The organism is Gordonia sp. NPDC003424 (genome assembly GCF_053588655.1).
Window position 1 is genome coordinate 171975 of the sequence record NZ_JBSFQJ010000004.1, and the last position, 115343, is coordinate 287317.

102 protein-coding genes, 1 tRNA gene and 2 pseudogenes (1 of these 105 only partly in view) are annotated in these 115343 nt (G+C 67.4%); 60 read left to right on the forward strand and 45 right to left on the reverse strand.

Annotation, left to right across the window (positions count from 1 at the left end):
• Positions 1 to 374: the final stretch of a Wadjet anti-phage system protein JetD domain-containing protein gene (locus ACWDTI_RS08210; RefSeq protein ID WP_449737570.1), read on the forward strand. It extends 799 nt beyond the left edge of the window; the window shows 374 of its 1173 coding nt (coding positions 800-1173); its start codon lies beyond the left edge, outside the window; it ends in the stop codon at positions 372 to 374.
• A gap of 84 nt (positions 375 to 458) precedes the next feature.
• Here ACWDTI_RS08210 and ACWDTI_RS08215 read toward each other — a convergent pair whose 3' ends face one another.
• A complete protein-coding gene (locus tag ACWDTI_RS08215; protein ID WP_449737571.1) occupies positions 459 to 2039 on the reverse strand; it encodes a DUF222 domain-containing protein in 1581 nt (526 codons plus the stop codon).
• A 298-nt stretch (positions 2040 to 2337) separates the two neighbouring features.
• Positions 2338 to 2817: a hypothetical protein gene (locus ACWDTI_RS08220; RefSeq protein ID WP_449737572.1), complete on the reverse strand. Its 480-nt coding sequence runs from the start codon at positions 2815 to 2817 to the stop codon at positions 2338 to 2340.
• Between the two features lie 71 nt (positions 2818 to 2888).
• Here ACWDTI_RS08220 and ACWDTI_RS08225 point away from each other — a divergent pair, with 71 nt between their 5' ends.
• From ACWDTI_RS08225 to ACWDTI_RS08235, 3 genes are all read left to right on the forward strand, one after another.
• Positions 2889 to 3209, forward strand: a complete 321-nt coding sequence (locus ACWDTI_RS08225) for a hypothetical protein (RefSeq protein ID WP_449737573.1) — start codon at positions 2889 to 2891, stop codon at positions 3207 to 3209.
• A 143-nt stretch (positions 3210 to 3352) separates the two neighbouring features.
• Positions 3353 to 4342, forward strand: coding sequence for an ATP-binding cassette domain-containing protein (locus tag ACWDTI_RS08230; RefSeq protein ID WP_449737574.1), 990 nt, complete (start codon positions 3353 to 3355; stop codon positions 4340 to 4342).
• Positions 4342 to 5181: an ABC transporter permease gene (locus tag ACWDTI_RS08235; RefSeq protein WP_449737575.1), complete on the forward strand. Its 840-nt coding sequence runs from the start codon at positions 4342 to 4344 to the stop codon at positions 5179 to 5181. The genes ACWDTI_RS08230 and ACWDTI_RS08235 overlap by 1 nt, the downstream gene beginning before the upstream one ends.
• An 8-nt stretch (positions 5182 to 5189) precedes the next feature.
• Here the strand turns inward: ACWDTI_RS08235 and ACWDTI_RS08240 are convergent, their stop codons facing one another.
• Positions 5190 to 8489: a BTAD domain-containing putative transcriptional regulator gene (locus tag ACWDTI_RS08240; RefSeq protein WP_449737576.1), complete on the reverse strand. Its 3300-nt coding sequence runs from the start codon at positions 8487 to 8489 to the stop codon at positions 5190 to 5192.
• A 59-nt stretch (positions 8490 to 8548) separates the two neighbouring features.
• On the opposite strand from ACWDTI_RS08240, the gene ACWDTI_RS08245 reads away from it, so the two are divergent.
• A complete protein-coding gene (locus tag ACWDTI_RS08245) occupies positions 8549 to 9064 on the forward strand; it encodes an SRPBCC family protein (protein ID WP_449737577.1) in 516 nt (171 codons plus the stop codon).
• A gap of 15 nt (positions 9065 to 9079) precedes the next feature.
• On the opposite strand, the gene ilvA is transcribed toward ACWDTI_RS08245, so the two are convergent.
• Genes ilvA through ACWDTI_RS08260 form a run of 3 tightly spaced genes read right to left on the reverse strand, consistent with a single transcriptional unit; the run spans position 9080 to position 12884 of the window.
• Positions 9080 to 10279 (reverse strand): threonine ammonia-lyase, encoded by a 1200-nt coding sequence (ilvA, locus tag ACWDTI_RS08250; protein ID WP_449737578.1) that lies wholly within the window; start codon positions 10277 to 10279, stop codon positions 9080 to 9082.
• Positions 10280 to 10303: 24 nt separating this feature from the next.
• Positions 10304 to 11476, reverse strand: coding sequence for a cystathionine gamma-synthase (locus ACWDTI_RS08255; RefSeq protein WP_449737579.1), 1173 nt, complete (start codon positions 11474 to 11476; stop codon positions 10304 to 10306).
• A 13-nt stretch (positions 11477 to 11489) separates the two neighbouring features.
• On the reverse strand, positions 11490 to 12884 hold the full coding sequence (locus ACWDTI_RS08260; RefSeq protein WP_449737580.1) for a cystathionine beta-synthase: 1395 nt from the start codon (positions 12882 to 12884) through the stop codon (positions 11490 to 11492).
• A 56-nt stretch (positions 12885 to 12940) separates the two neighbouring features.
• On the opposite strand from ACWDTI_RS08260, the gene ACWDTI_RS08265 reads away from it, so the two are divergent.
• On the forward strand, positions 12941 to 13885 hold the full coding sequence (locus tag ACWDTI_RS08265; RefSeq protein ID WP_449737581.1) for an SGNH/GDSL hydrolase family protein: 945 nt from the start codon (positions 12941 to 12943) through the stop codon (positions 13883 to 13885).
• A 49-nt stretch (positions 13886 to 13934) separates the two neighbouring features.
• Complete coding sequence (locus ACWDTI_RS08270) at positions 13935 to 15158, forward strand: acetyl-CoA C-acetyltransferase (RefSeq protein WP_449737582.1); 1224 nt, start codon at positions 13935 to 13937, stop codon at positions 15156 to 15158.
• A 73-nt stretch (positions 15159 to 15231) separates the two neighbouring features.
• Here the strand turns inward: ACWDTI_RS08270 and ACWDTI_RS08275 are convergent, their stop codons facing one another.
• From ACWDTI_RS08275 to ACWDTI_RS08285, 3 genes are all read right to left on the reverse strand, one after another.
• Positions 15232 to 16098, reverse strand: coding sequence for a Bax inhibitor-1/YccA family protein (locus tag ACWDTI_RS08275; RefSeq protein WP_449737583.1), 867 nt, complete (start codon positions 16096 to 16098; stop codon positions 15232 to 15234).
• A gap of 120 nt (positions 16099 to 16218) precedes the next feature.
• Positions 16219 to 16905 carry a TetR/AcrR family transcriptional regulator gene (locus ACWDTI_RS08280; protein ID WP_449737584.1) on the reverse strand — a complete coding sequence of 229 codons (687 nt, stop codon included), beginning with the start codon at positions 16903 to 16905 and terminating at the stop codon, positions 16219 to 16221.
• Positions 16862 to 19123 (reverse strand): MMPL family transporter, encoded by a 2262-nt coding sequence (locus ACWDTI_RS08285; protein WP_449737585.1) that lies wholly within the window; start codon positions 19121 to 19123, stop codon positions 16862 to 16864. The genes ACWDTI_RS08280 and ACWDTI_RS08285 overlap by 44 nt, the downstream gene beginning before the upstream one ends.
• A gap of 193 nt (positions 19124 to 19316) precedes the next feature.
• Between ACWDTI_RS08285 and ACWDTI_RS08290 the strand changes: the two genes are divergently transcribed.
• From ACWDTI_RS08290 to ACWDTI_RS08305, 4 genes are all read left to right on the forward strand, one after another.
• Positions 19317 to 20432 carry a phosphotransferase family protein gene (locus tag ACWDTI_RS08290; RefSeq protein ID WP_449737586.1) on the forward strand — a complete coding sequence of 372 codons (1116 nt, stop codon included), beginning with the start codon at positions 19317 to 19319 and terminating at the stop codon, positions 20430 to 20432.
• Positions 20432 to 21562, forward strand: coding sequence for a hypothetical protein (locus ACWDTI_RS08295; RefSeq protein WP_449737587.1), 1131 nt, complete (start codon positions 20432 to 20434; stop codon positions 21560 to 21562). The genes ACWDTI_RS08290 and ACWDTI_RS08295 overlap by 1 nt, the downstream gene beginning before the upstream one ends.
• 23 nt (positions 21563 to 21585) lie before the next feature.
• Entirely contained in the window at positions 21586 to 23127 is a 1542-nt protein-coding gene (locus tag ACWDTI_RS08300; protein WP_449737588.1) for an alkaline phosphatase family protein, read from the forward strand.
• Between the two features lie 41 nt (positions 23128 to 23168).
• Positions 23169 to 23242 (forward strand) — tRNA-Leu (locus tag ACWDTI_RS08305).
• 121 nt (positions 23243 to 23363) lie between these two features.
• Here the strand turns inward: ACWDTI_RS08305 and ACWDTI_RS08310 are convergent.
• The gene (locus tag ACWDTI_RS08310; RefSeq protein ID WP_449737589.1) at positions 23364 to 24083 is read right to left on the reverse strand and encodes a TIGR00266 family protein; all 720 of its coding nucleotides are present in this window, start codon (positions 24081 to 24083) and stop codon (positions 23364 to 23366) included.
• Positions 24084 to 24213: 130 nt separating this feature from the next.
• On the opposite strand from ACWDTI_RS08310, the gene ACWDTI_RS08315 reads away from it, so the two are divergent.
• The 9 genes from ACWDTI_RS08315 (at position 24214) to ACWDTI_RS08355 (ending at position 34288) form a co-directional block, all read left to right on the forward strand.
• Positions 24214 to 25143, forward strand: coding sequence for an AAA family ATPase (locus ACWDTI_RS08315; protein WP_449737590.1), 930 nt, complete (start codon positions 24214 to 24216; stop codon positions 25141 to 25143).
• Positions 25140 to 26237, forward strand: coding sequence for a vWA domain-containing protein (locus tag ACWDTI_RS08320; protein ID WP_449737591.1), 1098 nt, complete (start codon positions 25140 to 25142; stop codon positions 26235 to 26237). Before ACWDTI_RS08315 ends, ACWDTI_RS08320 begins: the two co-directional genes overlap by 4 nt.
• A 145-nt stretch (positions 26238 to 26382) precedes the next feature.
• On the forward strand, positions 26383 to 26862 hold the full coding sequence (locus ACWDTI_RS08325; protein ID WP_449737592.1) for a (2Fe-2S)-binding protein: 480 nt from the start codon (positions 26383 to 26385) through the stop codon (positions 26860 to 26862).
• The gene (locus ACWDTI_RS08330; protein WP_449737593.1) at positions 26859 to 29252 is read left to right on the forward strand and encodes a xanthine dehydrogenase family protein molybdopterin-binding subunit; all 2394 of its coding nucleotides are present in this window, start codon (positions 26859 to 26861) and stop codon (positions 29250 to 29252) included. The genes ACWDTI_RS08325 and ACWDTI_RS08330 overlap by 4 nt, the downstream gene beginning before the upstream one ends.
• Entirely contained in the window at positions 29249 to 30103 is an 855-nt protein-coding gene (locus ACWDTI_RS08335) for an FAD binding domain-containing protein (RefSeq protein WP_449737594.1), read from the forward strand. The genes ACWDTI_RS08330 and ACWDTI_RS08335 overlap by 4 nt, the downstream gene beginning before the upstream one ends.
• A 2-nt stretch (positions 30104 to 30105) precedes the next feature.
• The gene (locus ACWDTI_RS08340; protein ID WP_449737595.1) at positions 30106 to 30777 is read left to right on the forward strand and encodes an SRPBCC family protein; all 672 of its coding nucleotides are present in this window, start codon (positions 30106 to 30108) and stop codon (positions 30775 to 30777) included.
• 69 nt (positions 30778 to 30846) lie between these two features.
• A complete protein-coding gene (locus ACWDTI_RS08345) occupies positions 30847 to 32373 on the forward strand; it encodes a carboxylesterase/lipase family protein (RefSeq protein ID WP_449737596.1) in 1527 nt (508 codons plus the stop codon).
• A gap of 156 nt (positions 32374 to 32529) precedes the next feature.
• Entirely contained in the window at positions 32530 to 34002 is a 1473-nt protein-coding gene (locus tag ACWDTI_RS08350; protein ID WP_449737597.1) for a hypothetical protein, read from the forward strand.
• A gap of 64 nt (positions 34003 to 34066) precedes the next feature.
• Positions 34067 to 34288: a hypothetical protein gene (locus ACWDTI_RS08355; protein WP_449737598.1), complete on the forward strand. Its 222-nt coding sequence runs from the start codon at positions 34067 to 34069 to the stop codon at positions 34286 to 34288.
• A gap of 12 nt (positions 34289 to 34300) precedes the next feature.
• Here ACWDTI_RS08355 and ACWDTI_RS08360 read toward each other — a convergent pair whose 3' ends face one another.
• Positions 34301 to 35206, reverse strand: a complete 906-nt coding sequence (locus ACWDTI_RS08360) for an alpha/beta hydrolase (RefSeq protein WP_449737599.1) — start codon at positions 35204 to 35206, stop codon at positions 34301 to 34303.
• A gap of 69 nt (positions 35207 to 35275) precedes the next feature.
• On the opposite strand from ACWDTI_RS08360, the gene ACWDTI_RS08365 reads away from it, so the two are divergent.
• Both ACWDTI_RS08365 and ACWDTI_RS08370 read left to right on the forward strand, forming a co-directional pair.
• Positions 35276 to 36445: an MFS transporter gene (locus ACWDTI_RS08365; RefSeq protein ID WP_449737600.1), complete on the forward strand. Its 1170-nt coding sequence runs from the start codon at positions 35276 to 35278 to the stop codon at positions 36443 to 36445.
• A 157-nt stretch (positions 36446 to 36602) separates the two neighbouring features.
• Positions 36603 to 37253: a GPR1/FUN34/YaaH family transporter gene (locus ACWDTI_RS08370; protein ID WP_449737601.1), complete on the forward strand. Its 651-nt coding sequence runs from the start codon at positions 36603 to 36605 to the stop codon at positions 37251 to 37253.
• A gap of 61 nt (positions 37254 to 37314) precedes the next feature.
• Here the strand turns inward: ACWDTI_RS08370 and ACWDTI_RS08375 are convergent, their stop codons facing one another.
• Positions 37315 to 38463, reverse strand: coding sequence for a TDT family transporter (locus ACWDTI_RS08375; protein ID WP_449737602.1), 1149 nt, complete (start codon positions 38461 to 38463; stop codon positions 37315 to 37317).
• An 88-nt stretch (positions 38464 to 38551) separates the two neighbouring features.
• A complete protein-coding gene (locus tag ACWDTI_RS08380; RefSeq protein ID WP_449737603.1) occupies positions 38552 to 38872 on the reverse strand; it encodes a putative quinol monooxygenase in 321 nt (106 codons plus the stop codon).
• Between the two features lie 175 nt (positions 38873 to 39047).
• Here ACWDTI_RS08380 and ACWDTI_RS08385 point away from each other — a divergent pair, with 175 nt between their 5' ends.
• Positions 39048 to 40472, forward strand: coding sequence for an aldehyde dehydrogenase family protein (locus ACWDTI_RS08385; protein ID WP_449737604.1), 1425 nt, complete (start codon positions 39048 to 39050; stop codon positions 40470 to 40472).
• An 89-nt stretch (positions 40473 to 40561) separates the two neighbouring features.
• Here the strand turns inward: ACWDTI_RS08385 and ACWDTI_RS08390 are convergent, their stop codons facing one another.
• Positions 40562 to 41764, reverse strand: coding sequence for a lipase family protein (locus tag ACWDTI_RS08390; RefSeq protein ID WP_449737605.1), 1203 nt, complete (start codon positions 41762 to 41764; stop codon positions 40562 to 40564).
• 98 nt (positions 41765 to 41862) lie between these two features.
• Here ACWDTI_RS08390 and ACWDTI_RS08395 point away from each other — a divergent pair, with 98 nt between their 5' ends.
• Both ACWDTI_RS08395 and ACWDTI_RS08400 read left to right on the forward strand, forming a co-directional pair.
• Positions 41863 to 43092 carry a class I SAM-dependent methyltransferase gene (locus ACWDTI_RS08395; RefSeq protein ID WP_449737606.1) on the forward strand — a complete coding sequence of 410 codons (1230 nt, stop codon included), beginning with the start codon at positions 41863 to 41865 and terminating at the stop codon, positions 43090 to 43092.
• A gap of 101 nt (positions 43093 to 43193) precedes the next feature.
• Positions 43194 to 44822: an alpha/beta hydrolase gene (locus tag ACWDTI_RS08400; protein WP_449737607.1), complete on the forward strand. Its 1629-nt coding sequence runs from the start codon at positions 43194 to 43196 to the stop codon at positions 44820 to 44822.
• Positions 44823 to 44931: 109 nt separating this feature from the next.
• Here ACWDTI_RS08400 and ACWDTI_RS08405 read toward each other — a convergent pair whose 3' ends face one another.
• Entirely contained in the window at positions 44932 to 45759 is an 828-nt protein-coding gene (locus tag ACWDTI_RS08405) for an alpha/beta hydrolase (RefSeq protein WP_449737608.1), read from the reverse strand.
• Between the two features lie 66 nt (positions 45760 to 45825).
• Positions 45826 to 46233 (reverse strand): hypothetical protein, encoded by a 408-nt coding sequence (locus tag ACWDTI_RS08410; protein ID WP_449737609.1) that lies wholly within the window; start codon positions 46231 to 46233, stop codon positions 45826 to 45828.
• 125 nt (positions 46234 to 46358) lie between these two features.
• On the opposite strand from ACWDTI_RS08410, the gene ACWDTI_RS08415 reads away from it, so the two are divergent.
• Positions 46359 to 47339 carry a pirin family protein gene (locus ACWDTI_RS08415; protein ID WP_449737610.1) on the forward strand — a complete coding sequence of 327 codons (981 nt, stop codon included), beginning with the start codon at positions 46359 to 46361 and terminating at the stop codon, positions 47337 to 47339.
• Positions 47339 to 47806, forward strand: a complete 468-nt coding sequence (locus tag ACWDTI_RS08420; protein ID WP_449737611.1) for a MarR family winged helix-turn-helix transcriptional regulator — start codon at positions 47339 to 47341, stop codon at positions 47804 to 47806. The genes ACWDTI_RS08415 and ACWDTI_RS08420 overlap by 1 nt, the downstream gene beginning before the upstream one ends.
• Before the next feature lie 144 nt (positions 47807 to 47950).
• Here ACWDTI_RS08420 and ACWDTI_RS08425 read toward each other — a convergent pair whose 3' ends face one another.
• Positions 47951 to 48883 (reverse strand): LLM class F420-dependent oxidoreductase, encoded by a 933-nt coding sequence (locus ACWDTI_RS08425; RefSeq protein ID WP_449737612.1) that lies wholly within the window; start codon positions 48881 to 48883, stop codon positions 47951 to 47953.
• A gap of 37 nt (positions 48884 to 48920) precedes the next feature.
• A complete protein-coding gene (locus tag ACWDTI_RS08430; RefSeq protein ID WP_449737742.1) occupies positions 48921 to 49832 on the reverse strand; it encodes a cation diffusion facilitator family transporter in 912 nt (303 codons plus the stop codon).
• A 175-nt stretch (positions 49833 to 50007) separates the two neighbouring features.
• Between ACWDTI_RS08430 and ACWDTI_RS08435 the strand changes: the two genes are divergently transcribed.
• Complete coding sequence (locus ACWDTI_RS08435; RefSeq protein ID WP_449737743.1) at positions 50008 to 51879, forward strand: amino acid transporter; 1872 nt, start codon at positions 50008 to 50010, stop codon at positions 51877 to 51879.
• 115 nt (positions 51880 to 51994) lie between these two features.
• On the opposite strand, the gene ACWDTI_RS08440 is transcribed toward ACWDTI_RS08435, so the two are convergent.
• Positions 51995 to 52498 carry a mycothiol transferase gene (locus ACWDTI_RS08440; protein ID WP_449737613.1) on the reverse strand — a complete coding sequence of 168 codons (504 nt, stop codon included), beginning with the start codon at positions 52496 to 52498 and terminating at the stop codon, positions 51995 to 51997.
• A gap of 74 nt (positions 52499 to 52572) precedes the next feature.
• On the opposite strand from ACWDTI_RS08440, the gene ACWDTI_RS08445 reads away from it, so the two are divergent.
• Positions 52573 to 54081 carry a YibE/F family protein gene (locus ACWDTI_RS08445; protein ID WP_449737614.1) on the forward strand — a complete coding sequence of 503 codons (1509 nt, stop codon included), beginning with the start codon at positions 52573 to 52575 and terminating at the stop codon, positions 54079 to 54081.
• 10 nt (positions 54082 to 54091) lie between these two features.
• On the opposite strand, the gene ACWDTI_RS08450 is transcribed toward ACWDTI_RS08445, so the two are convergent.
• The 4 genes from ACWDTI_RS08450 to ACWDTI_RS08465 form a co-directional block, all read right to left on the reverse strand.
• The gene (locus tag ACWDTI_RS08450; RefSeq protein ID WP_449737744.1) at positions 54092 to 54976 is read right to left on the reverse strand and encodes a hypothetical protein; all 885 of its coding nucleotides are present in this window, start codon (positions 54974 to 54976) and stop codon (positions 54092 to 54094) included.
• Positions 54977 to 55136: 160 nt separating this feature from the next.
• Positions 55137 to 56033, reverse strand: a complete 897-nt coding sequence (locus ACWDTI_RS08455; RefSeq protein ID WP_449737615.1) for a hypothetical protein — start codon at positions 56031 to 56033, stop codon at positions 55137 to 55139.
• A gap of 4 nt (positions 56034 to 56037) precedes the next feature.
• Entirely contained in the window at positions 56038 to 57570 is a 1533-nt protein-coding gene (locus ACWDTI_RS08460) for a serine/threonine-protein kinase (RefSeq protein WP_449737616.1), read from the reverse strand.
• Positions 57571 to 57622: 52 nt separating this feature from the next.
• The gene (locus ACWDTI_RS08465; protein WP_449737617.1) at positions 57623 to 58306 is read right to left on the reverse strand and encodes a TetR family transcriptional regulator; all 684 of its coding nucleotides are present in this window, start codon (positions 58304 to 58306) and stop codon (positions 57623 to 57625) included.
• Positions 58307 to 58490: 184 nt separating this feature from the next.
• On the opposite strand from ACWDTI_RS08465, the gene ACWDTI_RS08470 reads away from it, so the two are divergent.
• The 5 genes from ACWDTI_RS08470 (at position 58491) to ACWDTI_RS08490 (ending at position 63715) form a co-directional block, all read left to right on the forward strand.
• The gene (locus tag ACWDTI_RS08470; RefSeq protein ID WP_449737618.1) at positions 58491 to 59582 is read left to right on the forward strand and encodes a ferredoxin reductase; all 1092 of its coding nucleotides are present in this window, start codon (positions 58491 to 58493) and stop codon (positions 59580 to 59582) included.
• A 2-nt stretch (positions 59583 to 59584) separates the two neighbouring features.
• Positions 59585 to 60796, forward strand: a complete 1212-nt coding sequence (locus ACWDTI_RS08475; RefSeq protein WP_449737619.1) for a fatty acid desaturase family protein — start codon at positions 59585 to 59587, stop codon at positions 60794 to 60796.
• A gap of 80 nt (positions 60797 to 60876) precedes the next feature.
• The gene (locus ACWDTI_RS08480) at positions 60877 to 61248 is read left to right on the forward strand and encodes a hypothetical protein (protein ID WP_449737620.1); all 372 of its coding nucleotides are present in this window, start codon (positions 60877 to 60879) and stop codon (positions 61246 to 61248) included.
• Between the two features lie 56 nt (positions 61249 to 61304).
• Positions 61305 to 63137, forward strand: coding sequence for a DNA helicase RecQ (gene recQ, locus ACWDTI_RS08485; RefSeq protein ID WP_449737621.1), 1833 nt, complete (start codon positions 61305 to 61307; stop codon positions 63135 to 63137).
• 74 nt (positions 63138 to 63211) lie between these two features.
• Positions 63212 to 63715 carry a DUF4395 domain-containing protein gene (locus ACWDTI_RS08490; RefSeq protein ID WP_449737622.1) on the forward strand — a complete coding sequence of 168 codons (504 nt, stop codon included), beginning with the start codon at positions 63212 to 63214 and terminating at the stop codon, positions 63713 to 63715.
• Positions 63716 to 63818: 103 nt separating this feature from the next.
• On the opposite strand, the gene ACWDTI_RS08495 is transcribed toward ACWDTI_RS08490, so the two are convergent.
• The 5 genes from ACWDTI_RS08495 to ACWDTI_RS08515 form a co-directional block, all read right to left on the reverse strand.
• Positions 63819 to 64853, reverse strand: coding sequence for a Ppx/GppA phosphatase family protein (locus ACWDTI_RS08495; protein WP_449737623.1), 1035 nt, complete (start codon positions 64851 to 64853; stop codon positions 63819 to 63821).
• The gene (locus ACWDTI_RS08500; RefSeq protein ID WP_449737624.1) at positions 64850 to 65398 is read right to left on the reverse strand and encodes a DUF501 domain-containing protein; all 549 of its coding nucleotides are present in this window, start codon (positions 65396 to 65398) and stop codon (positions 64850 to 64852) included. The genes ACWDTI_RS08495 and ACWDTI_RS08500 overlap by 4 nt, the downstream gene beginning before the upstream one ends.
• A complete protein-coding gene (locus tag ACWDTI_RS08505) occupies positions 65395 to 65895 on the reverse strand; it encodes an FtsB family cell division protein (protein WP_449737625.1) in 501 nt (166 codons plus the stop codon). The genes ACWDTI_RS08500 and ACWDTI_RS08505 overlap by 4 nt, the downstream gene beginning before the upstream one ends.
• Before the next feature lie 196 nt (positions 65896 to 66091).
• A complete protein-coding gene (gene eno / locus ACWDTI_RS08510) occupies positions 66092 to 67375 on the reverse strand; it encodes a phosphopyruvate hydratase (protein WP_449737626.1) in 1284 nt (427 codons plus the stop codon).
• A 116-nt stretch (positions 67376 to 67491) separates the two neighbouring features.
• Positions 67492 to 68247 (reverse strand): lytic transglycosylase domain-containing protein, encoded by a 756-nt coding sequence (locus ACWDTI_RS08515; RefSeq protein ID WP_449737627.1) that lies wholly within the window; start codon positions 68245 to 68247, stop codon positions 67492 to 67494.
• Between the two features lie 179 nt (positions 68248 to 68426).
• Between ACWDTI_RS08515 and efeU the strand changes: the two genes are divergently transcribed.
• Genes efeU through efeB form a run of 3 tightly spaced genes read left to right on the forward strand, consistent with a single transcriptional unit; the run spans position 68427 to position 72668 of the window.
• Entirely contained in the window at positions 68427 to 70151 is a 1725-nt protein-coding gene (gene efeU / locus ACWDTI_RS08520; protein WP_449737628.1) for an iron uptake transporter permease EfeU, read from the forward strand.
• A complete protein-coding gene (gene efeO, locus ACWDTI_RS08525; protein ID WP_449737629.1) occupies positions 70148 to 71350 on the forward strand; it encodes an iron uptake system protein EfeO in 1203 nt (400 codons plus the stop codon). The genes efeU and efeO overlap by 4 nt, the downstream gene beginning before the upstream one ends.
• Position 71351: 1 nt before the next feature.
• Positions 71352 to 72668: an iron uptake transporter deferrochelatase/peroxidase subunit gene (gene efeB, locus ACWDTI_RS08530; protein ID WP_449737630.1), complete on the forward strand. Its 1317-nt coding sequence runs from the start codon at positions 71352 to 71354 to the stop codon at positions 72666 to 72668.
• Positions 72669 to 72727: 59 nt separating this feature from the next.
• Here efeB and ACWDTI_RS08535 read toward each other — a convergent pair whose 3' ends face one another.
• From ACWDTI_RS08535 to ACWDTI_RS08575, 9 genes are all read right to left on the reverse strand, one after another.
• Entirely contained in the window at positions 72728 to 73720 is a 993-nt protein-coding gene (locus ACWDTI_RS08535; protein WP_449737631.1) for an ABC transporter substrate-binding protein, read from the reverse strand.
• A gap of 31 nt (positions 73721 to 73751) precedes the next feature.
• Complete coding sequence (locus tag ACWDTI_RS08540) at positions 73752 to 74618, reverse strand: ABC transporter ATP-binding protein (RefSeq protein ID WP_449737632.1); 867 nt, start codon at positions 74616 to 74618, stop codon at positions 73752 to 73754.
• Entirely contained in the window at positions 74615 to 75718 is a 1104-nt protein-coding gene (locus tag ACWDTI_RS08545; RefSeq protein ID WP_449737633.1) for a FecCD family ABC transporter permease, read from the reverse strand. Before ACWDTI_RS08545 ends, ACWDTI_RS08540 begins: the two co-directional genes overlap by 4 nt.
• Entirely contained in the window at positions 75715 to 76773 is a 1059-nt protein-coding gene (locus tag ACWDTI_RS08550) for a FecCD family ABC transporter permease (protein WP_449737634.1), read from the reverse strand. The genes ACWDTI_RS08545 and ACWDTI_RS08550 overlap by 4 nt, the downstream gene beginning before the upstream one ends.
• A gap of 109 nt (positions 76774 to 76882) precedes the next feature.
• Complete coding sequence (locus ACWDTI_RS08555) at positions 76883 to 77773, reverse strand: MazG family protein (RefSeq protein ID WP_449737635.1); 891 nt, start codon at positions 77771 to 77773, stop codon at positions 76883 to 76885.
• Between the two features lie 19 nt (positions 77774 to 77792).
• Entirely contained in the window at positions 77793 to 81383 is a 3591-nt protein-coding gene (gene mfd / locus ACWDTI_RS08560) for a transcription-repair coupling factor (RefSeq protein ID WP_449737636.1), read from the reverse strand.
• Between the two features lie 33 nt (positions 81384 to 81416).
• Positions 81417 to 81923, reverse strand: coding sequence for an N-acetyltransferase family protein (locus ACWDTI_RS08565; RefSeq protein ID WP_449737637.1), 507 nt, complete (start codon positions 81921 to 81923; stop codon positions 81417 to 81419).
• 41 nt (positions 81924 to 81964) lie between these two features.
• On the reverse strand, positions 81965 to 83023 hold the full coding sequence (locus ACWDTI_RS08570) for a phosphotransferase family protein (RefSeq protein ID WP_449737638.1): 1059 nt from the start codon (positions 83021 to 83023) through the stop codon (positions 81965 to 81967).
• A gap of 4 nt (positions 83024 to 83027) precedes the next feature.
• Complete coding sequence (locus ACWDTI_RS08575) at positions 83028 to 84143, reverse strand: hypothetical protein (RefSeq protein WP_449737639.1); 1116 nt, start codon at positions 84141 to 84143, stop codon at positions 83028 to 83030.
• 90 nt (positions 84144 to 84233) lie between these two features.
• Between ACWDTI_RS08575 and ACWDTI_RS08580 the strand changes: the two genes are divergently transcribed.
• Complete coding sequence (locus ACWDTI_RS08580; RefSeq protein WP_449737640.1) at positions 84234 to 84845, forward strand: TetR family transcriptional regulator; 612 nt, start codon at positions 84234 to 84236, stop codon at positions 84843 to 84845.
• Positions 84846 to 84856: 11 nt separating this feature from the next.
• Here the strand turns inward: ACWDTI_RS08580 and ACWDTI_RS08585 are convergent, their stop codons facing one another.
• Complete coding sequence (locus ACWDTI_RS08585; protein WP_449737641.1) at positions 84857 to 85564, reverse strand: TetR/AcrR family transcriptional regulator; 708 nt, start codon at positions 85562 to 85564, stop codon at positions 84857 to 84859.
• A 46-nt stretch (positions 85565 to 85610) separates the two neighbouring features.
• Here ACWDTI_RS08585 and ACWDTI_RS08590 point away from each other — a divergent pair, with 46 nt between their 5' ends.
• The 5 genes from ACWDTI_RS08590 to ACWDTI_RS08610 all read left to right on the forward strand — a co-directional run bounded on the left by ACWDTI_RS08590 (position 85611) and on the right by ACWDTI_RS08610 (position 89885).
• On the forward strand, positions 85611 to 86024 hold the full coding sequence (locus ACWDTI_RS08590) for a nuclear transport factor 2 family protein (protein ID WP_449737642.1): 414 nt from the start codon (positions 85611 to 85613) through the stop codon (positions 86022 to 86024).
• Positions 86025 to 86246: 222 nt separating this feature from the next.
• On the forward strand, positions 86247 to 86891 hold the full coding sequence (locus ACWDTI_RS08595) for an ABC transporter permease (protein ID WP_449737643.1): 645 nt from the start codon (positions 86247 to 86249) through the stop codon (positions 86889 to 86891).
• Positions 86888 to 88183 (forward strand): ATP-binding cassette domain-containing protein, encoded by a 1296-nt coding sequence (locus tag ACWDTI_RS08600; RefSeq protein WP_449737644.1) that lies wholly within the window; start codon positions 86888 to 86890, stop codon positions 88181 to 88183. Before ACWDTI_RS08595 ends, ACWDTI_RS08600 begins: the two co-directional genes overlap by 4 nt.
• A complete protein-coding gene (locus ACWDTI_RS08605) occupies positions 88180 to 88917 on the forward strand; it encodes an ABC transporter permease (RefSeq protein ID WP_449737645.1) in 738 nt (245 codons plus the stop codon). The genes ACWDTI_RS08600 and ACWDTI_RS08605 overlap by 4 nt, the downstream gene beginning before the upstream one ends.
• Entirely contained in the window at positions 88914 to 89885 is a 972-nt protein-coding gene (locus tag ACWDTI_RS08610; protein ID WP_449737646.1) for a glycine betaine ABC transporter substrate-binding protein, read from the forward strand. Before ACWDTI_RS08605 ends, ACWDTI_RS08610 begins: the two co-directional genes overlap by 4 nt.
• 578 nt (positions 89886 to 90463) lie before the next feature.
• Here ACWDTI_RS08610 and ACWDTI_RS08615 read toward each other — a convergent pair.
• A complete protein-coding gene (locus tag ACWDTI_RS08615) occupies positions 90464 to 91447 on the reverse strand; it encodes a TauD/TfdA dioxygenase family protein (protein WP_449737647.1) in 984 nt (327 codons plus the stop codon).
• 106 nt (positions 91448 to 91553) lie between these two features.
• On the reverse strand, positions 91554 to 93908 hold the full coding sequence (locus ACWDTI_RS08620; RefSeq protein WP_449737648.1) for an arylsulfatase: 2355 nt from the start codon (positions 93906 to 93908) through the stop codon (positions 91554 to 91556).
• Between the two features lie 233 nt (positions 93909 to 94141).
• Here ACWDTI_RS08620 and ACWDTI_RS08625 point away from each other — a divergent pair, with 233 nt between their 5' ends.
• Genes ACWDTI_RS08625 through ACWDTI_RS08640 form a run of 4 tightly spaced genes read left to right on the forward strand, consistent with a single transcriptional unit; the run spans position 94142 to position 99310 of the window.
• Positions 94142 to 95737: an ABC transporter substrate-binding protein gene (locus ACWDTI_RS08625; RefSeq protein WP_449737649.1), complete on the forward strand. Its 1596-nt coding sequence runs from the start codon at positions 94142 to 94144 to the stop codon at positions 95735 to 95737.
• A 4-nt stretch (positions 95738 to 95741) separates the two neighbouring features.
• Complete coding sequence (locus tag ACWDTI_RS08630) at positions 95742 to 96701, forward strand: ABC transporter permease (RefSeq protein ID WP_449737650.1); 960 nt, start codon at positions 95742 to 95744, stop codon at positions 96699 to 96701.
• The gene (locus ACWDTI_RS08635; protein WP_449737651.1) at positions 96698 to 97633 is read left to right on the forward strand and encodes an ABC transporter permease; all 936 of its coding nucleotides are present in this window, start codon (positions 96698 to 96700) and stop codon (positions 97631 to 97633) included. The genes ACWDTI_RS08630 and ACWDTI_RS08635 overlap by 4 nt, the downstream gene beginning before the upstream one ends.
• A 6-nt stretch (positions 97634 to 97639) precedes the next feature.
• The gene (locus ACWDTI_RS08640) at positions 97640 to 99310 is read left to right on the forward strand and encodes a dipeptide ABC transporter ATP-binding protein (protein WP_449737652.1); all 1671 of its coding nucleotides are present in this window, start codon (positions 97640 to 97642) and stop codon (positions 99308 to 99310) included.
• An 18-nt stretch (positions 99311 to 99328) separates the two neighbouring features.
• On the opposite strand, the gene ACWDTI_RS08645 is transcribed toward ACWDTI_RS08640, so the two are convergent.
• A complete protein-coding gene (locus ACWDTI_RS08645) occupies positions 99329 to 99997 on the reverse strand; it encodes a TetR/AcrR family transcriptional regulator (RefSeq protein ID WP_449737653.1) in 669 nt (222 codons plus the stop codon).
• A 196-nt stretch (positions 99998 to 100193) separates the two neighbouring features.
• Here ACWDTI_RS08645 and ACWDTI_RS08650 point away from each other — a divergent pair, with 196 nt between their 5' ends.
• Complete coding sequence (locus ACWDTI_RS08650) at positions 100194 to 101615, forward strand: DHA2 family efflux MFS transporter permease subunit (RefSeq protein ID WP_449737654.1); 1422 nt, start codon at positions 100194 to 100196, stop codon at positions 101613 to 101615.
• A gap of 155 nt (positions 101616 to 101770) precedes the next feature.
• Here the strand turns inward: ACWDTI_RS08650 and ACWDTI_RS08655 are convergent.
• Together ACWDTI_RS08655 and ACWDTI_RS08660 are read right to left on the reverse strand one after the other, a co-directional pair.
• Positions 101771 to 102826: pseudogene (locus tag ACWDTI_RS08655) on the reverse strand (DUF4032 domain-containing protein); the annotation flags it as partial.
• A 35-nt stretch (positions 102827 to 102861) separates the two neighbouring features.
• A complete protein-coding gene (locus tag ACWDTI_RS08660) occupies positions 102862 to 104115 on the reverse strand; it encodes an HNH endonuclease (RefSeq protein ID WP_449737655.1) in 1254 nt (417 codons plus the stop codon).
• 178 nt (positions 104116 to 104293) lie between these two features.
• Here ACWDTI_RS08660 and ACWDTI_RS08665 point away from each other — a divergent pair, with 178 nt between their 5' ends.
• Positions 104294 to 104644, forward strand: coding sequence for a UBP-type zinc finger domain-containing protein (locus tag ACWDTI_RS08665; protein WP_449737656.1), 351 nt, complete (start codon positions 104294 to 104296; stop codon positions 104642 to 104644).
• A 37-nt stretch (positions 104645 to 104681) separates the two neighbouring features.
• Positions 104682 to 105164 carry an N-acetyltransferase family protein gene (locus ACWDTI_RS08670; RefSeq protein WP_449737657.1) on the forward strand — a complete coding sequence of 161 codons (483 nt, stop codon included), beginning with the start codon at positions 104682 to 104684 and terminating at the stop codon, positions 105162 to 105164.
• Between the two features lie 376 nt (positions 105165 to 105540).
• On the opposite strand, the gene ACWDTI_RS08675 is transcribed toward ACWDTI_RS08670, so the two are convergent.
• The gene (locus ACWDTI_RS08675; RefSeq protein WP_449737658.1) at positions 105541 to 105936 is read right to left on the reverse strand and encodes a tautomerase family protein; all 396 of its coding nucleotides are present in this window, start codon (positions 105934 to 105936) and stop codon (positions 105541 to 105543) included.
• Between the two features lie 29 nt (positions 105937 to 105965).
• Between ACWDTI_RS08675 and ACWDTI_RS08680 the strand changes: the two are divergent.
• From ACWDTI_RS08680 to ACWDTI_RS08705, 6 genes and pseudogenes are all read left to right on the forward strand, one after another.
• A pseudogene (locus ACWDTI_RS08680) lies at positions 105966 to 106119 on the forward strand (phage major capsid protein); the annotation flags it as partial.
• 104 nt (positions 106120 to 106223) lie between these two features.
• Positions 106224 to 106442, forward strand: a complete 219-nt coding sequence (locus ACWDTI_RS08685; protein ID WP_449737659.1) for a hypothetical protein — start codon at positions 106224 to 106226, stop codon at positions 106440 to 106442.
• Between the two features lie 307 nt (positions 106443 to 106749).
• Complete coding sequence (locus tag ACWDTI_RS08690; protein WP_449737660.1) at positions 106750 to 107877, forward strand: tyrosine-type recombinase/integrase; 1128 nt, start codon at positions 106750 to 106752, stop codon at positions 107875 to 107877.
• 223 nt (positions 107878 to 108100) lie between these two features.
• Positions 108101 to 108295 carry a helix-turn-helix transcriptional regulator gene (locus tag ACWDTI_RS08695; RefSeq protein ID WP_449737661.1) on the forward strand — a complete coding sequence of 65 codons (195 nt, stop codon included), beginning with the start codon at positions 108101 to 108103 and terminating at the stop codon, positions 108293 to 108295.
• Positions 108296 to 108748: 453 nt separating this feature from the next.
• Positions 108749 to 110068, forward strand: a complete 1320-nt coding sequence (locus ACWDTI_RS08700) for a hypothetical protein (protein WP_449737662.1) — start codon at positions 108749 to 108751, stop codon at positions 110066 to 110068.
• A gap of 188 nt (positions 110069 to 110256) precedes the next feature.
• A complete protein-coding gene (locus ACWDTI_RS08705) occupies positions 110257 to 110601 on the forward strand; it encodes a hypothetical protein (RefSeq protein ID WP_449737663.1) in 345 nt (114 codons plus the stop codon).
• 363 nt (positions 110602 to 110964) lie between these two features.
• On the opposite strand, the gene ACWDTI_RS08710 is transcribed toward ACWDTI_RS08705, so the two are convergent.
• Positions 110965 to 111093 (reverse strand): hypothetical protein, encoded by a 129-nt coding sequence (locus tag ACWDTI_RS08710; protein WP_449737664.1) that lies wholly within the window; start codon positions 111091 to 111093, stop codon positions 110965 to 110967.
• Between the two features lie 808 nt (positions 111094 to 111901).
• Between ACWDTI_RS08710 and ACWDTI_RS08715 the strand changes: the two genes are divergently transcribed.
• The 4 genes from ACWDTI_RS08715 to ACWDTI_RS08730 all read left to right on the forward strand — a co-directional run bounded on the left by ACWDTI_RS08715 (position 111902) and on the right by ACWDTI_RS08730 (position 115335).
• Positions 111902 to 112135 carry a hypothetical protein gene (locus ACWDTI_RS08715; protein ID WP_449737665.1) on the forward strand — a complete coding sequence of 78 codons (234 nt, stop codon included), beginning with the start codon at positions 111902 to 111904 and terminating at the stop codon, positions 112133 to 112135.
• A 350-nt stretch (positions 112136 to 112485) separates the two neighbouring features.
• Complete coding sequence (locus ACWDTI_RS08720; protein ID WP_449737666.1) at positions 112486 to 113730, forward strand: phage major capsid protein; 1245 nt, start codon at positions 112486 to 112488, stop codon at positions 113728 to 113730.
• Positions 113731 to 113800: 70 nt separating this feature from the next.
• Positions 113801 to 114304 carry a hypothetical protein gene (locus ACWDTI_RS08725; RefSeq protein WP_449737667.1) on the forward strand — a complete coding sequence of 168 codons (504 nt, stop codon included), beginning with the start codon at positions 113801 to 113803 and terminating at the stop codon, positions 114302 to 114304.
• A gap of 284 nt (positions 114305 to 114588) precedes the next feature.
• Positions 114589 to 115335 (forward strand): hypothetical protein, encoded by a 747-nt coding sequence (locus tag ACWDTI_RS08730; RefSeq protein WP_449737668.1) that lies wholly within the window; start codon positions 114589 to 114591, stop codon positions 115333 to 115335.
• Positions 115336 to 115343: the final 8 nt, after the last annotated feature.

The window sequence follows — 115343 nt, forward strand, 5'->3', positions numbered from 1 at the left end:
CGACACCGCGGTCGGCCGCCATCTTCGGCGGCGGATATGCGGCCGCGGTGATCGGAGCGCTGCGCTGGCTGCGTGACCGCGAGGTCTACTATTGGGGCGACATCGACACGCACGGCTTCGCCATCCTCGACCGCGTCCGCGTCACCATCCCGCAGGCACGGTCGATGCTCATGGACACCGCGACACTCCTGGCCCACCGCAGCCTGTGGGGTACCGAACCGTCGCAGGTCGAACGACCGCTCCCCCATCTCACGCCCGACGAGGCTGTGCTGTACCGGGAGTTGCTGGACGACGCCCACGGACCGCGAGTTCGGTTGGAACAAGAACGGATTCCGATGCAGCTGATACCGACCATCACCCGGGCCGCCCGCTGATCGAGTAAGCAGCCCGGGCCACCGCTTCGGATCACCCGGCGACGACGAAGAGCCAGCCGAAACCCGAAGGTTCCCTTTCGCGATTCACGTGCCAGCGTTCCTCACGGCCTGGTTTTCGCGGCGTCGTCGGTTGCGTTCTCGTTCGTGGCGTCGTCGGGCGTGCTTGTTCGCCACCCGGCTCTGCGTGCGGGCGGGTGGGGGTGAGTCCTGTGGTGGTGCACCGTGATCGTGCGGATCCTCTGGTGCCGGTGGGGTTTTGAAGCGGATCCGCCGTAGCCCGGGGAGCAGGTTCTCCAGGGTTTCCGGCTCACCGGGGATGATCAGACCTTCGGGCGTGGTGAACTCGGTGACCATATCGCCGTCTGCGGTGGGATACTGGTCGTCGACCCACAGCCCGAAGGTTTTGAGCAGATGCCCGAACCGTCCCTTGGCGTTGATGTTCTCCGCGGTGGTCTGGCCCCCGACCGCGGGGTCGATGTGGTCGAACTCGGCCACATGGTCGAGGTCGGCGTCAAACGCCGAGGTGCCATCACCGGGTATCACACTGAACCCATCGCGCACCCGCACGAATGTGTCCAGCGCGGTCGACGGCCGATACGGATTGCCCGCCGAGTGCGCGAGCAGGGTGTAGGTGCCATCCGGATTCATCGGTGTCCCTGTGGGCACGAGCGGCCGCAGGACCGCGTCGGGGCGGGCCACCAGATCCCGCACCTGCTCGTCGCCGATCACACCGCCGCCGGCGATAAACCCGGCATGCTGGGCGGTACCGGCCACGGTGGATTCATCGGCGACCACGTGGATGACCACCGCCGTCGACGGTGGGGTGGTGCCCGGCTCGGGAATCTCGGCGGTGCAGTCGTCGGTGCCGCACAGGCACTCGAACGGGTTTCCCGTCAGCAGGGCGAACACCGCATCCGAGGCGCGTTGCCCGGCGGTGCGCGGGTCCTGCCCGCACACGGACGCGGCCAGCGCGGTCACCGCCGCCTCGGCGATCTGGGCGTCCTCGGCCGACATCGTCGCCGACACCTGCGCCATCCCGTCCGCGGTCGTTTTGCTCCAGAACCGGCGGGCGTTCTTCGCGCGGCGCCGGGCCTCGCGTACCGCGTCCGGGTCGTGGCGGAACACGATCCGATCCACCATCAGCTGCAACCGATGCGCCGACCAGCCACCCCGATGCGCATCGAGTTCGGCGGCAATCTCGGCATCCACCCACGCGGCGCAGTCGGTGCCGTCGATCAGATCGGTGCGCGCGATGATCTTCCCGATCCGCTCGGCACTGATACGGCCATTTCGTAACCGCTGCGCCACCAGCGGTAGCCGGTCACGCAGCGCGAGGGCCTCGTGGAGCAGTTTCTCCGCGGCGTTCTGCGAGATCGCCAGGGCGATGGCTATGCGGGCGGCGCAGTCGGCCACCCCGTCGACGGGGAACAGATCGTCCTCGCGAGGCTCGGCACCGACGAGCCGGTGGTGCAGTTCGGCGACGCACCGATAGTCGTGCCACGCCAGAAACGAGCGGCCCCGCGTCGTGGACACGAACCCGCCGACCAGATCGTTGACCTCGGCCTCATCGAGCACGTCGGCGTCGACGAACCCGGTGAACCGGGGCGGCAGGTCCGGCCACGGCGACGCCTCACGCCACCAGTCAGCCAACGACTCGACCGCCACCGACGACACCCTTCCACACGACAAACCGACAGGAACAGTCCGATCGGCACTCACCGTCACAGTCGCTGAAAAACGCACGTGCCCAAGCACTTCAGCCGCATCAACAATCACCCGAACGAACTGACACCACCATAAACCAGGGGTACGACAAGAACTCTCGCCTGATTGTCGCGGCTCAGCGCGCCAAAGTTGTTCCCCCTCAAATGCATTAACCCTCCGTAAGCTTGTGGAGAGTCCTTGCAAACGAGGGGGAGGAACCGCGAAACGGGCTGGGAGGGTGCAGCAGACGGCGAACCCGCTACTCGCCGACCACGATGCCCACCGTTTCCAGCGGCGCCACGTCGGGCCATCCCGCCTTGGTGCAGACCTGCTTCGCCTTAGGCAATGTCTCGTGGCGCACGGTCACGACGGCGTACGGCTCGGTGATGTGGCCGTCATCGTCGCCAAGGTCATCGGTATCTTCGGTCAGCTCATACCGCCCAACCGGAGACTCGAACAATGCACTTCCGGACGTGCCGAGCGCGAGAACGCTCGTCGCATCGGACGCGAGCTCACGCCCTTTCGCCAATGCCTCGAGGGCGGAGCCCGACAACCAATACACCTGGCTCGTACTCGCGTGCACGGCCGCGATGACCGAGAACGAGCGGCTGATCTCCAGCTCACCGACGGCTTCGGCGGTTTCTTCGACTTGGCGTTCGAGCGCCGCCGCGTCGTCCGGACTCAGCGCGAGCATCCACCCGTCGCTCTGCCCGCCGGCCGAGTCGGCGAGTTCCCCCATGACCCCAGACACACAGGCAACCCACAGCCACGCCCAAGACCGTCGGTAACCTGCGGGTTCATCCTCGTCTTATGAGAAAGCACACACGTACCCCCGACGTCCCCCTGGTGATCCTCGACGACGACCCCACCGTTCTCGACTACGCGCGCACCCTGGTGGCACACAATGTGCCCGTCAGCGTCGTCAGCACTTCGTACACCACGGTGGTCCCGTTCATGCTCGGCAACAACGGTCACACCGTCGCCCTGGTCGCCGACGTCGACGACACCGATCAGCTCGCCGGCGCCATCCTGGCCACCGAACGCCGCCTCGGCCACGTCGATCGCGTCATCCGCTACGCCACCGATCTTCCCGACGCCGGGAAACCGCACCCGGCCGCAACCGCCGCCTGACCTCTACTGCAAAGACAAACCTCCAGGTCACAGCCGATTATCCTGCCTTCCAGCCGGCCCACGACAGCTCCGCATCCATCGCTGTCACCGCCGTGTAAGCACGTGTAAGCCGAACGACAGCGCCGTCAAGCATTCTTGACGGCATGACCACAACCACCTCCACCAGCCTGGCGATCGACGCCCACGGGCTGGTCAAGCACTTCGGAGCGACCCGCGCCGTCAACGGTGTGGATCTGGCCGTACCGACCGGATCGGTGTACGGCGTGCTCGGCCCGAACGGGGCCGGGAAGACCACCACGGTGAGCATGCTCGCCACACTGCTGCGGCCCGACGCCGGTTCCGCCACCGTCTTCGGCTATGACGTCGTCCGCGACGCGGTTGCCGTGCGCTCACTGGTCGGCGTGACCGGGCAGTACGCATCCGTCGACGAAGACCTCACCGCCACCCAGAACCTCATGCTGTTCGGTCGCCTCTTGGGGTTGAGCCGCCCGGCGGCGCGCTCACGCGCCGAGGAGTTACTCGTCGAGTTCTCTCTCGAGGAGGCCGCGAGCCGCCCGCTCAAGGAGTTCTCCGGCGGCATGCGACGACGCCTCGACCTCGCCGCCAGCCTCATCGACACACCCCCACTGCTGTTCCTCGACGAGCCGACCACCGGTCTCGACCCGCGCACGCGCGCCCAGATGTGGGAGACCATCCGCAATCTCGTCAAGCAGGGCTCCACGGTCCTGCTCACCACGCAGTACCTCGACGAGGCCGACCAGCTCGCCGACCGCATCGCGGTGATCGACCACGGTGTGGTGATCGCCGATGGCACCGCCGACGAACTCAAGCAGTCGGTCGGCTCGAGCACCCTGCAGCTGGTGCCGGTGCACCGCACCGACGCGCCGACCGCCGCGGACATCATCGAACGCGTGCTGGGCGAGACACCGACCCTCAGCCCGGAGGCCGCGCGCATCTCCGTCGGCCTGCACAAGCCCGATCTGGTACCCGATGTGCTGATCGCGTTGCGCGAGAACAGCATCGCCATCGACGAGATCAACGTGCAGAAGCCCAGCCTCGACGAGGTCTTCCTCACCATCACCGGCAAACCCGTCGAGAGCAACGACGACAACCTCGAACAGGAGGTGGCGTGATGACCACAGCTACCATCCAATCTGCCGCCCCGAACACGGCGATCACCACCAAAGATCCACGCGCACAGGCCAAGACCTCGGTGTCGCTGGCCGAAACGATAGGCCAGTCCTTCTCCATGGCCTACCGCGGCGTCCTCAAGATCCGGCACAACCCCGAGCAGCTGTTCGACGTCACCCTGCAGCCGATCATCTTCACCCTGATGTTCACCTACATCTTCGGTGGCGCGATCAGCGGCAACGTGCACGCGTACCTGCCGGTCATCATCCCCGGCATCATGGTGCAGACCGTGATCACCACATCCATCGTGACCGGCACGCAGCTCCGGGAAGACATGGACAGAGGGGTCTTCGACCGATTCCGGTCACTCCCGATCGCCCGGATCAGTCCGCTGGCGGGGGCACTGCTCGCCGACATGATCCGCTACTTCATCGCCACCACGCTGACCATCGTGATGGGCATCATCATGGGCTGGCGGCCCGATGTGTGGGGCACCGTCGCCGCGGCTCTGCTGGTGATCGTGTGCAGCTTCGCGATCTCGTGGATCTTCGCCCTGATGGGCTGCGTGATGAGCAAAGCATCTGCGGTGCAGGGCATCTCGATGCTCATCCTGTTCCCGCTGACGTTCATGTCCAATGCCTTCGTCCCGGTGGAAACGATGCCGGGGTGGCTGCAGACCTTCGTCAAGATCAACCCGATCAGTCACATCGTGACCGCGGTCCGCGAGCTCACCGCCACCGGGCACGCCGGCATGCATGTCGTCTGGTCGCTCGTCGGCGCCGCGGTGATCATCGCCATCTTCGCACCACTGGCCGTGCGTGCCTACATGCGCAACACCTGATCTGACCGCTACCCGCGAACCGACAGGGCCTTCGCACTCCGTCGCGGCGCCAGGATCGTTCGGACCTCGTCCAACGCCTGGCGTCGCGACATCGTCCGCGCCTCGCCGACCACCGCTGCCCAGTCCTCCGACGACAGCCCGGACAGTTCCGCGACGTGCGTGTGCACATGGTGCAGACTCGGATAGTCGTGCCGCGCACCGAGAATCAGCGACAAGGCAAGCAGCCGGGGTCCGTCCGGGGACTGCGGCTCCACCCCGGACAGCACATAGCCGGCGGCCATGGCCAGCGATCCGGCCTGCGGCATGTCGAACCAGCCGATCGGACCGAGCATCGAATGGATGCCATCGGCCAGCAGAGCGATGTACTCCGCGGCGCGTTCACCGTTGCCGGTGCGCATCATCCCTGCGATCGCCGCGCCGACGAGGATCACCATCCCCGGGTCCTGTGAACCGAACGGATGTTCCCGATGGATCAGGGCAGCCGCCCGCAGAAAGATCTGCTGTGCCGCCTCGCGATTCCCCCGCGCGTATTCGAGTTCGCCAGTGCTGATCATCATCCCGCCGATGACCTCCGGATTGCCCTGCGGGTCAGGATCTTCCGGACGCCAGCCGTTCGCCACCACCGCGATCTCGGTGGCCGCCTCGTCGAACCGGCCCAACGCCACCAGACTCGCGGTGAGAAACGCCCGCGCCTGCATCTCGTCGTCGCGGGCACCCAACCGCGCCAGCGAGTCGATGGCCTCCCGGTAATACGGCACCCCCGCCGACCACCGCCCCCGCTGCGCGTAGATGCCGCCGATCGACGTCTGGGTCATCGCCGACATCCAGGTATTGCGCTGCCCCTTCGCCACCTCCCGCAGGGCAAGGCCATCGGCGAGCGCACGATCGAGGTCGCCGAAGTTCTCCCGCACATTCATCCGGGCCGATAGTGCCGCGATCCGAACCGATTCGGTCGGCGACGCCGTCGCACGGACGATGTAGCGCATGGCGGCCGCCATGTTCGGGCTCAGCACGCACGCCGACATGAGCTCCGTCGGCTCGTCGTAGATGTGTTGGGGCCGGTGCAACCGACGCAGGTAGAAGCGGCCGGTGGCGACACCCCGGAGGTCGTGCCGCATCAACAGATGCGCCATCGACGCCAGGAGGGTGCCCTGCCACCGCCGTCGCGTCTCGTCGTCGGGATCTCTTGGCGGACTGGGCAAGACCGTCATGATGCGTCCACCCCAGGACATCACCTCGCCGTGCAGCCCCCGCGCCATCCAGAATCCCCCGAGCACCGGGAACACCGTGACGATGGTGTCGACCGCCTCTGCCGCCCGCGGTGTCCCGGTCTCGTCGCGCGCCACTTCGGTACACCGACGCAGCACCCAGACGAGGTTTTCGACATCGGCGGCGACACGGTCGAAGAGTTGTTCGTCGACACGCTCCCCGTACCGCCTCTCGGCGTCGACGGCGAATCGGCGCGCCCAGCACCACATCGCCTGATCGACGGTGTCCGACTCGCGATCCGCGGCGGCGGTCAGCTTCTCCTCACCGAACTCGCGCACCATCTCCAGCATCCGGTACCGGATGTGGCCGTCGGATTCGACGACGGTGAGCAGCGACTGGTTGACCACCGCCTCCAGGGTGTCCACCAGGTGAAACCCCTTCTGCCCGAGCACAGTCGACGCGGCATCCACCGTGAAGCCGGCCGGGAAGCGGCACAGACGGCGCATCGCGGTCTGCGCATCCGGGTCGAGCAGATCCCAGCTCCATTCGATGACCGCATACAGCGTGCGGTGCCGGTCGGGTGCGGTGCGGTCGGTGCCGCGTAACAGCGCGAACCGTTCGACCAGCCGGGCGGAGATCTCGGTGACGGTCATGGTGCGGATACGCGCAGCCGCCAGTTCGATGGCGAGCGGCAGACCGTCGAGATGCCGACACAGCTCGGCGACCTCGGGCGCCGACAGTCGGGCGGCCGGCCGAATGGCGCGGGCGCGTCGCTCGAAGAGTTCGACGGCGGACCCGCCCACCCCGACATCGAGCACCGGTAGCAGATAGATACGCTCCGCCGCCAGCATCAGCGGCGAGCGGCTCGTGGTCAGGATCGACAGTTGTGGTTCTGCGGCAAGGAGATCCGCGGCGATGCGGGCGCAGCGTTCGACGACCTGCTCGCAGTTGTCGAAGATCAGCACCGCGCGCTGGCCGCGCACCGCGTCGACGAGCCGATCCGCCAGATCGCCGATCGCCAGTTTCGGCCGGCCGCCGCCACCGAGGTCGGTCTCGCCGACGCCGAGTGTCGCCGCGATCGCCCCGACCACGTCGTCGTCGTTGCGGATCGGCGCCAGCGGGACGTAGAACACCGGGCGGCCGGAGTCGGCCAGGAGGTCGCCGACGCGTTGCGCGACACGCGTCTTGCCGACACCGCCGGGGCCTTGGATGGTGACCAGCCGATGCCGGTCGAACAGGCCGAGGATCGCGGCGATGTCGTCGTCGCGGCCGATGAGTTCCGAGGTCTCACCGATCAACCCGACCGTGCGGGCCCGCTCCGGGCGCGTCGCGACCACGGGTGCATCTCGGACGATCCGGGTGCCGTTCGGTTCGGCCGCAACGAGTTCGGCGTTGAGGGCGGCCGCCTGCGCGCCGGGGTCGACACCGAGTTGTTCGGACAACGACCGACGTAGGCGGGCGAACACCGCGAGGGCATCGGACACCCGTCCCTCCCCGGCCAGTGCCCGCATCAGGTCCACATGCGCCGACTCGTCCAACGGATCTGCGGCGCAACGCTTGTCGGCCAGAATCCGGGCGGTCGCGAAATCCTGGGCCGACAGCGCGACGCCCACGCGCCGCTCGTCGAGCGCATCGCGAAGCCGATCGGCACGACGACGCAATTCGGTGTCGATCGGCGCGTTGCCGTCGCTCCCGAGATCGTCTCCGGGCGTACCCCGCCACCATGCGATCGCCGCGTCGAGGTCGGCGGGATCGGCGGATCGGGCCAGGTCGGCGACGATGTCGAGGTCGGTGCGGCAGTCGACGAGTCGGTACCCGTTCGCGACGCCCTCGAGCCGACCGTTGCCGAGGACGGGCCGCAACCGGGAGATCTGCGTGTGCAGGGCCGCGACCGGCGAACGCGGTGGCACGTCACCCCACACCTCGTCGATCAGCCGCTCCGCCGATCGGGTGCGGCCGTCGGCCAACGCGAGCGACACCAGCAACCGGCGGGCGCGCACACCCGGCACCGGCACCAGGCCGTCCGGACCGGTGCCTGCGTCGCCGACGGCGACCGGTCCCAGCAGGCCGATCACCGTGACGTTGTCGGTTGCGGGCACCTCGCAAGGTTAGCGCCAGTCGCCCTCACGACGGGTTCGTGGCGTGTATGAAGGAATCCATGCCGCGCACCTATCAACTCGATCCCGTCACCGACGTCTCCTTCTTCGACGACGCTCCCATCACCTATCGGATCGACGTCCAACTGCCCGTCACCCCCGCCCGGGCATGGTCCGAGTTCACGCGGCAGAACACGCTGGACTGGTGCCGGGCAATCAAATCCATCGAATTCACCTCTCCCGCTCCCTATGGGGTGAACACGAGCCGGCAGGCCTCGCTGGGCGTCGCCAAGGTCTCCGAGCACTTCTTCGTGTGGGACGAGGATGCGTCGACGGGCAACTACCGCAACGCCTTCTACGCGGAGTCGATCACCGTACCGGGCGTCAAGAAGTTCGGTGAGCTGACCGAGATCCAGCCGGCCGAGGTCGGCTGCCGGCTCATCTGGCTGTTCGCGCTCGAGTTGGCGACGTCGGCGAAAGCGGTGTCCGTGTTCTCCGGAACGACGGCGGCGCCGGTGTTCAAGACGGTGGAGACGGACACCTTGCGGCACTTCGCGAACCTGACGCCGCAGAGCTGAACCGGGTCGGCACGGTCAATCCCGCAGAAATCCCGCCTCCGACAACGCCCGGCGGACGTCGCGCTGGTGGTCGTGCCCCCGCGTCTCGACACTGACCGTCACCGCGACCTCACCGAGGTAGAGGTCGTCGGCCACACGTGAGTGCACGACGTCGACGACGCTGGCACCGAGGTCCCGCAGCAGTTCGAGGAGCGAGACGAGCCCACCCGGTGCGTCCGACACGGTGGCCGTCACCGTCAGGAACCGCCCGGCCGCGGTGAGGCCATGCGTGGTGACGTGGCTCAGCAGCAGTGGATCGATGTTCCCGCCGGACACCACCGCGCACACGCTGCCGGACAGGTCGAGGCCACCCTTCATGACGGCCGCGACGGCGGCCGCACCCGCGGGTTCGACGACGAGTTTGGCCCGTTCGAGCATCAGCAGCAGCGCGGTGCTGAGGTCTTCTTCGCTGACGGTGGCGACGTCGTCGACGAGTGCGCTGATGTGCTCGAACGGCACGTCGCCGGGACGCGCGACGGCGATGCCGTCGGCCATGGTGTTCATCTCGGTGAGCGCGGTGGGCTGCCCGGCGCTCAACGACTGCGGCCAGGCCGCGGCGTGCGCCGCCTGCACCCCGATCACCCGCACCTCGGGCCGGGCCAGCTTGACGGCGGCCGCGACACCGGCGGTCAGTCCCCCGCCGCCGAGCGGCACCAGGACGGTGCCGACATCGGGCAGCTGCTCGAGGATCTCCACACCGACCGTGGCCTGGCCGGCGACGATGTCGGGGTGATCGAACGGGTGGATGAGCACCGCGCCGGTCTCATCGGCGTACCGGCGGGCGGCCACGAGTGCCTCGTCGACCGTCGTTCCCTCCAGAACCACTTCGGCGCCATAGGCTTTCGTCGCTTCGATCTTCGGGAGCGCGGCACCGGTGGGCATGTAGACGCGCGCGCTGATGCCGAGTTCGCTCGACGACCACGCGACACCCTGCGCATGGTTGCCCGCACTCGCCGCGACCACCCCGCGAGCGCGCTCCTCGGCGGACAGACGGGAGATCCGCAGGTACGCGCCGCGGGGTTTGAACGAGCCCGTGCGCTGCAGGTTTTCGCACTTGAGCCAGACGTCGCAGCCACTGCGCTCCGACAGCAGCCGTGACGCCTGCATGGGGGTGCGACGCATGACACCGGTCAGTGCCAGCACCGCCTTGTCGATGTCTCCCTGCGTCAACAGCACACGGATGAACCTACCCCGGTGGAGCTAGCCGAGTGCGTTCTCGAGGTCGCCGAGGAGATCGGCGATGTCCTCGATACCGACCGACAGCCGCACCAGATCGGCCGGCACCTCGAGCAGCGAACCCGCCGTCGACGCGTGTGTCATCGCCCCGGGATGCTCGATGAGCGACTCGATGCCGCCCAGCGATTCGGCGAGGGTGAACACCTCGGTCCGGGCACAGAACTCCTGGGCCGCAGCCTGTCCGCCCTTGACCCGCGCCGACACCATGCCGCCGTACCGGCGCATCTGCTTGCCGGCGACCTCGTACCCGGGATGCGTCGGCAACCCCGGGTAGAGCACCGAATCGATCTTCGGATGACCGGCGAGGAAGTCGACGACCTTCTCGGCGTTGTCGCAATGCCGATCCATCCGCACGGCAAGGGTTTTGATGCCGCGCATGGTGAGGTAGGCATCGAACGGGCCCGGGACACCGCCGGCGCCGTTCTGCAGGAAGGCGACCGCCTCGTCGATCTCCTCGGAGTTGGTGACCAGCGCACCGCCGACGACGTCGGAGTGCCCGCCGAGGTATTTGGTCGTCGAATGCAATACCACGTCGGCGCCGAGGGTGAGCGGCTGCTGCAGATACGGCGACGCAAAGGTGTTGTCCACCACCAGTTTCGCATTCGCCGCATGAGTGATCTCGGCGATCGACTCGATGTCGCCGACGTTGAGCAGCGGATTGGTGGGGCTCTCGATCCACACCAGCTTGGTGGTGTCGGTGATCGCCGCGCGCACCGCGTCGACGTCGGAGATGGGCACCGCGGTGTAGTTGATCCCCCACTGGGTGAACACCTTGTCGATCAGGCGGAACGTGCCGCCGTAGGCGTCGTTGGGGATGACGAGGTGGTCGCCGGGACGCAGCGAAGCGCGCAGGAGCGCGTCGGTGGCGGCCATGCCGGAGGAGAACCCCCGGCCGTGCGACCCCTTCTCGAGCGCCGCGATATTCGCCTCGAGCACCCGGCGGGTCGGATTTCCGGTACGGGAGTACTCGAATCCGTCACGAAGTCCGCCGACGCCGTCCTGCGCGAAGGTGGAGCTGGCGTAGATCGGTACGTTCACCGCACCGGTCCGCGGGTCGGGGTCCCAACCGGCATGGATCGCCTGGGTCGAAAAACCTTGCCACCGAGTCGAATCCGATTGGCTGCGCTGCTCACTCACGAGACTGGTACTCCTATCCGACGATCGGGTGTTTGCTGACGTAGGCCAGCAGGTCGTGGCGGGTGATGACCCCGATGGGCTTGCCGTCCTCGACGACCATCAGGGCGTCGGACTCCGACAGCGCCTTGGTGGCGGCGGACACGGGTTCACCGGAACCGATGAGCGGGAACGGTTCTCCCATGTGCGCGGACACCGGATCGGCGAGGCTCGCGCGGCCCTCGAACACCGCGGACAGCAGGTCGCGTTCGGTGACCGCGCCGGCCACCTCGCCGGCCATCACCGGCGGCTCGGCTTTCACCACGGGCATCTGGGACACCCCGTATTCGCGGAGGATCTCGATGGCATCGCGCAGGGTTTCCGACGGGTGGGTGTGCACCAGGTCGGGCAGCGCACCGGTCTTGCCGCGCAAGACGTCGCCGACGAGGGCCTCCTTGGTCTTGCCGTCGAGCGGAGAACGGAGAAAGCCGTAGCTGCTCATCCACTCGTCGTTGAAGATCTTGCCCATGTAGCCGCGACCGCCGTCGGGCAACAGCACCACGACCAGCGAGTCGGGGCCCTCCCGTTCGGCGACCTGCAGCGCGGCGACGACGGCCATGCCGCACGAACCGCCGACGAGCAGGCCTTCCTCGCGAGCCAGGCGTCGGGTCATGTCGAACGAATCCGCGTCGGACACGGCGATGATCTCGTCGGGGATCGACGGGTCGTAGGCGTCGGGCCAGAAGTCCTCGCCGACGCCCTCGACCAGGTAGGGGCGTCCGGTGCCGCCGGAGTAGACCGAGCCTTCCGGGTCGACGCCGACGACCTTGACCTTGCCGTCGGAGACCTCCTTGAGGTAGCGGCCGGTGCCGGTGATGGTGCCACCGGTGCCGACACCCGCGACGAAGTGCGTGACCTTGCCGTCGGTGTCGGCCCAGATCTCCGGTCCGGTGGTCTCGTAGTGGCTGCGCGGGCCCTCCGGGTTGGCGTACTGGTTGGGCTTCCAGGCGCCGTCGATCTCCCTCACCAGGCGGTCGGACACGTTGTAATAGCTGTCGGGATGCGACGGCTCGACCGCGGTCGGGCACACCACCACCTCGGCGCCGTAGGCGCGCAGGACGTTGCGCTTGTCCTCGCCGACCTTGTCCGGGCAGACGAACACGCATTTGTAGCCGCGCTGCTGGGCCACCAGTGCGAGACCGACACCGGTGTTGCCCGAGGTGGGTTCCACGATGGTGCCGCCGGGCTTCAGTTCGCCCGACCGCTCGGCGGCGTCGACCATGCGAACCGCGATCCGGTCCTTGCTGCTGCCGCCCGGATTCAGGTATTCGATCTTGGCCGCCACCAGACCCGATCCGGGTTTGGTCACCGAGTTGAGCTTGACCAGCGGGGTGTTGCCCACCAGGTCCACGACGTGATCAGCGATGCGCATGCCTCCATCGTCCCAGAGGGTCGGGAGCGGATCGAAACCGGACTAAGCTGGCAGCCGTGTCCGGAACGAATCGCAAGGTCGCCCTGGACAACCGGATCCTGCGGGATGTCGGCGCCACGGTGGCGGCCACGGCTGCGAGCGCCGGCGCGTCGTGGGTCGCCTACAACTATCTGAACTCGCAGGCGGCCGAGGCGCGTACGGTGATCCCGCATCGCACCGACAACGCGCCCAACGGTGACGGCGTGTATCTCGCCAACGGCTCGGGACCGCATCGCTTCACCCGGGACACGGCGATCGACCTCTATCTGACGGCGTTCGGGGATTCGACGGCCGCGGGGCTGGGCGCCGACACCGCCGACGAGACGCCGGGCGTCCAGCTCGCACGCCGGGTGTCGGCCGAGACCGGCAAGGTCATCCGCTACGGCAACAAGGCGATCGTGGGCGCGACGTCGAAAGGCCTCGCCGCGCAGATCGACGCGATGCTGGTGGCCCGGGAACGTCCCGACGTGGCGATCATCCTCATCGGCGCGAACGACGTCACCGCCCGCAACGGCATCCACCAGTCCGCACGACGGCTCGGGGACGCGGTGACGCTGCTCGTCGACAACGGCGCCAAGGTCGTCGTCGGCACCTGCCCGGACTTCGGGGTGATCACGGCCATCCCGCAACCGTTGCGAACCGTGTTGCGGCGCTGGGGTTTACAGCTGGCCGCCGCGCAGCGCAATGCGGTGCGGGCGGCGGGGGGACGCGCGGTCCCGATGGCCGATCTGCTGGCCAAGGAGTTCCTCGCCAAACCGGAACACATGTTCTCGCCGGATCAGTACCATCCGTCGGCCGCCGGTTACGCGCTCGCCGCCGACATCCTCATCCCCGAGGTGCTCGCCGCGATCGGCGAATGGGGTCCGGCCCCGCTGCCCGAACCGCCGGAGGTGTCCGAATCGGTGGAACGAGATCGGCTGGTGAACCGGATTCGGCGGGCGGTACCGGGCCTGCACCGCTGAGGGGAAACGGCCCTGATCGAGATTCGACCGGTGCAGTAACGTGGGCCACATGCCTGAAGCCGTAATCGTTGCCCATGCCCGTTCCCCCATCGGCCGCGCCGGGAAGGGATCTCTCAAAGACGTCCGGCCCGACGAGCTGTCGCGGCAGATGGTCGCCGCCGCGCTTGCGAAGGTGCCCCAACTCGACCCCGCCGACATCGAGGACATCCACTGGGGCATCGGTCAGCCCGGCGGCCAGGGCGGCTACAACATCGCCCGCGTCATCGCCGTGGAACTCGGCTATGACCACATCCCCGGCGTGTCGGTGAACCGGTACTGCTCGTCGTCGCTGCAGACCACCCGGATGGCACTGCACGCCATCAAGGCCGGAGAGGCCGACGTGCTGATCTCCGGTGGTGTGGAAAGCGTCTCCAGCTTCGGGATCTCCGGGGCGGCCGACGGTCTGCCCAACTCCAAGAACCCGGTGTTCGCCGATGCCGAGGCCCGCACGGCCAAGACGTCCGAGGGCGGCGCGCCGAAGTGGCACGATCCGCGCGAGGACGGCTTGATCCCCGATGTCTACATCGCCATGGGCCAGACCGCGGAGAACGTCGCAAGCATGACCGGCATCTCCCGCGAGGACCAGGACCGCTGGGGCGTGCTGAGCCAGAACCGCGCCGAAGAGGCCATCAAGGCGGGCTTCTTCGAGCGGGAGATCGATCCGGTCACCCTGCCCGACGGCACGTCGGTGACCACCGACGACGGCCCCCGCGCGGGCACCACCTACGAGAAGGTGTCGCAGCTCAAGCCGGTGTTCCGCCCCGACGGCACGATCACCGCCGGCAACGCGTGCCCGCTCAACGACGGCGCCGCGGCTCTGGTCATCATGAGCGACACCAAGGCCAAGGAACTGGGCCTGACCCCGCTTGCGCGGGTCGTCGCGACCGCCGCCACCGGCCTCTCGCCGGAGATCATGGGTCTCGGCCCGATCGAGGCGATCCGCAAGGTGCTGCGCGTGTCGGGCATGTCGATCTCCGACATCGACCTCGTCGAGATCAACGAGGCCTTCGCGGTTCAGGTGCTCGGCTCGGCCGACGAACTCGGCATCGACCACGACAAACTCAACGTCTCCGGTGGCGCGATCGCGCTCGGCCATCCGTTCGGCATGACCGGTGCCCGCATCACCACCACCCTGCTGAACAACCTGCAGACCCACGACAAGACCTTCGGCATCGAGTCGATGTGCGTCGGCGGCGGCCAGGGCATGGCCATGGTGCTCGAGCGCTTGAGCTGATCCCCCGCGATACGCGAGACGCCAAACGGCCCCGCACCCGAAGACACGGGTGCGGGGCCGTTTGGCGTTGCGACTAGTCGGAGTTGAAGTAGCTCAGCAGACGCAGGATCTCGATGTAGAGCCAGACCAGGGTCACAGTCAGGCCGAGGGCGACACCCCAGGCGGCACGCTCGGGGGCGCCGGCGCGGATGAGGCGGTCGGCGGCGTCGAAGTCGAGCAGGAAGCTGAACGCGGCGAGCGCGATGCAGACCAGCGAGAAGATGATCGCGAGCGGTCCGCCGTTGCGCAGTCCGAAGCCCTCGCCACCGTTGAACAGCCCGATCACCAGGTTGCCCAGCATCAGCACGATCACGCCGATCATGCCGGCGAACAGCATGCGGGTGAAGCGCGGGGTGACGCGGATGGCGCCGACCTTGTACACCAGCAGCATGCCGAAGAACACGCCGAACGTACCGAGCACGGCCTGGCCGATCAACGCCCCGGCGGACACGTCCCCGGACACGACCCAGTTCGCGAACACGAACGAGATCGAACCGACGAACAGACCCTCGAACAGGGCGTAGGCCAGCACGATCGCCGGGTTGTCCTGCTTGCGGCCGAACGACGCGACCAGCACCAGGGCCAGTCCACCGAGGGCCCCCACCAGCATCAACGGGGATGCCAGCGCCTCATTCGAGTTGACCAGGAAGTAGGTCGCGATCGCCGAGATGGTCAACACGCCCAGCGTGATCGCGGTCTTGGTGACGACGTCGTCGATGGTCAGCTGACGACTGATCGGCGGCGCCTGCTGCTGGGTGTACGGGTCGACGTACTGCCCCTGCTGATTCCACATGGCACCCTGACCGGCGGCGGCTGCACCGGCGCCGAACCCGGCATACCCGGTCGGCGCCTGGTTGTCGCGGACGACGCCGCGCATAACCGGATTGCTGCTCTCTCGCACCTGTGTGCTCCTTATTGGTTGGTAGTTCTTCCTCGACATAACGGACACGAGTGCTGTCAAGTTCCGACTTTACCTTCTCTTGACCTTTGTGTCGTGCGACGGGCCTGAGAAGTTGCGGGCTCAGCTGTGCGGCGCGTTCTGCGCCCTGAGCCAGGCGCGCACGGCGTCGGGTCGATGGTCGTCGCCGAGCGCCCCACTCGCCGCCCGTCCGAGGCACACCGACCGCAGCAGACTCTCCGCAACAGCGAGGTCGTCGCCCCATGGCAGCGTGCTCTTGGCGAGCATCAGGGACGCGACCCCGTGCGCGGCCGCCCAGAACTCCAACACCACCGCGGAGACCTCTGTCGCGGGAAACAGCCCCTCGTCGACGAGGTCGGTGACGGTCGCCGAGATTCGCGCGAACGCCGAGGCCGCGAGGACCTCGTCGACCTTCATCTGACGGTCGGTGGGCACCTGCCGGAACGCGATGCAGTACAGCACCGGGGTGGACAGTGCGAACCTGACGTAGGCCAGCCCCTCCTGCAGCGCGCGCTCGAGCGGGTCGTCGATCCCGACCGACGCATCGGCCAGGACGCCGTCGAGCTGTTCGAAGTAGCGTGCGCACACGGCGTCGAGCAGGGCGTCCTTGTCCGCGAAATGCAGGTAGATCGACGGCGGGGTGACACCGACCCGATCTGCGACGGCACGGATGGAGACCGCGGTGGCGTCACCGTGTTCGAGCAGCAGCTCGGTGGCGGCGTCGATGATCTCGTCGGCGAGCAGCTCACCCGACCCGCGCGGCGACCTCCTGCGTCGCAGACGGCTCACGAACGCCTCCTTCTGACAGCCCGATGCGATCATGCAGTCGACGCAGCGGTCCGGGTGCCCACCAATTGGCTCGACCCGCCAGTCGCATGAACGCCGGGACGAGCAGCATCCGGATCACCGTGGCGTCCATCAGAACGGCCAACGTCAACCCCACACCGAACATACGCATGAACGACACCTCGGACGCGGCGATACCCGCGAAAACGATGCTCATCAGCAACGCCGCCGCGGTGACCACCCGGGCGGTGCGGGCCAATCCGACGGCCACCGCGTGATCGCTGCCCTCGCGCGTGCGGTCGGTGGCGAGCCACTCCTCGCGGATGCGGCCGAGGAGGAAGACCTCGTAGTCCATCGAGAGTCCGAAGGCGATGCAGAACATCAGGACCGGCATGGTGGCCACCAGGAAACCGGTGGCGGTGGTGCCCAGTCCCGAGAGATGACCCTCCTGGAAGACCCACGCCATCGCACCGAAGGTCGCCGACAGCGACAACATGTTCAGCACCAACGCCTTCAGGGGCAGGACGACGCTCCCGGTGAACAGGAACAGCAGGACGAAGGTCGCCAGTCCGATGATCGCGAGGACCCACGGCAGATGACGGTAGATCGAACCGACGGTGTCGGCGTTGGTGGCGGCCGCCCCACCGAACACCACGCTGCTGCCCACCGGCGGCGGGACCGCGCGCAGCGCGTCCAGTTGGTCGCCACCCGCACGGGACATGGGCTCGATATTCGTCGAGACCGTGATCAAGGAGGTCTCGCCCATGGTGTCGCCGGGTTCGCCGGGCGCGGCGAGGCGACCGCCGACGTACGTGCCGGCCGACGATGTCGCCGCGTTGACGTCGGCCACCGTCGAGAGATCCGATGTGTATCCGGCGAGATCACCCGGGGCGAGCCGTCCGGACACCACGATCGTCACCGACGACGACAGGTTCTGCTCGAAGTCGGCCCGGATCTCCTGCTGCATGGCGTGCGAACTCGACGATGCGGGCAGCACGCGGTCGTCGGGGAAGCCGAATCGGATGCCCAGGAAGGGTGCGCCGAGGATCATCAACCCGACGGTCGCGACGATGGCGATCGGCGCCGCATGGCGCAGGACGAACTGCACGAATCGATACCAGGCCGATTCCTCGATCGGACGCTCGACGGGTTCGGGGCGCCGGAAGAGACGTCGTACCGGCCGACGGACGTCGAGCGCGTCGACCCGCGGTCCGAGCACCATGAGGATGGCCGGGGTGAGGATCAGGGCGGCGAGTACGGCCACGATCACCACGCCGACGCCCGCGTAGGCGAACGACCTGAGGAAGTACATCGGGAAGATCACCAGCGCCGCCAGCGACAATGCGACGGTGACCGCGGAGAAGGCCACCGTCCGCCCGGCCGTGGACATGGTGGTCAGGATCGCGGTGCGACGGTCGTCTCCGCGCGCCACCTCCTCGCGGTACCGCGTCACGATGAGCAACGTGTAGTCGATGGCGAGTGCCAGCCCCAGCGCGGTGGTGAGGTTCAGCGCGAAGATCGAGACGTCGGTGAACGCCGCGATCACGCGCAGCATCGCGAACGTGCCGATGATCGCGACGATCCCGATGACCACCGGCAGGGCTGCCGCGACGAGGCCGCCGAACACGACGATGAGGAACAGGAAGCTGATCGGTATGGCGATTCCCTCGGCGATCGCGAGATCGTGCGTCGTCTGCTCATTGACCTGCGCGAATACGAGGCCCTGCCCACCGACTCGCACCGCAATGCCCTGCCGCTGCCCGGTGAATTGCTTCTCGATCTCGGCGGCGTGCGCGGGCGCGTCCTCTTCCCCGCCGGACAGGGTGGCGATGATCAACGTCGATGTCCCGTCCCGACTGACGAGCGCCGGCGCCAGCGACGGGTTCTGCCAGATCGACAGGATCGGCCGCTGCACATAGTCGAGTTGTTCGAGCTCGGACACGATCCCGGTTCCGACGGATCGCGTGGTTGCGTCGGACGCAACCTTCGTCCCGGGTGACCCGTCGAGCTTGATCACGGCCTGCATTCCGCCGCGGCCGAACGTGTCGTCGAGAACCTGGTCGGCGTGGGCGGAGCCGGAGTTCGGGTCGCTGTATCCACCGGCGAGCAGATGGCCGGCCGCGCCGGCGCCGTACAGGGCTGCAGCGACGAGGAGCACTGCGGCGATCGCCAGGACCGCACGGGGCCGCCCGATGATGAATCTCGTCATTCTCGCAAGCATGGGATGCTCCACATGTCGATGACTTAACGTCGATAACTTATCAGCGTTAGGTCTCCGTGGTCAATGGTTGTCGGTCAAAGGACCTAGTCAATCGCCCCACGCGGCGATCTGGCCAACTCACCGCGATGCGGCGGTGGAACGTGTTCTAATCCGTAGGACCAAAACCCAGCCGCGCACGACATTGGATACCTTTATGCCGGAAAGCAATTCGTCGGACCCGAACGAGCTCGCCCGTCCCAGTTCCTCACGCCGCGACCCCGATTGGCTGCGGGCCCGCCTCGCCGACTGGCTCCCGACGGTCGCCCCGTCGCCGACCATCACCCGACTCGAGATCCCGTCGGCGAACGGCATGTCGAGCGAGACGATCGTGATGGACGCCGAGTGGGAGGGCACGAGTCACCCACTGGTGGTGCGGGTCGCCCCGACTCCGGACAGTGACCCGGTGTTCCCCACCTACGATCTCGACCGGCAATTCCGCATCATCGACCACGTGGCGACGACGACCGATGTCGCGCTGCCCGCGCTGTACTGGTCCGAACCCGACGACGGGCCACTCGGCGCACCGTTCTTCATCATGGCGCGCGTCGAGGGCGAGGTGCCGCCGGACGTCATGCCGTACACGTTCGGTTCGTGGGTGAGCGAGGCATCCGACGAGCAGCGCACCCGATTGGTCGAGTCGACGGTGCAGACACTCGCCGCCATTCACGCCGCCCCGGTGCCCAAGGAATTGCTGGACATGCCGGGTCCGGGCGAAACACCCCTGGGCGCGCATGTCCGACGACTACGGGAGTTCTACGCGTGGGCATCCGACGGCCGACGGGGCGCTCCGCTCATCGAGCGTGGATTCGATTGGGTGACAGCGAACTTCCCCGACGAGAGTGATCCCGTGCTCGCCTGGGGAGATGCGCGGATCGGCAATGTCATCTATCGCGACTTCCGGCCGGCCGCGGTGCTCGACTGGGAGATGGCCGCCTACGGGCCGCGGGAACTCGACGTGGCATGGATGATCTTCCTGCACAGGTTCTTTCAGGATCTGGCCGAGTTGATGGGCATGCCGGGACTGCCGGACATGCTGCGTCGCGACGACGTCGCCGAGATGTATCGCCGGGCCAGCGGCCACGAACCCTGCGATCTCGACTTCTACACCACCTATGCCGCCCTCATCCATGCCGTCGTGATGTACCGGATACAGTCACGCGCAATCCATTTCGGGCAGGCCGAGGAACCCGAGGACACCGACGACATGATCCTGCACCGGGCGACCCTCGAGGCGATGCTGGCCGGTACCTACTGGGAGAAGGTCATCTGATGCTGTCCCCCATGGATGACTTCCCGATCCATCAGGTCGCCGAGGTCATCCGGCACACGCAGACCTCCGACCGCAACTTCTACGACCGTTACTACTTCAATTGTCATGGGCCCGATGCGGATTCACCGTGGCTGATCATCGGGCTCGGGGTGTATCCGAACCTCGGGGTCACCGATGTGTTCGCCGTGGCGCGCTATCGCGACGAGCACATCGTGGTGCGCGCGTCGAAGGCGCTCGGCGCCGATCGCACGGATATGACAGTGGGACCGTTCACGGTCGAGATCCTCGCCGGACTCAAGAAGTTGCGCGTCGCCCTCGAGCCCGGCCACGGCGACCTGTCGTTCGACCTCACCTTCACCGCCACCAGCCCGGCGGTGCTGGAACCCAGACATTTTCAGCGTCAGATCGAGCGCGTCGTCTTCGACACCATGCGGTTCGTACAGACCGGAGACTGGTCGGGGCGACTCGTGGTCGACGGCGCGCAGTTCGATGTCGCACCGCCCAAGTGGCGCGGCAACCGGGACCGGTCCTGGGGCGTGCGGCCCGTCGGGGAGGCCGAACCGCCGGGCCGGAGGGCCGATGCGGGTGTGTCCGGCACGTTCTTCTGGATCTATTCGGTCATGCGTTTCGCTGACTTCTCCATCGTCGTCGTCGTGCAGGAGACCGAAACCGGGGAACGCGTGATGGGCGATGCACGCCGGGTCTGGGACGACGCCGAGCGCGCCCCGGAGTGGCTCGGCCATGTCTCCCACGAGATCTCGTTCCTGCCGGGCACCCGAGAGGTGTCCGAGGCGACGCTGCGGTTCACCCGACCGACGGGCCCGACGACGACCGTCACCTGTCATCCGGAGCTTGCCAACTACCTGGCGTTCGGCACCGGATACGGTCTCGAAGCCGACTGGCGACACGGCATGTGGCAAGGCGAACTCAAGGTGGAGGGCCTGCATCTGAAGGTGCCCGACCTCGATACGACGATGAAACTCTTCTGCGTGACCGATCACCTCGCCCGATTCGTCCTGTCTGTCGAGGACGATCCGGCCGGTTCATGCTCCGGTGACGGATTGTTCGAGTTCGCGGCGATCGGACCTCACGAACAGTACGGATTCACCGAGTACACTGACCCCGCCTGACGTCGCCTGCGCGAGGAGTTGCCTTGTCGAACACGCCCTTTGCCGGTCTGTCCCGCCGCGAGTTCCTGACCCGGGTGGGAGCCGTCGGCGGCGGAGCGCTCCTCGCGTCGTGGGCCGGGCCGATCATCGACCGCGCATACGCCTCGGCCGATCCCGCCGGAACCGGGTCGCTGAACGACATCGAACACATCGTGCTGTTCATGCAGGAGAACCGCTCGTTCGACCACTACTTCGGAACGTATTCGGGCGTACGAGGTTTCGGTGAACAGTCGGCGGTGTGGAAGCAGCACGGGTGGGCTCCGGGCGTCGGGCCGACGGCCCGCGGGTACACGCTGCCCTTCAGACTCGACACCCAGGTCGACGCCAATCTCGACGGACAGTGCATCAACGATCCGGACCATTCGTGGGCGGGTCTGCACCACGCTTGGAACGGCGGCCGCAACGACGGCTGGCTGCCGATGTCGATCAAGTCGGTGGGCCCGGCGAATGCGCCCGCGCTGATGGGTTATTACGAGCGTGAGGACATCCCCGTCCACCGGTCGTTGGCCGAGGCGTTCACGCTGTGCGACAACTACCACTGCTCGGTACTCGGGCCGACCGACCCGAACCGGCTGTACTGGATGAGCGGGATGCTCGACCCGGACGGCACGCATGGCGGCCCGCTTCTCGAAACCCCCACGCTGATACCGAAATTCGTCTATACCTGGCGCACCATGCCGGAGAACCTGCGTGATGCCGGCGTGAGCTGGAAGATCTACAACAACAAGGATCTCGGCCCGATCTCCAGTGTGGCCCTCGACGGCATGATGGGGTGCTTCAAGCAGGCACAGAATCCGGCCTCCGAACTGGCGCGCCGCGGCATCGATCCCACCTACCCCAACGACTTCCGGGCCGACGTCGCCGCGAACCGGCTCCCCAAGGTGTCATGGGTGGTGCCGCCGGCGATGGAGTGTGAGCATCCGGCGCTGCCGGCGGCGCTGGGCGCCGTGGGCATCGTCGATCTGCTCAACATCCTCACCTCGAACCCGGCGGTGTGGGAGAAGACCGCGCTGATCATCAGCTACGACGAGAACGGCGGCTTCTTCGATCACGTCACTCCCCCGACCCCGCCGCCGGGCACCAAGGGTGAGTACGTGAGCGTTCCCGACATCAACCAGGTCGCGTCGTCGAAGGGCATCCGCGGACCGATCGGCCTCGGCTACCGCGTGCCGTGCTTCGTCATCTCGCCGTACAGCCGCGGCGGGCTGGTCGCCTCCGAGACCTTCGACCACACGTCGCAATTGCGGTTGATCGAAAAGCGTTTCGGCGTCAAGGTACCCAACCTGACCAAGTGGCGACGCGGGGTTGTCGGTGACATGACGTCGACCTTCGACTTCGCGCACCGCCCCAACGCCGCCCGCCCGCGTTTCGGCGATCCCGTGCCGGCGGCCCAGAACGCGCTCGTCGCGTGCGGGCCGAACATCGCCGCGGGCACCCTGGGCTACGGACGGCCGTATCCGGTGCCGCCGAATCGGATGCCCCGCCAGCAGCCCGGCAGCCGGCGCGCACCGAGCGGCATCGTCTGATCTGGGCTCACCTCAGCACCGCTATGCTCTCCGGTGGGTTGGCCCCTATAGCCCAATTGGCAGAGGCAGCGGACTTAAAATCCGCCAAGTGTCGGTTCGAGTCCGACTGGGGGCACTCGCAGACCCCGCGCCGCGGAGCGGTCGCCCGCCTAAACGCGCTCGTGGCGCGATCACACGACAACTATTGACGCATGATCGCTGTGCGTGCGCGGTTGGGCGACCCTGTCCGTCCGGCGTCAGTTGCTCCCGGTCGACGCCGGCCCGTTGTCCTTGGGCAGATAGGGTTCCAGCGCCGCGGCGAGCTTGTCCGGGGTCATCGACTGCAACCAGATGTGGCCGGGCCCATGGATTTCGGCGAGGAACAGCGAATCACCGAAGAACTTGTTCTTCACGCCTTTGACCCTGGCGAAGTCGAGGGTCATCTCGGCCCGGAACAGTGCCAGATGGCCGGGGTGGACCATCATCGACTGCCCGGCCGCGAGGTCGTATTCGACGATCTCACCGGCCAACTGCACCCAGGTCGTGCCGCGTCCGGACAGCTTCTGGAAGACCACACCGGCGCCGCCGAAGATGCCGACACCGAGTTTCTTCTGCAGTCCGACCGAGACCTCGACGTCGGATGTGCTGGCCATGTATGCGCCCGAGGCAACCATGTAGACGTCGGCGGGGTCGATCTGCAGTTCGCGGATCTGGCCGGGCATGTTCGCCGCGAACGCCACGAACCCACCCCGCGACGACGCGGTGTAGCGCGTGAGGAACAGTTGGCCGCCGCCGAGCATCCGCTTGAGGCCACTCATGAATCCGCCCTTGCCGCCCGAGCCGAAGGCGGTCGAGGTCTCCATGTCGAAGCCCGGGGTCAGCCAGGCGACATCACCGCCCTCGGCGATGATGTGTTCACCCGGGTCCAGGGACAGTTCGAGTACCGGCATCGTGGTGCCGTTGATCCGGGGTTGCACGGCATCAGCGTATCGGGACGACGCCTGTGTCGTGCCGGTTCGCTCCGGTCCGCCGGGCCCTCGACGCACTTGCATGCCGATGTGCACCGTCTGCGGCGTCCACAGCGCGGTATGGGCATAGGCTCGCGACGTGACCGATGCACGACCCGTCCCCGGCTCGCCCGGCGAACTGGCGGCGGCACTCGAATCGACCGGCTATCTCGCCGAGGACGGCCTGGCCATGGCCGCGTTCCTCGCACTGCGGATGGGCCGGCCACTGTTCTGTGAGGGTGAGCCGGGCACCGGCAAGACCTCACTGGCGGTCGGGCTCGCGCAGGCCCTCGGCCTCCCGCTGATCCGGCTGCAATGCCATGAGGGCATCGACGCCTCGCAGGCGCTCTACGACTGGGACTTCCCCCGCCAGTTGCTGCACCTGCGCACGCTCGAGGCGGCCAGCGCCGGCGCGCTCGACGCCGACGCCGCCGAGCACTCCCTCTACACCGAACGGTTCCTGCTCGCCCGGCCCCTACTGCGCGCACTCACCGAGGCGCCCTGCGTGCTCCTCGTCGACGAAATCGACCGCGCCGACGACGAATTCGAGGCGTTCCTGCTGGAGCTGCTCGACGAGAACGCGGTGACGATCCCCGAGCTCGGACACATCCGCGCGGCCACGCCACCGCTGACGATCCTCACCTCCAACCGCACCCGCGAGGTGCACGACGCGCTCAAGCGCCGCTGCCTCTACCACTGGCTCGAACACCCCGACCTGGCCCGCGAGACGGCCATCCTGCAGCGACGAGTGCCCGGTATCGGTGACGAGCTGGCCGAACAGGTCGCGCACGCGGTGCATGCGCTGCGCAGGCTCGAGTTGCTCAAACCACCCGGCGTCGCCGAAACCCTCGACTGGGCTCGGGCGCTGCGCGAACTCGACCGCGACGTCCTCGACGCCGAGATCGCCGCGGCAACCCTCGGCGCGGTGCTCAAGTACCGCGAGGACCTCGACCGGGTCGCGCGTGTCGGGCTGGATCAGCTGCTCGGCGCCGGGAGTGTGGCGAGCGGGCCGAATCACACCGGCGCATGACCGGTGAGCTGGTCGGCTTCACCGGGTTCGCGCGGAGCCTGACGAACGCGGGACTGCCGGTCGCGACCGACTCCGTGGAGATGTTCGTGCGTGCGTTGCGTGAGGTCGATCTCGCCGACGCCGAACAGGTGTACTGGGCCGGTCGGACGACGCTGTGCCGCGACCCGGACGATCACCCGCGCTTCGACCTGGCCTTCGACGCCTGGTTCGGCGACCGGATGCCGCGCCCGACCCGGCGCCCGACGCAGCCGAAGCAGAGCCGGATGGCGGCGCTGCGCACGTCGCCCGACGACACCACCGACGAAGGAGCGGGCCCCCACCTGGCGGTGGCCGCCGACGACACCGAGGTGTTGCGGCACCGCGACATCGCCACGATGTCGGCGGCCGAGCGCGCACACCTGGCCGAGCTGATCGCCGAGTTGCGGCCCCAGCCACCGCGTCGCGCCGCGCTGCGCCGCTCCCCGTCCCGGCGTGGGCCCGTCGACCCGCGTCGAACCGTGCGCGAGATGCTCGCCGCCGGTGGCGAACCGGTCCGCCCGCGCCGGCACCGGCCCGCGACACGCCCGCGGCGCGTGGTGCTGCTGCTCGACATCTCCGGTTCGATGAGCCCCTACGCCGATGCCCTGTTGCGTTTTGCGCACGTGGTGACCCGCGCGAATCCGGGCGGAACCGAGGTGTTCTCACTCGGTACCCGGCTCACCCGACTGTCGGTTGCGCTACGCGGCCGCGACCCCGAACTGGCGCTCGCCGCCGCCGGACGTGCCGTGCCGGACTGGTCGGGCGGGACCCGTCTCGGCGACACGATGCAGGCGTTTCTGGACCGGTGGGGACGCCGAGGACTGGCCCGCGGTGCGGTGGTCGTGATCTTCTCCGACGGCTGGGAACGTGGCGACCCGGCGTTGCTCGCCCAGCAGATGGCGCAACTGCACCGTCTCGCCCGGGCGGTCTTCTGGGTCAACCCGCATGCGGGTGCGCAGGGCTACCAGCCGGTGCAGGGCGGCATCGCCGCGGCGCTGCCCCACGTCGACCGACTACTGGCCGGACACTCACTGGCCACGCTGGCCGAACTCCTGAACGCGGTCCGCGACGCCTGAGACCACGCCCTCAGCTGCGCCGAATCCGGTCTCTTGCCTGCGTATTCCGCGATTTCGGGTATGTGATGTGGGCCACTGGCGCAAAGTGATTCGAGAAGGTACTGCCAGCACCAGCCCACGATTGCCGGCACCCATTGGAGGCCCCATGCGCATCACAGTCACCGTCGACGGCACGACCTACACCGACGAGGTGGAACCACGTACCCTGCTGGTCCACCACCTCCGCAATCAGCTGGGCAAGGTCGGCACCGTGATCGGGTGCGACACCAGCAACTGCGGGGCGTGCACGGTCCTGTTGAACGGACACAGCGTCAAGTCCTGCTCGGTCCTGGCCGTGCAGGCCGACGGCGCCGACATCACCACCGTCGAAGGTCTCGCCCGCGACGGCACATTACATCCGGTGCAGGAGGCCTTCCGCGCCAATCACGGGCTGCAGTGCGGCTACTGCACCCCCGGCATGATCATGTCCACGATCGATCTACTCGGCGACAATCCGAGTCCCGACGAACACGACGTGCGCGAGGGCCTCGAGGGCAACCTCTGCCGCTGCACCGGATACCAGAACATCGTGCGGGCCGTCCTCGACGCCGCCGACAAGATGCAGGCTTCAGGAGGTGCCCGATGACCACGACAGCCGAACCAAGTGCCGCCGCCGGACACGAGATCGGCAAGGCCCGGGTCCGCAAGGAGGACGAGCACCTCATCACCGGACGCACCAAGTGGACCGACAACCTGGTGCTGCCCGGCATGCTGCACATCGCGATCATGCGCAGCCCCGTCGCGCACGCGCGCATCGCGAGCATCGACGTCGAAGAAGCGAAGAAGATGCCAGGCGTCGTCGCCGTGTACACCGGCGCCGATTTCGCCGAGGAGCAGGCCAACCTGCCGAACGGGATGCAGATCACGCCGGACATGAAGGTCCCTCCCGCCCCGTCGATCGCGGTGGACACCGTCCGGTTCGCGGGCGAGGCGGTCGCCATCGTCGTGGCCCGCGACTCCTACGCCGCCCACGATGCGGTGGAGGCCATCGACATCGACTACGAGGACCTACCGGTCGTACTCGACCTGGCCACCGCGGCGCAGGACGGTGGAGACCTCGTCTATCCCGACATGGGCACCAACGTCCAGGCGGTGTGGGTGTTCGATTCCGCCGCGGTGGGCACCGGAGGCGATGTCGAGGAAGCGATCCGCGACGCGGAGGTCGTCGTCGAACGCACGTTGCGGCAGCAGCGTCTGATCCCGGCGTTCATGGAACCGCGCTCGGTGGTCGTCGACCCGACCGGACCCCAGTTCACCATGTGGTCGTCCACCCAGATCCCGCACATCCTGCGTCTGCTGCTGGCCATGACGCTCGGCATCCCGGAACACAAACTCCGGGTCATCGCGCCCGACGTCGGCGGCGGCTTCGGCGGCAAGCTGCAGGTCTGCCCGGAGGAGGCGCTCGCGCTGCTGATCGCACGACGGCTCGGCAAGCCGGTGAAGTACACCGAGACCCGCAGCGAGACGATGCAGGCCGCCCACCACGGCCGCGACCAGATCCAGAAGCTGACCCTGTCGGCCAAGCGAGACGGAACGGTCACCGGGCTGAAGGTCGAACTGCTCGCCGACATGGGTGCCACGCTGCGCGTGTTCACCGCCGCCGTGCCGATCTTCGGCGCCTTCATGTACAACAGCATCTACAAGTTCCCGGCCTATCACTTCGCCTGCACCAACGTCTTCACCAACAAGGTCCCCACCGACGCCTATCGCGGTGCCGGACGTCCCGAGGCGACGTTCGCGATCGAACGGATGATGGACGAGCTCGCCACCGAACTCGGGATGGACCCGCTCGAACTGCGCGAGAAGAACTGGATCAAACACGAGGAGTTCCCGTTCACCAGCGTCGCGGGGCTGACCTACGACACCGGCAACTACGAGGCCGCGACCGCCAAGGCCGTCGAGTTGTTCGACTACGAGGGACTGCGTCGCGAACAGGCGGAGCGGCGCGAACGCGGCGACACCGTGCAACTCGGCATCGGGGTGTCCACCTTCACCGAGATGTGCGGGCTCGCGCCGTCACGGATCCTGGGCCAGCTCGGTGGCGGCTCCGGCGGGTGGGAACACGCCTCCGTCCGGATGCTGCCGACCGGCAAGGTCGAGGTCGTCACGGGCAGTTCCGCACACGGACAGGGGCACGAGACGGCGTGGAGCCAGATCGTCGCCGACCGGCTCGGCGTGCCCTTCGAGGACGTCGAGGTGTTGCACGGCGACACCCAGACATCGCCTCGCGGGCTCGACACCTACGGCTCCCGATCGCTCGCGGTGGGCGGTATGGCGGTCATCAAGGCGGCCGAGAAGGTGGTCGACAAGGCCCGACCGATCGCCGCACACCTGATGGAGGCGTCCGAGGACGACCTCGAGTTCGCCGAGGGCAAGTTCACGGTGAAGGGCACCGAGAAGGCGATGGGCATCACCGACGTGGCGCTGGCGGTGTTCGCCGCACACGACATGCCCGAGGGGGTGGAACCGAACCTCGATTCCGAGGCGACGTTCGACCCGGAGAACTTCTCGTTCCCGCACGGCACGCATCTGTGCGCCGCCGAGGTGGACACCGAGACCGGCTTCGTGAAGATCCGCAAGTACGTCTGTGTCGACGACGTCGGCAGCGTGGTCAACCCGCTGATCGTGGAGGGACAGGTCCACGGCGGTCTCGCCCAGGGCATCGCACAGGCGCTCTACGAGGACGCGATCTACGACGAGTCCGGGACGCTGGTGTCCGGCTCGTTCGCCGAGTACCTGGTGCCGGGTACGCCCGACCTGCCGCATTTCACCACCGATCGCACCGAGACCCCATCCACCGGAAACGTGCTCGGCGTCAAGGGTGTTGGTGAGGCCGGAACCATCGCATCCACCCCTGCGGTGGTCAATTCGGTGCTCGACGCGCTGCGCCACCTCGGCGTGACGGACGTGGAGATGCCGTGCAGTCCGATGCGGGTGTGGAAAGCCATCCAGTCGGCCCAGGGAGGTGCCCAGTGATTCCGTCCAGTTTCGACTACGTCGCCCCGACCAGCCTGGCCGAGGCCGTCTCGGCCCTCGCTGACGCCGGCGAGGACGCGAAGATCATGGCCGGCGGGCAGAGCCTGATGCCGGTGCTTCGTCTGCGTCTGAACTCGCCGAGCACGGTCGTCGACCTCGGGAAGGTTGCCGAGTTGCGCGGGGTGCGCGACGACGGGGACGCGATCGTCGTCGGAGCGATGACGACGCATCACGACGTGCTGAGCGATCCGCTCGTCGTCGAGCACGCCGCGTTGCTGGCCGAGGCGGAGAAGACGGTGGCGGACCCGCAGATCCGTCATCGCGGCACGTTCGGCGGCTCGCTCGCCCACGCCGACCCGGCCGGCGATCTCAGCGCGGTCGCACTCGCGCTGGACGCGACGCTGACGATCGTCGGGCCGGGCGGTGAGCGAAGCGTCAGCGCGGAGGACTTCTTCACCGACTTCTTCACCACCGCGCTCGAACCCGACGAGATCCTTGTCAGCGTGCGCATTCCCAAGCACACGGGGTGGCGCGCCCACTACGAGAAGTTCCATCGGGTGTCGCAGAGTTGGTCGATGGTCGCCGTGGCGGTGACGCTCGACGTCGACGGCGGTGTGATCCGCAACGCCGGTGTGGGGCTGACCAACATGGCCGCCGTGCCCGTGCGCGCCCGAGCGGTGGAGCAGGCCCTCGTCGGGCAGTCGGCCGACATCGACGTCATCCGTGCGGCCGCCGAACACGCCGCCGAGGGCACCGACCCGATGAGCGATCCGAACGCCGACGCCGAGTACCGAACCCACCTGGCGAAGGTGCTCACGCGCCGCGCCGTCGTCACCGCGGCCGGGGTCTGATCATGCAACTGGAGCACACATTCTCCGTCGACGCACCCATCGCCGACGTCTGGCAGGCCCTGATCGATCCCAACCGGGTGGCCGGGTGCATGCCCGGAGCCACCCTGACCGAGGTCGACGGGGACAAGTTCACCGGGCAGATCAAGGTGAAGATCGGCCCGGTCGCCTTGGTGTACAAGGGTGTCGGCACGTTCGTCGAGAAGGACGAGGGTGCGCACCGCGCCGTGATCGAGGGCAACGCCAAGGAGTCTCGGGGCCAGGGCACCGCGAAGGCCACCGTCTCCATGTCGCTCAAGGACGAGGGCGACACGACGACGGGCACCGTGCTCACCGATCTGGCCATCACCGGCAAACCGGCACAGTTCGGCCGGGGCATGCTGTCGGACGTGGGCGGCAAGATCATCGACCAGTTCTCGTCCTGCCTGTCGAAGAAGCTCGCCGGACCGGAGCCGGAGGCGGCACCGGCACCCGCGGCCACCGGTGCGGCGCCGGCGGCCGCCGCGGCACCCCAGGGCGGCGGAGTGGCACAGCCGGTGGCGGAGCCGGAGACCGAGGCGCTCGACCTGATGCAGTACGCGGGCGCGTCGGTGGCCAAGCGCGTCGCGCCGCTCGTCGGTGCGGTGGTGCTCGGCGTGATCCTGTTCGTGGTGGTGCGCCGGTTGCGCCGACGCTGACCGGGCGAGTACCCGGCGACCGCCGATAATCACTTCTCACGTCGAGTTTCGCCGAATACGGTTGATGCCGTGGACACCAACGCATCGACCGATACGCGCGGGCCGGAGGTCCGGACGCGCGCAGGCGTTGTCCGCGGCGCACACGAGAAACGCCTCGCGGTCTTCCGTGGCATCCCGTTCGCCGAACCCCCGGTGGGCCCCTTGCGGTTCGCCGCTCCCCGGCCGACTCCACGCTGGGACGGTGTCCGGCCGGCCCTGACCTTCGGCCCGGCCCCGCCCCAACCGGCCGCGTTCGGTGGTGGGCCGGAGGACCACGGCGACGACTGGCTGACGCTGAATGTCTGGACACCGGAACCCGATTCGGCGTCCAGATTGCCGGTGATGGTGTGGCTGCCCGGCGGGGCCTACATCATCGGGCACTCGGGACTCCCCGAATACGACGGTGGCCGGCTCGCCGGTGCGGGCATCGTGGTGGTGACGGTCAACTACCGCCTCGGCATCGAGGGCTTCGCCGGCATCGAGGGCGCTCCGCCGAACCGTGGACTGCTCGATCAGGTCGCGGCGCTGACGTGGGTGCAGGAGAATATCGGCGCGTTCGGCGGCGATCCGGATCGGGTGACCGTGTTCGGCCAGTCTGCCGGCGCCGGATCGGTGGCGGCGCTGTTGGCGATGCCGCGCGCAGTCGGACTGTTCCGTCGTGCGATCGCGCAGAGCGCGACGGGCACGTACCTGTCGTCGGACCTGGCGGCCGACATCGCAGGTGCATTTTCCGCGGAAATCGGTTGTCGCCCCGAGGTATCCGAGCTGTCGGCGGTGAGTCCCGCCGAGTTGGTCGCCGCCGGCGTGTCGGTCTCGGCAACCATGGCCGCTCACCGCGAGCAGTGGGGACCGATCACGCTCCGGCCGATCCCGATCGCGCCGGTCGTCGACGGCGACGTGCTGCCCACGCCGCCGTGGGAGGCGCTGGCGCACGGCGCCGCCCGCGACGTCGATCTGCTGATCGGCCACACCCGCGACGAGCACCGGCTGTTCAGCCTGCTCGACGGCGTGCTCGGTACGGTGACGGCCGATGCGACCGAGACGGCATTGCAGATGCTGGCACCGGGACCCGACGGCGCACGCCGCTACCGCGAGGCGTTCCCCACCGCGACCGACGAGCATCTGTACGAGGTCGTCAACAGCGACTGGCTGTTCCGGATGCCGACGCTGTACCTGGCCGAGCGCCATGTCGCCGCCGGCGGACGGACCCACCTCTACGAACTGACGTGGAATGCTCCGGGTCTCGGTGGAGTACTCGGCGCCTGCCACGGGCTCGATGTCCCGCTGGTGTTCGGCAATCTGGCCAGTGGTCAACCGGCCGCGCTGATCGGCGATCCCGTCCCCGAGGCGGCCACCGCGCTGAGTGAGCGGATGCGGGCGTCGTGGACGTCGTTCGTCGTCGACGGCGATCCCGGCTGGGCCGAGTACCGCACCGACTCCCGCCTGACCCAGATCTTCGATACCGCTCCGACCGTCATCGAGTACCCCGAGGGCGCGTCGCGGCTGCTGTGGGCGCAGCACACCTTCGGTGCACTTCCCCTACTGGCCGGCGGGTAGCCACCGGAGATCGGCGGATTTGTCAACAGACTCATACTCTTCGGGTGGTCCCCTCCGGCGCGCCGAGATGAAAACTGATCAACCATGGACCGTTGTGGGCGAGACTGATCACACCATGTCGGCAACCGCAGTTATCACGACACATCAGGAGACCCGGTGAGCGAGAACATCGCGGAAGGCACAACTCCGCTCGACCCGAATGAGCGCGCCGAACTCGAACGGCTGCGAGCACGGGTCGCGGCCCTGGAGGCCACACCACCATCACCACCGGCGCCGGCACGGCAGCGGAACTCGGGACTGGTCTGGCGCCGGATCGGCGCGGGCATTCTGGTGTTCCTCTGCGCGTTGCTCGCACTCCTGTCGGTGACCACCCGGTTCGTGCGCAGCGAACTGCTCGACACCGACCACTACGTGAACACCGTCGCGCCGCTGGCGTCGAATCCGGCGGTGCAGACCCAGATCGTCACCACGGTCACCGATCAGATCAACAACCAGGTCGACATCGAGGCGACGACCAAATCCGCATTGCAGCAACTCGTCGATCTCACGCCGGCCGAACGACCGCGGCTCGACAGTGCCGTCGTCGGCCTGGCCCCCGTGATCGCATCCCAGGCGCAGTCGTTCATCCAAAAGACGGTGACCGACTTCGTACAGTCGTCGGCGTTCAAGGATCTGTGGGTGACGGCCAACCGCACCGCGCATCAAGGTGTGGTCGCCGCCGTCACCGGGGACACGAATCACGGCGCGGTCAAGATCGACGCCAACGGCACCGTCAGCATCGACCTCGGCCCGATCATCACCCAGGTCAAGAACAGACTCGAGCAGCGGGGTTTCGCGTTCGCCGCGAACATCCCGAACGTCAACAAGGAGTTCGTGATCTTCCAGTCGCCGGAGTTGGCCAAGGCCAACACGTGGGTCAGCGCCCTGGACAAGGTGGCGACCGCACTCCCCTGGCTCGGCATCGCGGCCGCGCTCGGCGCCATCGGCCTGATCGGTCACGGCCGGCGTCTGCGAATGACCGCGATCGTCGGTGTCGCGATCGCGCTCAGCATGCTGCTACTGGCGATCGCCATCCTGATCGGCCGGGCGATCTATCTCAACGAGATACCGTCCGACGTCCTGGCACCCAACGCCGCGAGCGCCATCTTCGACACGGTCATCGCGCCGTTGCGATTCGCGTTGCGCGCGGTCGCGGTGCTGGCGCTGGTGGTGGCGATCGCGGCGTTCTTCGCCGGCGGCTCCCGGTCGGCGCTGGCGGCGCGGCGCGCATTCACCCACGGTGTGGGCGCCATTGACGCCCGCCGCTCACAACGTCCGCCGAACACCTTCGAGAAGAGCCTGTGGCATGCGCGCATCCCGGTGCGGATCGCGGTGGTCGCCGTCGCCGCACTGATCCTGATGTTCTGGCCGTACCCGACGGGTCTGGTCGTCATCTGGACGGTGGTCATCGCCGTGCTCGTGCTGATCGCGCTGGAGGTGGCGATGCGACCGGCGCGGCGCAGCCCCGACAGTACGGAATCACCCGTCGCAGCCGACGACACGCCGACCGAGGAGATCGTCGGGGAGCCGGCGCCGGATGATGGCCCGACCGAGAGGATCTCGGAGGAGACCGCGGACACGCACGCCTGATTGCGGGGCGGCCCGCGGTGGGAGCCGCGACGGCCTCGACGGGCCGACGTGATCTACTCAGAGCATGGCCCACCACTCGACGACCATCCTCGCCGAAGGCGAAGGCGCCGCAGCCCTCCTGACCATCGGCATCGCCGCCTACGCCGCGGTGATCCTGGTGGCGATCGGATTGGGTATCAACGCAATTCAGCACGGACGACGGAATCGGGCGATCGCGATGGCGATCGTCGTCGGGGTGCTGACGGTTGCGGGTGTCGTCGTCGCGGTGCTCAGCGCGGTGGCCTGACCGCGCTCGTTCCTACCCGGTGGCGAAGGCCGTCCGCAACGCCGCCGACTGCTGCCGGAAGAACTCCTTGGACACCGGGGCCGACGGGTTCACCATGTCGAATCCGTGGAAGGCGCCCCGGATCACCTCGACGTCGCAGTGGATGCCGGTCGCGCGCAGCCGGTCGGCGTAGGCCATGTCCTCGTCGTGGAACAGGTCGAGATCGCCGACACCGATCCACGCCGACGCGAGACCGGTCAGATCGTCGCAGCGGGCCGGTGCGACGAGTTCCGGGTCGGTGCCCCCGAGGTAGCTCGCCCAGCCGAAACGATTCGACTTGACGTGCCACATCCGGAGACTCTCCTCGTCGACGTCACCTGCCGCGCCGGTCCGGTCGTCGAGCATCGGGTAGACGAGTAACTGCAGCGCGGGCGTGGGTTCGCCGCGGTCCCGGATCCGCAACGCCAACTGGGCCGCGAGACCGCCGCCGGCGCTGGCTCCGCCGATCGCGACCCGTGCGGTGTCGACTCCGTCGAGATCCCGCAGTACCGCCAGCGCCTCGTGACAGTCGTCGAGCGGGGCGGGAAACGGATGCTGCGGCGCCAGCCGGTAGTCCACCGATACGACGACCGCCCCCAGCACGTCGGCGAATCGGCGGCACAGGGCGTCGTCCTGCTGCGCGTTGCCGATGACGAACCCCCCGCCATGTATCCACAGCAGCCCGGGCGCATCGCCGGTCACCGACGTCGGCCGGAAGATCCGGACGCCACCTCCCGACGGCAACGACCGGACCTCGACGCCCGACCCGCGCCGCACTCGGGACATGGCACCCTGCACCGCCCTGATGAGCGGCGCGGTCCGCGGACCGATGATCCCGCGCGGCAGGTAGCGCGCCTGCCTCGCCAGATCCGGGTGGAACTGCTGCTCGGTCGAGGTCATCGACGGTGACTCCTGTCGTTCGCGGGCCGCATGCGTCGGCTCACTCTACAACCGGCAGAATCGGATTCGATGACTTCTGCGCATTCGCCCGGCGCCCCCCACCGGCTCGCCGTGCCGGCCGTTCTGCTGGTCCTGTTCGCGACCGGCTGGGGCGCCAATCATTTCGCTTCGATGATCCCGGTGCTGAAGTCGGCCCAAGGGTTGTCGGCGACCGTGCTCGACGGCGCATTCGGCATCTACGCCCTGGGTCTGCTCCCCGGACTGTTCGGGGGCGGTTCCCTCTCCGATCGGGTCGGACGACGTCCCGTCGTACTGACCGGCGCCGCGCTGGCCGGGATCGGCAACCTGTTGATGGTCGGCTGGCACGACGGTTCGGGCGTGCTGGTCGGGCGCCTCGTAGTCGGACTCGGGGCAGGGCTCACCATCGGCGCGGGCACCGCGTGGGCAGCCGACCTGCGGGGCCGTTCGGGCGCCACCCTGGCCGGTGCCCTGCTCACCACGGGATTCGCGATGGGCCCGGTGATCACCGGGGCGCTGGCCGAACTCGCACCGCACCCGCTCACCGTGCCGTTCGCGGTCACCGGGGTGGTGTCCCTGGTCGTGGCCGCGGCCGCCGCCGTGGTGACCCCACGCGGCCGGCCACACCACGGACCGCACATCGCGGACACCACCGAGGGCGAGCAGCGGTCGGTCGGCCGCGCGCTGTCGTGGTCGGTGCCGATGGCGCTCTGGGTGTTCTCGTCGGTGACGGTCGCGGTGGTGGTGCTGGCCGGCCGGATCAGCGATCGGTACAGCGGCGCATGGGTTCCCGGTCTGGCCGCTGCGATGGCCCTCGGCTCCGGCGTGCTCATCCAGTTCGCGGTCCGGCGGGCGCACGCCGGGCCGGTGGCCGGGGTCGTCGGCGCCACACTGGCCGCCCTCGGCTTCACGCTCGCGGCGTTGGCCGGCGCCCATCCGTCGATGCCGGTGTTCGTCGCGACGTCGATCGTGCTCGGGCTGGCCTATGGGCTGTGCCTGCGTGACGGACTCATGGACGTCGAGGCGATGACACCGGCACGCAGCCGCGGTGCGGTCACCGGAATCTTCTACGTGGCCTGCTACCTCGGATTCGGTTTGCCGGTGCTGCTGACGACCATTGCGCCGTGGACCGGTATCACTGTGCCGTTGGTGGTGCTGGCAGTTGCCGCCGGCGTGGCGGCGGCGCAGCGGGCGGTCCGGCTGCGCCGCACCGCCTGGTGACGGCTCACCTGCTGGCCGACCACTCAGCTGACCCCCTGATCAAGCGGACAGTCCGAGGCGAGGACAATTCGCGATCTATTGTGATCCAGCACACTTCGTCGTTAGGTTTGCGGCCGACATCACTTCCGGATGTCGATCCCCGCCCGAAGGACTGCTCATGAACGACGTTACAACGGTGGCCGAGGATCGTGTCGTGGACACGGCCGACCTTCCCCCGATCGAACAGCCCGGCTCGCCGGCGGCCAATCCGGCGACCATCGGCGTGCCGACGTTCATCGTCGGCTCTGTGGCACTGGGCATGGTGCTGATCGGCGTCGTCCCGGCCTCGGCCGTGGGTGCGTCGATCCCGATCATCCTGGCCGCCACCGGAATCGGCCAACTCGTTGCCGCTGTCTGGGCGGCCTCGCTCGGCCAGAACGCCGTCGCGTCGGTGTTCGGCATCTTCAGTGGGTTCTGGCTGAGCTATGCCGCACTCGTGTTGGGCCTGACCCACAACTGGTTCGGCATCGACAGTGCCGCCGTCGTCAGCACCCAGGAGGTGTTCCTGACCTCGTGGCTGGTGGTGATCGTCATGCTGACGCTGGCAACCCTCCGCCTGCCCCTGGCCTTCACCGTGTTGTTCGTCCTCATCGACCTCGCACTGGTCCTCGTCCTCCTGGCAACCGCGAAGGGCAGCACCGGAATTCAGGATGCCGCGGGCTGGACGGTGTTCTCGTTCGCCGCGGTGGGCGCCTACCTGTTCTTCGACGCGATGTCGACCTCGACCGGCGGTCGGGCGTTGCCGATGGGAAAGCCGATCATCGGCTGAATCGTTCACGCGACCAGAGAGCGTGCGTCGGAGTCCGCCGGGCTCCGACGCATTCGCCTGCTCAGGCCGGCAGCAGAACCCGTCCGGAGAACACTCCCCGCGCCGTGCGTGCGGCGACGACTCCCCACGCGATCACCAGCACCACATACAGAACGTCGGCCGCGCCACGAATGGGGTTGGCGCCCAACGCCACACCGAGCGCGCTCAGGCCGGTCACGCATGTCCCGATGGGGAAGGTGAAGCTCCACCAGGTGAGGGCGAACGGCAGTCCACGCCGGAAGGCGCGCACCGTGAGGCAGGTGGCCAGGGTGAACACCGCGCACCCGAAGCCTCCCATCGCCAATCCGTAGATGATCCCGAACACCTTCAGCCCCATGACAATCGGCGCCTCGGATCCGGTGAACACCGAATCGGCGTGCGCGGCCAGCAGATTGACCGCAGTGATCGATTGACCGATCATGCCCAGCATGATCCAGACGGTCGGGGCGGCCGTCCCGGTCGGTACGCCACCGTGCACCAGGCGCGAGTAGATCATCGTCATGGTGATCATGCCCAGGATCAGGCTCAGCCCGAACAGCGCATAGCAGGCCGACAACATCGCCAGCCGCGCCTGCCCGGCCGGGACCGCACCGATCAGCGCTGCTCCGGTGGCCGCCGACACCATGGGTGGCACGATCGGCATGAGCCAGGCCGGCAGTGCCGTCACCTCGTGTCGGTGGAACTCGGTGATCATCACGTAGGGCACCCACACGCAGGTGACCAGGCCGATCGCCGTGCCGAGGCCCCACAGGACGAAGCCGATGGCGGTCGCCGGCCCGGAGCCGAGAAGGGGCGGACCGAACCGGACGGTGCCCGCGCCCACGGTGAGGATGGCCATCGGCAACGCGCCGTAGAACTGCGCCATCACCGGGTGCGTCGCGTAGCGGCGCGCGTTGCCGGGATGCCGAACCCAGTGGGTGGCGAATCCGGCCGAGATCAGTAGGAGGAGCGCCGTCGCAGCAAGCCACACGACGGTGGCGAATCCCATCAGCACCGGAGATTTCGGCCCGACCGCTGCGGCCGCGTTCGCGACGATGCCCGTACCCATCACCATGGCAAACCAATTCGGCGTGATGTGCTCGAAAGCCTGCCCGCGCGAATCGAGTTCGGCGAGGAACCGCCGCGGGGGGCGGGCGGTGGTCACGGGTGCGTGGTCGAGTGTTGCGGTCACGAAAACCAGAGTGCTCGATGCCGCACCATCCCGGTAGGCGACCCGACCTTGTGCCCCCACAAGCCGGGCTTGTGGGGGCAGCGGGGCTCTAGTCGACCGCGAACTCCCCCAGCTTCGACCATTCGTCCTGGCCGATCGTGAAATTGACGATGTCCGGGGTGCGCACCAGATACTGCGGGAGTTCGGCCTGGGCCTTCTTGAAGTGATCGGCGGTCACGTGCGCCTCGGCGGCGTCGTCGTCGAAGGCCTCGACGAGCACGTAGGTGGTGGGGTCGTCGACACTGCGTGACCAGTCGAACCATTTGTTGCCCGGTTCGGCCCGGGTGGCCTCGGTGAACTCCTTGCTGATCTCGGGCCACTGCTCGGCGTATTCGGGCTTGATCGGGAATTTCACGACGATGAAGATCATGACTCCACCCTAGATTTCGGCGCTCTCACGCGGGGAGATGTTCGTCGTCTCAATTCGAGACGACAATTCTGACAACGACCGTTTCCGCAACCGTCGACAGGCCGCCGCAAGCCCAGGCATAGTGTGGTGGAGGCAACACCATTCGAGTGCCGAAATCACGAGTCGGAGGAAGCGCATGCGCGAGATCACCAAGTTCTACATCGACGGCCAATGGGTGGAACCGGCCGAACTGAACCTCATCGACGTCATCAACCCGGCCACCGAGAAAGCCGCCGGACATGTCGCGCTCGGCACCGCCGCCGACGTCGACGCGGCCGTCGCCGCCGCCCGCAAGGCGTTCGCCACCTGGAGTCAGACCACCGTCGACGAGCGGGTCGGCGTCCTCAACGCGGTCGTCGCCGAGTACCAGAAGCGCATGGGGGACCTGGCCGCCGCGGTCACCGAGGAGATGGGGGCGCCGAACGGGTTGTCGACCAACGTCCAGGTGCCGATCGGGCTGGCGCACCTCATGACCGCCGCCGCCCAGCTCCCCAACTACAGCTTCTCCGAGGACCGCGGCACGTCGCGTGTCGTGAAGGAGCCCATCGGCGTGTGCGGTTTCATCACGCCGTGGAACTGGCCGCTCAATCAGGTGATGGTCAAGGTGGCCCCCGCGTTGGCGACCGGCTGCACGATGGTCCTCAAGCCGTCCGAACTCGCCCCGTTCAGCGCGGCGATCGTCGCCGAGATCTTCGACGCGGCAGGTGTCCCCGCCGGCGTCTTCAACCTGGTCAACGGTGACGGCCCCGGTGTCGGCGCCGCGATCTCCGCACATCCCGGCATCGACATGGTGTCCTTCACCGGCAGCACCCGCGCCGGTATCGAGGTCGCCAAGAGCGCCGCGCCGACGGTCAAGCGCGTCGCGCAGGAACTCGGCGGCAAGAGCCCCAATGTCATCCTCGACGACGAGTTGTTCGCCAAGAACGTCGCCGGCGGCGTCAACCAGATGATGCTCAACTCGGGTCAGTCGTGTAATGCCCCGTCGCGCATGCTCGTTCCGGCCGCGCGCATGGCCGAGGCGGCCGAGGCCGCGAAGACGGCGCTGTCCAAGGTCACCGTCGGTGACCCGAGCAGCGACGTCCGCCTGGGCCCGGTGGTGTCCGAGGCCCAGTTCAACAAGATCCAGGGTCTGCTCGAACGGGCCGTGACCGACGGCGCCACCGTGGTGGCCGGAGGCCCCGGCCGGCCGGACGACCTGCCCACCGGCTACTACGTCAAGCCGACCGTGTTCTCCGACGTCAGCAACGACATGGAGATCGCCCGCACCGAGGTCTTCGGTCCGGTGCTGGTGATGATCGGCTACGACTCGGTCGACAACGCCGTCGAGATCGCCAACGACACCGACTACGGACTCGCCGGATACGTCTCGGGCCAGGACCTCGACGAGGTCCGCAAGGTCGGGTCGCGCATCCGTGCCGGCTCGATCTCGCTCAATGGCGCCCAGCTCGATCCCGCAGTGCCGTTCGGCGGCTACAAGCAGAGCGGCAACGGCCGCGAGTGGAGCGATTACGCGTTCGACGAGTATCTCGAGGTGAAGTCGATGATGGGCTTCGACGCCTGATCCGGTTCCACCACGACGCTACGTGGGCTCGCAACCCGCCGACCGGCACCCGCCGCCCTCTCCGCGGGTGCCGGTCGGCGGTCGCGCTCTCAGCAACCGCCGGCCGGGCGGCCGGCGAACCGGTCGGCCAGGAAGGGCGCGGCGTCTCGTTGGAACGGCAGGAACGCCGTGCCGTGTGAGTCACCCTGGTACACATGCAGAGTCGTCGGCACACCGCGTCGGCAGTACGTGCGGGCCAGGCCGACGACATCGGCGGTGATCATCACCCCGTCGCCGATGGCGTCCTTGTGGCCGACCCCCAGCATCATCGGGATGCGCGGGGTGCCCACGGTGCCCATGACGTTGCGGGCGATCGCGGCCCGGACCGCCGCCACCTGCAGCAGGCCACGGTAGGGGGCGCGCACCAACTGGCGGTCGGTGAGTCCGGGATAGTCGGCGGCGAAGTCGGCGATGCACTGGTCCTTGACGGTGTTCACCAGTCGCAGCCCGTACCGCGACATGAACGACGGCAGATCCAGACCGTACGCACGGTTGTAGGCGACGATCAGCGCGGGCATCACCCCGGCCCAGTCCTTGCTGCCGCTGACGTACGGCAGGTTGTGGGCGAGATTCACCGGCAGGCCGCCGGCCGCCGCGCCGACGAGCCGCAGTTCCGGCGCATAGGTGGGGGCGAGTTCGGCGCCGAAGTCGGTGGGCACCGACCCACCCGAGTACCCGATCATCCCGACGGGCGTGGATCGCGGCATCCGCAGCACCGTCTCCGACGCTCGGACGCCGTCGAGGGCGAGATGTCCGGATTGTCGGCCGATCGTCCACTCCTGTTGCGGTCCTTCGTAATCGGGCACCACGACGGTATAGCCGGAGGCGAGGTAGCCGCCGATGGCGACCTGTTCGAACTGCCCGGCGCGGCTCGGATGGTTGCCCTGCAGTGTCCACGACGGTTCACATTGCGCACCCAGGCCGTCGTAGGCCATGTGGAACGACACGATGCGGCCGTTGGTCGTGGGTGGACGCAGGATGGTGGTCACGCCGGCGATCGGCTTACCGAAGTCGTCGTTGCTGCGGTACAGCACCTGCGTGGAGGTCACCGGGACGGTGACCCCCTGCGCGACGAATCGAACCTGCCGGGTGCGCAACACCGCACCGGGAGCGTGGGCGCCGAGGTTGCCGTCGTACCGGTAGAACGGGTCGGCACCGGGGCCCGGCGCCGCGTGGGCGGTCGCCGTGACCGTCATCAGTCCGAGAATCAGGGTCAGGACCGACCCGATCACCACAGCCCAGCGTCGCACCATGATCACTCGTCTTCCCTCTGCCACACGACCCATCCGGTCGGTGGTCTGCAGCGAACATGCCATAGAAACGCAACTCCCACACTGCGAAAGGCACCCCGATGTCCGTGGCCGCAGATCTTGCAGACCTGCTGAGCGCCCATCTCCGCGGCGAGTTGCCGATTCACCTCACCGCCTGGGACGGGTCGGTCGCCGGACCCGACGACGCCCCGCACGTCATCGTCTACCGCCCCGAGGCGTTGCGTCGGATTCTCTGGCACCCGGGTGAACTCGGTGTCGCCCAGGCGTACGTGACCGGTGACCTCGACATCGTCGGCGACCTCGACGAAGCACTGACGTATGTGCGGGCGGTGGGCGGCGACCGTGGTCTGTCCGGAGTGCGGCCGAGCCCGCGCGTGCTCTGGGACCTGTTCCGCCTCGGGCGGCGTTTCGATCTGTTCGGGCTGCCGCCGGCTGCCCCGGCGACACAGCCGCGCGTTCGCGGACGCGTGCACTCCCGACTCCGCGACCGTGCAGTGATCAGCCACCACTACGACCTCTCGAATGACTTCTACGCCCTCATCCTCGACGACCACATGGCCTACTCGAGCGCATTGTGGCGCTCGGACGATCCGGGCTACTCGCTGCACGACGCCCAGACCGACAAGCTCGACGCGGTGTGCCGCAAGGTGGGACTGGATCGTGGCGACGGCCGACGGCTGCTCGACATCGGTTGCGGCTGGGGCTCCCTCGCCCTGCATGCCGCGCAGCGGTACGGCGCGCGCGTGACCGGGGTGACGTTGTCGGGCGAGCAGAAGGCGTTCGTCGACGCGCGCATCGCCGAGCGTGGCCTCGCCGATCGGGTCACGATCCGCGTCCAGGACTACCGCGACATCGACGACCCGCCGTTCGACGCCGTCGCGTCGATCGAGATGGGTGAGCACGTAGGTCAGGCCAACTATGCGACGTACGCACGCGTCCTGCACGACCGCGTCGTCCCGGGCGGCCGTGTCTGTATCCAGCAGATGTCGCGGCCGCGCGGACGACATCCCGGCGGTGGCCCGTTCATCGAGGCGTTCATCGCCCCGGACATGCACATGCGCCCGGTCGGCGACACGACGAGCATGCTCGAGGCGGCCGGTCTCGAGGTCGTCGGCGTCGAGGGCATGCGTGAGGACTACGTCCGCACCGTCGATGTCTGGTACGAGAACTACGAGAAGAACTCGGCGCAGATCGTCGATCTCGTCGGCGAGGAGATGGCGCGGGTGTGGCGGCTGTATCTCGTCGGGGGTCGCATGGCCTTCCGCGACGGCCGGATGGGCGTGGATCAGATCACCGCGCGACGCCGGTGAACATTCACAGGAAGATTCTGTAACACGGCCGATCGGGGCCGCGACAGACCAGACAACATCGACGCCCTTCACGTCGGCGCATCTCGACCATCAGGAGTCTCATGTCAGTGCCGCCCGAATCCTCGGAGCCCACAGCCATTTCCGAAGGCTGGACGGTTGCCGACCCCGGTGTCCTCACCGAATCGGGTGACGCTTCATCGCGCCGGGCGCCGCGCGGCCGTCGTCGACGTCTCACCGGAGTCGCGATCGTCGCCGTGCTGAGCCTCGTCCTGTTCGGGATCTCGGCTCTGCTATCCGGCAGCAACAAGGCATCGGCCCTCGCGGGCCACCCCGAGGTGCTGCGTCCGGGCTGCACCTGGGACAAGTCGGGCAACTACGTCCAGAACTGCAAGGTCTGGTCGAAGTCGATGAACAAGTACGTCATCGTGCAGATCCGCGCCTCCAACGGCAGCGACAAGGGCGTCTACCTCCTCGACGGCATGCGGGCGAGCGAGGACCGGTCGGCGTGGACCACCGATGTGCAGGCCGCGAAGGTCTACGACGGCAAGACCGACACCACACTGGTCATGCCGGTCGGCGGGGCGTCGTCGTTCTACACCGACTGGAATGCCGGGGCAGGCGCCAACGGCACGGTCATCAAGCAGGAGACCTTCCTGACCTCGGAGCTGCCCGACTACCTCGCCTCGAACTTCGGTGTGAGCCGCAACAACAACGCGATCGTCGGGCTCTCGATGTCCGGTGGACCGGCGGTCACCCTCGCCGAACGACATCCCGACCAGTTCAAGGTCGTGCAGGCGATGTCGGGCTACTACCAGACCGCCAACCCGATCGGCGCGGCCGGCGTGTTCGCCAGCCAGACGATGGTGTCCAACTACACCAACGGCATCCTCAACATGTGGGGTGCACCCGGCAGCCAGCAGTGGAAGGACAACGATCCGTCCCGGAACGTCAGCAAGCTCAAGGAGAACGGTCAGGTCCTGATCATCTCGTCGGGCAACGGCTTCCTCACGCCGTCGGAGATGGCCAAGCTCAAGCCCGAGGACCAGATCTCGGCCATCGCGCTGGAGATCCTGTCCGCGGTGTCGACCGTGCTCATGCAGCTGCAGGCCGGACAGAGTGGCGCATCGGTGATCTCGCTCCCCAACTACGGCGGGCACACCTGGGAGAACTGGGGACGTGGCCTCGCCGATGGCAAGGATCATGTGCTCGACGCGCTCAAGTCCAACCCGCCGGTGACCGCCAAGACCCAGGTCGTGACCGCGTCCGGCAGCAAGGATCCCGAGGGTTCGACCAAGGCCACGCAGGCTGCGGTGCTCGCCGCCAAGGCGTCGCCCGTGATGAGCCAGGACCCGTCGGAGGACGCCCGGGACCCGTCGGAGAGCGCGCCGTCGTCGAGCGAGGAGTCGACCGCATCGTCCACTGAGGTGCCGGATCCCTCGGACCCCGTCGAGTTCCCCGGTGACGAGTACGGGCAGCGCAACGATCCGCGCGTGGCCGCGGGGGCGCCGGTGCCGACCCCGCCGAGCTTTGCCGCTCCCCCGGCGGAGGTCTCCACCGAGCCGAGCTCGGCGCCGGAGCTGCCGTCGACCACCACCCCGGACCCGACGACGACACCCGAGGTGGATACCGCCGAGAATCCGCAACCGGGCCACCACGGCGACGACTATCAGGACCCGTCCGACCCGGACGAGTATCCGACCACGACAACCACACCCGCGCCGGGTTCCTGAAACCGGCTCCACAGATCTCCCCGGTACCCCGGGGGCGAAGGGTCCCGTCCGCGACTTTCCCCGGAGTCGTGGACGGGACCTTGTGGTCAGGATCGGGCTACACGGTCTTTCAGGGCGTGTGTTCCGTCAGCCAGTCGACGACGTCACCGATCACGCGGTCCTTCTCCGGCTCGTTGAAGATCTCGTGGTAGAAGCCGTCGTAGATGATCAGCGTCTTGTCCGACGACCCGGCGAGCCGCTCGACCATCTCGCTGCCGGCGGGATCGGTCAGCGCGTCCTCGCCCCCGTGCAGCACGAGCAGCGGCAGGTGCATCGACGGCATCCGCTGCGGGAACGATTTCATGGTGGTGATCATCGCGGCGCCGAGCCCCGCCGGAATCTTGCCGCGGGTCACGAGCGGATCGCTGTTGTAGTCCTCGACCACCAGCGGATCGCGGGACAGGTTCTCGGAGTCGAGTGCGGTGGTCGGCAGCCACGGCGCCACACGCCCGAGTAGCGGCGCCAGCCGGATCGCGACCGGCGACAAGTCGGCGCCGGGCACCACGGCCGCCCCCGAGAGCACGAGACCATCGAGCTTGTCCTGATGGTCCAGGGCATAGTCGAGCGCGATGCATCCGCCCATGCTGTGGCCGACGAGGAACGTCGGCAGGTCGGTGGAGACGTCGTCGATGACCCGGTCGAGGTCGTTCGTGAAGTCGGAAAAGTGTTGGACGCGTAGCCGTTTTCCGCCGGATCGCCCGTGCCCTAGATGATCGGGTACGGCCACCGCGTAGCCGGCCGCCACCAGCCGATCGACCACGTGACCGTACCGCCGGCCGTGCTCCCCCAGTCCGTGTGCGATGACCACGGTGCCCCTGGTGGTTGCCTCGGGGCGGGTCAGGTCGTACGTGATGGTTTCGCCGTGTCTACCGCGAAACTCGTGTTCCTCCACAGTCATGACGGCCATTGTCGACGAAGGACGCCGCCGATTCCATCGGATTGGGGTGAAACGGCGAGGTGAGTCTCAAAGGTGCAGTCCGAGGCGTGACGCCACGCTGCGGCCCGCGGACTCGAGGGCCCCGATGGGACGCAACGCCGCCTCGCCGATGCCGACGAGGACCTCCACCCGACCCACCACGCGTTCGAGACGATCCACGATGTCGCCCATCGCGCCCACCGTGGCGTCGACCTTGTCGAGGGTGCCCGTCATGCGGTCCAGCGTGCCATTGAGGTTCTCGATACCGTCGTCGAGACCGGTGATCGTCTTGTCCATGTCCTCGAGGACGGCACCGAGATCGACCAGGATGGTCTGCACCTGGTCGACGGTGACATCGGCGTTCAGCGCCGCCTGTGCAAGCTTCTTGAACCGCTGACGCTCACCCGGCGCCCCACTCGGATCGGTACCGCGCGATCCGATTCCCCTGTCTGCCATGGTGGCGATTATTCACGCTGACCGACCCGGGCGGAAGCACGACGGAATACTTCCGGGGGCGTGTCGGTTGACTCCCACAGATCGCTCAATTTTGAGCTATCTACTTTGACCGAGAGGATGACACCATGCCCGCCGTCACCGCCGACACCGTCACACTGCCCCACCTGACCGCGCCCGCCCTGGGCGACACCGAACGGACCGTCAAGTCCGTGACCCGTGGCCCACGTGGCTACGAGGGCGAGGGCTTTCCGGTGGTCCGCGCCTTTGCCGGCGCCTCGGTCGCCGACCTCGACCCGTTCATCCACATGGACCAGATGGGCGAGGTCGAGTACCAGCCGGGCGAGCCGAAGGGCACCTCGTGGCATCCCCACCGCGGCTTCGAGACGGTCACGTACATGATCGACGGCCGCTTCCAGCACCAGGACTCCACCGGCGGGGGCGGCCTGATCGAGAACGGCGCCACCCAATGGATGACCGCCGGGTCGGGCATCCTGCACATCGAGACGCCGCCCGCCGAACTCGTCGAGTCCGGCGGTCTGTTCCACGGCATCCAACTCTGGGTCAACCTGCCCGCGAAGGACAAGTTTCTGGCGCCCAAGTACCAGAATCTTGAGTCCGGCGAGGTAGCACTCATCACGTCGACGGACGGCGGGTCACTCATCCGCATCATCGCCGGCGAGATCGCCGGGCACGCCGGACCGGGCGCCACGCACACCCCGATCACCGTCGCGCACGTGACGGTCGAACCGGGCGCGTCCGTGTCGCTGCCGTGGCGCACCGATTTCAACGCTCTCGCCTACGTCCTGTCCGGACGCGGCGCCGTCGGCGCCGAGGGCCGGCCCATCGAGCAGGGACACCTCGCGGTATTCGGCCCGGGTAGTGCCGGCGATCGAATCACCGTGTCCGCCGACGCATCTCAGGACTCCAACCGCCCGGCTCTGGAAGTCCTGCTGCTCGGCGGTCAACCGATCCGCGAGCCCGTCGCACAGTACGGCCCGTTCGTGATGAACACCCGCGAGCAGCTGATCGAGGCGATCGACGACTTCAACGCCGGCCGACTCGGCGTGATCCCGCCGAATGCCCTGATGCCGCACACCGTTCGCTGATGTCCGACGACCCGCGCGCGGCGGCGTGGCGGCCGTTCGTGGAGACGACAGCGCGGTTGCACGCGATGCTCGACGACGACCTGAAGGCGTCGTCGGGCATGTCCATGTCCGACTACAGCATTCTGCTCATGCTGCACGAGGCGCCCGACTGCCGCCTGCGCATGCGCGAGATCGCCGAGGCCATGGTGTTCTCCACCTCACGGCTCTCCTACCAGATCGACGCGATGTGCCGGCGCGGCTGGCTGCGCCGTGAACGGGCCAGCGAGGATCGGCGCGGCAGCTACGCCGTGCTGACCGACGACGGTCGGGCGGCGTTCGCCGCCGCCGCCGTCGAGCACGCGCGGTGCGTGCGGCGCTTGTTCTTCGACGCCATCTCCCCCGACGACGGAATTGCGCTGCAGCGCATCATGAGTCGGCTGGCTGCGGGGTTGGCATCCGACCCGGCTGCCGGCGGCCCGGGTCACTGATCCGAAGAGTCCCTCCCCGCTGATCGAGTAAGCGAGCGAGCTTGCGAGCCCGCGCATCGAGATCTCCTGCCCAGTGATCTCGATGCGGCGCCTCGCAAGCACCGATCCTGATCCGAAGAGTCCTCCCCGACTCGGCTGTACGCCCTACGTGACAACCTGCGGCGCAACCTCTTTCGCAACCAGCTCCAGGTGGTCGAGGTCGGTGAGATCGAGCGTCTGCAGATAGATCCGCGATACACCGACCTCGCGATATCGGGCGATCTTCTCGACGATCTCGTCGGGTGTGCCGGCCAGGCCGTTGGATTTGAGTTCGTCGACCTCGCGGCCGATGGCCTGCGCGCGGCGTGCGAGTTCGGAATCGGTTCGGCCGCAGCACAACACCTGCGCCGCCGAGTAGATTATCGTCTCGGGACGACGGCCGGCGCGCGCCAGTGCGCCACGCACCCGCCCGATCTGTTCGGCAGTGGTCTCGACGGGGGCGAACGCCGAGTTGAATTCGTCGGCGAATCGGGCCGCCAGCGCCGGGGTACGTTTTTTGCCACCGCCGCCGACGATGATCGGCGGGCGCGGCGCCTGTACCGGTTTCGGTAGCGCAGGCGAATTGGCGACCGTGTAGTGCTCACCCTGAAAGTCGAAGTGCCGGCCGACCGGCGTCTCCCACAGCCCGGTGATGATCTCGAAGGACTCCTCGAGTCGGTCGAAGCGTTCCCCGAGCCCCGGGAACGGGATGCCGTACGCGGCGTGTTCGGCGTCGAACCACCCGGCACCCAGGCCCAATTCGACGCGCCCACCACTCATCTCGTCGACCTGCGCAACCGCGATCGCGAGCGCGCCCGGATGGCGGAACGTGGCGGAGGTGACCAGCGTCCCGAGCCGGATCGTGGACGTTTCCCGGGCCAGTGCGGCCAGGGTCAACCAGGAATCGGTGGGTCCCGGAAGCCCGTCGGCGTTCATCGCCAGATAGTGATCGGATCGGAAGAAGGCATCGAACCCCAGGTCTTCGGCGGCTTTGGCCACCCGTAACTGATCGTCGTAGGTCGCGCCCTGCTGCGGTTCGGTGAAGATTCGGAGGTCCACGGTGCCAAGGTACGCTGCCGGGCCCCACCGATCGGCGTCAGAGCGACAGCGAGGGTTCGTCGGCGGTGGACAGGGTCAGGACCGCCTCGACGATGTTCTCGTTGCGTTCGATCTCGGCCTCGAGATTCCGCAGGCGTACCGCGAGGTCGTGTTCGGCGAGGTCACCGACGATGTCGACCGCGGCGACCAGATAATACTGTCCGGGTCCGACGTATTCGGCGTGCAAATAGGTGACGCGGTCGATGTCGGGGTGCTCGAGCAATCCCCGCAGGATCGCGGCGCGCATCGACGGCAGCGCAGTCTGCCCGACCAGGAACTCGCTGTTACGTTTGATCAGGAAGACGGCGATCACCCCGAGCAGCACACCGACCAGGATCGACCCGACGGCGTCGTAGACGGCCGACCTGGTGATCTCGTGCAACGCCATCCCGACCGCGGCGATCGCCAGGCCGACCAGCGCGGCGGCGTCCTCGAAGAACACCGCCCGCAGCGTGCTGTTGGACGTGCGGCTGACAAACCGCAGGGGGTGCATCGAGAAGCGTTCGCCGCCGGCATTCGCCTGCCGGATGGACTGCGCGAACGACACGCTCTCCAGCAGCGCCGAGATCGCCAGCACGATGTACCCGATCAGGTAGTCGGTGTCGGGCTCCGGATTGCGCAGCGCCGAGATACCGTGCATCACCGACACGACGGCGCCCACGGTGAACAAACCGAACGCGGCGAACATCGACCAGATGAAGGTCTCCCGGCCGTAACCGAACGGATGTCGGCGATCGCGTCCCCGTGCACCGCGGCGTTCGGCGATCAGCAGAAAGACCTCGTTGCCGGCATCGGCCCACGAATGCGCCGATTCCGCGGTCATCGACGCCGACCCGGTGATCACCGCGGCCACCGACTTGGCGACGGCGATCAGAATGTTCATGGCGAACGCGATGACCACGGTCAGCATCGACTCACTCGCGGGGGCCGAGTCGGTGCCGGCAGGCGGATGCGAAGGCGCGGTCACGACTTTGATCGTCTCACGGCGCGATGGGCACTACGCTGATCCGGTGCCGAACACCGCGCAGCCGTCGCCACTGAGACGTTGGCTACTCGCCGATATCAGTCCGGAACCGGCAGGGCTCATGGGTCCGCACGGCCTACCCGACGCGCACGCGAAGACGCATCCGTGGTGGCAGGTCATGTGCCTCACCGGTGTGGACTACTTCTCCACCCTCGGCTACCAGCCCGGCATCGCGGCCCTTGCGGCCGGCACGCTGGCGCCGTTGGCGACGATCGTCCTGGTCGCACTGACCTTGTTCGGCGCGCTCCCCGTCTACCGCTATGTGGCGCGCAAGTCACCCAACGGCGAGGGCTCCATCGCGATGCTGGAGCATCTCCTACCCCGATGGGGCGGAAAGATATTCGTGCTCGTTCTGCTCGGTTTCGCCGCCACCGACTTCCTCATCACGATGACGCTGTCGGCGGCCGACGCCACCGCACACTTCGTCGAGAACCCGTTGATCCCGAGCTCGTTCGGCGGCCACCGGATACTGATCACCCTGATCCTCCTCGGACTGCTCGCCGCGGTGTTCCTGCGTGGCTTCACCGAGGCCATCACCATCGCCGTCGCTCTCGTCGCGGTCTACCTGTCACTGAATCTCGTTGTGGTGGTGGACGGTTTGTGGCATATCGCGACGGCGCCGCAGCTCGTCGTCGACTGGCGCCACGCGATGGTCGCCGAACACGGCAGCCCGTGGATGATGATCGCCATCGCGCTGATCGTCTTCCCCAAACTGGCACTCGGTCTGTCCGGATTCGAGACCGGTGTCGCCGTCATGCCGCAGATCAACGGATCACCCACCGACACCCCGGACTATCCGCGCGCTCGGATCTCCGGAGCCCGGCGACTCCTGACGACGTCGGCGCTGATCATGAGCTGCTTCCTGATCGCCAGTTCCCTGGTGTGCACCATCCTGATCCCGGAACCCGAGTTCCAGGCCGGCGGTCCGGCCAACGGCCGCGCGCTCGCCTATCTCGCGCACGAGTATCTCGGGTCGGCGTTCGGCACCGTCTACGACCTGTCGACGATCCTGATCCTGTGGTTCGCCGGCGCGTCGGCGATGGCCGGCCTCCTCAACCTCGTTCCTCGCTACCTGCCGCGCTACGGCATGGCACCGGACTGGGCCCGCGCCACCCGCCCTCTGGTGGTGGTGTTCGCCGTGATCGCCGCCGTCGTCACGCTCTACTTCCGCGCCAGCGTCGACGCGCAGGGCGCCGCCTACGCCACCGGCGTGCTGGTGTTGATGACCTCGGCATCCGTGGCGGTGACGTTGTCGGTCCGCAAACGCGGCATGCTCGCCCGCACGGTGGCCTACACCATCGTCGCCGCGATCTTTCTGTACACCACGATCGCGAACGTCTTCGAACGGCCCGAGGGCGTGCAGGTCGCAGCGTTCTTCATCGTCGCCATCCTCGTCGTGTCATTCGCCTCGCGCATCAACCGTGCCTTCGAATTGCGCAGCAGTTCAGTCACATTCGACGAGACGGCGCAACAGATCGTCGACGAGGCGGTCGCGGGCGGGGAGATCCAGATCGTCACCCACGACCCGGACGTCCGATCGCTCTACGAGTATCACGACAAGGAACTCGCCCAGCGCGCCGAAAGTCATATCCCCGAGGCGGATCGGATCGTCTTCCTCGAGGTCAACGTGATCGACTCGTCGGAGTTCGCCACCGATCTGCACGTGCACGGCCGAATCCACGACGGCGGTTACCGCATCCTCTGGGTGAACTCGGCCGCGGTACCGAACTCGATCGCGGCGCTGTTGTTGACCATCCGCGACCGCACGGGCGTGATCCCGAACGTGTACTTCGAATGGAATGAAGGCAATCCGATCTCGAACCTGCTCAAGTTCCTCTTCATCGGCGAGGGCGAGGTCGCACCGGTGACCCGAGAGGTGTTGCGGCGGGCCGAGCCCGACGTGATGCAGCGCCCGCACGTGCATGTCGGGTGATCGGCGCCCGCCCCGGCTACCGTCGTCGGCGGCGCAGGAACGGCCCAACCTGCAAGGGCGGCATGGCTTTTGCCCAGGAGTTCGCACCCTTCAGGGGCTGCCCCCCCGAACCTCGTCAGCCGATGAGCCCCAGTACGTAGGCCGCCTGACCGATGTGCTGGGCATCGTCGTCGACGACGCTGACGATCCGAACCCCCAGCGTCACAGGGGGATCCCATCGTTTGTCGACGATCCGGTCGAGATCGTCGTCGGACAGATCGGCGAGGAAGCCCACCGTGACGCGGTGCGTCGCGTCGTAGTACTCGGTGAGCAGCCGCGGGTCGCTCACCGCGAGTTGTCCCACCTCGTCGGGGGTTTGGCCGTACCCGGACGCCGATTTCGGGAACGGCAGGGCGAATCTGTCGTAGAAGCCCGACGCCGTCCACACCTCCTCGGTGCCGGCCACGTCGGCGATCTGCGCATCTTGCACCCGGGTGAGGTGCCACACCAGCCAGGCGATGGAGTTCGCGTCCGGGGTCGGCCGGTACGCGAGTTCCTCAGGGGTGATGCCGTCGAGCACGGCGTGGACGTTCTCGCCCACCCGACTGAATCCGTCGGTCAGGACATCGATTGATCGCATACTTCACTTCTACTCCGGCGGGCCGTGAGTTGTCGTCGATCCGACCACAGATGTGCTCGCGGTAATGTGTCGTCGTGACGAAACCAGCAGGTGAGAACGACCGCAGCCAATCCGCCGGCGGTCACTCGCATCGGGGCCATTCGCATCATCTGTCCGACATCCCCGCCGTGCTGTCACCGATCGCCCGGTGGATCGTGATCGGCAGCCTGTCGGTCATCGGGGTCGCGGTGGTCGTGGGAGCCGTCGTCCTGTGGCCATCGGCCGGTTCGCACACCATCCCGCTGCAGTTCCGGGCCGCCGACGGCGGACCGATCTCCACCGTGGACGGCGAGGTGGTGGCGCAGGCACGGGGTGCATGCCTGAATCCGTTGGCCGGCACCGTGTCCCCCGGACCCGAGTTCCAGATCGAGGGGGCCGCCGAGAACGGACCGTGTATCGAGAACTCCGTGCGCATCGACAGCGGCGACGACGCCGGGCACTACACGCTGCTGGAGGTTCCGACCAATCGCGCGCAGTCCGGTACCGAACCGGGCACCGTCGCACCGCCCGCCGATCAGCTCGACGCCCCGCAGGCCGGGCAGCCGTCGTTGAAGGTGGGCGACAAGATCCGCCTCACATCGATTCCCGGACCGGACGGATCTCCTCGCTACACGTTCTTCGACTACCGGCGGGGCGTACCGATCCTGGTGTGGGCGTTGCTGTTCGTCGGCGCCGTCGTCCTCGTCGCGTCCTGGCGGGGCCTGCGGTCGATCATCGGTCTCGCGTTCGCATTCCTGGTGCTCGGCGTGTTCACCCTGCCGGCGATCCTCAACGGCGAGTCGCCGGTGGCGGTCGCGGTGGTGTCGGCGGCGGCGATCCTCTTCGTCGTCCTGTACCTCGCCCACGGCGTCAGCCTGCGGACGAGTTCGGCCTTGCTGGGCACCCTGACCTCGCTGGTGCTGGCCGGTGTCCTGAGCTGGCTGGCCATCGAGACGATGCACCTCACCGGCCTGTCGGGTGACCAGACCACCAATCTGCAGGTGTACCAGGGCAGTATCTCGATCGACGGACTCCTGCTGGCCGGGTTCATCATCGGCACGCTCGGCGTCCTCAACGACGTGACCATCACCCAGGCATCGGCGGCGTTCGAGTTGGCCGCCGCCGGTGAACCGACTCGGCTGGCCACGTTCCGCGCCGCGATGCGGGTGGGCCGCGATCACATCGCGAGCACCGTCTACACCCTTGTGTTCGCGTACGCCGGAAGCGCGCTGCCGCTGTTGTTGCTGTTCTCGGTTGCCCAGCAACCGTTCGCGTCACTGCTGACCACCGATGCGGTCGCCGTCGAATTGGCCCGCTCATTTGTCGGCGGCATCGCGATCGCCATGTCCGTGCCGTTGACCACCGTCATCGCCGCGGCGCTGGCCCGGCCGTCGGGCGTCGTCGCGGACCATCCCGTCCGCGATGCCACCGACGAGTCGTCGCCGCGGGCGGCACGACCGGTCGGCCCGCCCGCGTCAGCGCCACCGGTTGCTCGGCCCGCGCCAGCCGAGAACGCCGACCCGACCCCGGATCGCACCGGACGGCACTCGATGCCCGAGCAGTGATCGGGTCGGGTCAGCACCGACCCATCGGCAACCGGACCAGATTGCGTCCGAGCCACTGCCCGACGCGGTTGAGCATCGCGGTGCCGTCCTCGAAGCGCCCGCTGCGGGGCAGCGCGGCCATCGACACCGCGACCTGCCCGTTGGTGGTCGTGATGATGCCCAGTTGCCGCACCAGATAGCCGGGTGATTTGTCGGTCGCCGGCCCCCAGCCGCCCTTGACCGCGGTCACCGCTCGACTCTGCCCCAGCTTGGTGGCACCCCAGTTCTGGTTGGGGGCCACCGAACTCATCAACCGGATCACCGTCTCGCTGCCGGGCATGCACGGCAGATGCGCGCCGAACCGGGCCTGATCCGCCAGCGCCCATTGGGTGTATCCGGGATACGACGGGGGCGTGTCGACCTCCGACAGCACGTGGGTACGCATGTCGTGCCCTTCCCGCAACACCTTGGTCACCGCGTCGACCGAGGCGGGGCCGCCACCCAGCGAACCCCAGAGATCGCCTGCGGCGTCGTTGTCGGACAACGTGATCGCCTTGTTCTCCTTGTCCGCGATCGATGGTCCGTTCATGCGTTCTGCGGCGAGAGAAACGGGAACCTTGAGAGTCGACCAGGCTCGTCCCGAGCGCACCGTGCCCAGGTTGATGACCCGATCCGACCCGATCGGGACCACCGCGAGGCCCACCTGGCCGGGCAGCGACTTCCGCATCGATTTCTGCAGGGCCGCGAAATCCGCCGCGAGCTTCTTGCTCGGCGGGACGGGCGGCGCCAGGAGTTTCGCGATCGGTTCGGGAAGCGGCGGCAGCGGGGGCAATCCAGGGACCATCGGCGCCGGCGCGGCCGACGCGGCCGCCGTCCCGAACACCAGGCTGCATGCCGAGGCGACGCATGTCACCAGAATCGCCAATTTCACACGAGTCACGTCAGCCTCTCTAGTCACTTTTGTCACAGGAAGACTAAAACGCTTTCGGAGCCCTCACCAGTCGCGTTGCGAATCTGTGCCGATACCGACACTCCGTGCCGGATTTGTCCGGTTCTGTGTACGCGCGCACGGTCTGTCAGCACCGGCCGCGCGGCAATTGGGTGATGTGACGGTCAAGCCAGCCCGCCAGGGTATTGAGCGACGCGATCCCGTCGTTCATCGAGCCGCCGACCGCACTCATCGCGACCGCGGTCGCCTGCCCATCCCGGTAGCGGATCAGCCCGATCTGACGGACGAGGTAGCCACCCGCGTCACCGGGTCCCCAGCCGCCCTTCACCCCGGTCGACGTCGGCGTCCGCATGACCTCGACGCCCCACTGCTGATTGCCGGCGACCTGTCCCATCAGCGACACGACATGCGCCGACCCAGGCAGGCAGGGCAGATTCGCCGTGAACGTCGCGGCGTCGGGTAACGCCCACTCCGTCTGACCGAAGATCGTGAACCCGGCACGAAGATGCTCGGAGGGCACAACCGTTCGACGGTCGGCGCCCTCACGCAACACGGCCGTGACCGCGGCGGCGGCCTCTGTTGCCGTGCCGAGCGACGACCAGAGTTGTTCGGCAGCGGCGTTGTCGGAGTTCACGATGGCCGCCATTTCTGCCGCCGACGGACCGCCGGCCCGTTCGGCCGCCACGGCCAGAGGAACCTTGATCGTCGACCACGCGACCCGTGTCGTCTGGTCGCCCAGGGTCAGCGCGGGCACCGCCACGCCACCGACGGGACCGATCGCGACGCCGACCGGAGCGCCGATCGCCGCCGCCGTCCGGCGGAAGTCGGCCGTGGTCGAGGCGTAGGTGGCGGCCCGCGTCGGCGTGGATGACGGGATCGACGTCCGGGCGTAACCGGATGCCGATGGGGTCGAGGTGACCGTCGTCGTCACCGGGGCGACGGGCGGTTGGGAGGTGGAGTACGTGCAAGCGGCCACCATCGCCATGGCACAGAGCGGGATCAGCCCGCGTAGTCGTCGGCGCATGGCGTCAGTAGATGTAGACCAGCGCGTCGTTGCCGCCGCGACAGGCGACCACCGCGCTTCCGGCCAACGGCGCGCACGCCATTCGATAGGACTGTTCGGTGATCGGACTGTAGGCGACGATGGTCGTCGACCGACCCGCCGGCCCGGTGCGCAGATACTCGTCGCGGACGGCCAGCGCGAAGGGGCAACTGGTGATGGAGGTGCCCACCGCCACGCCTGCGCCGCAAGGGGTCGCACCGGCGGGCGGACCGGATTGGACGGTGCTCGCCGGCGCGGTGGCCGGATTGGTCGGCGTGACCGTCTGTGTGACGGTCGGCGTCGACCGGCCGGCCGAGGTCCCGGCGCCGCCCGACCGTTGCGAGAGCAGCCAGTATGCACCGAGTCCGACCAATGCCAGCACCAAGATCGCGATCAGTGCGCCCAGAATCCACGGCAGTGTCCCGCGGTCTCCCCGCGGCGGTCCCGGCGGCGGGATCGTCGGATACGGCGCGGCGAAATACTGCGGCGCAGCGTGCTCTCCGGACGAAACTCCTTGCGCCCCTGCATATTGCGGACCGGAGTAATTCAAGGTGGGTGGAGTCTCGGAGTAGGCCCGCGACACCGGGCCCGACGTCGAGGAGACCTGCGTCTCCCGATAGCGAGGGTCTGCCGGATCGCCGACGACGACCGGCGGCACGATCACCGTCGTCGCATCGTCGGCGCCGACGTCATCGCGCAGGGCAAGTCGGGCCGCTTCGGCGAGTTCTGCCGTCGAGCGGTATCGCGATGCCGGGTCGGAGGCGAGTCCGCGGGCGATCACGGTGTCGAAAGCATGCGGCACCCCGGCGTTGATCGAACTCGGATCGGGCACATCGTCGAAGACCGCGGCCTTGATCGCCGCGCTGATGGTGGTGGCGGGATGGGGCACACGTCCGGTGAGGCATTCGAAGAGCACGCAGGTCAGCGCATAGATGTCGGTGGCCGGTGAGACCGCGGCGGAGTCGAACAACTCCGGAGCCATGTAGGCGACCGAGCCGATCGCGGTACCGACCTGGGTCAGGTGCGTGTCGGCGTCCCCGTGGGCGATGCCGAAGTCGACGAGATAGGCGAAATCGTTGGCCGCCAAGAGGATGTTCTCGGGTTTGATGTCGCGGTGGACCAACCCGTCCCGATGAGCCGCGTCGAGGGCGGAGGCCACCTGGTCGATGATCGCCACCGCCCGGGCGGGTGCGATCGCGCCTTCCCGGCGCAGGAGCGCCCGGAGATCCTCGCCGTCGACGTACCGCATGTCGAGGTACAGCACGCCGTCGATCTCGCCCCAGTCGTGAATGGGGATGACATGGGGCTCCGCCAGACGCGCCGCGGCCTGCGACTCCCGACGGAACCGCTCCTGATAAATCGGGTCGTCGGCCGGCCCGGCCCCGAGGAGTTTGAGCGCGACCACCCGCTGCTTCTCGGTGTCGTAGGCGCGATAGACCACACCCATTCCGCCACGGCCCAGGAGCTCGTCAATCCGGTACGGCCCGAATTGAGTTCCCACACGGTCAGTTCCCGACATGGGAAGAGCATAGAACCGCGTCCCGACATTCCGGACACGACGAACGACCGCGTCAGTGCGACCGGGAGCGCCACTGCCCCATGCCGAGGAACACCATGACGAGCTGTCGTTCGGTGCGCTCGACGATCTCCCGTTCCGCGCCGCGCCCGCGGTAGTCGTTGTCGAGCAGGTCGGCGACGGCGGTCAGCATGATCGTGACGATCAGTTCGGCGGCGAGCTCGAGATCCTCCGGCGACCAGTCGGCCAGATCGGGAAGTCGCGACAGGTCGATCGCGAGTTCCTTGGAGAACAGCCGCAATTCGGTGTCGATGGCGCGACGGATCTCGGCGATGCCGCCGTGCTGCTCGCGCACCAGGAATCGGAACTGGGCCTCGTTCTCGTCGACATGGCGTAGCAGGATGGCCAGCGACGTCTGCGCTGTCGGCAGCACCTGCCGGGCGGCCAGGTCCCGACGCCCCTCCCGCAGCGTACGGCGCAGCACGCGCATCGAATCCTCGACGAGGGTGACACCGAGATCTTCCATCGACGCGAAATGCCGGTAGAAAGCGGTCGGCACGATGCCCGCCCCGCGCGCGACCTCACGAAGGCTGATGCTGGCGAAACTGCGGTCGGCGACCAACTCCATCGTCGCGTCCAGCAGCGCCTGCCGGGTGCGGCTCTTGCGCTCCGCCCGGCTCTCCGACTCCCCCGACTCGCGCGACGAGCGCGCGCGGCTGCTCGGGCGGGTCCTGGTCACGTCCCGAGTCTAGAGGCTCGACCGGGATGTACCGGTGAGCACACCCGCACCACGCTGCCATCGCGGACCGAATCCGGTGATAGCGGTCACACCGATTGTTCCTTGACGGATCACCCGGTACGCGTGGCACACTTTCCGTGTACACCCGTTCACTCAAATGCGATTCCAACGAACGGAGCAGCCCATGAGCATCCGATTTCCCGACCTCGTCGGCTCGATCGTGGAGGCGGCGCTCGCCCCACATCCGGTCGACCGTTATCTCGAACTGATCGACCCCATGACGACCTGGCGCGACCTGCGCGCCCAGGTGATCGCCGTCGATTACCCGACCGACCGCACCGTCCGGCTCGTCTTGCGTCCCACCCGCCAGTGGAAGGGGCACGAGGCAGGACAGTTTGTGCAGATCAGCACGGTGATTGACGGCGTACGACACACACGTTGCTTCTCGCCGGCAAACGGCGCCCGCAGCCTCGGGGGCGACCTCGAACTGACCATCACCGCCCACGACGACGGCTTCGTGTCGCGTCACCTGCGCGAGGCCGCACACGTCGGGATGGTCGTCGGCCTCAGTCAGGCCGCCGGCGACTTCACCCTGCCCGAGATCCGGCCCCGATCTGCGGTTTTCATCAGTGGCGGCAGCGGGATTACACCTGTACTCTCGATGACGCGAACGCTCGTAGCCGAGAACTACCCCGGGCCGATCACGTTCGTGCACTACGCCCGCACCGCCGACGACGTCACCCATCACGCCGAACTGACCACACTGGCCGAGCAACACCCCGGCATGGACCCGCGGTTGCACTACACCCGCGACACGGACGACGACGTCTCCGGCGGCCACTTCGTCGGCGCGCACCTTGCCGACATCCCCCATTTCGACCAGGCCGAACTGTTCGTGTGCGGTCCGCCCGCACTGATGCGGGCCGTCGAGCAGCACTACGACGACACCGGTCTGCACCAACCGCTGCACAGCGAGTCGTTCACGCCGGCCACGACGATCGCCGTGGACCCGAACGCCCCGGTCGACGGCGAACTGATGTTCCTGCGTTCCGGCAGATCTGCGACCAACGACGGCCGCACCATCCTCGACCAGGCCGAATCGGCCGGGCTGCACCCGGATTCCGGTTGCCGGATGGGAATCTGCTTCTCCTGCACCGCCATCAAGAAATCCGGCTGCACCCGCAACGTGTTGACCGGAGAAACCGACACCGAAGCCGACAAGCGGATCCAACTGTGTATCAACGCTCCCGTCGGCGACGTGGAAATCGAGGTATAGCCATGACACTCGTCAGTACCGACGCCGCTCCCGAGTCCACCCCGCTCACCGGGGTGGTTGTCGAGACAACACCATTTGACCAGCCCCACAACGATTCCCGGCACATCACGCTCACCTTCGAACAGGTCGAGGCCCTCGGCCGCGAGCTCGACGAGCTGCGCGCCCGCGTCGTCGCCGATCTCGGCCAGAAGGACCGCGACTACCTGTACTCCATCATCCGCACACAGCGGGGATTCGAGATCGCCGGCCGCGGCCTCATGTACCTGGGGTTCTTCCCGCCCGCCTGGATCGCCGCCGTCGGCGCCCTTTCGGTGTCGAAGATTCTCGACAACATGGAGATCGGCCACAACGTGATGCACGGCCAGTACGACTGGATGCGTGAGGACACCTACAACTCACGCGAATTCGAATGGGACACAGTCTGTCCCGCCGAGCAGTGGAAGCACAGCCACAACTACCTGCACCACACGTTCACCAACATCATCGGCGAGGACCGCGACATCGGGTACGGCATCCTGCGTATGGCCCGCGACCAGAAGTGGAACCCCTACTACCTCGGAAACCTCGGCTACGCAACGGCATTGATGCTGTTCTTCGAGTGGGGCGTCATGCTGCACGACCTCGAGGCCGAGAACGTGATCGCCGGCAAGCGGAAGTGGTCGGACATCAAGGGCCTCGTGAAAGGCATGTGGCGCAAGGCGGGCCGGCAGGTCCTCAAGGACTACATCGTCTTCCCGGCGTTGACCGGCCCCCTGTTCGTGCCCACGCTGCTCGGCAACGCGACCGCGAACCTGGTGCGCAACGTGTGGGCCTACTCCATCATCTTCTGCGGCCACTTCCCCACCGGCGCACAGACCTTCACGCCCGAAGAGTGCGAGAACGAGACCCGCGGGCAGTGGTATCTGCGACAGATGCTGGGGTCGGCGAACATCACCGGTGGCCGCCTGTTCCACATCATGAGCGGCAACCTGTCGCATCAGATCGAGCACCACCTGTTCCCGGACATCCCGGCCGGCCGGTACCCGGAGATCTCCGGCGAGGTCCGCGAGATATGCGGACGGTACGGCCTGCCCTACAACACGGGGTCGTTCTCTCAGCAACTCGGTTCCACCTGGAAGAAGATCGCCAAGCTGTCGCTGCCGAACTTCCTCACCCGCGACGACGACGATCTCGTGGTCACCGTCGAACGCGAGCGGACCACATCGGCGGCCTGAGCCGTCCGCATCGGACGAACCGAGAGCGGTGGTGTGTCTGCGGGTATTCTCGGGGCACACCACCGAGGGGGTACACCACCATGGTCGACAGCATCGAACGCAACAAAGATCTGATCCAGGAGCTCGTCGAATCGACGGCCACGCACGTCGGACAGATCGCCACCATCGTCACCGGCGCCGTCGCCGACGTCGCCCGCGAGATCGGTGACCTGATCACCGACGGTTTCGAGATGCGTGACGCCGCCCGCAAGGCCCGGCTCGACGACGAACGCGACATCGTCGACGTCGAGGAACTCGACCTCGTCGAGGAGCCGGAGCTCGAGGACGTGGGCGACCCGGTGGATCTCGGGGTCATCCCCGCGGTGGACCAGGTCGCGCTCGTCAGCGCCGACGACGTTCCGGAGGAACCGGTCGACATCGGTGAACTGCCGGGTGAGCAACCGCTGACCTGACGGCGACACACCTGACGGCGACAAACCTGACGGGGGTCGCCAGTACCCTTGTCCGCATGTCGGACATGTGGCAGGTGCTCTCCTCGGTCTTCGGGTACGAATCGTTCCGCGGTGACCAGGAGCAGATCGTCGCCCACGTGATCGGCGGCGGCGACGCGGTCGTGCTCATGCCAACCGGCGGAGGCAAGAGCCTCTGCTACCAGGTGCCCGCGCTGGTTCGCGAGGGATGTGGCGTCGTCGTCTCGCCGCTGATCGCACTCATGGCCGATCAGGTCGCCGCGCTGCGCGACAACGGTGTGCGCGCCGCCTACCTGAACTCCACCCAGATGCCCTCCGAACGCGCCGAGGTGGAGGCCGCCTTCCGCGGCGGAAGTCTGGACCTGCTGTACGTCGCCCCGGAACGATTGAACACGGCGGCGACACGAAACCTGTTACAGCAGAGCACGATTTCACTGTTCGCCATCGACGAGGCGCACTGTGTGTCGCAGTGGGGGCACGATTTCCGCCCCGACTATCTCGCGCTGGGCGAGCTGGCGGAACTGTGGCCCGACGTGCCGCGGATCGCGCTCACCGCGACGGCGACCGAACGCACCCATCGGGAGATCACCGAACGCCTCGGACTGCAGAACGCGCGACACTTCGTCGCCGACTTCGACCGCCCCAACATCTCCTACCGCATCGTCACCAAATCCGATCCACGACGACAACTACTCGACTTCATCCGCACCGAGGGCGTCATCGACGGCGAGCCGGCCTGCGGCATCGTCTACGCACTCAGCCGCGCATCCGTGGAGAAAACGGCGGAGTTCCTGTCGGACAACGGCATCGACGCGATGCCCTATCACGCCGGCCTCGATCGCCGGCTCCGTCAGGTCACGCTCGAACGTTTCCTGCGCGCCGACGGCGTGGTGGTCGTCGCGACCATCGCGTTCGGCATGGGCATCGACAAACCCGACGTCCGGTTCGTCGCACACATCGACCTACCCAAAAGCGTCGAGGGGTACTACCAGGAAACCGGACGGGCCGGCCGCGACGGGCTGCCGTCGGTCGCCTGGATGACCTACGGACTCGCCGACGTGATGCAGCAGCAGCGACTCATCGACCTCTCCGAGGGTGACGACAATCACAAACGGGTTCAGCGGCAGCACCTCGACGCGATGCTCGCCCTGTGCGAGACGGTGGACTGCCGGCGGGTGCAACTCCTGCGGTACTTCGGCCAAGATGCCCGACCGTGCGGTAACTGCGACACCTGCCTGAACCCGCCGCAGACGTGGGACGGCACGATCCCGGCGCAGAAGCTGTTGTCGACGATCGTGCGGCTGCAGCGCGAGTTCAATCAGTCCTACGGCGCGGGCCACCTGATCGACATCCTGCGCGGCGCCGACACCGCGAAGATCCGCACATCGGGGCATTCCAAACTCACCACGTACGGCATCGGCACCGAGCTCGACCGGCAGGGCTGGAGCAGCGTCGTCCGGCAACTGATCGCCACCGGAATCGTTGCGCCACAAGGCGATTACGGCGTCCTGAAACTGACCGAGCACAGCGGTCCGGTGCTGCGCGGCGAAGCGACGGTGATGTTGCGGACCGACCCGGCCAAAACCGGCAGCGGCCGCAGCCGGGCGACCAAGTCGGCCGACGCCGTCGGCGAGCACGATCGGGGGCTGTTCGAGCAACTCCGGGCCTGGCGCACCGGTGAGGCGTCGCGGCAGGGCAAACCACCGTACGTGGTGTTCGGCGACGCGACGCTGCGAGAACTCGCCGCCCGCAGACCCTCGACATCGGCGGAACTGCGGACCGTGTCGGGTGTGGGCGATGCGAAGCTCGAACGCTACGGCGACGACGTGCTGGCCGTGATCGCGGAGTACTCGGCCGACACCAGGGTTTGACTCACGCTGGGTCCAGGATTTGTCGGCCCGAATCCGTGTGCCTAGCCTGAGGTGTTGTCTTTCAGGAGGTTCTCGTGTCCCGCACGCTGCCGTCGGCGCTGACGTTTCCCAATCCGGTCAACGAGTACGCCGCGCGTTCCACCGCCGGCCTGGTCGTGGTCCTCGCGGTGGTTGCCATTGTCGTCAACCAGCCGATCGTCTACGGACTGCTGGCCCTCGGGTTTGCACTACGTGTGATGGCCGGCCCGCGGTACTCCCCGTTCGGGCGCCTGTCGGTGCACCTGATCGTGCCGAAGGTGTGGCGCAAGACCAAGCTGGTGCCGGGTCCCCCCAAGCGGTTCGCGCAGGCCATCGGCCTGGTGTTCAGCGGCAGCGCACTGATCCTGTCCCTGCTCGGGCTGGGACTGGCCGCGCAGATCGTCGTCGGGCTGCTCGTCGTCGCCGCCACCCTGGAATCGGTGTTCGGACTGTGCCTGGGCTGCGTCGCCTTCGGGTTCCTGCAGCGCCGGGGAGTCATCCCGGAGACCGTGTGCGAGGCCTGCAACAACCTCTCGTTGCGGGAGCCTGCGGCGAGCTGAGTTCGCTCCCCCTGCTCGACTCCGGCGGCCGAGGCGGGCGCCGGGCGCCGCTCCCGATGGTCGAGTAAGCCCGGCGACGCAGGAGCCGGGCGCATCGAGACCCTCAGTCCAGCAACCCGAGCGCAATGCCGTCGAGGATGTCGTGCTCGCTCACCACGAGTTCGGTGATCGGTGTCCGTTCGGCGAGCACACGGGCGAGTTCAAGGGTGACCAGCGCGCCGCCGCCGATGACGTCGACGCGACCCGGGTGCATCGGACCCAGCGCTGCGCGGTCGGCGCGGGTCATGTGCACGAGTCGCCGACAGACGTCGTCGAGGTCTGGCAGTGAGATCCGGGACAGGTGGATGACCGACGGGTCGTACTCCGTCAGCCCCGCCCCGACGGCCGACAGCGTGGTCATCGTGCCGGCCACACCCACCCAGGTGCGCGCCGAGTCCACCGAAACTGCGGCGAATGCGTCCGACAATCGTTGGCGGGCAAACTCTTTCGCGGCAGCGATCTCATCGTCGGTGGGCGGGTCCGAGTGCAGCGCCCGTTCGGTGAGCCGGACACACCCGATGTCGGCCGAATAGGCAGCGGTCACGCCGTGCTCGTCGCCGAGAACCACCTCGGTGGAGCCGCCGCCGAGATCGGTGACGACGAACGGGCCGTCGGCGGGGTCGAGTTCGCCGACCGCACCGCGGAATGACAGTCGCGCCTCCTCGTCGCCGGTGATCACCTCGGCGGTCGCCCCGGGCACCACGCGGCCGAGCAGATCGGCGGTCATCGCGAAGAACTCCTCGCGGTTCGACGCGTCGCGGGTGGCCGAGGTGGCGACCATGCGGACCCGCTCGACTCCCGCCGACACCATCAGATCGACGTAGTCGGCCAACGCTTTTCGTGTCCGTTCGATCGCCACCGGCGAGAACTGCCCGGTGGCGTCGACGCCCTCCCCCAGACGCACGACGCGCATCTCGCGGTGGATGTCGAGGAGTCGGGGTGGGTGATCTCGATACGGCGCCTCGCTTCGCTCGGTGCCTACTCGATCAGCGGGAAACGACTCCGCCCGCCCGGTGCCTACTCGATCAGCGGGCGCGGCGATGAGCAGGCGGATCGAGTTGGTCCCGCAGTCGACGGCACCGACGACGGGTGCGCTCATTCGTGGTCGTCCGCTCCGGTCAGCGGTGTCGAGGCCGGCCAATCGGTCGGGATCGCGGTGCCGCGCAACCCGTTGTCGGCGGCCAGGGCCACCGCCTCGTCGCCGAGCGGATTGACGCCGGGCCCCTTGGCCAGCGCATGCGCGATCAGCACATGCAGGCACTTCACCCGGTCCGGCATGCCGCCGCCGGTGAAGTCGGTGCCCAGCGATTCGATGGCGTCGCGTTCGGCCAGATAGCTGTCATGGGCGCGACGGTAGGCCGCGGCCAGTTCCGGGTCCTCGGCGAGCCGGGCGGTCATGGCCTTCATGACACCGGCCGATTCCTGCCGGCTCGCCTCGGCTGTCAGCCTCGGGTCGGTCAAGTAATAAAGGGTGGGAAATGGTGTGCCATCAGGCAATCGGGGTGCCGTCTTGATCACCGCGGGCGCGCCGTCGGGCGTGTAGTAGCTGACTGCGAGAACCCCGCGCGGTTCCCGTCCGAGTTGTCCGGCGATCGTTGCGAGGTCGTCGTCGGAGACACCGGGAGGTGGTTCGGCCGAGCTCACTTGGTGCCGGGTGGGGTCGACACGGCATCCCACAGGTTGGAGAACCACGGCGAGCGGGCACGCTCCTCGGCGCGCTTCTGCGCCGCGATGCGCGCGTCGTCGCCCGGATACATCATCACGACGGCCTTCTCGCCCGGTCGCACGAACTGCAGGCGCTCGCGGGCCTTGGCCTCGATGTAGGCCGGGTCGCCCTGCTCGTTGACCTTCTGCTGGTAGTCGGTCACCTCACCGCGCAGGCGGGTGTTGCCGGCGCTGAGCTGTTCGAACTCCGTGCGCTGGGAGAAGTACGTTCGCACCGGCATCGCCAGCGTCAGTGCGACGACGCTGACGACGAGCGCCAGCACGATTGCGCGTTTGGCGTCCAGACGCTCCCACCGCGCGGCCAACCGCGGCGTTCTCATCCGCCCGTCAGTGGCGAAAAGCCTGGTGCGCGTACCGGTTTCGACGGAGGAATCGTCGTCGTCGAGATGGATTTCCTGTTCGCCGGTCTCGGTCACCGACGCGTCGTCGTCGATCGGCCGCGAATTCCGCGACTCTCCCGCCCCCGGCGACCGGGGACGGGCGTGTGCCCGCGTGGTGGTCCCACGTCGGGTCGCCCGTACCCCGTGACGCCGCTCGCTGCGAGCCCCACGACCTGCCTGGGCCCGCTCGCCTCGCTCCCGGCGCCCGCCTGATGTCATGGGGTCCAGCTAATCACGAACCAAACGAGAAACGTGGGAAGGCAAGGTCGCCGGCGAACCGTGCCGCATCCCCGAGTCCCTCCTCGATGCGCAGCAGCTGGTTGTACTTCGCGACACGTTCCGAACGGGCCGGTGCACCGGTCTTGATCTGGCCGGATGCGCACGCGACGGCCAGGTCGGCGATGGTGGTGTCCTCGGTCTCGCCGGACCGGTGACTCATCATCGTCTTGTAGCCGTTGTTGTGCGAAAGCGCGACCGCGTCAAGGGTCTCGGTGAGCGAACCGATCTGGTTCACCTTGACCAGCAGGGCGTTGGCCACGCCCTCGGAGATGCCGCGCTCGAGGCGCTCGGGGTTGGTGACGAACAGGTCGTCGCCGACCAGCTGGACCTTGTCACCGATCGCCTCGGTCAGCTTGGCCCATGCCGCCCAGTCGTCCTCGGCGAGTCCGTCCTCGATGGAGACGATCGGGAAGTCGGCGACCAGCTTCTCGTAGAACGGGATCATGTCGTCGGACGAGTAGTCCTTGCCCTCCAGCTTGTAGACGCCATTCGAGTAGAACTCGGTGGCGGCCGCATCCAGAGCGATGACCACGTCCTTGCCGAAGTCGTAGCCGGCCTTGCCGACCGCCTCCCCGATCACCGAGATCGCCGCGTCGGTGTTGGGCAGGTCGGGAGCGAAACCACCCTCGTCACCGAGGGCGGTGGCCAGTCCCTGCTTGCCGAGTACCGACTTCAACGCGTGGTACACCTCGGCACCGCAGCGCAGGGCCTCCTTGAAGGTGGGTGCGCCGACCGGGCAGACCATGAACTCCTGGAAGTCGATGCCGTTGTCGGCGTGCTCGCCACCGTTGATGATGTTCATGCACGGCACCGGGAGGATGTGTGCGTTGGGTCCGCCGATGTAGCGGAAGAGCGGGAGACCCGCGGATTCCGCGGCACCCTTGGCCACGGCGAGGGACACGCCGAGGATCGCGTTGGCACCGATCCGGCCCTTGTCCGGGGTGCCGTCGACGTCGAGCAACGCCTGGTCGACAAGGCGCTGATCCTCGGCCTCGAGCCCGATCACCGCGGGCGCGAGTTCGCTGAGCACACCCTCGACGGCCTTCTGAACACCCTTGCCGCCGTAGCGCTCTCCACCGTCACGGAGTTCGACTGCCTCGTGTTCGCCAGTGGAAGCGCCCGACGGAACAGCGGCGCGGGTGAACGTGCCGTCGTCGAGCACCACCTCGACCTCGACCGTCGGGTTGCCCCGCGAATCGAGAATTTCGCGTGCACCAACCTGCTCGATCATTGCCACAGCTACAGCCCCTTACTCATTGAAGGTTCGACGCCATCGCCGGCGCCGATGAGGTACGCAGGAAAGCCTAGTCGCTGGCTGAGTGCGATACGCGGCAAGAGCAGAACCGCTCGGCACTAATACCGAACGTTCACCGAATATGCGTTCGCGCGATCCCGGACGTCGAGGACGTACTTCGTCGAGTTGTTGTAGACCTTGACCGCCTTCTCCCAGCCTTCGGGCGTGGTCATGTCACCGCCCGACGACACGCAGAGGTACCGCGCGGCCGACAGCGCCGCGTCGTCGATGTTGTCCGGGTCGGCCTTGCCGTCCCCGTTGGCGTCGACGCCGTAGCGGTGCCAGGTCTCGGGAATGAACTGGAACGGCCCCATCGCGCGGTCATGGGTGGGGTCGCCGTCGAGTACGCCGTGGTCGGTGTCGCGGATCTGCATGTTGCCGCGGGTGCCGTCGAGTGGCACCCCGCGGATCGGCGGCGAGGTGTCGCCGTTCACGGCGATCCGGGTGCCGTGGTGGGTTCCGTGCTTGCTCTCGACGGCCGCCACCCCGGCCAGTGTCGTCCAGGCGAGACCACATTCGGGATGCTGCTGGCGCTGGATCTCGGCGGCGTTGCCGTAGGCCTCCAGCGCGATCAGTGGGATGCCGGTGGCGTCGGCGATGGGGGTGGCCCAGTCCCGGAGCAGTTCGGAGGTGCGACCGGGTGCGTTGATGTTGATGTACGGCGTGGGGACACCCGGGCCCGGCGGAATGCCGTCGGGGATGTCGGGGCGGTGCAACGACGGAAGGTTCAGGCATGCCGAGGCGGTCAGCGCGACTCCGGCCAGGACGCCGATCGCGGCCACCTTGCCAGCACCGGAGCGAATGTGGATCTTCATGTCGGTATCCATGATGCCTGCGGTGACCGCCCAAACCCGAATCGAACCCGCCGACCCGGGGGATCCGCACAAATCGGACAAAGCAGATTCAGGGACGATGGGCCCTGTGCATCACTTAGTGTGCAGCGTAGCCTTACCTCGTTAGCCAGCCCTTTGTTGTCCTCATACCTTGGAGCCGAATGTTCGCGACCTTCATCATCGGTCTCCGTGAGGGGCTCGAAGCGGCACTCATCGTCGGCATCATCGCCGCGTTCCTGCGCAAGCAAGGTCAGACGCGGGCGCTCACGTGGATGTGGTTCGGGGTCGGGCTGGCCATCGCCATCTGTGTGGCCGTCGGCATCGGCCTGGAGGTCCTCGCCCACGATCTCCCACAGAAGCAGCAGGAGGGCCTCGAGACCGTCATCGGCTTCGTCGCGGTGGCGATGGTGACCTACATGATCGTGTGGATGCGCCAGCACGCGCGCGATCTCAAGGGCGACCTCGAATCCGCGGCATCGGGAGCCATGGTGACCGGCTCGGCGATCGCCTTCGTGTCGATGGCCTTCCTCGCGGTTCTCCGCGAGGGGCTGGAGACCTCGGTGTTCCTGATCGCCGCGTTCAACGCGAGCCACAACACGCTGCCCGCGGTCGCCGGGGCACTCCTGGGCATCGCTCTGTCGGTCGCGCTCGGATACGGCATCTACCGCGGCGGCGTGCGGATCAACCTCGCACGGTTCTTCAAGGTCACCGGCATGCTCTTGGTGTTCGTCGCGGCGGGCCTGGTGATGACCGCGCTTCGCACCGCGCACGAGGCCGGGTGGCTGAACATCGGTCAACAGCAGGTCGCCGACCTCACCTGGCTGGTGCAGCCCGGCACCGTGCAGTCGTCGTTGCTGACCGGGGTGTTGGGGCTGCAACAGAAACCTGTGCTCATCGAGGTCGTCGGCTGGATCGCGTACGTCGTCGTGGTCGGCACCATCGTGCTGTGGCCGGCGGGCCGTCCGTTCCCGCGGCGCGCGGTGGGCGCGCTGACCGCCGGGCTCGCCGCGGTGTCGGTGGTGGCGGCAGCGGTCCTGTTCGCGACCGTGCCCGCCGCACCGACACCCCCGCCGGCAACCGTGTCGGCCGCGCCGTCGGGCGCCACCACCACCGGAATCCTGACCGGACTGGCGTCGGTGCCGCCCAGCGATGTGTCGGTCACGGTGCGGTCGGTGACCACCGACTCCGCGGCGGGCACGCTCCGCACCACAGCGGGAGACACGGCGGTGGACACCGATCTGCCCTCGATGCGCAACGCCGGCAGCCCCGAGACCGACTCCCCCGACGCCGTGCCGGTCACGCAGTATCAGCAACTCGCGAGCCCCGACATCCCGATATCGGCGTTGGTGCCCGGGGCGCCGGATCGGGTCACCGTCGCGCAGATCGTCGCCGGTAACCGCGGGCGCCTACCGGTCGGCCTCAACACGCAGACCTTCGGTGCGAGCGCGCCGGTGCGCTACGCGGTCACCGCGACGGTCACCCCGAGCGTCGACACGACATTCGGGCGCCCGATCGCGGCGACGGTGAACTACGTCGTCACCGCGACGGCGAGACCGGAACGCGGTGCCGCGGTGGTGCTGGGCAAGGTCGCCACCTTCGCCGCCGGTTCCGAGCCATTACCCGCGGATGTCTCGGCGGCGACCGAGCGGGCGGATACCCAGGACCGACACCATCGCCGCAGTGTGGTGTGGCCGTCGGTGCTGTTGGGTATCGCCGTCGCGCTCGCGATCATCTCCGCACTACTCCTACTTCGTCGGCGCAGCAGCCCCGCCGACGACTCGGCCGACGTGTCGGACGAGATCGAACACCGGGAGACGGTTCCCGGCACGAAATCAGGGAATCCGCACACGGAGGTCCCCCAACAGAAGGAGAGCACCCGACAATGAGACCCGGGGTTTTTCTTGTCATCGGTACCGCGGCCCTGACGGCCGCCGGCCTCGCGGGCTGCTCGAGCAGCGACGACAGCGCGTCGTCGACGTCGGCGGCGGGTGCACCGAAGACCGTGAAAGTCACCATGAGCAACGACGGGTGCACCACCGATCCCGCCACGGTGGCCGCCGGACCCGTCACCTTCGAGATCACCAACACCGACGCCGCAGCGGTCAGTGAGGTCGAGCTCATCAAGGACAACCGCATCCTCGCCGAACGGGAGAACATCGCCCCCGGCATGGCCGCGGTGTCGTTTTCACACAAGCTCGACGGCGGCACCTATGAGCTGTACTGCCCGGGCGCGACCAACGAGAAGACCACCTTCACGGTGACCGGCAAGGCCGCCGAGGCTACCGGCACCGTCGCCGACATGCTCAAGCAGGCGTCCGCCGACTACAAGCAGTACGTGATCACCCAGGTGAACAGTCTGGTGGAGAACACCCAGCCCCTGGTCGACGCGGTGAACGCCAACGACATCGCGGCGGCCAAGGAGGCCTACCCGAAGGCCCGCCCCTACTACGAGCGCATCGAGCCGATCGCGGGCGCGTTCTGCACCGACGGTTCCACGGACTGCTCCGACAACGCCGCGGTCAGCCTCGACTACGCCGTCGACGCGCGGCCCGATGCCGTGAGTCCGGGCGACAAGTGGGAGGGATTCCACGTCCTCGAGAAGGCGATCTTCGAGACCGGCAACCTCGAGGGCATGCAGCCGGTCGCGGACCAGCTGATGACCAACGTCAAGCTGCTGCAGACCGTCGTCAACAAGCCCGAGTTCACCATCGCACCCTCCGAGATCGTCAATGGCGCAGGCGATCTACTCGACGAGGTGTCGACCACCAAGCTCACCGGCGAGGAGGAGGCGTACTCGAAGATCGACATCCTGGACATGCAGGCCAACGTCGAGGGCTCCGAGCAGGCCTTCGCCATGGTCAAGCCGGCGCTCAAGCAGATCGATCCTCAACTGACGCAACAGATCACCGACTCGTTCGCCAAGGTGGACGAGCTGATGGATTCGTTCCGCGACCCGAACGCACCGGGCGGGTTCAAGAGCTTCGACCAGGTGACCGAGGAACAGAAGCGTGCGATGGCCGCGGCGATCATCGCGGTGAAGGATCCGCTGTCGGAGGCCGGCGGCAAGATCGCGGCGGCGAGCTGAGATGTCCGACGACGACACCACCCCCACCCCACCGGCTGCCGACGGGGAGGCAACGCCGGACGCTCGCGGACCCCGCATGGGCCGGCGCGGCTTCCTCGGCGCGGTCGGGCTGGCCGGTGTCGTCGTCGGCGGTGCCGCCGGCGCTGCCATCGGGTATGCCGCAGCGCCGGAACCCACCGACAGCGCCGACGAGAAGGTCGACTTCTTCGGCACCCATCAGGCCGGAGTGATCACCACACAACAGAATTCGTTGGTCTTCGCGGCATTCGACTTGTCCGACACCGCGACCTTGCAGGGTCTTCAGGTCACGCTGGCCAGGTGGGCGGCGGCGGCCAGTCTGATGACGCAGGGCAAACCGGTGGGCCCGGTCGAGACCCGGCCCGGATCACCCCCCGCCGACACCGGGGAGGCCTTCGACCTCGGCCCCAACCGCTTGACCGTCACGGTCGGTTTCGGGCCGTCGATGTTCGACGACCGATTCGGGTTGCGGGACAAGATGCCTGCAGCGCTCAAGCCGCTCGGCCAGCTCGCCACCGACACGCTGATCGACCAGTCGATCAGCGGCGGCGACATCTGTGTGCAGGCGTGTTCGGAGGACCCCCAGGTCGCCTTCCACGCCGTGCGCAACCTCGCCCGGATCGGGCGTGGCGTGGTCGAGATGCGATGGCTCCAGGAGGGGTTCGGTCGGGCGTCGGCCACCTCGACGTCGCAGGTGACCCCGCGAAACCTGATGGGATTCAAGGACGGAACCGCCAACATCAAGGCCGAGGACCCGGCCGTCGCCGACCAGTGGGTATGGGTGGGCGACGAGACCGACCAGCCGTGGATGAAGGGCGGCACGTATCTGGTCACGCGCAAGATCCGGATGCACATCGAGGCCTGGGATTCCGACGACATCGCCGACCAGGAGTTGATCTTCGGCCGCGAGAAGTCGACCGGGGCTCCGCTGTCGGGTTCCCAGGAGTTCGACACGGTCGACTTCACGCAGCGAAAGCCGAACGGCAAGTACGCCATCGACCGCTTCGCCCACGTCAGACTGGCACACCCGGACAACAACGGCGGTGCCCAGATCCTGCGCCGCGGCTATAACTACACCGACGGAATCGACACGCGCACCGGCACTCTCGCCGCCGGCCTGTTCTTCATCGCCTACCAGAAGAACGCTCACGAACAGTTCGTGCGCATCCAGAACAGCCTCGCGCAGGACGGGCTCAACGAGTACATCGCGCCGATCTCGAGCTCGCTGTTCGCGATTCCGCCGGGACTGTCGAAGATCGGCGACTGGTACGGCAAGGAGATGTTCGAGTACAAGTCGTAGGTCATCCGGCAAGGCCTCGTCGGTTCTTCCCTCTGAATTCCGGGGGAACAATACCCTCGCTACTGCACCTTGGCGGTGGCGGCGGCGAGTTGCGGGGTGAGTCCGTCGAGGGCGAAGCGCAACGACTCCGGGGTGCCCGCCGACATCGCCTGGGCGATGGGATCGGTCTCCCCCATCTCGATTGCGCGGCCGTCCCGCGTCACCGGCAACGAATTGATCAGGTTGTCGGACTGCAGGGCCGACAACGGCATGCCGATGGTGGAGAACACCGCCACCTGCGCGTCGAGGGCGGACACCTTCTCGACCGGGACCGTGGCGAAGAAGCCCTGCGCCTGAAGGTCTTTCACCGGTGGAAACTCGACGAAGCCGAGTTCGGCGATGGTGTCGAAACGGGCGTCGCCGGGCAGGTACGCGCCGTAGGCGGTGCCGAACTTGGCCCCCCACACGAAGGTCTTGCCCGCGAAATCCGGGTTCTCGGAACGGATCTTCGCCTGTAGGTCGGTGGTCTCGGTGATCTGCTTCTCTCCCTCCGCGGATTTTCCGAGCGCGTTGGCGATCAGCTGGGTCTGCACCTTCCAGTTGATCGCGTAGTCCGGGGTGCCGGCCGGTGCGGTGACCACCGGCGCGATCGCCTTGAGGCTGTCGGTGACCTTGGAGTCGGCCTTGGCGCGCACGTTCAGGATGAGATCGGGGTCGAGTTCCTTGATCTGCTGGTAGTTGAAGTCCCCGGCACTGGCCGCATCGATGATCTGTGGTGTGTCCGAGCCGAATTCGTCCGTCGCCCACGAACCGACACCTTTGTTCGCGGCGCCGAAGGACATCCAGTCGTAGATCGCCACCGGCTTGACCCCGAGGCTCAGCGCGATCTCGCCGTCGGACCAGCCCAGGGCCACCACGCGCGGATTGTCGGGCAAACCGAGATCGGGGGTCTCCGACGGGTTCGAATACACCGGGTTCTCGGTCGAATCCGATTGCACGCACGCCGTTCCCACGAACAGGACCATCACGACCAGGCTCAGAAACGTGACGGCTCGCCGGACTGCTGTGGTCATCGGAACTCCTTCGTCGGGGTCGGGATGGCGGTCATGATTTCGACGCCCTCAGGTTGGCGGTGTCTCCGGGCACGTCGTCGAAGGCGACGGCGCCGTCACCCAGCGGGATCACCAACGGGGTATGCGATTCGGGGTCGTCGATGATGCGGGCCCGGACGCCGAAGGTGCGTTCGACCATGTCGGCGGTGATCACCTCGGACGGCGGCCCCTGCGCGATGATCTCCCCGCTGCGCATCGCGATGATGTGCGTGGCGTACCGGGCGGCCTGATTCAGGTCGTGGAGCACGGCGACGAGTGTTGTGCCACTTCGGTTCAGGGTGCTGCACAGGTCGAGCACCTCGAGTTGATGGGCGAGGTCGAGATAAGTGGTCGGTTCGTCGAGCAGCAGAATCGGGGTTTCCTGCGCCAGCGCCATCGCGATCCAGACGCGTTGGCGCTGACCGCCGGAGAGTGCCTGCACGCGCCGCTGCGAGAGATCGGTGAGGCGGGTGACGCGCAGCGCGAAGTCGACGGCCGCCTGGTCGGCATCGGTCCACTGCCGGAACATCGTCTGGTACGGGAAGCGGCCCCGCGATACGAGGTCGATGATGGTGATGGCGTCGGGGGCGATCGACTGTTGCGGCAGGAGACCCACTTCCCGCGCGAACTCCTTGCCGCCGAAGCGTTTCACGTCCTTACCGTCGAGCAGCACGGCGCCCTCGCGCGGGATCAGCAGCCGCGACAGTGCCCGCAGCAGAGTGGATTTGCCACAGGCATTGGGGCCCACGATGACGGTGAACGAGCCGTCGGGAATCACCACGTCGAGACCGGCGAGGATGGTGTTGTCGTCGTATCCGACGGTCAGTGCGCGCCCGGTGAGCCGGCCCGTCGGAGTGGGACTCGTGCCGTCGGTGGTCATGGCCGGGCCTTTCGTGACTGGGCGATGAGCAGTCCCAACAGATAGAGACCGCCGATCGAGGTGGTGACCACGCCGACCGGCAGTTGCACCGTCGGGGCCAGGATGGTGCGGGCGATCGCGTCGCAGCTGACGAGGAGCACCGCGCCGACCGCGGCCGACGTCACCAGCGGGATGCCCGGTCCCGGCGAGATCCGTGCCGCCAGTTGCGGGGCGACCAGTGCGACGAACGCTATCGGTCCGGCGACGGCGGTGATGACCGCGGCGAATCCGACGCCGAGCACCAGCAGGACCAGCTGGGTGCGCGCGACGTCGACGCCCTTGCTCTGCGCGGAGTCGGTCCCCAGCTCGAACATGCGCATGCGCGGGGCCGCCACGATCAGGAAGGGCACCAGGATCACGAGCCCGACGACGACCGGAATGGTGTCCGACATGCGGATGTCGTGGAGGTCGCCCATACCCCACGACGCCGCCGATGCCGCGTTCTGCACGTTTGCCGATGCGATCAGATAGCCGTTGAACGCGACCAGCATCGCGTTGACGCCGATGCCGACGACGACGAAGCGGTATCCGCTGGTACCGCCGCGCATGCCGAGGAAGTAGACGGCGGCCGCGGTCAGCAGGGATCCGATCAGGGCGCCGATCGTGGCGCCGGTGTAGTCGAGGTCCATCACCAGCATCGCGATCAGGGCACCCGAGTAGGCGCCCGTGGTGAAACCGATGATGTCGGGACTGCCCAACGGGTTACGGGTGATGGTCTGGAAGATCGCTCCCGACAACGCCAACGCGGCGCCGCCGACCACCGCGATGAGCACCGCCGGCAGGGCGGCGGCCACCAGGTTGGCCGGGCTGCCCGAGACCTGTCCCGCCAGGACTCGCAGGGTCTCCACGAAGCCGAGACGCGGGGTGTCGGTGGTGCTCACACCGAGCGACCACACGGCGACGGCGAGCGCGACGACGATCAGCAGCACCGAGATGGCGACGGCGGCCACGTCGACCTTCAGGCTCAGCGCACCCACGCGCAGAAACTTGGTCCGGCGCGGCCACCGGGCGGCGGGCGTGTCGGGCGCGGAATCACCGGACACCCGATCCTGGACGGTCATTCCCCGGTGCCTCCCTGACGGCGGACGAGCGCGATGAGCACCGGCGCACCGATGAACGCGGTCACCATCCCGACGGGGAGTTCGCCGGCGGTGGCGACCCGCGCGACGAGATCGGACCCGACCATCACGATCGGACCGACGACGATGCACACCGGCAACAGCCACCGGTTGTCCGGGCCGAACAGGATGCGCACCACGTGCGGCACCATGAGACCCACGAAGGTGATCGGACCGAGCGCGGCCGTCGCCGCCCCGCACAGCACCGTCAGCAGCACGAACCCGGCGAGCCGGACGCGTCGCACCGGGATGCCGAGCGCTTGCGCGCGGTCGTCACCGAGGGCCAGCCCGTTGACGTACGGGATGAGGAGCATCGACAGTGTCGCGGCGCCGAGGATCGGTATCCACACCACCGACACCTCGGTCCAGCCGCGACCGTCGAGAGTGCCCACCTGCCAGGAGCGGATGGTGTCGAAGGATTTCGGGTCGATCATGGTGAGGCCGAAGCCGATGCCGCTGAAGATCGAGCCGGCCGCGACGCCGGTGAGGACCAGATTCTCCGGGCTGGTGCCGCTGATGCCGCGGGAACCGACGTAGTACACCAGGGTTGCGGCGGCGAAGGCGCCGACCATCGCGGCGGCCATGTATCCACCGGTGCTGCTGACCCCGAAGGCGACCGCCGCCACGACCATCGCGAAGTAGGCGCCGGAGTTGACGCCGAGGATGCCGGGGTCGGCGAGCGGGTTTCGGGTCAGTCCCTGCATGATGGCGCCGGCCGAGCCGAGGGCGACGCCGACGAGCACGGCGAGCAGGGTGCGGGGGACGCGATTGTTCCGGATGACCTCGAGGGTCGTCGGATCGCCGACGTTGAACAGCGCGTGCCAGGCGTCGGCGATCGAGTAGTCCCCGGAGCCGACGAAGAAACCCACGAAGGTGAGCCCGACGAGCACGGCCACCAGGATGAGCACGATCGCCGCGTGCGACAGCGGCCCCAGGCGAGCGCCGGGCGACGTCGGCGTGACCGGGCGAGCCGGCTGATCAACCGTCTCAACGCTCACACGCACCACCAGTCACTGGGAGAGTTCCGCCAGATCCGACTATAGGTGAGGCAGCCCTAACATGGTTCCCAATGCGCGACGCCGGGTGCGCGACGTGTCGCGGCGCTACTCACTCCAGGTGGGCCGACCACGCATCCCGCGTCGTGAGCGCGACTCCGGCCTCCGCCGCCCGGCTCTCCGCATTCCGCACCTGATCCATCAGGGCGCGGGTCCGCTGCCGCGTCAACTCCTCGATGCTGTCCCCGCCGGGCGCCACCAAGACCGTGGTGATGATCGGATCGATGGTCTCCATGGGGAAGTCCGCCGCCTCGAGACGCTCGAGCACCTTCTGGGTGAGACTCAGCGCGGGCGCGGTCGTGGCGATGCCGTCGAGGACCGAACCGCGGTTCTTCTCGGCGGCCTTGCGTTCCTCCCACTCCCGGATCTGGGTCTCGAGATCCGCGTGCGCACCGGACAGCACGCCCGGGGTGCGGTGGGACACCTTCACGGTGAAACTGCGGGCCACGTCGTCGACGTCGAACGGACGCTCCGGGTCGTCGGCGGCGATGCGCGAGTGAAAAAGCACCTGCAGCAACAGGTCTCCGAGCTCCTCGCGCAGGTCGTCGGGGTCTCCGGAGTCGATCGCGTCGAGGAGTTCGTAGACCTCCTCGAGCAGATAGCGACGCAACGAGACGTGCGTTTGCGTGCTCTCCCACGGCCCGTTGCGGCGCAACGTGTCCATGAGGGCCACCGCCTCGAGCAGGTCGTCACCCGGAACCCGTTCGGCCGCAACCACGTCCTCGCCGAGCTCGATCCGCCGTGTCACCAGCGAATGGTTCCGGTCGGCGCTCAGCAGCGTGAGGGAGGGGTCGGAGTCGTCGAGGGCCGGCTCGACATGCCCGAGTTCCCACAGGAGTGCGGCCGGCACATCCTCGGTGACCAGCACGGTCCCGGTCAGGTGACGCCACGCGCGGATCGGGATCGTATCGGGCCGAAGTGGATCCAGAAGCACGACGGTCATTGCGTACCGACCCTTTCAGTCATCTCGTCGGCTCCCCCGACGACGGTTTGAGCGCGCGTAGGAAGGCGGTCAGGTAGTCGACGAGCTCGTCGTCGCGCAGCCTGGCCGAGCCCACCCCGCCGGTCCGCGGGATGGGCAGCGTGACAACCGAAGTCGTCGCCCGATAGGTGGCCGCCGGGTACAGCCGCTTGAGCCGGACCTGTTCGCTGTCGAGCAAGTTGAGCGGCGCGATCTTGACACCTGTTCCGGCCAAGCCGATTTCGGTGACGCCACGTTCCCGGCACCGCAGACGCAGGCGGGCGATACCGGCGAGCCGCTTGGTCTCCTCCGGCGGATCGCCGTAGCGGTCGGTGAGTTCGGCGAGCACGCCGTCGACGGCGTCGTCGTCGGTGGCCGAGGCCAGCTTGCGATACGCCTCCAGCCGTAGGCGATCGGAGTCGACGTATTCGACCGGAATGTGCGCGTCGACCGGCAGATCGATCCGCACCTCGGCCGGTTCGGTCGACTCGATCGTCTGACCGTCCGCGGCGGCGCGGTAGGCCTCCACGGCCTCCCCGACCAGCCGCACATAGAGATCGAAACCGACACCGGCCACGTGCCCGGACTGCTCGGCCCCCAGGACGTTTCCGGCGCCGCGCAATTCGAGATCCTTGAGCGCCACCGCCATCCCGGCGCCGAGTTCGTTGTTCTGCGCGATTGTCGCCAGCCGGTCGTAGGCGGTTTCGGTGAGCGGCCGTTCGGGACTGTAGAGCAGGTAGGCGTAGCCGCGTTCTCGGCTACGCCCCACCCGGCCGCGCAACTGGTGCAGCTGGGAGAGTCCGAGATTCTCTGCGCGGTCGACGATCAATGTGTTCGCGTTCGAGATGTCGAGGCCGGTCTCGATGATGGTCGTGCACACGAGCACGTCGTATTCGCGGTTCCAGAAACCGGACACCGTGCGTTCGAGATGATCCTCGTTCATCTGACCGTGCGCCACAACGACTCTCGCCTCGGGCACCATGTCGGCGATCTCCTTGGCCGTCTTGTCGATGGTGGAGACACGGTTGTGCACGTAGAACACCTGGCCGTCGCGCAGCAATTCTCGCCGGATCGCCGCCGCCACCTGCTTGGCCGAGTACGCACCGACGTAGGTCAGCACCGGATGGCGTTCCTCGGGCGGCGTGAGGATCGTCGACATCTCCCGGATGCCGGCCATCGACATCTCCAGCGTGCGCGGGATCGGGGTGGCGGACATGGTCAGTACGTCGACGTGGGTCCGCAGCGACTTGATGTGCTCCTTGTGCTCGACACCGAAACGCTGTTCCTCGTCGACGATCACGAGGCCGAGGTCGCGCCAGGTGACCCCGGTCTGCAGCAGCCGGTGCGTACCGATGACGATGTCGACCTCGCCGGAGGCCATCGCGTCGATGATCTCTTTGGATTCCTTGGCGTCGGTGAACCGCGACAGTCCGCGCACGCGCACCGGGAAGCCGCTCATGCGTTCGGTGAAGGTCTGCTGATGTTGTTGCGCCAGAATCGTTGTCGGCACCAGCACCGCGACCTGTTTCCCGTCCTGCACGGCCTTGAACGCGGCGCGCACCGCGATCTCGGTCTTCCCGTATCCGACGTCGCCGACGATCACGCGGTCCATCGGCACCGGTCGCTCCATGTCGCTCTTGACCTCGGCGATCACCGTGAGCTGGTCCATGGTCTCGGTGAAGTCGAACGCGTCCTCCATCTCGCGTTGCCACGGGGTGTCCGGGCTGAACGCGAAGCCGGGTGCGGCGTGGCGGGCCGCGTAGAGTTGCACGAGCTCACCGGCGATCTCGCGAACTGCCTTGCGGGCCTTACGTTTCGTGTTCTGCCAGTCGGAGCCGCCGAGTTTGGACAGCGCCGGCTGCTCGCCGCCCACGTAGCGCGACAGCTGATCGAGGGCGTCCATCGGGACGTAGAGCCGGTCGGCGGGCTGTCCGCGTTTCCCCGACGCGTACTCGAGCACCAGATATTCGCGGCGCGCACCCGACACGGTGCGCTCGATCATCTCGACGAACCTGCCGATGCCGTGCTGATCGTGCACGACGAGGTCACCGGCGGTCAGGGCCAGCGGGTCGACCTGGTTGCGCCGCTTGGCGGGCAGGCGGCGTCCGTCGCGGACTCCGGCGACCCGGTTGCCGGTCAGGTCGGTCTCGGTGACGATGACCAGACCGGCGTCCGGGCAGATCAGACCGTGACGCAGCGTGCCGTGGTAGACCGACACCCGTCCGGGCTCGGGCCGCGAACCCGGCTCCGCGGACTGTGCGGGGACTTCCGCCTCGGCCAGACGTTCGACGACCCGCTGTGCGGTTCCCTTGCCCGCCACCACGATTGCCGCGGACCCACCGGTGCCGACGTGCGCGCGCAGATTGGTGAACGTGGCGGCGATCTCGTCGTCGTGCCCATGCGGCGCCGGGCCCGGCGCCACATCGAGAATCACCTCGTCGCCGCTGCCGGTCGCCAACGGGCTCATCGTCCACCACGACCGGCCCGCGGCCAGCGTGGTCTTCTCCACGTCGTCGAGCGACCGGTACGCGCTGGCCTGCAGGTCGACACCGATCCCCCCGCGCGCGTCGATCGGCGCTTCCCCGCCCATCGCCGCCGCGGTCCACGACGCCTCGAGGAATTCCGCACCGGTCTGGGCGAGGTCGGACGCGCGCGTGCGGACCTTCTCCGGATCGAGCACCAGGATGCTCGTTCCCGACGGCACCACCTCGGTCAGCATCTGCATCGGCGCATCCACCAGCAGCGGGATCAGCGCCTCCATCCCCTCGACCGGGATGCCCTCGGCCAACTTCGCGAGCATGTCGCGCAGGGACGGATCGTCCGCGTGGTCGGCGGCGAGATCGGCGGCCTTCGACCGCACGTGATCGGTGAGGACGAGCTCGCGACCCGGATGAATGCGTACCTCGCCGGCGTCGACCTCCGGCTGGCTGCGCTGGTCGGCGACCGAGAAGGCCCGCATCTCGGTGATCTCGTCACCCCAGAACTCGACGCGGACGGGAAACTCGGCGGTCGTCGGGAAGACGTCGAGGATGCCGCCGCGCACCGCGAACTCGCCGCGACGACCGACCATGTCGACGCGTTCGTAGGCCATCTCGACGAGATCGGCGAGCAGCGCGTCGAAGTCGATCTCGATGCCCTCGCGCAGGGTGACGGTGCGCACCGATCCCAGTCCGGGCGCCATGGGTTGCACGAGCGAGCGGACCGTCGTGACCACCACGCGCAGCGGGGCGGCGGCGTCGGCGGGGTGGGCGAGGCGGTGCAGGACGGCCAGCCGCTGACCGACGGTGTCGGCGCTGGGTGAGAGGCGCTCGTGCGGCAGGGTCTCCCACGACGGGAACTGGGCGACCGACGCCGGATCGTCCAGGAGTTCGGCGAGCTCGGCGGTCAGGTCGTCGGCTTCGCGCCCGTTCGCGGAGACGACCAGCAGCGGCGCATCGGCCGATTGTGCGAGGCAGGCGACGACGAACGGTCGAGCCGCATCGGGTGCGGTGACGTCGAGACGGTCGGCGCCCCGACGTCCGAGGAGGTCGGCGATGGCCTTGTCGGCGCAGGCGAGGTTGGCGAGTCCGTGCAGAGCAGAGGGGGTGGACACCGGAACGATTCTAGACACGCCCGGACGAGCCGATCAGGGCAGCGCACGCTGCATGTAGATGCAGTCCACCCACTGCCCGAACTTGAACCCGACCGAGGGCGTCCGGCCCACCTCGACGAACCCGTGCTTGGCGTGCACCGCGACCGACGCGTCGCCGCCCGTGGCGGCGATCACCGCGATGATCTGCCGGACATTGCTCGGCTCCGCGGCGGCCAGCAGAGCGCCGAGCAAAGCGGACCCGATGCCGCGGCCCCCGGCGTCCGGCCGCAGGTAGATGGTGTCCTCGGTGGTCCAGGCGTATGCCTGTTTCTCCCGAAACGATCCGAGGTAGGCGAAGCCGAGCACCGTGTGGTCCGCATCGTCGTCGACGGCCACCAGAAACGGACGTGCGGCGGTGCGGATCGCGTCGAGTTTGGCGGTCCACGACTGCACGGTCGGCGCGACGTAGTCGAAGGTGGCGACGGTGTGTTCGACGTAGTGTCGATAGATGTCGGCGATCGCGACGCAGTCGGCGGCCGACGCCGGACGAACAGTGACCATGCGACGATGATGCCGCACCGCCGGGTTGTCGTCGGCGTGGGTTACGAGTCCGGTCCGGAGAACACGTGATCAAGCCTCGCGTAACAGACCTCCGCGAGATCGACGCCGTCGAGTTCCAGGATGCGGTTGAGTCGCAGCAGCGGGATGGCCAGGAGCAGAGCCGCGGTCACGTCGGCGAAGTGCATGTGATCCAGACGTAGTCGAGTCGCCCGACGATAGCGGTCCAGGGTCTCCTCCCTCGACGGGGTTCCGGGGGTTCGCGCGTGTCCCGGAGCGGAACTGCTGATCCAATCGGTGGCGAACATCCATGCGAGATCGCCGGCCGGATCCCCGAGGTAGGCGATCTCCCAGTCGAGCGCCGCAACGGATTTCAGGTTCCGATCGTAGAGCACGTTCGACATCCGGCTGTCACCCCAACACAATCCGACGAACTCCGGCTCGTACAGGTTGGCGTCGAGCCAGTCGAGCGCGTCGCGGAACGGTTGCGCCACCGAACCGGGCGCGCTTGCCCAGGTCAACCCGTAGCGGAGGAATCCGGCGAGCCGATCCGGTGCCGACGTTCCGAAACCGCGCAGGTCGAGAAATCCCAGACGACAACGGTTTACGTCGACGGAGGCCACTGTCGAGATCAGGTCGACGCAGCCGTTCCACAACGTCGCCCGTCCGGCCTCGTCCGCATCGGCGAACACGCCCGTTTCGTGATAGGGAGGGACGTCGCTGACCATCACCACGTCGTCGATCCGGTCCATCACGAAATACTGGGTTCCGAGATCCGTTCCGGCGGAGTCGATCCAGCGCATGGTCGGCACCGGGACCGGACTGTCGGCCAGTCGGTCCATGGTCAGATACTGCCGGCGCAGATCATAGTCGGGCAGGACGGGGTGTTCCGGCGGTCTGCGGAACACGAGGCCCACCGGATCGTCGCGTTCGTCGACGTCGACGAGGTCGAACAGGTAGGTCTCCGTGGAGAACCCCTGCGACGCCGGCCGCCAGTTCGCCACCCGCGCACGAGAGGCGCCCGGGATACGCTCGCGGGCAATCCTTTCGAATGCTTCGGGCAAGGCATCGGCGGCCAACCGGGGCATCGGTGCAGTCGTCATCGACTCACCAACCGGTGTAACCGTAGCGCGGGTAGGCCCCGACGAAGACCATCTCGACGAGTCCGTGGCCGATCTTGCCGTCCATCCGGACCTCGCACAGCGTCTCACTCACGAAGGTGGCCCCCGCGATCGCTCGCGTGTCGGTGATGTCGACATCGAAGCCGTCGATGAAATCCTTTCCGCGCCAATAGCCCGATGCGTATCCACGGAACTCCTGGTAGCCGGCCAGCCCGGGCCAGAAGTCGCAGATGGGCGTCACATCGATGTGGCTGGTCGATCGATCCGAGCGATGGACCGTGAACGTGCCGCCGCTGATCACGCGGAGGTCGTCGCGGAACTTCAGGTCGTGCTCGACGTCGATGATCGACGCGGACGGCCGGCCGGTCGACAGGGGATGGAGCACTTCGCCCTCGAACTGCGTGCGCCGCCCCGAGCCGTCCTCGCGCTGTGCGAAATGCACCAGCTCGTCGTCAAATTCGAAGATCCCCATGTAGTAGAGGACGCCGTCGGGAATCAGCCCCGGCTGCATCTCGGTACCGTCGGGGAGGCTTCCGCCGCCGGGGCCGTTGCGTATCCCCCACGAGTGATCTCGTCCGAACCACCATCGCGCGGGGTCGATGTCGATGCGCTCGCCGTCGAGAACGACGCTGCCGGTCAACGTGCCGTTCTGGTAGTAGCGGCGCGCGTCCTCGCGTACCCGCCCCCGCTCCCGATGGAAGGCCGGGGTCTGTTCGTAGGCCGGGAAGTCTCCGGTGAGGGTCAGGTCGAGTTCGAGCCCATGGTCGTTGGCGCTCAATGTCACCCGCGTCCGCCGCAATGGATCCTCGACCGCATACGTGTACGGGCCGACCGTGTAGCTGCCCAATCCGACCGGCGCGCAGGAGAGTTCGGTCGACATCCGGACGACGCGGGTCACCCCCGAGCGCCGGCCGACCATCGCGTAGGCGTCGGTGACGTTGCGGTTGGGAAATCGGGCCAACCCGGTCATCACCGTCAAGTCGCCGGAGCGATCGAACCCGTACATCACAATTCGTTCGACCCAGCGCAGGTCGCTCTGGTCGGGATGATCGAACGTGGTCGGGAGTTGATGACACAAGAACTCGTCGTGGGCGGTCAGCATGACAGTCTCCTCGTCGGCAGCTCGAACGGGTGCCATTACGTTACGTTGCATAACGTAATCAGTGGGTCGTTTTCGGCTAAACTCCGCGACGTGACCGCCGAACCACGCACCGCGCCTGGGCGGCCCCGAGATCCCGACAAGGACCTCGCGGTCCTCGACGCCGCACGCGGACTACTGGCCGAAGGCGGCTACGGGGCGGCGACCATCGCCGCCATCGCCCGACGGGCAGGCGTCGGCACCCCGACGGTCTACCGCCGCTGGCCTCGACGCGAATCGCTCATCGAGGACGCCGTGTTCGGTTCGCGCGACATCCCCCTCCCCCCGATCACCGGTGACCTGCATCGCGATCTTCGGGGGTGGGTACGGGCATTCCTCACGCACCTGGCCGATCCGGCCACGCGCGCCGCGATTCCCGGCCTGGTGGCGGCGTATCAGCAGCAGGCCGATCTCTACGGATTCCTGCTGACGCGCGTCGAGAACCGCGTTCGTGCGCGTCTGATCGACGAGGTGAGCGCGCTGATCCCGGTCGCGACACCCGAGGTTCGCGCGGCTCGCGCCGACGCCGCCTTCGATTTCCTGGTGGGCGCTGCGCTGGTCCGCGCGCTGACCGTCGGCCTGCTGGACGCGGACGACTTCTGCGACCGGACGGCCGACGCCCTCGCCGCGCTCGTCCGATCGGAGTGGACGCCGGACGAAGGCTAGGGCGTGTCTCCCTAGTCGTCTTCGGAATCCGGCGCCGTGGTCCGGTCTCTGGCCTCCACGTAGTCCGGGCCGACGAGTTCGGGGTGGGGGTCGAGTCGGGTGAGCCCGTTCCAGCAGAGATTCACCAGGTGGGCGGCGACAACCTCCTTGGACGGTTCGCGAACGTCGAGCCACCACTGCGCGGTGACCGAGACCATGCCGACCAGGGCCTGCGCATAGAGCGGCGCCAGGGCTGGGTCAAAACCCCGGCGTTCGAAGTCACCCGCCAGGATGTGCTCGACCTGACTGATCGCATCGGTGAGAAGGCTTGAGTACGTTCCACTTTCACCGGTATTGCTGCGGTCGCCGCGCATCAGGATGCGGAATCCGTCCGTGCGTTCCTCCATGTAGGTCAGCAACGCGAGGGCCACCTGCTGGATCCGGTAGAGCGAACGGTTCTTCGTCAACGACGACGTGACCATCTCGAGCAGGGTCTCCATCTCCCGGTCGACGACGACCGCATAGAGACCCTCCTTGCCGCCGAAGTGCTCGTAGACGATCGGTTTGGACACCCCGGCACGCTGCGCGATCTCCTCGATGGACGTGCCCTCGAATCCGCGTTCGGCGAAGAGACCGCGCGCGACATCGATGAGCTGCTGACGCCGCTGTGCGCCGGTCATCCTCGCGCGCGGCGCACGCCTCACCTCGTCGGTGCTGTCGGTCGGCCGGCTGGATGCCATGCAGACAACACTAACGAGCCGGGGCCGAGGCTGGTAATCAAGAGAGATGCTCAGCATCGAGGAAATCTCGGCCCGGCTCGAGATCCAACAGGTCCTCACGGACTACTCCACCGCTGTCGATTCGGGCCGCTTCGAGGATCTCGACGACGTGTTCACCGACGACGCCGTCATCGACTACTCGGTCATGGGCGGCATCGTCGGCAACCGAACAGAGGTGAAAGACTGGCTTGCGCAGGTGCTTCCGGCTTTCTCGGCCTACTGCCACCTCCTCGGCAATCATGACATCCGCGTCGACGGACCGACCGCTGCGAGCCGTACGTTGTGTCTGAATCCCATGCAGACACCCGACGATTCGACGTTCCTGATCGGCCTCTGGTATGCGGACACGTGGTCGCTGACCGAAAACGGCTGGCGTATCCGTTCCCGCACTCTCGAGAAATGCTTCGATACCAAGCTGTGATCGGCCGCCGGCGCAACCGCCGATCGTTACGCCGAATCGTTATGAAACAGAATCAGCCCAGGTCAGGGCGGCAGTCGAACGTCGCTGCCCTCGAGTGAGAACAGGCAATCGCAGGCATTTCCACAAATCGCCGCCGTACCGGCCATTAGGGTGGCGAACAAGGTCCGCGTTCATTTCCTGAGGTGTCGCGACCGGCCCGGGGGTGAGGAGGCACTGTTCGGAATGCAATTGTGGGATTACGTTCAGGGACATGCGGCGACGCTGACATTTCTGACGTACCAGCACGCGTCCTTGGCATTTCAAACCGTTCTCGTCGGAACCATTGTCGCCGTACTCATCTCCGTCACGGTCTACCGGATGCCGTTCTTCTCCGCATTCACCATGACCACCAGTCGCGTCGCGCTCACCATCCCGTCACTGGCGTTGCTCGCATTGTTGATCGTGCCGTTCGGCCTCGGCGTCGTCCCGTCATTCATCATGCTCGCCTTCTTCGCGACGATGCCGGTGATCGGCAACGCCATCGTGGGACTGCGCTCCGTGCCGCCGTCGGTGATCGAGGCGGCTCGCGGAATCGGGCTGTCGCGGTGGCGGATTCTGTTGACGGTGGAACTGCCCATCGCGTGGCCGGTGATCCTGACCGGGATACGGGTGTCCACCCAGATGATCATCGGTATCGCCGCCATCGTCGCCTATGTCCTCGGGCCGGGGCTCGGCTCACTGATCTTCAGCGGACTGTCCCGCCTCGGCGGCGCCAATGCCCTCGAGATGGCCTTGACCGGAACGATTCTCATCGTCCTCATCGCACTCGTCTTCGACGGCCTCCTCGTCCTGCTCGGCCGCTTCACGATCTCCAAAGGACTGCAATGACCACACTGCCGAACGACACGTCAGCCCCGGATCGCACCGTCACAGGCGTGCCGATCCAACTCGACGGAGTGGTCAAACGCTATCGCGGACAGGACAAACCGGCCGTCGAACGGCTCGACCTGGACATCGACGCCGGCCACATCGTGACCTTCGTGGGACCGTCGGGATGCGGCAAGACGACGACACTGAAGATGATCAACCGACTCATCGAACCCACCGAGGGACGGATACTCATCGGCGGTCGCGATGTGACACACGAGAATCCGGACAAACTCCGCCAGGGCATCGGCTACGTGATCCAATCCGGCGGCCTGTTCCCCCACTGGTCGGTGTCCAAGAACATCGGCGCCATCCCCCGAGTCCTCGGGTGGGACAAGAAGCGCATCGCCGAACGCACCGAGTATCTCCTCGATCTCGTCGGTCTCGACGCGGCGAGCTTCGCCGACCGGCTGCCCAAAGACATGTCGGGCGGACAGCAGCAGCGTGTCGGCGTGGCCAGGGCACTCGCGGCGGATCCGCCGATCCTGCTGATGGACGAACCGTTCGGCGCGGTCGATCCGATCACCCGAGTCCGCCTGCAGGACAGCCTGATCGCGATTCAGCATGAGCTCGGTAAGACGATCGTGGTGGTCACGCACGACTTCGACGAGGCCACCAAACTCGGTGACAAGGTCCTGATCCTGTCCGAGGGCGGGCATATCGAGCAATACGCGACGCCGGAGGAGATCCTGGCCAATCCGGCCTCCGAGTTCGTCGAACGATTCGTCGGATCCGGTGCCACGTTGGCGCACCTGACCCTGACGCGCGTGCGCGACGTCGAACTCGGGAAGGTCACCACGGCAACCGTGGGCGAGGATTCACAGGAGGTCATCGGCCGGGCGCACCGGGCCGGCCATGACTGGGTGGTCGTCGTCGACAACCACGGGCGCCCCCGGGCCTGGCCGTCGGTCGGCGAGGTGGCGGCGAAGCCGCAGATCTCCGACTACCTCGACCGCCGCCTGCCCGTTGTCGCGCGGTCGTCGACGCTCAACGACGCCCTCGACGCCATGCTCGACACCAGCCAGGGAGGTGCGTTGATCACCGACGGCCGCGGTGCCGTCGTCGGCTCGCTGGGTATCGACGCGGTGATGGAGGTCATCCGGGCCCAACGCACCGAGGCACGGCCGGATCTTCACGACGAGTCGTATGTCGAGCATCCGGAGGGCACGCACACCGACGAGATGCCGGTGATCGTCGCCGCCGACGAACCCGACGAGCCGGACGAGCCCGACGAACCCGGCGAACGATCATGAAGCGGTTCCGGAGCCTGCCGATCGATGTGTGGATGGAGCCACTGCTCATCGTCGCGGGACTCGTCGGCTACATCGTCTGGTATCGGTCCACGACGCTGACCGACACCGAACAGGCGGCCCTCGGTTGGGACAGTCTGCACATTACGCTCCTCGACCACATCAAACTGACCGTCGTCTCGACGGTGATCGTGGTGGTGATCGCGATTCCGCTCGGAATCCTGTTGACCCGCCCGTCGATGCGCTGGCTCAACCCGATCGCGGTCAACATCGCCAACGTCGGTCAGGCGGCACCCGCGGTAGGCCTCCTCGTGTTGTTCACCTTCTGGCTGGGCACCGGGTTCAAGACGGCAGTCGTCGGCCTCGTCGTCTACGCGATCCTGCCGATCCTGCAGAACACCATCGTCGGGCTGCGGCAGGTGGATCAGCGCACCGTCGAGGCCTCCCGCGGTATCGGTTACTCGGCGGTGCGGACACTCGTGCTGGTGGAACTCCCGCTGGCGGTTCCGGTGATTCTCAACGGCGTTCGCACCGCCCTGGTGATCCTGGTCGGCACGGCAACGCTGAGCACGTTCATCGGCGCCACCAGCCTGGGCACCCTGATCACCACCGGCGTGACGCTGTTCTTGCCGAAACTCCTTGTCTCGGGGGCCGTTCTGGTGGCGCTGCTGGCGTTGACCATCGACTGGCTCGGCCGCATCGTCGAACTCGTCGCCACTCCGAGGGGCATCTCATGAGGAGCCGTGGGCTTCTCGTGTGGCTTGCGCTGGCCACCGTTGTTCTCGCCGGCTGCGGCCTGGTGAGTTCGTCGGGCACCTTCCATGCCGCGTCGCTGCCCGACGGGAAGAAGCCGCTCGACGGTGCCCCGATCACGGTCACGTCGAAGAACTTCACCGAGAGCGTGCTGTTGGGCAAGATCGCGGCCACCTATCTCGCGGCGGCCGGGGCCGACATCACCGACATGACCAATGCTCCGGGTTCGGCGTCCTCGCGCCAGGCCATGCTCAACGGAACCGCCGATCTGACCTGGGAGTACACCGGGACCGCATGGGTGACGTATCTCCATGAGACAGAGACGATCGCCGACCCCCAGGAGCTCTGGGAGAAGGTTCACCAGACCGAACTCGAAGAGAACAACCTCGTCTGGCTTCCGCCGGCCAACTTCAACGACACCTATGCGTTCGCGATGTCGACGCCGACGGCGGAACGCCTGAAGATCAAGACGATGTCGGAGATGGCGAAGCTCCCCGTCGACGAACGGACCTTCTGCATCAACGACGAGTTCTTCAGCCGGCCAGACGGATTCCTGCCGATGCTGGAGACCTACGGAATCCCGTACAACACACCGAACGGGGTCCCCGCCGGGAACACGACGCAGATGGATTCCGGTGTCGTCTACACGGCGACCGCGAAGGCCGACCCCTGCAACTTCGGCATGGTGTACACGACCGACGGCCGCATCAAGAACCTGAACCTGGTGATCCTCGACGACGACAAGAACTTCTTCCTCCCGTACAGCGGAACAGTCGTGGTGCGCAAAGAGATTCTCGACAAATATACCGAGATCGCCCCGCTGATGGCCCCCATCTCGGAGAAGCTCACCGATGAGGTGATGCAGGAACTCAACGGCCGGGTCGACATCGACGGCGAGGACCCCGCCGACGTCGCCTACGACTGGCTCAAGAGCGAGGGTTTCGTCACGTAGGACGACGTCCGACGCCCCTTCCGGACCGCCGAAGGCCGCCACCGCGAGGCCGCGAGAAAGAGTCGCCACCCCGCCGCTGGTCGAGTAAGCGACCGAGCGAAGCGAGGCCACTCTCGCTGGTCGAGTAAGCGACCGAGCGAAGCGAGGCCACTCTCGCTGGTCGAGTAAGCAACCGAGCGAAGCGAGGCCACTCTCGCTGGTCGAGTAAGCGACCGAGCGAAGCGAGGCCGCGCATCGAGGCCACTTCCTTTTGACAGCAAGTGATCTCGATGCGGCGCCTCGCTTCGCTCGGAGCCTTACTCGATCAACGGGAGGACACGCCCCAGCGCAACAACACTCGGAGCCTTACTCGATCAACGGGAGGACACGCCCCAGCGCAACAACACTCGGAGCCTTACTCGATCAACGGGAGGACAAGACCGAGCGCAGCAGCACTCGGAGCCTTACTCGATCAGCGGGAGGACAAGGCCCCAGCGCAGCGGGGCTCGGAGCCTTACTACTCGATCAGCGGAGCACGCACCCCTTCCGCTGATCGAGTAAGCGAGGAGCTTGCGACGAGCGCATCGAGATCGACTTACTCAGGCCGCGTACACCGAGAGTCGCCGGGAGTCGTCGATACCCGAGTAGTGCGACGCGTCGCCCAACAGCACCTGGCTCGACGATCCGTTCACATCCACCGGGACGTCCCCGGCGAGCGTGATGCGGTGGAGTTCACGTTTCTGGTTGCCGTAGTCGGCGATGCCGTAGTGCTGGGTGGCCCGGTTGTCCCAGATGACGACGTCACCCAGGCTCCAGTTCCACCGGAACGTGTTCTCCAGCTTGGTGATCCGTGCCTGCAACAGCTGGTAGAGCGGCTCGAACTCGGAGGACTTGAGACCGCGGAACTCCTTGGTGAAGTGGCCCAGCAGCAGGCTGCGCTCCCCCGTCTCCGGATGTACCCGGACGACGGGATGCAGGGTCTGGTACTCGGTGCTGGTGAACTCCTTGTAATGCTCGGTCTTGGTCGCCACGTCGACCCCGCCCGACGGTTCCTTCTGCGACACATAGTCATAGAGGTTGGTGTGCGTGGCCCAGAGTTCCTCGGCCAACGCGCGCAACGGCTTCGGGAGTTGCTCGTAGGCGGCGACGGTCGATGCGAAGGTGGTCGCGCCACCGTAGGCGGGCAGCGTGACGGCACGCAGGATCGACGCCTTCGGGATGCGGTCGACGAAGGTGACGTCACTGTGCCAACTGTTGGCCGCCCCCTCGATGGTCAACAGCTGCGACCCTCGGGAGGTGACGGTCGGGTGTGGCGCGGTCGGATCGCCGAGCAGCTCGGCGAAGGCGTACTGCGTGCCGTCGTCGAGGTGTTGCTGGCCGCTGAACGCGATCGCCTTGTTGACGGCGAGCGCGGTGCGGATGGCCTCGACCTGCTCCGGAGCCAGGTCACCGGACAGCGTGACACCCGAGAGCCGTGCACCGATGTGCTCGCCGAGCTTCTCGACGGTGATGCCGGCGTCGGCATAGACGCGCTGCGCGGCCTGCTCCCGGTCCGTCCGGTTGTCGATCTGCGCCAATGTCATGTGATTCTCTTTCTGTCGTTCGGCGGTGTCGTCTCGATACCCCGAGGATTTCAACACTCCCGCGAGTGCGGGACGAGGCTAATATTCAGAGCGATTTGAACCGCGGTCAGTCGGCGGCGGCCTCGGCCGCTTCCGCGATCTCGCGACGCACGGGCGCCGGGACACGGACGGTACCGGGTCGGTAGGTCACCGACCGAAGGCTCGGCCCGAATCGGAAAATGCCACGCCTGTGCCGCAATTCGGTATCGACCGGTCCGCGGGCGTCCACTCCGACCGAGATGCCGGTCCACGGCGCCATGCCGACGAGCTGGAACTGGTCGGCGAGTTCGGCGACCACGGTGGTCGTCGCACCATCGCCTGCCTCGACGACGAAGTTCCACCGCACATCGGGGGTTGCGTTGGCATGCAATGTCACCCGGCTCGTCCCCACCGGAATCCCACCGGCCACGCGCGCGATCCGTCCATAGCAGTTGTACACGAAATGCACACTGCCGCTTTCGATGCAGAGCAGGTAGCCACCCTGCGGGTCACCGTGCGCGACCAGGACGCCCTCGTCGCGGGACCCCCATCCGGACAACTCGATCTCGATGTCGAAGTCGCGGTAGGCGATCAGCCGACTCGATCGGTACCGTTCGAGTGTCGGCGTGCCGGGCAGTATCCGCACCGGCGTGCCGTAGCGATCTTCCGCCGGTCGTCGTCGGGCGAGCGCCGCCGGGTCGTCGATGAGCGGAAACACCGTGTTGCGCCAGGCCGCGTTCTCCCACGCGGCGGCCAGCTCGGCTACCTTCTCCGGGTAGGCCCCGGCCAGGTCGTTGGTTTCGGCGGGATCGAGCGTCACGTCGAAGAGTTGCCACCGCGGGTCGTCGACGGAGCGTGGATCGGTGTGCAGCGACAGGAGTTTCCACCCGTCGCGGTAGAACCCGCGATGGCCACCGAATTCGGCGTACTGCTCGGTGTGTGGTGACTCGGACTTCGGGTTGCGCAGCACGTCGGCGATGCTCACGCCGTCGCGCGTCTGCGCGGGTCGGCCGTTGCGTTCACCGGGCGTGCCGACCCCCGCGAGGTCGAGGAGTGTCGGCGTCAGGTCGGTCACGTAGGAGAACTGACGCCGCACACCGTTGTCGTCGGCGTCGCGGTGTAGTCCGGCGGGCCAGGAGATGAGGAACGGCACGCGGACACCGCCGGCGAAGGTCTGGCCCTTGTAGAACCGGAACGGCGTGTTGGACGCCTGCCCCCATCCGCGGGGATAGTGCACGCCCAACGCCGCGGATCCGATCAGTGCCTCGTCGTGTGGCACGTCGCGCTCCCAGTCCGGCGGCACCGGGCTGTGGACGAATTGGCTGAAGTACGAGCGTGTTCCGACCGGGCCGCCCTCGGCGGTGGCGCCGTTGTCCGAGGTGAACACGATGACGGTGTTGTCCAGCTCCCCCAATTCCTCCAGGGTGTCGACGATTCGTCCGACGCTCTGGTCGACGCTGTCGACCATGGCCGCATACACCTCCTGGTACCTCTGGAACCGCGACTGCTCATCCGCGGTGAGCTCTGCCCACGGCGGTGCCTCGTAGCCGGGCTCGGTGTTGCGCGGCGCGATCGGCGTGTTCTCGTCGAACAGTCCGTCCGCGATCTGTCGTTCGAACCGACTCTCCCGCACGTCATCCCAGCCCTGCGCGTATCGGCCACGGTACTTCTGCAGATCGGTTTCCTTGACCTGGTGCGGACCGTGCATGGCGATGTGGGCGAAGTACAGGAAGAAGGGTTTGTCGGTGTCCTGCGCACGCAGCGCCTTGATCTGGCCGATCGCGCGGTCCGTCAGATCGTCGGTGACGTAGTAGTCGTCGGGATACTCCTCGACGTCGACCACCGAATTGTCGGCGATGAGCTGATTCGGATAGAAGAACGAGTTGAGTCCTTCGAGCGAGCCGTAGTAGCTGTCGAAACCCCGTTGCAACGGCCACGAATCACGCGGCCGGCCGGGCCCCATGTTGGCGTCACGCACCAGATGCCACTTGCCGACGGCGTAGGTCGCGTAGCCACCGGCACGCAGGATCTCGGGCAGGGTGAGCACGTCGTCGGCGAGTTCGAGCCGCAGCCCGGGAAACCCGGGGTCGGAGTTGGCGACGCTGCCATAGCCGGCCCGGTGTGGGTTGAGTCCGGTGAGCAGCGCCGCGCGCGCCGGCGAACACACCGGTGTCGTGTGGTAGTTGCTCAGTCGGAACCCGCTCCGCGCCAACCTGTCCAGGTTGGGCGTGTCGATCTCGGCACCGAACGGCGCGATGTCGGAATAGCCCATGTCGTCGACCAGGATGACGACGATGTTGGGCGCGCCTGCATCCGCCGTCGATTCGGTCGGCCACCACGGCGTCGACTGTGACGACGTACGGCCGATCCGACCGCCGAACCCGTCGTAGCCGCGGGCGTGGGGCGGAATGGATGATCCTGTGCCGTTAGGCTTTTCGGTCATTCGGGATTGTCTCCTTTGTGGTGCGGGGACCCCCTTCGACACGCTCGGCGACGTCGTCGCCGGACTGCTCGGGGAGCGGGGGCAGGCGGCACGCTGCCGGATGAATACCGCCTGTGTCAAGGCTTCTGGGACAGGAAAACCAAACAGTTGGAACTTGGCGTCTGCGTGCCCGACGATGTTCCTCGATTCCCGGCGCATTCCGCCGTCTCACCGAGGAAAGGTCGATTCAACTCATGTCCCGACGACGCGTGCTCACCGCGTGCCGTGCAGTTGCTGTGGCCCTCGCATTCACCCTGCTCACCGCGGGATGCGAGTCCGCGGTTTCCCAGCAAGACAATTCGGCCACCTCGGAACTGGCCCCCGGGCAACCGATCCCACAGGGCGGCAACCTGCGGGTCGGCGTACTCGGCGACCTGTCGCCCAAGGCGTTCCTGCAGATCGGCACGGGGTCGCTCAACGGGCAGGTCGTGGCGAACGTCTTCGACACCCTGATCCGGTACTCCCGCGACGACCTGACCGTTCGGCCGGCACTCGCCACGACATGGCAGCTCGCCCCCGACGGCCGGTCGCTCGCCCTGGGTCTGCGCTCCGACGTGACCTTCCACGACGGCCGACCATTCGTCTCCACCGATGTGGAGAACTCGATCAAGGCCTACCTCGGCGGACCGTGGACTCCCCAGTTCAAGCGGACCGCGGCCGCCATCACCGGATTCGACACCCGCGACCCGCATCGCATCGTGCTGACCTTCGCGCATCCACTCAGCAACATCTTCGATCTTCTCGACTCCGCGCCGATCATCGATCAGGCGACGTTGCCGCAACTCAAGGCGGGCACCGAGTTCAACGGCACCGGACCGTTCAAGTTCGCGTCGTGGCAGCCGAGTTCGTCGGTGAAGCTGGTCCGCAATGACAAGTACTGGGGCGGCGCCCCACCCTTGTCGTCGGTCACCTTCGCGGTCGCCTCCGACCAGCAGTCGCTCTACACCCGGCTGCGCACCGGGCAGCTCGACGTGGCCACCGGACTCAACTATCACGACCAGCAGCTGGTCACCGGTCGCTACGGTTTCACCGAGATCACCTGCACCGGAGCCGAACAACAAGAGTACGTCGGCATCAACGTGACCAATCCGGCGCTCTCCGACGTCCGGATCCGCAAGGCCATCGCCTATGCCCTCGACCGTCCCCGCATCATCAACGACGTGTTCCGCAAGAGCGGCTACGTGGTGAATCTGCCGTGGCCGAAGTGGTCGCCGGCCTATGCGCCGGAGGCCAACACCACCTACACCCGGGACATCGACAAGGCGCGCCAACTGGTGGCCGAGCACGGGCCGGTGCCGCCGCTGACGCTGGACTACTCCACCCAGGGCGTCGACCGCGTGGTCGGCGAGATCGTGCAGTCGAATCTGGCCGACATCGGGATCACCGTCAATCTGGTGCCCAACGATCAGACCCAGCAGGCGTCCAAGCTGATCGGCGGCAAGTTCGAATCACTGTGGCTGCTGCAGCACGCGTTCGCACAGTTCACGCCGTCGACGCTGGCCGTCTCGGCCTATCCGTTCAACGGCGCCAAGAACTCCTCGAACTACCTGAACCCGACGTATGCGCAAGCCGCGAACACCGCTTGGCAGACCCCGGATCCGACCTCACCGACCGCCCTGGCCGCCTACCGCCAACTCGACCGCTCGATGCTCGACGACCTGTTCCTCGTGGAGATCGGCGTGGTGTTCCAGAAGTACGCCGCGGCCCCGTCAGTCGGCGGCATCGACTGGGACCGGCGGGCCCAGATGCATCTGGCCGGAACATATCTGACCTCACACGGAAAGCAATAGACCAATGACCGGTTATCTCCTCCGGCGTGTGCCCACCGCCCTGATCGTGCTGGTGATCGCCTCGCTGTTGATCTTCTCGATCCTCCGGCTGATCCCGGGTGGCCCGGAATCGGCATTGGCCGGCCCGGATGCGACACCCGCGGATCTGGCCGCGATCCGCCACGATCTCGGTCTCGACCGAAGCTTTGTCGCCCAGTACTTTTCGTGGATCGGGGGTGTGATCACCCTGGATTTCGGTACCAGCTACCAGGTCGGCGGCAGCATCGGCAGCCTGATCGCCTATGGTCTCGGCAACACCGTGATCCTGACGCTGTCGGCTCTCGTGGTGGCGATCGTGCTGGCGCTGACCCTGAGCCTGGCGTCGACCATCGTCGACAACCGCTACCTCAATGCCGTTGTCACCGGGGTGAATGCGCTCGCGATCGCCCTGCCCACATTCGTGGTCGGCACCTTGCTCATCCTGGCGTTCGGGGTTCGGCTGCATTGGCTTCCCGCCGGCGGCACCCCGCCGCACGGGTTCACCGACAACCTGCAGATCAGCGCGCAATACACTCTGCTACCCGCCATCACCCTGGGACTGCCGGCCGGCGCGTTGCTGGCGCGGTTTCTCACCGAGGCGCTGCGCACCGAACTGCGGCAGCCGTACGCGACGACCGCGCGATCGCTGGGAGTCCCGCACCGCACGATCGTGCTGCGCTATGCGCTGCGCAATGCACTTCCGTCCACGCTGACCGCGCTGGGCATCACCGTCGGCTCGCTGTTGGGCGGTGCGGTGCTGGTGGAGGCCATCTTCGGGTGGCCCGGCCTCGGGTTGCTCACCGAGGAAGGCATTTTCACCCGCGACTATCCGCTCGTCCAGGTTCTCGTGCTGCTGTCGGTCACCGTGTTCATCGTGATCCAGCTCGGCGCCGACGTCCTGCACGCATGGCTCGATCCTCGAATCCGATTGGGAGCAACCCGATGACACAGAGCACGTCGTCCTCCTCGACACGTACCAGCGCAGAGTCCGCCGATCCGGCCATCGCCGAGATCGAACCCGGCCTGCTGCCAGAGAGTCCCGACGACCGCGAACGGCAGACCAATCGGGTCCCGCTGTGGCGCAGCCTCATCCACGGACCCGGACTGGTGGGCACGATCCTGGTGCTGACCGTGATCGCGCTGGGAATTGCCGCACCGGTATTGGCGCCGTTTGGGCCACAACAGCAGATCGACGGCGCATACCTGTTGCCGCCGAGCGGAACTCACTGGTTCGGTACCGATGATGTCAGCCGCGACGTCTGGTCGCGCGTTCTCTACGGCATCCGCATCGATCTGCTCATCATCTTCATCGCCGTTCCGCTGGGTGCGCTCGCCGGCACCCTGGCCGGGTTGCTGACGGTGTCCCATCCGGTGTCCGACGTGGTGGCACAACGGATCTTCGACGTCATCCTGGCGTTCCCCGCGCTGATTCTCGGCATCACCCTGACGGCCATCCTCGGTCCGGGCGCACTGACCGTCGGCATCGTCATCGGCCTGGCGGAGATCCCGATCTTCGGCCGCCTGACACGGACCGCCGTGCTCCGGATCCGCGAGATGCCCTATGTGGAGGCGGCCCGGGTCAGCGGTGCGACCGACTCCCGCATCCTCTTGCGCCACGTGCTGCCGAATTCGGTCGAGGCTCTGGGTGTCCAGTTCGCGCTGTCGCTGTCCCTGGCGGTGTTCATCGAAGGTGCCCTGGGCTACCTCGGCGTCGGCGTCAGCGCCCCGACCCCATCGCTGGGTTCGGTGCTGGCGGCCGGCAACGGCTACCTCGAGACCAACCCGTGGTTCTCGCTCGCACCGCTGATCGTGATCTCGGCACTGGTGCTGGGGTTCTATCTGATTGCCCAATCCATCTCCAGCGACCGGAGGATCTGACATCCCATGAGCGCGAACGACGCTACCATCTCTCCTGCGCTCGAGGTCACCGACCTCCGGGTGACCTTCGACTTTCCACGCCCGGCCGTGTCCGGCATCAGTCTGCGCGTCGACCGCGGCCAGATCGTCGCGCTGGTCGGCGAATCCGGCTCCGGCAAGACCATGACCGCGCGCGCCGCCATCGGACTGCTGCCGGACACCGCCCGGGCCACCGGGTCCGTCCGGGTCGGCGGCGTGGAGGTACTGAATCGTCCTGAGCGAGAATTGAATACGATCCGCGGCTCCCAGGTGGCGATGGTGTTCCAGGAGCCGCAGACCGCCCTCAATCCGGTCCGGACCGTGGGATGGCAACTGCACCAGGCGATCCGCACGCATCAGCGGATCACTCGCGCCGAGGCTCGGCGCCGGGCCGTCGAATTGCTGACGCTGGTGGAGATCCCCGATCCCGACGTCCGGGTGGACTATTACCCCCACCAGCTCTCCGGCGGTCAGAAGCAGCGTGTCGTCATCGCGCTCGCCCTCGCCAACGACCCGCTGCTCCTGCTCGCCGACGAACCGACCACGGCGCTCGATGTGTCGGTGCAACGCGACATCCTCGATCTCCTGGTGCGGCTGCGGGATCGCACCAACGCCGGAATCCTGCTGATCACGCACAATCTCGGTGTGGTCGCCGACATCGCCGACCACGTGGTGGTCGTCCAACTCGGGGAGGTCGTCGACGAGTCGGAGGTTCACGAGCTCTTCGCGAACCCGAGCGCACCGTACACCCGGCAGCTGCTCGCGGCCGTGCCCCGGCTCCCGGAGGCCACCGACGGGGCATCGTCGGAGAGCGTGTCGCAGGAGTCCGCACCGCCGATCCTGGAGGTCGATTCGGTCACGGTCAGCCACCCGGGACGGCTCGGGAACAAGCCGCTCGTCGCGCTGTCGGACGTGTCGTTGTCGGTCGCGCCCGGCGAGGTCGTCGGTGTGGTCGGCGAATCCGGTTCCGGCAAAACCACGTTGGGGCGCGCCATCGGAGGACTGTTGCCCTTGTCGGCCGGCCGCATCCGCATCGACGGGCAGGACATCTCGACGATCCCGCGCTCGCAGTTGCGCGCCGTCCGCCGCACGGTGGCCTTCGTGCCACAAGATCCGACGGCATCGCTGGATCCCCGGTTCACCGTCGGTGAGTCCATCCGGGAACCGTTGGAGGTTCAGCGCATCGGCGATCGCGGTTCACAAGACCGACGGGTCGCCGAACTGCTCACCGCCGTGCACCTGCCGCAGTCGTTCGCTTCCCGACTCCCCCATGAACTGTCGGGCGGCCAACGCCAGCGGGTCGCGCTGGCCCGCGCGCTCTCCGCAGAGCCCAGCCTGCTGATCGCCGACGAACCGACCAGTGCGCTCGACGTGTCGGTGCAGGCCCGCGTGCTCGACCTGTTCAAGGAACTACAGCACGAGTTCGGGTTCGCCGCCGTGTTCATCAGCCACGACCTCGCCGTCGTCGAGCAGGTCTCCGACCGTGTCACGGTGTTGCGTGGTGGCCGAGTGGTGGAGAGTGGCGATGCCCGCACCGTCCTGACGACTCCGACCGACCCGTACACGGTGGCGCTCATCGACGCGGTGCCGTACCCGGATCCGGTGATCCAGCGGGGTCGTCGCTCGCGGGAGGCGGTCGATCATTCGGCCGCGTCGTAGTCGGCGGCCGAGTCCGCCTCAGCGCTCAACTCCCTTGTGGCGCTGGATCTCCTGAATCTGTTCGTCACTCAGCGCCGGCACGGTGAGATCGTCCCGGCCGTCCGCGCGGATGCCGTCGAGGATCAATTGCAGGAATCGCTGCCACGCTCCCGGCACCACGGGCTCGGTCTTCTGTCCGATCGCCGACAGCATGATCAGCACCCCGAAGAAATCGGTGGGTTCCAGATCCGGCCGCAACACTCCGGCGTCCTTTGCCCGGTCGAAGACCTGCTGCACCTGTGCCGTCAGATCCGTTTTGGTCGCCTCGATGTCGGTGTGCGAGTGGTCGATCTGCACGATGATCGCGGCCAGTCCCCGATCCGTGGCCATCGTCGAGGCCACCAGGGTGAGGAGATCGACGACCGCCTCCCACGGGTCCGGATTGTCCAGCGCGCCCCGTGCGGCGTCGGTGAGCTGTGCGAGATGTTCGGTGAGGACGCCGACGATCAGCTCGTCGCGGTTGGCGAATCGGCGATACACGGTGCCCACACCCACGCCGGCATGGGCGGCCACGTCGTCGAGGGTCACGTCGAGCCCGCGCTCGGCGAACAACTCACGGGCCGCCTCGATGATGCGCAGACGGTTGCGCTCGGCATCGGCGCGCAGCTTGCGGTGCCCGGCGTCGGTCGCAGGCGAGCGGGTAATCACGATCACAGCATATCAAGTGGAGGAACAAACTCCGGTTAGAGTACGTTGGCTCGGGTAACCGGAGGACGTACCTCCGTCTAACTCGCTCTGATCGGAGGCTCGTACGAGCACTGTCTACTCCGAACTCGACAGCGGTCCTGTCGAGAAGGAATCGGACGCCGCGCGGCATCACCGCCTGCGCTGGGTTGTGCTGGGTGTGCTCGCCCTCGCACAGCTGATGGTCGTGCTCGACGCGACCATCGTGAACATCTCGCTCCCGCACGCGCAGGCCGCGCTCGGGTTCGACAATGCCGACCGCCAGTGGATCGTCACCGCTTATGCGCTGGCCTTCGGCAGTCTGCTGCTGCTCGGCGGCCGGCTCTCGGATCTGTGGGGCCGACGCACCACCTTCATCATCGGCCTCATCGGCTTCGCGACGATGTCGGCGATCGGTGGCGCCGCGGTCAACTTCGAGATGCTGGTGGCCGCACGCGCCGGCCAGGGCGTGTTCGGTGCACTGCTCGCGCCGGCCGCACTGTCCCTGTTGACGACGACGTTCACCGATCCCGCCGAACGCGGCCGTGCCTTCGGCATCTTCGGTGCCATCGCCGGCGGCGGCGGCGCGTTGGGACTGCTGCTCGGCGGCATGCTCACCGAGTGGGCGAGCTGGCGGTGGTGCCTGTATGTGAACGTGCCGATCGCCATCATCGCTTTGGTCGGCGCCGTCCTGTTCGTCGGTGCCCACCGCTCCGAGCACCGCCCGAAGCTGGATCTGCCGGGCGTGGTGACCGTGTCGGCCGCGCTGTTCTCGATCGTCTTCGGCTTCTCCAACGCCGAGACCAACGGTTGGGCCGACTGGGCCACCGTCACCTGGCTGGTCGCCGGCGTGGTGCTGCTGGCCGGCTTCGTCTGGTGGCAGTCGCGGGCAGAGCATCCGCTGCTCCCGTTGCGGGTGATCGCCGACCGCACGCGCGCCGGCTCGTATCTCGTCGTGTTCATCGCCGGTATCGGAATGTTCGGCATCTTCCTGTTCCTCACCTACTACCTGCAGCAGAACCTCGGGTTCAGCCCGATCCGCACCGGTCTGGCGTTCCTGCCGATGATCGGCATGCTGGTGGTCACCGCGACCACCGCGACGGGTGTGCTGCTGCCCCGCTTCGGACCGCGTTGGCTGATGGCGTCGGGCATGATGATCGCCGCCGGCGGCATGGTACTGCTGACGCAGATCAGCGAAACCAGTTCGTACGCAACGCATGTGCTGCCCGCACTGCTCGTGCTGGGCGTGGGCATCGGCGCCTCGATGGCGCCGGCCATGCAGGGCGCGATCTCCGGGGTGTCCTCCGACGACGCCGGTGTCGCGTCGGCCACGGTCAACACCATGCAGCAGGTCGGCGGTTCGGTGGGCACGGCGTTGCTGAGCACCATCGCGGCGAGTGCGGCGGCGTCGTACGCCACGACCAACGCCGCGCACGTGCTGAATCCGGCCGAACTCGCCCAGCTGGCGGCGGTGCACTCCTACACCACGACGTTCTGGGTTGCGGCGGCGGTGTTCGCCGTCGGCAGTGTGATCGCGGCGGCCGTCGTCCGCGGCGGCAAGCTCCCGGCCGCTGCGCCCGAAGCGCTCGCCATGGCGCACTGAGCCGTCCCGCCGCTGCGCCGCCCCGCCGCTCCCTGCGCGGTCCCGCCGCTCCCTGAGCTTGTCGAAGGGAAACGCCCGGGTCCCTACCTCCATCCCAGTGTGCAACCTGGGAGGCTGGTGGGAACCCGGGCGTTTGCGTGTTGACGCGCGCGGTCTCAGCCCTCGGCGATCTCTCGCATCAACGCGCGCATGTCGATCTCGGCGGTGGGGGTCTCCGCGACTCCCAATCGTGCGGCGGAGTCCACCGGAGTCCGCCCGGTCGCCAGCGCGTCGAGCGCGACCTCGATCCCGACATCGCGAGCCGCCCGCTCGCTCAGCAGGTACCGCACCTCCAAGAGGTCGCAGTATGCCTGGACGGCTGTGCCATGACCACCGACGGCCTGATGCGCTCGGTGCATCGTCGGCATCAGTACCTCACGGATCCACAGCTGGCCGGCCGTGGTCTGGTCGACATCCTCGCCGGTCTCGGAGGCCAACTACACCCGGTATGCATCGACATCGCCGAGCAGGATGGACGCCTGCCCGTCCCCCACTTCCAGCCCGGTCAGCCGTCGCAGGCGGTCGGCGTGAAACCGGCGGTCCCCGACGCCGACGTGCAGTTGCAGCCGGTCGGACACACCCGCCCGCTGCGGACTCATCGCGACCTCGTCGACGACGAATCCCATCCCGTTGAGTCGGCGGACCACCGACTCCACCCGATACCGGTCGCCGAAGCTGAAGACGGGTTCGGCATGGAGGACCACCCACAACTCGTTGTAGCGGTCACGGATACCCAAGGCCTCGTCGACCAATGTCGGATACAACCCGGGTGGCCTACCCAATCGTGCCGCACCGTCGATCAGGCCGGCGGCGGCATTCTCGACGAGGATCGTCATGTCGTGTTCGCGCTGCCCGTCGGAGAGTGCGTCGTGGGTTTCCGCGGTCTCGGCGTCGACGAGCCAGGCCTGCAGTTGCTGTCCGTCGCGCGAGAACAACGTGTTGGCCAGTGAGCAGTCACCCCAGAACACGCCGTTCCGGTGCAGATCGACCAGCAGGGAGGCCATGGCGTCGTACAGGCGACCCCGTTGCCGGGGTTGATCGGGTGGCAGCCGCGCGAACAAACGGCGGCACTGCCACGACCCCGACAGGTAGCGGGTGACGAGGATCGAGGTCCCCAGGTCCGGCCGGGTCACCCGCCCGGCCGCCCGAACTGCATGCAGCCCATGGTCTTCCCCGTGGCCGAGCGTGACCGCGCACGTGTTACCGGTCAGGCGACCAGTAACAGTTGATGGAATCTGATCTCCGCGCGGCTGACCGTGGGCGGTCGGTGGCCCACCGCCGCCGGTGCCGTGGTGGTGTGCCGGTCCCCGGTGGGCGTGGTGATCTGCATGGTGTGCGGCCCGGCTGACTCGACGATGAGATAACTCCAGCCCGGCATCTCCTTGGCGCGGTTGTGCACTCGGCAGCACCCGTCCGCATTGTCCGCGCTGGTCGCTCCGCCGTCGGCGTGCGAGCGGGCGTGGTCGATTTCCGCGATGACGTTGCCGCAATATGCTGTGCGACAACACTTGTCACGGACCCGGATCAGATGTGCCAAGCTCTTCGGGAAGGCGCGGGCGGTTGACTCCATCGAGACGATGGCGCCGTCGTCGGGCCGGGCGAACAGTCGCCGCAGGGTTGTCTCGGTCTCCGCGAGATCGAGACCGTCGATGACCATCTGCCGAGCCATCGCGGCAGGAATCGGCCCCTGCCCGGGGATTTCAGCCACTTGATCGCTGAGGCCGAGAAGCGTGTCGGTGGAGACGACGAGGTTGACCGCGACCGGGACGCCCGACGCCGCGGCCTGGCCGGTGACCCGTTCGACGAGCGTGTCGGCCATGATCTGGTCACGGGTGCGGTCATCGCCGCCGACCACACTGTCCGCGTGCTGTTTCAGCGCCGCGTACACGGCCACCCCTTGCTTCATCGGCAGCAGCGCAGTGACATTGGCCATGAGATCGGGTGCCGGTCGACTCGTGACGCGGCGATGTTTCTCGGCCTTGGCCGCACGCGCGACCACCGCGTGCGGATCGAGTTCGTAGGCGTGCTTCTTGGTGTCGGCCTCGATCTGCCTGTCGCTCTTGCCGATCAGCGCCTCCGGGTCGGCACAGACGCGGCGGTCGATCTCCTCGCGGGCCTCGCGCGTGAGATAACCGGTTTCCCGCACCAGGATCGTGACGCGCCATTCGGTGAGCACACCGGTCTGCAAAGCGGCGTAGGTATGCGGCATCTCGGCCATGGCGCGGGCCAAGCCGAGATACTGCGCACCTCTCTGCGGGGAAGCCTTGCGCGCCAAGCCGATCTCGGCCGAGAGCCCGCGCCCCTGACGGGCCTTGGGGACCTTGCGCGCGACCTCATCCGCGTTGCGCAGGTCGTCGAGGCGACCGGTCTCGCGGACCTGCGCCGCGGTGGCCGCGGACTTGATCTCCTCGAGGATCGTCAGCCGATCCGTCGCCTGCGGTTCGCTATCGGCCGCGGGCATCGCCACCAGATCGGTGATCAGAGCGCGTAGATCGTCGTCGGTTGCCAGTATCGGAACCACCCCCCAAGGTGCTCTCGAATGTATGTTCGAAGTCTAACAGAGATCCTGTGGCGCAGCAAGATTCGTGTCCGTCGCCGGCATCTCGACAGACCGGCCGGGGCGTGCGTAGCCTGGGTGGATGGTCACCGACAACCCACTCGATCCGAGCGTCCCGCCGTCGGGCACCGGGTGCGCCGACTGCCTCGCGACCGACGACGGCTGGTGGGTCCACCTCCGACGGTGCGCCGCCTGCGGCCACATCGGATGCTGCGACACCTCCCCCGCCCAACATGCATCACACCACGCCGCCGACACCGGCCATCCCTACATCCAGAGCTTCGAACCCGGCGAGGACTGGTTCTGGGACTACTCCACGAACGAGTTCGCGGAGGGACCCGAATTGGCGCCGCCGACAAGTCATCCCGCCGATCAACCGACTCCCGCACCGCACGACCGGATTCCGTCGAACTGGCAGGAACTGCTGCATTAGCGCGACCCGAAGAACCTGCGGCCGTTAGCATGTCGGGATGTCCGTCTCCACGAATCCATTGACCGCCGCCGACCACGACGACTGGCTGCCGCTGTGGCACGGCTATCTCGACTTCTACCGACACTCCTTGTCCGACGAGCAGACCGCGCTCACGTTCGATCGGATCCTCGATCCCGAGTTCGCCATGTGGGGCGCCCTCGCGCGCGACGATGCCGGACGCCCAGTCGGCTTCGTCCATTGGCTCACCCATCCGTCCACATGGAGCGACGCGCCCTACTGCTACCTCGAGGATCTGTTCGTGGCGAGCGATGCCCGCTCCACCGGGGCCGGCCGAGCCCTCATCGCGCGAGTCACCGAATGGGCCGCCGCGCAGGAGATTCCGAAGGTGTATTGGCAGACCGCCGCGGACAACACCACGGCCCGATACCTGTACGACAAGGTGGCCAGGACGGAGTTCGTCGTCTACGAGATCGACCTGCCGCCGCAGACTGAAGCCACTGCGGGCTCGAGCACGTCGTAGGCGGCGTCGCGTGGCGCCCCGTCGAGGCCGGCCCCGAGGCCACCGATACGGCCTCGGAAACCGCTCCTGTGGCCTCGGAGACCACCGACTCCACGGCAGCGAGTACCGCCGAAACCGGCTCGGAGAGCACGGAATCCGAGGATGGGTGGGCGTGGAACAAACCGGCGCGCTGGCCGACCCCGCGGACCTCCCGTTCGACGCGGCCCACCTGGACAGCCCGAGGCCCTCCAGGCCGCCATCACCGCGCTCCTGGAGGCCAAGCCTCACCTCAAGGCCTGCCGGTTCGCTCCCGACGCCGCGGCGCAGGGAGCAATGGGACAGGCCTCGGGAGGCATGGATCTCCTCGGAATCCTTCGTCAGAACGCGTAGGCGTCGGTCAGACGTTTATCTCGAACCCAAGATCAACGTCGCACGCCGCCTGCCCGCCACGGATTCCCCAACTCGCCGTGTCGATGTCACGAACAACGACGGTGACGTGGTCACATGGAATCCCCAGCGGTTCCAGGCGGCTTGTGACCTCCCGATATAGAGCGCGCTTGGCGTCAACGGTCCTACCGGCGAAGCAATCAACCGTCACCAGCGTGTACGCCTCCGGCGTGCTGAGAGTCGGAGGTACCGCGAACCTGTGAGGCTCGTGAACCACAAGCCTCACATGCTTGTCCACCACGGGGATCGCGAATGCGGCCACCAGGGAATCGTGAACGGCGTCCAGGATCGCGACCTCGGTCTCGGGTCCATGGTTTCGGCGAACTTCCACCTGCGTGCTCGGCATCTGGGCACAAGGAACAGGTAGCCAGCCTCCTGGTCCAACCTCTGGAGGCCGCCTCGGTCGTCCCGGCCGCTGGACCCAAGATCTTCGACCCTCATCCGGTTCTCGAATGAGCTTGCGCGCCAGTCGGTTATCGGCTTGGACGCCATGCTCTGCCAGCGTCTCGTGGCCGACGTGGCCATGGCCGAACAGATGGTCCTCAACCGCTACCGCCGGAGGGCCCGTAATGCCGCGGCTCCTCCTCCGGGACACGGTGACGCTCAAGATCGGTGGCGGCCGTGGTGAGAACGATGAAGGAGCAGGCCGAGCGCGGCCGGTCCACCACGCTGACCACCTACCGGCTGGTGGTCACCGACTCCCGTATCGAACAGGTCACCACGGTGGTCTGGAGGACCAAGACCTACACCTTTGAGGGTCTGCCGATGCCGTACCGCGTCGGCGGCCGACACCATCATTGCGAGGTCCTCATGAGCCTGGGCCAAGGGTTAGAGAACAAGGGCAACAACTGAATATCTCGGAGACCATGCCGCGTCTCCACACGCTCGGCCAAGGCCTCGGATCACCCGGTCCGTGGCCTCTGTCGTGCCCAACGTCTGGCACGCTGACCGCACTCCAGCGCGTTTACGCTTGTCAAAGGGGCTCCCCCACCAGGACTCGAACCTGGACAGGGAAATGGCCCAGAAACACCCTCCCACCTGCCAGAACATGCCCCTAACCTGGCCATATCCTGGTTGACATGTGCGGACATATCCGCACGTGGACGGCGCCAATGTAGGCTCATTGGGCACGGACTGGGCACGAACTGGAGGCGTGGGCATGGCAGGACAACGGTCATTCGGGAGTATCCGCAAACTCCCGTCCAAGCGATTCCAGGCCCGCTACGTCGGCCCGGACATGGCCCGTCACACGGCGTACACCACCTACTCCGCCAAGATTGACGCGGAGGCCTGGTTGTCGGATGAACGGCGCCTCATCGAACGCGGGGAATGGACTCCCCCGGCCTCCCGGGCCGCGGCCAAGGCGGCCGGTGGTGTAACCGTCCGAGAGTTCGCCACGGCCTGGTTGGCCACCAAGGACCTCACCCCGAAAACGCGCCACCTCTACCAGACCCTCCTGGACGGCCGGATTCTTCCCCACCTCGGGGACCAGCGCATGGTGGACGTGGACCTGGAGACAGTGAGGGCATGGTGGAAGGACCGGGAGGCCGACGACACCCCCACCACCTCGGCCCACGCCTACAACCTCCTGAAGGGCATCTTCAACGCGGCCGTGGCCGACGAGAACCTGGCCGTGACCGCGAACCCCTGCCGAGTGGAGAAGGCGGGGCGTCGGCCCAAACGGGTGGACCTGGAACTCCTCACCCCGTCCGAACTCGTCCAGGCCACCGCCAAACTCCACGAGCACTACCGGACGTGTGTCCCGGTGACCGCCTGGTGTGGCCTCCGGTTCGGGGAGATGATTGAACTTCGCCGGAAGGACGTGGTGGTCTCCAAGGACGGCACCATGGTCCTGAAAATCCGGAGGGCGGCCACCATCGTGGGGAAGGACCTCGTGGAGGGCAAACCCAAGTCGGAGGCCGGAGTCCGGGACATAACCGTCCCCCCGCACGTTGCCAAGGCCCTCACCGCCCACATGAAGCGATTCACCGAACCCGGCCCCGAGGCCTTGGTGTTCACCACAATCCGCGGAACACGTTTAACGGCAGGCACTTTCACCAAACCGTTTAAGGCCGCGGTGGCCTCGGTGGGCAAACCGGACGTTCGTATCCATGACCTCCGCCATGTCGGGGCCGTCCTGGCCGCCCAGGCCGGGGCCACCACCAAGGAACTCATGGGCCGCCTCGGCCACTCCACCCCGGAGATGAGCATGAGATACCAGCACGTGGCCGCGGGCCGTGACGCGGAAATTGCGCGCCGATTGTCGGAACTAGCAGAGGAAAACTAGCAGATCAGACAGCCTCTGTTTTGACCTCAAACGTCAAATAGACTGTTACACAACAGGTTACCTCTACGGAGTCCGTTGACAATCCCGGACACTTACGTCTAATGTCATCGACACGCGGATAAGCGAAGGTCCCGAACCGGCAGGCGTGCCGGGGACCTGGGCGCCCTGAGACGCATGAACGAGAACGTCCGTCCTGTTCATGCTCACCCAGGAGTCCGCCATCATGGCCACCAAGTCCCGCGCACGTACGCGCTACCTGTCCCTCCAGGACGTTGCCGCCGAACTCGGCGTGTCTGACAGAACCATCCGCCGATACATCGCGGACGGGAAACTCTCGGCCTTCCGGCCCTCTACTCGCACCATCCGAATCGACCCGGCCGAGTTGGACCGCTTCATCTCCCAGGGTGGCGTGGCATGACCGCCGCCCTCGTCCTGGTCCTCCTGGCCGCCATCGCCTACCCGGGCGGCCTGGCCATCGGCGCCCACGCCCGGAGGTGGGCGCGGTGATCGGCCGGGACCTCCAGGCCCAGGCCGCCGCGATGAGGTGCGACGTATGCGGACGCCCGGGGATGGTTCGCCATCACGTCGGAGGCGCGGCCTCGGTGATGGTCACCCACAAGTCCAGGTGCCCGAACAACCCCCGCGGCCGACGTTCGCGCTAGCGCCAACCCAACCCATAGGGACCTCCACGGCCCAAGTGGCGCAACGCTTTACATACCCAGGAGACATTCATGTCCCAGACGAAAAGAACGGCCCCCCGCCAACCCGCGGAGGACCGTCCCGACAACACCGACACCGACGGTAACCACTCCGCCGATACGCCCAGGATACCCGCCTGGAACGCCTTCACGGAGAACCTCAGGGCGCGCCGATGACCGCCCCGAAGTACACCCCGGCCGCGGCCGAGAAGCGGGTGTTCGACTACTCCGCCATCACTCGGTTCATCGAGGCCGAGGCCGATAAGCGCATGGTGTCCAAGTGGACCCTGTTGGGTGGCGCCCTCACCCGGGCGGCCTTGGCCACCCCTCACACATGGCTACTCCCCGCCATCGTGGAGGACGTGGGCGGCCTGAACCTCCTCATCGTCCACGCCGGTCCCTCGGGTTCGGGCAAGGGCGCCGGTAAGGCGGAGATATTCTCCTGGCCCGACACCGACGTGTTGGACCTGGAGGACGGCCACCAACGCCTGGCCGACGTGTTCGTTCCGATCACCGTGGCCTCCGGTGAGGCGTTCGGGTCCCTGTTCGTGGAGACCCAGCAACTCCCGGACCCGGCCGGTGGCAAGGGGAAAATCCCTGTCTCCGTTCGTATTCGGTACGCGGCATGGGCCGACTTTGACGAAGTGGACCAGGTGGCCGCCATCGGTGGCCGCCAGGGTTCGACGCTCACACTGGAGATTCGTAAGGCGTGGTCCGGTTCCGGCATCGGTACCCACACCAAGGTGAAGGCCAACCGGGCATCGGTCCAGGCGCACACGTACCGCCTCGTGGTCACCGTGGCCGCCCAACCCCTACGGTGCGGCCCGATATTCGAGGAGGAGGCCGGTGGGACCCTCCAGCGGGTCCTCTGGTTGGACGCCTCGGTCCCCAAGTGCGACGACGAGGACGAGGACCTGGACGTGGCGCCATCGCGTCCCATGCCCATCACTCTGCCGAAGTTCCCAGCGACCACCGGCCGGTACTTCTTCGACGTGGACCCCGAGATTCGCCGGGAGATTCGTCGGGACCGACGCCGCCAACGGTGGCAGGACGAGGACGCCCACCGGAACCTCGTGAAGCTGAAGGCCGCGGCCTCGTTCGCGGTCCTCCATGGGTCCACCTCCATCACGCCCGAAGTCTGGGAGGTGGCCGAGGCCATCATGTCCCACTCCGATGGTGTCCGTGCGTCGGTACGCCTGGGACTTGCCAAGGAGAGGTCCGACCAGATGGCGGCCAAGGCCACCACCAACGCCCGAATGGAGGTCATCTCCGCGTCTCAGCGGGACCTCATGGTGGACGCCGTGGCCAAGAAGGTGGAGAAGTGGTTGCGCGCCAACGGGCCTGCCACCGCCAACCGTGTGAAACAGGCGGCCGTTACCGGCGTGGACCGTTCCCTGGTGGCCGATGCCCTAGACCTCCTCATGGAGAGAGGAGAAGTCATGGTCTGCGGCCAGTCCCGCGTGAAGTCTCCCCTCTACGGGGTGACCTCGTGACGAACAGTGGAGGCGTGGAGGCGTGGAACGCCTTCACACATACCCCTTACGCGATTCGTTTCATCTCTCTCTCACCTGGTGTTTTACCTCTGGGCGGCATGGGTGGAAACGCGCCACCGCCCTCCACGCCTCCACGCTCCACCCTTCACGGGCATCGGCCCGCACCTCTCAGACAAGGAGAACCGACCATGACTACCGAGAACGCCACCCCCACCGAACCCGCCAACCTCTGCGCTGGTGAGTTCACCCCCGCCACCATGGTCCCGGCCTCGGAGACCTGGGCGTTGGTGTACCACCCCGACCGGCCCAGGTACGCCCCCATCTATCCCGTGGTGGCGTGGGCATCGGGGACGGCCGAACTCCAGTCCCCGACGGGGAATCTGGCCGAGACCCTAACCACCGCCCTGGTGGACGTGGGCACGGGTAACGGGGCCTGGGCCGCGGAACTGCGGGCCTCGGGATACGAGGTCATCACCGGGACCAGGGACCGGGTGGAGGAGGAACGAGAGGACCTCTGGAGGGCCGACCAGTGACCGACCGCAACGGGCGCCCTCGTCGGCCCAAGGTGTCACCTACCGCCCTCCTGGACGCCCTCGGGGTCCAGGGCCGCCCACGCGGGCGAAAGGGCGTCCTACTCGACGGCCTGGGCGTGGACACCCCTAGCATGTCGGCCGAGGACCGGAAGGCCTTGGCGTCCGAAGTCATCGACGCGGCCGAGGGCCGGGGGCGTGCCCAGTGAGCCGGGGACTACACCGAGTCCAACAGGACAAGGACGGGCCGGTGGCGTTGGCCGTGGCCATCCTCACCGGGTCCGCCAACCTCCGCGGGGCCGCGTGTACCCGCAACCCGCGTCTGTTCGATCCCGACGTGTCGGCCCAGGCCCTCGGGTTCACCTCTCACCGCGACCGGGAGAAGGCCGTGGAGGCCACCTGTATCTCGTGTCCGGCCCGTGGTGCCTGTTGGGCCTGGGCCTCGGAGTTGAACTCCCAGAGGATCACCGGACCGACCGCGGCCACCGCGGGCATCCAAAGCGTGATGAGGCCACGGAAACCACGCCCACTCCGCACGGCCACCCCCGAGGACTCCGCCGATAATCCAGGCCCTCCACGGCCCGCACGGCGCCGAGGATCACGCGCCCGTATCCGCCCGTCCATCCATCGCAAGAGGAGAAGAACATGACCTCCACCGAGTGTTCAGTCTCGGGGTGCATCCGCCCCGTCCTTTGTCGGGCGATGTGCCAGCGCCACTACTACTACGCACGGCGCTATGGTTCCCCGACTCCACCGCCCCGCTACCGAACGGACCTCACCGGGCGTCGGTTCGGTGCCCTCGTAGTCCTGGAGTTCCGTTCCGGCAATGGAGGGTGGACCTGTCGATGCGACTGTGGCGCAACAACGATTGTCCCGACCAAGAACCTCACGGCCGGTAACACCGCCTCGTGCGGATGCCGACGGACCGCCCGACGGGACGGCCCAGTGGGATACAACGCGGCCCATGACCGCCTGACCGTGGACCGTGGCGTGGCCGCGGACCGTGAATGTGAGGACTGTGGCAAACCGGCCGCCCACTGGTCCTACGACCACCAGGACCCGGACGAACTGGTGGACCATCTCGGATTCCCCTACAGCCTGGACCCGGACCACTACTCGGCCCGCTGCGCATCGTGCCACCGGCGCATGGACGCACGTAGGCGTCCCGGGGTAGGGGGTCAGAATCGCTTGGCCGCGCCCCTCACCCCTTCTCCGCCGGTCTCCTTCCCGTCGAAAACATGAGGCATCCCTCATGTTTCCCTGGCACCGATTGACCAGCGCAAACCACACCAAGGAGAACTCCATGAACCCCTCCACCCATCGTTCCGACCGCGCCCGGGCCTTGGCGGCCCGCCTCGTTCTGGCCATACATGACCAGAACGTGGAGGCGGTCAATTCCGTGATGGCCGAGGCCGCCGAGGCCGGGGCCTCGTGGGATATGACCGTCACCCTGGCGGGCATGGCCGCGGCCCGCATCCCTGACGAACAGGCCCCCGAACTCGTCGCCGCGGCCTTGGACCGCCTGGCCGCCGACTGACCCCGACACGCCCCGTGTGACATGAATTGTCAAACAGGACAACGGGTTCCGACGGTGATAGTCTCGGCCCCGACGGTGGTTCCCCTCCATGTTTCCGCCGTCACGCTAGGGCGGCCTCGGTCGCACGGGTAGACCAGCGGTAACCATCCCGCCCGTCCCCGTGGACCGGGAACCACCGCCCACCTTCGCCCGGAGTGGCCAACGGTAACCAGTCCGTCCGCCCCCGAGGAGGGTTGCGCAACCCCCGAGGTCGTCCCAGGACCCCTCGGTGTCGTCGCCCCTCCTACTCTCCGGGGCGGCCCACCGAGGGCCTGGGACTCCTCTCCACCCACTTCAGAGGAGACACTCCAATGACCATCCGACGACTCCCCGGCCAGGACGGCCGCATGGACTTCGATGACCTGTCCGACGAGGCACTACACGCCCGTTCGGCCGAACTCCGCGCCAAGGCCGCGGCCAACGTCGCCCAGGCCAAGGCCGCGGGCGCACGGACCGCGGTGGGCGTGAAGGCCCGCGACGACGCCCAGAACGCCCTGACCCTGGCCAAGGCCATGGACGCGGAACTGAAGGGCCGCGCCGAACGCGCCGCCCACGTCACCGACCCGTCCCAGTTGCGGGCCATCGACCCCGACACGGGTGCCATGGGCGCCCCTGGCAGCTTCACCGGAGGCCTGGGCGCCAAGGCCCAGACCCACCTCACCCGTGATGCACTCCGGACCGCCGCGGCCACCGCGGTGAATACCGGATTCGTGGCGGGCGGCCAGAAGGCACTGAGCCTGACCGACCACACCGCGGTGGCCGTCGTCGCCCCGGGCCTGGCCCCCCTCGGTCGCCCCCGTGGCGTTCTCGACGTGATCGAGGCCCAGGCCACCACCGCGCCCGCCTTCCGGTTCCTGAAGCAGACCAGCCGTGCGAACAACGCGGCCGTGGTCGCCGCGGGCGCGGTCAAGCCCACCTCCACCTACGGCCTGGCCCCGGTGGACCGAACCCTCCAGGTCGTCGCCCACGTGTCCGACGCCATCGCGGAGTATGACCTCTCCGACGTGGCGAACCTGACCACCTTCGTCCAGGCGGAGATGGAGTATGGCCTGGCCTTGGCCATCGAACGCCAGGTGTTCCAGGGAACCGGCGCCGCGGGCCAGCTTCACGGCCTGGCCGGGGAATCGGGCGTCCAGGTCCAGGCCTTCGCCTCGGACCTGCTCACCACCACCCGGAAGTCCCTGACCGCCATCGAGTCCCTGGGCTACATGGGCGCGGTGTTCGTCGTGTCGCCTGGCGCCCTGGAGGAGATTGACCTGGCGACCACCTCGGGGTCCGGGGAGTATCAGAACGTCCGCGCCCCGTTCGACCGGGCGGAGTACAAGTTGTGGGGCGTCCCGGTGGTCGTCTCCACCGAACTCCCCGCCGACACCGCGTATCTCATCGGCGCGAACTCGGTCATCGTCTGGAGTGATCCGGGCGCCGCGGTCCGCGTCCAGTGGGACCGCGTGAACGATGACTTCCAGCGCAACCAGGTTCGGTGCCGCCTGGAAGGCCGGTTCGAGGTGGCCGTGTCGCGGCCGGAGGCCATCGTCCGTATCGACACCGCGGAGTGATCCACTCCGGCCCAGGCCTCCACCATCACGGGGGCCTGGGCCGGACCCCTTCTCTCACAAGGAGTTCGCCATGGGAATCGGGAACCTCATCGGTGACGCCATCACCTTCATCGGTGGCCGCCTGGACGGTGAGAGTCACTCGACGGGCAACGGGTACTCCGGCCACGTGGACCTCGTGGGGTCGAAAATCGCCCCGGACCCCACCCGCCTGGTTAGTTTCCGCAACGGTGGCGTGATCGGTGAGAGCCGCGCCCACGCCAACGCCCAGCGGGCCGACGGGTCCCGGGCCAAGTTGGCCGCCCTTCAGCAACGCGGAGGAGGACCCAGCGGTCCCGGCCGCCGACAAGGCGGGGCCGACGCGCCCACCCGGAGGGGTACGGCCACAACTCACGCCCACCAGGGTGGGGGTTCACGGTCCCGGCCCGCCCACGGCATCGGGGACGGCCTCGTGTTGGCCCCCGGCATCGGCATGGGCGGCCGAGGTGGAGGTGGAGGGCGCCGACGCCCGGACGAGGTGGCCCCCGGAGTGCCCTGTCCATCGTGCGCCTCGGGTATCACGGTCCCGGTCCGATAGTCGGATATGCTTGTCCCACAACTTCATATGCTCGGAGATGCCCTCGGGCATCATGCCGTGCGTCTCGTCGGAACCCTCGTCCACTCGGACGGGGGTTTCGTCGTTGGTGGGGCGTGGAGGTACTGGCGGGCGTGGATGGCCTCGGCCGCAGTTCCGCCATGGGAGCATGTGGGCGTGAAGCGATTCCTTACGAACTGGGTAGCGCGCCGATCCGGCGACCCACTCCCCCTCACCCTCACCGTCGGCGGCCTCATCATGTCGGCGGTCTGCGCCGTGTGGGGTTCATGCGCGACTCGGACGGAATGCTGGTCAACCTACTGTCAGGTCTCGCAATTGTCGGTCCGGCCTTGGTGGTTTCAAACATCGTCGTGGCCAAAGTTCAGACGTACCGGACGATGCACCAAGCCGAACTCGATGTGGCCCTTATCAATATCCTCTTGTGGTCCGCCATCGACGTGGCGCGTGACTGCCTGGAGGTGTTGCGCGTCGAACGTCCACTGTTGGAGTTGCCCGAACCGGGACACAGTGAGTTCGCCAGCATGTTCCGACTGAAACGGGCGATTGAGGACGCCCAGGACGCGATTCACACAGCGTATGAATCTCCGGGCATCGAACCAGCGCCACACCTGGAACTACTCGGTCACCCGATGGCGACTCCGCCCTATGCCAACGTCCTACGATTCATGGAGCGATTAGACACAAGAATCCCCTGTAGAAACGCTGTCATGTCCGCCATCGGTGCCGCGGACTGGACCAACCGGGTGAACGTGGACTTCGTATATCGGGGCGGGGCCGCAGCGTCGGAACCGATCAGCGACGACGACAGGCCTGGACTGTGGCAACCAGAGACGGGCCTGAACAACATCGCCACATGGTTCGACCGGGCCACGGATGGAACGGACCGGGGACCCCGTGTCGGGGCACACAGTTACTTCCGGTTCGTGGAGGACACGCTCCAACGCGCACTCTGGATCACCGAGGCGATGATTCAGGACCTCCCCGAGAAGATCACCGTGGGCGGAAGTGAGTAGCAGATGGG

Excerpts from the sequence above, each read along its gene's own strand:
- ACWDTI_RS08220 (WP_449737572.1), bottom strand. The coding sequence starts at position 2,817 with ATGGGGGAACTCGCCGACTCGGCCGGCGGGCAGAGCGACGGGTGGATG.
- ACWDTI_RS08225 (WP_449737573.1), top strand. The coding sequence starts at position 2,889 with ATGAGAAAGCACACACGTACCCCCGACGTCCCCCTGGTGATCCTCGAC.
- ACWDTI_RS08230 (WP_449737574.1), top strand. The coding sequence starts at position 3,353 with ATGACCACAACCACCTCCACCAGCCTGGCGATCGACGCCCACGGGCTG.
- ACWDTI_RS08235 (WP_449737575.1), top strand. The coding sequence starts at position 4,342 with ATGACCACAGCTACCATCCAATCTGCCGCCCCGAACACGGCGATCACC.
- ACWDTI_RS08245 (WP_449737577.1), top strand. The coding sequence starts at position 8,549 with ATGCCGCGCACCTATCAACTCGATCCCGTCACCGACGTCTCCTTCTTC.
- ACWDTI_RS08260 (WP_449737580.1), bottom strand. The coding sequence starts at position 12,884 with ATGCGCATCGCTGATCACGTCGTGGACCTGGTGGGCAACACCCCGCTG.
- ACWDTI_RS08270 (WP_449737582.1), top strand. The coding sequence starts at position 13,935 with ATGCCTGAAGCCGTAATCGTTGCCCATGCCCGTTCCCCCATCGGCCGC.
- ACWDTI_RS08285 (WP_449737585.1), bottom strand. The coding sequence starts at position 19,123 with ATGCTTGCGAGAATGACGAGATTCATCATCGGGCGGCCCCGTGCGGTC.
- ACWDTI_RS08290 (WP_449737586.1), top strand. The coding sequence starts at position 19,317 with ATGCCGGAAAGCAATTCGTCGGACCCGAACGAGCTCGCCCGTCCCAGT.
- ACWDTI_RS08295 (WP_449737587.1), top strand. The coding sequence starts at position 20,432 with ATGCTGTCCCCCATGGATGACTTCCCGATCCATCAGGTCGCCGAGGTC.
- ACWDTI_RS08320 (WP_449737591.1), top strand. The coding sequence starts at position 25,140 with ATGACCGGTGAGCTGGTCGGCTTCACCGGGTTCGCGCGGAGCCTGACG.
- ACWDTI_RS08325 (WP_449737592.1), top strand. The coding sequence starts at position 26,383 with ATGCGCATCACAGTCACCGTCGACGGCACGACCTACACCGACGAGGTG.
- ACWDTI_RS08330 (WP_449737593.1), top strand. The coding sequence starts at position 26,859 with ATGACCACGACAGCCGAACCAAGTGCCGCCGCCGGACACGAGATCGGC.
- ACWDTI_RS08340 (WP_449737595.1), top strand. The coding sequence starts at position 30,106 with ATGCAACTGGAGCACACATTCTCCGTCGACGCACCCATCGCCGACGTC.
- ACWDTI_RS08355 (WP_449737598.1), top strand. The coding sequence starts at position 34,067 with ATGGCCCACCACTCGACGACCATCCTCGCCGAAGGCGAAGGCGCCGCA.
- ACWDTI_RS08360 (WP_449737599.1), bottom strand. The coding sequence starts at position 35,206 with ATGACCTCGACCGAGCAGCAGTTCCACCCGGATCTGGCGAGGCAGGCG.
- ACWDTI_RS08365 (WP_449737600.1), top strand. The coding sequence starts at position 35,276 with ATGACTTCTGCGCATTCGCCCGGCGCCCCCCACCGGCTCGCCGTGCCG.
- ACWDTI_RS08370 (WP_449737601.1), top strand. The coding sequence starts at position 36,603 with ATGAACGACGTTACAACGGTGGCCGAGGATCGTGTCGTGGACACGGCC.
- ACWDTI_RS08380 (WP_449737603.1), bottom strand. The coding sequence starts at position 38,872 with ATGATCTTCATCGTCGTGAAATTCCCGATCAAGCCCGAATACGCCGAG.
- ACWDTI_RS08385 (WP_449737604.1), top strand. The coding sequence starts at position 39,048 with ATGCGCGAGATCACCAAGTTCTACATCGACGGCCAATGGGTGGAACCG.
- ACWDTI_RS08390 (WP_449737605.1), bottom strand. The coding sequence starts at position 41,764 with ATGGTGCGACGCTGGGCTGTGGTGATCGGGTCGGTCCTGACCCTGATT.
- ACWDTI_RS08395 (WP_449737606.1), top strand. The coding sequence starts at position 41,863 with ATGTCCGTGGCCGCAGATCTTGCAGACCTGCTGAGCGCCCATCTCCGC.
- ACWDTI_RS08400 (WP_449737607.1), top strand. The coding sequence starts at position 43,194 with ATGTCAGTGCCGCCCGAATCCTCGGAGCCCACAGCCATTTCCGAAGGC.
- ACWDTI_RS08405 (WP_449737608.1), bottom strand. The coding sequence starts at position 45,759 with ATGACTGTGGAGGAACACGAGTTTCGCGGTAGACACGGCGAAACCATC.
- ACWDTI_RS08410 (WP_449737609.1), bottom strand. The coding sequence starts at position 46,233 with ATGGCAGACAGGGGAATCGGATCGCGCGGTACCGATCCGAGTGGGGCG.
- ACWDTI_RS08415 (WP_449737610.1), top strand. The coding sequence starts at position 46,359 with ATGCCCGCCGTCACCGCCGACACCGTCACACTGCCCCACCTGACCGCG.
- ACWDTI_RS08420 (WP_449737611.1), top strand. The coding sequence starts at position 47,339 with ATGTCCGACGACCCGCGCGCGGCGGCGTGGCGGCCGTTCGTGGAGACG.
- ACWDTI_RS08430 (WP_449737742.1), bottom strand. The coding sequence starts at position 49,832 with ATGCTGACCGTGGTCATCGCGTTCGCCATGAACATTCTGATCGCCGTC.
- ACWDTI_RS08435 (WP_449737743.1), top strand. The coding sequence starts at position 50,008 with ATGGGTCCGCACGGCCTACCCGACGCGCACGCGAAGACGCATCCGTGG.
- ACWDTI_RS08440 (WP_449737613.1), bottom strand. The coding sequence starts at position 52,498 with ATGCGATCAATCGATGTCCTGACCGACGGATTCAGTCGGGTGGGCGAG.
- ACWDTI_RS08455 (WP_449737615.1), bottom strand. The coding sequence starts at position 56,033 with ATGCGCCGACGACTACGCGGGCTGATCCCGCTCTGTGCCATGGCGATG.
- ACWDTI_RS08460 (WP_449737616.1), bottom strand. The coding sequence starts at position 57,570 with ATGTCGGGAACTGACCGTGTGGGAACTCAATTCGGGCCGTACCGGATT.
- ACWDTI_RS08470 (WP_449737618.1), top strand. The coding sequence starts at position 58,491 with ATGAGCATCCGATTTCCCGACCTCGTCGGCTCGATCGTGGAGGCGGCG.
- ACWDTI_RS08475 (WP_449737619.1), top strand. The coding sequence starts at position 59,585 with ATGACACTCGTCAGTACCGACGCCGCTCCCGAGTCCACCCCGCTCACC.
- ACWDTI_RS08480 (WP_449737620.1), top strand. The coding sequence starts at position 60,877 with ATGGTCGACAGCATCGAACGCAACAAAGATCTGATCCAGGAGCTCGTC.
- recQ (WP_449737621.1), top strand. The coding sequence starts at position 61,305 with ATGTCGGACATGTGGCAGGTGCTCTCCTCGGTCTTCGGGTACGAATCG.
- ACWDTI_RS08495 (WP_449737623.1), bottom strand. The coding sequence starts at position 64,853 with ATGAGCGCACCCGTCGTCGGTGCCGTCGACTGCGGGACCAACTCGATC.
- ACWDTI_RS08515 (WP_449737627.1), bottom strand. The coding sequence starts at position 68,247 with ATGAAGATCCACATTCGCTCCGGTGCTGGCAAGGTGGCCGCGATCGGC.
- efeU (WP_449737628.1), top strand. The coding sequence starts at position 68,427 with ATGTTCGCGACCTTCATCATCGGTCTCCGTGAGGGGCTCGAAGCGGCA.
- efeO (WP_449737629.1), top strand. The coding sequence starts at position 70,148 with ATGAGACCCGGGGTTTTTCTTGTCATCGGTACCGCGGCCCTGACGGCC.
- efeB (WP_449737630.1), top strand. The coding sequence starts at position 71,352 with ATGTCCGACGACGACACCACCCCCACCCCACCGGCTGCCGACGGGGAG.
- ACWDTI_RS08535 (WP_449737631.1), bottom strand. The coding sequence starts at position 73,720 with ATGACCACAGCAGTCCGGCGAGCCGTCACGTTTCTGAGCCTGGTCGTG.
- ACWDTI_RS08540 (WP_449737632.1), bottom strand. The coding sequence starts at position 74,618 with ATGACCACCGACGGCACGAGTCCCACTCCGACGGGCCGGCTCACCGGG.
- ACWDTI_RS08545 (WP_449737633.1), bottom strand. The coding sequence starts at position 75,718 with ATGACCGTCCAGGATCGGGTGTCCGGTGATTCCGCGCCCGACACGCCC.
- ACWDTI_RS08555 (WP_449737635.1), bottom strand. The coding sequence starts at position 77,773 with ATGACCGTCGTGCTTCTGGATCCACTTCGGCCCGATACGATCCCGATC.
- ACWDTI_RS08565 (WP_449737637.1), bottom strand. The coding sequence starts at position 81,923 with ATGGTCACTGTTCGTCCGGCGTCGGCCGCCGACTGCGTCGCGATCGCC.
- ACWDTI_RS08570 (WP_449737638.1), bottom strand. The coding sequence starts at position 83,023 with ATGACGACTGCACCGATGCCCCGGTTGGCCGCCGATGCCTTGCCCGAA.
- ACWDTI_RS08575 (WP_449737639.1), bottom strand. The coding sequence starts at position 84,143 with ATGCTGACCGCCCACGACGAGTTCTTGTGTCATCAACTCCCGACCACG.
- ACWDTI_RS08585 (WP_449737641.1), bottom strand. The coding sequence starts at position 85,564 with ATGGCATCCAGCCGGCCGACCGACAGCACCGACGAGGTGAGGCGTGCG.
- ACWDTI_RS08590 (WP_449737642.1), top strand. The coding sequence starts at position 85,611 with ATGCTCAGCATCGAGGAAATCTCGGCCCGGCTCGAGATCCAACAGGTC.
- ACWDTI_RS08595 (WP_449737643.1), top strand. The coding sequence starts at position 86,247 with ATGCAATTGTGGGATTACGTTCAGGGACATGCGGCGACGCTGACATTT.
- ACWDTI_RS08600 (WP_449737644.1), top strand. The coding sequence starts at position 86,888 with ATGACCACACTGCCGAACGACACGTCAGCCCCGGATCGCACCGTCACA.
- ACWDTI_RS08605 (WP_449737645.1), top strand. The coding sequence starts at position 88,180 with ATGAAGCGGTTCCGGAGCCTGCCGATCGATGTGTGGATGGAGCCACTG.
- ACWDTI_RS08610 (WP_449737646.1), top strand. The coding sequence starts at position 88,914 with ATGAGGAGCCGTGGGCTTCTCGTGTGGCTTGCGCTGGCCACCGTTGTT.
- ACWDTI_RS08615 (WP_449737647.1), bottom strand. The coding sequence starts at position 91,447 with ATGACATTGGCGCAGATCGACAACCGGACGGACCGGGAGCAGGCCGCG.
- ACWDTI_RS08620 (WP_449737648.1), bottom strand. The coding sequence starts at position 93,908 with ATGACCGAAAAGCCTAACGGCACAGGATCATCCATTCCGCCCCACGCC.
- ACWDTI_RS08625 (WP_449737649.1), top strand. The coding sequence starts at position 94,142 with ATGTCCCGACGACGCGTGCTCACCGCGTGCCGTGCAGTTGCTGTGGCC.
- ACWDTI_RS08630 (WP_449737650.1), top strand. The coding sequence starts at position 95,742 with ATGACCGGTTATCTCCTCCGGCGTGTGCCCACCGCCCTGATCGTGCTG.
- ACWDTI_RS08635 (WP_449737651.1), top strand. The coding sequence starts at position 96,698 with ATGACACAGAGCACGTCGTCCTCCTCGACACGTACCAGCGCAGAGTCC.
- ACWDTI_RS08640 (WP_449737652.1), top strand. The coding sequence starts at position 97,640 with ATGAGCGCGAACGACGCTACCATCTCTCCTGCGCTCGAGGTCACCGAC.
- ACWDTI_RS08660 (WP_449737655.1), bottom strand. The coding sequence starts at position 104,115 with ATGCCCGCGGCCGATAGCGAACCGCAGGCGACGGATCGGCTGACGATC.
- ACWDTI_RS08665 (WP_449737656.1), top strand. The coding sequence starts at position 104,294 with ATGGTCACCGACAACCCACTCGATCCGAGCGTCCCGCCGTCGGGCACC.
- ACWDTI_RS08670 (WP_449737657.1), top strand. The coding sequence starts at position 104,682 with ATGTCCGTCTCCACGAATCCATTGACCGCCGCCGACCACGACGACTGG.
- ACWDTI_RS08675 (WP_449737658.1), bottom strand. The coding sequence starts at position 105,936 with ATGCCGAGCACGCAGGTGGAAGTTCGCCGAAACCATGGACCCGAGACC.
- ACWDTI_RS08685 (WP_449737659.1), top strand. The coding sequence starts at position 106,224 with ATGAAGGAGCAGGCCGAGCGCGGCCGGTCCACCACGCTGACCACCTAC.
- ACWDTI_RS08690 (WP_449737660.1), top strand. The coding sequence starts at position 106,750 with ATGGCAGGACAACGGTCATTCGGGAGTATCCGCAAACTCCCGTCCAAG.
- ACWDTI_RS08695 (WP_449737661.1), top strand. The coding sequence starts at position 108,101 with ATGGCCACCAAGTCCCGCGCACGTACGCGCTACCTGTCCCTCCAGGAC.
- ACWDTI_RS08700 (WP_449737662.1), top strand. The coding sequence starts at position 108,749 with ATGACCGCCCCGAAGTACACCCCGGCCGCGGCCGAGAAGCGGGTGTTC.
- ACWDTI_RS08705 (WP_449737663.1), top strand. The coding sequence starts at position 110,257 with ATGACTACCGAGAACGCCACCCCCACCGAACCCGCCAACCTCTGCGCT.
- ACWDTI_RS08710 (WP_449737664.1), bottom strand. The coding sequence starts at position 111,093 with ATGCCCGCGGTGGCCGCGGTCGGTCCGGTGATCCTCTGGGAGTTCAAC.
- ACWDTI_RS08715 (WP_449737665.1), top strand. The coding sequence starts at position 111,902 with ATGAACCCCTCCACCCATCGTTCCGACCGCGCCCGGGCCTTGGCGGCC.
- ACWDTI_RS08720 (WP_449737666.1), top strand. The coding sequence starts at position 112,486 with ATGACCATCCGACGACTCCCCGGCCAGGACGGCCGCATGGACTTCGAT.
- ACWDTI_RS08725 (WP_449737667.1), top strand. The coding sequence starts at position 113,801 with ATGGGAATCGGGAACCTCATCGGTGACGCCATCACCTTCATCGGTGGC.
- ACWDTI_RS08730 (WP_449737668.1), top strand. The coding sequence starts at position 114,589 with ATGCGCGACTCGGACGGAATGCTGGTCAACCTACTGTCAGGTCTCGCA.